Origin of the sequence: Qipengyuania qiaonensis, from assembly GCF_019711515.1 — a bacterium.
GTDB lineage: Bacteria > Pseudomonadota > Alphaproteobacteria > Sphingomonadales > Sphingomonadaceae > Qipengyuania > Qipengyuania qiaonensis.
In genome coordinates this window covers 54,985-166,776 of the sequence record NZ_JAIGNO010000006.1, presented here as the reverse complement: position 1 = coordinate 166,776, position 111,792 = coordinate 54,985, and the positions used below count along the sequence as shown (strand labels likewise).

Sequence of the window (111,792 nt, the reverse complement as noted above, 5' to 3'; positions counted from 1 at the left end):
TCGCCTTGACATCGCCGTTCGGGTGACGGAACATCGTCGCGGGGGGACGGTCTGGATGTCCGAAGGACGCGAGGCATTGTCGGGGGCAATTGCCGGGGTCGCCGGCGGCGATCGCGCGGCGCTGAAAACGGTCTATCGGCTGACATCGGCCAAGCTGTTCGGGACCATCATCAGGATCGTGCCCGAGCGCGAACGGGCCGAGGACATTCTTCAGGATGTCTATGTCAAGGTCTGGCGGCGCGCCGGTCGGTTCGATGGCAGTAAGGGCAGCCCGATCACCTGGCTCTGCACGATTGCGCGCAACACGGCGCTCAACGAACTGCGTCGCGATGGCCGAAAGGTCGAACCACCTGCGGACACGCTGCCCGAAGTCGAGGATAGCGACGCTCTGCCAGCCGACGAATGGCTGTGCGCCATGGAGGAAAGCCAGGCGCTGGCCCGCTGCCTGCAGGAACTCTCTGGCGATCAGCGCCGTTCGATCCGGCTCGCCTTCTTCGAAGGCTACTCCTATTCCGAACTGGCGAAAAAGGTCGACGTCCCGCTCGGCACGATGAAAAGCTGGGTGAGGCGCGGCCTTGCCGGGCTGAAGGGATGTCTCGGTGGCTGACGACGGTATCCCCCAGGCCGAAGACCCGTTCCTGACAGCGGGCGAGCTGGCGCTCGGTGTGCTGGAAGGCAGCGATCTTGCCGCCGCGCGTCGCTCGCAACTTGTCGATGCGGCCTTTGCCGAAGCGGTCGAGTGGTGGGAGACCCGGCTTGGGGCAATGGGGGAAGCGGCTGGCAGCGGCGTCCCCTCCGATACGGTGTGGCAGGGTGTGGAGGCCCGGGTCGACGCGCTCGACGGCGCGGATAATGTCGAACTGCCCATGACAGGACGGCGCGGACCGGCGGGATGGAGCATTGTCACCGCCATCGTCGGTCTCGGCGCAGCGGCCGCTGCTCTGGTGTTGTTCCTGTCCACACCCGCGACATCGCCGGTCGCTCCGCCGCAAATCGCCTCCACACCTGGCGATCAGTTGGTGGCCCAGCTCGGCGACGACGAAACCAATCGCAGCCTCGCCAGCCGTATCGATCCGGATAGTGGAGAGTTGAGGCTCGCCATCTCCGGCCTGCAGGCAGACACCGGCAAGACCCCCGAACTGTGGGTCATTCCCGCCGGCGGTGCACCGATATCGCTCGGTGCCATTCCGGAAGAAGGCGATTTCTCGCGCGATCTGTCGACCGAAGAAAGCGCATTGCTGGTTGCCGGTGCGACGCTGGCCGTCACCTTCGAAGACGATACGGGCGAGCGGCATGAAACGCCCACCATGCCCATCCTGCTGGCGGGTGCGCTCGCGGAAGTCTGAGGAGATTTGCAAGAATTAGCGTAGCGAAATCAGCCGCCTGACGAGTATTTCAGCTTTTTTGGCCTGCGAGTGCATCCGATCCGCATCGCGGCGGGTAGCTGCTGGCGTCATCTCGATCGAGATGGCAGCCGAGACCCGTAGGTCTTCGTGCAGAGCAAGGTGGAACAACCGCTAGCTGTGGGAAGGGATGGCCCGCGTCGATCGGCTTTCTGGTCCAGTAACGGAAAGAGAAAGCATCATGATCAAGACATTCGAAAACCGCCTTGCGGCAGCGCTTCTGGCCGGTACCGCAAGCCTCGCCTTCGCCGCGCCTGCTCAGGCCGATGCGACACCCGAATGCAATAGCGCAAATACGAACTCCACCGAATGCGGCGCAGATGCCGTCACTACGGGCAATGGCGGTGTTGCCGTCGGAACGGGCGCGGTCGCAGATGGCACCGATGCGGTGGCCATCGGCAGCGACGACGCCGGTGCCGCGCCTGCAACAGCCACAGGCCCATCGACCACCGCGGTCGGCGGGGAAAGCCTCGCCACGGGGCCTGGCGCCAGCGCGTTTGGCTGGCGGGCCATGGCCACGGCCGAGCGTGCAACGGCGCTTGGACATCTCGCTACCGCTCAGGGAATTCGTTCTACCGCTGTCGGAGAGAACGCCGATGCGCAGACCGATTTCAGCACGGCGATCGGCAATGAATCGATTGCCAACGGGATCGATGCCCTGGCGGTTGGCGACAGCGCGATGGCCATGGGCAATTCGACCACGGCGGTTGGCGGCGAAAGCGTCGCGACCGGACCTGGCGCTACGGCCTTTGGCTGGCAGTCATCGGCAGCAGAGCGCGCCACCGCTCTGGGTCACCTTGCCACTGCGCAGGGGATACGCTCTGTAGCGATTGGCGAAAATGCCGATGCGCAAACCGACAACTCGACCGCAATCGGCAATGAATCGATCGCAAACGGAATCGATGCGCTGGCGGTTGGCGACACGGCCATGGCGATGGGTAATTCGACCACAGCGGTTGGTGGCGAAAGCATCGCCACAGGACCGGGCGCCACCACTTTTGGGTGGCAGTCGAGCGCGGTCGAGCGTGCCACTGCGCTCGGGCACCTGGCCACGGCGCAGGGCGTGCGGTCGATTGCAATCGGTGAGAACGCCGATGCGCAGACCGACTTCAGCACGGCGATCGGTAACGAGTCGATCGCCAACGGCGTTGACGCGCTGGCTATCGGCGACACGGCCATCGCAACGGGCAACTCGACCACTGCCGTTGGGGGTGAAAGCATCGCCACCGGTCCCGGTGCCACCACTTTCGGCTGGCAATCATCGGCCGTGGAGCGGGCCACCGCGCTCGGTCATCTGGCAACGGCGCAGGGCGTGCGGTCGATTGCAATCGGCGAGAACGCCGATGCGCAGACCGATTTCAGCACGGCTATCGGCAATGAAGCGATTGCCAATGGGGTCGATGCCCTGGCCATCGGCGATACTGCCATGGCGATGGGCAATTCGACTACTGCGGTTGGCGGCGAAAGCGTTGCGACCGGACCGGGCGCCACGGCCTTCGGCTGGCAGTCTTCGGCAGGCGCCGAACGCGCCACGGCTCTCGGCCATCTGGCGAACGCTTCCGGCGTCCGCTCGGTCGCGGTTGGCGAGGCTGCTGCGGCAAGTGGCGACGGCTCGATTGCCATCGGCAATCTGGCCAGCGCAACGGGCGTCGATTCTGTGGCTATCGGCAACGGGGCCAGCGCGACCAATGATGGTCAGGTCGTGATTGCCTCGCTCGATGCGAGTTCGGGATCGCAGACCGGCCCTATCGCGGTCGTTACCGCCGATGCCAACGGCACGCTTGGCGTCAGTTCGTCGGCGGGGCTCAGCAACCTTGCCAGCTTCACCGACGTGCAGGCCAACAGCATGGCCATCGCCGCCAACTCGGCAGCCATCATGGACCTGCAGGGGCAGACCGGCTTGCTGTTCGACCTGGCGGCCGAGAATAGTGTCCAGGCGCGTCGGGCAAATGAAGGCGTGGCATTGGCGCTGGCCATGGAATCGCCGATCATTATGCCGGGCAAGACCTTCGGCGTCGCCGGCGGCTTCGGCTATTATAACGAACGCGTCGCAGGCTCGGCGTCGTTCGGCCTGCGGGTCAGCGAAAGCACCGTATTTACGGGGGGGCTCGGCGTTGGCTTCGACTCCGGCGAAGTCGGAGCACGCGCGGGATTCCAGGCTTCTTGGTAAGTCCGGCACAACACATTCCTGTAGGACCAGGAAGGAAGGGCGGGGTGCGCAGCATCCCGTCCTTTTTTTGCGCTGCCCGGCGCTGGTGGTCGAAGTGCTCGAAATGCAGGTCGCCACCGGCGCCGCCCGGCAGGGCAAGGAAGGCTATTTCCTGCCCCGCTGACGGCCGGGCAATTTTCCTACAGGCGACCCCGCATGTTAGCCCTGCGGCGAGGTCCATCGAAAGGAGTGGTCATGAGCCCTGCAATCCGTTCTCGCCGCAAGCCGACAATTGCCATGCACAAGCCGACATTTCGCCCGCGCAAGGTGACGGCCCTGCCGCCCAAGCCGACGCTGGTGGCAGGCAAGCCGACGCCAAGAACCGCAAGCCGACGCCATTTCGCCCAAGCCGACAATATTTGTCTCTGGACTGTGTAACACCCGGTCCATGTCTCGGGGTTCGGACCGCCCGTCGGGTCGGATCAGTCCGCCTTCTTCACCCGCTTGCGCATCATCCCCTCCTGAGCGACGCTGGCGACCAGTTGCCCGGCGCGGTTGAAGATGCGGCCGCGGTTGAAGCCCCGGCCGCCGCCGCTCCACGGCGCGTCGGTGGCGTATAGCAGCCATTCGTCGGCGCGGGCCGGGCGGTGAAACCAGATCGCATGGTCCAGGCTGGCGCCGACCAGTTCGCCGCGCATCCAGCTTAGGCCGTGCGGCAAGGCGCTGGTGCCGAGCAGGGTGTAGTCGCTGGCATAGGCGATCACCGCACGGTGCAGCGCCGGATCGTCGGGCAAAGCGGCGACGGTGCGGAACCAGCTATGCGCCCGCGGCGCGCGCGGTTCGCTGTTCATCCAGTGGAGCTTGTCGCTGGTGCGCATGTCGATGGGTCGGGGGCGCAGGACGAGCGCGCGCTGATCGTCGCTCATGCGCTCGCCGAGGCGCTCGACCAGGGCGCGGCGCTGCGCCATGTCGGGCTCGAGGTCCTCCGGCGGCGGTGTGTCGGGCATGGCGGTGTCGTCGTGCGAGAGGCCGTCCTCGGGCCGCTGGAAACTGGCGGTGAGGTTGAGGATCGGCTGGCCCTCCTGCGCCGCGACCACGCGGCGGTTGGCGAAGCTGCGGCCGTCGAAATCGCGCGCGGTGGCGTAAGCGATGTCGACGCCTTCCTTGCCGCCGCGCAGGAAATAGGCGTGGAGCGAATGCGCTTCGAGCCCCGCGGGCGCGGTGGCCTGCGCGGCCTGCAGTGCTTGGGCGATCACCTGCCCGCCGAATACGCGGCCGACGCCTCCGGGCTGCTGCGGGGCGGTGAAGGAATTCTCTCCTTCGCGGGTCACGGTCAGCAGGCGGACGAGGCCTGCGACGAGGTCTTCGGGGGTCTTGTTTTCGCTCACCCGGGGGCTTTGCTTGCCGTTTACGTATCCGTCAAGCGGATCGCCCCCGGCGGTGCCGGGTTGGTGGACGCGCGTACCGCCGGCCGCTACCCGCGGTCGGGCACGAGTTTGCGGTAGGCACGCCAGCCGAGGCATTTCAACCGGTTGCTGCCGGGCCAGCGATGCGGGGCCCGGGGCGACAGGCCGAGCTTGCGAACCGTCCCGTTGAAGCAGCGCGCACCGGCCTCGTCGTAACTCCATTCGCTGCGCCAGGTGATCGACAGCGAAATCGAGCTTTCGGACCCGTTGCGGACGAAATGCGGAGCCATAACGGGAACATAGACAGCTTCGCCCGCCTCGATGGCAAAGGCGGTGCCGCCTGCCCGCAGATCGTCGTTCCACGGCAGTTCGCGTGGGCCGCCCAGATGGTAGCTCTCATGCACCTCGTCCGGCGCGTAAACGTTGTTACCTGCTGGGAACTGGGTCATAACCTTGCTGCCCCTGAGTTGCAGAAGGATGTTGTGTTCGGGGTCGAAATGGTACGGCGTGACCGCGTTGGGGCTGGAGATGAAGACATAGCCCTGGGGGGTAAGCATCGCGCCGGTCTTTGCCTCGATATCGGGGCGAAGTTCCTCCAGCAGGTCGAGCAGCAGCGTCCGGTATTCGGGCACCTGCTCGATGTTCTTGAGCACCGCCCAGCTATTGCTGGTGGCGATATGGCGGATCGTTTCGCCGATCGACAATCCGTTCGAACCGGGTTTGCCGTCCACCCCGACCGGAAGATCGCCGAGATTATACTCGACCGAGCCGCCGGGCAGGGCCTCCGCAACCGCCGCCAGAGCGTCGAGCGCGAGCCGGTCGTCCTGCATCAGGTCATGGCGCAGCACATGCGGTTGTTCGGGATAGCTACCCGCGAATGCGGCGCGCGATTCCTGCGGGAATACCCGGCTAGGGCCTGCGGCGAGCGCGGGATCGTGGGCGGTCATGTTCTCTTCTCCGATCTTCGCGACTCGATTGCGGTCAGCACATCGCCAACCCGCCTGCGGATGCCACCGCCAATGGCCAGCGAGACCGCAACCACATCACGCCGGTCGTCCCAGATCTGCTCGATCATCGGGTGGCCGGCGACCGCACAGCTGTCGGTCAGGGCGATATCGTCACGCTCCAGCAGGGCGAGGTTTTCGACCTGCAGCAGCATTCCGGGCGAAAGCTTCGACAGGCTCTCGTCGAAAGCCGTCTTGAAACTATGGGCGAGCGGCGGCGTGATGAAATTGCACAGCATCGCAACCGCTTTGCCATCGAGATGGAACGCCAGCCGCTCCAGCCTGCCTTCACTGGCCGCGCCGCGGAGGCTCTGGCGGAAGAAATCGGCGGTCTGCGCAGCGCTGGCGAGCGACGAACCTGCCAGCCCCTTCCAGCCCGCATTCTCCAGCGCGAGAAACTGGTCGATCCAGTGATCGAGGTTCTCGCTCCCGAAAGCGCGCGTAAAGACCAGTTCGCCCATGTCTTCGAGCCGGCGGCGCTTGCGCGCGAGTTCCTTGCGCCGCTTCTTGCCCAGCGTGCGAACCAGATGATCTTCCGGCGCAAGGCCGCGATGAAGGGCCGCCCTGCTGGTCCGCTGGACGATGCGCATGGGGCGCCGGTTCTGCTGGCAGACGGTGTTCAGGGTTTCGAAGGCGGTCCCGTCGAGCGGGAGTGCCGCAAAATGGAGAAAGGCGCTCTGTCGCCAGTTCCGGTCGCACCAGTCGAGTACCGCCGACCAGACTGCTTCCTCGTTACCTTCGGCGATCAGCGGTTCGCCGCAGAAACTGTTGGGATGGGTCCAGCCCGCCAGATGCGGCAGCGACCGGCCGTGATAGTTCCGGCTCTGCCACAAGGGTACCATGCCGAGCAGGTCGCCATCGTGAACCAGTGTTGCGAGGCGGACGTCGCCCGATCGATCGAACTGCCGAAGAGATGGCAGCAGAAACCAGTTTTCATGGAATGGATTGGGCGTGCGGGATCGGCAGGCCAGCTTCCGCCACGCGGCAACGAATGCCGGCGTGTCGTATTCAGCCCAGGGACGAACCTGAAAGCCGTCGACGAGCGCAGGGCATGGTTCAGCGGATGCGGATGTGCCGCACCAACCATTCCCGGTCAGGTCTTCGATGCTCGTCAATGGGTACCGTCCCTGTTTCGCGCGATAGCAATATGTCCAAGCCGCTTAAACTTGCTTAACGGGCCAAAAAGTAAAGGGCGGCGTCATCCGCAGATGCCGCCGCCCCGTAGTCGGTCGGATACGAAGATCAGCCGGCCGCGAGTGCTGCCAGCAGCAGCAGCGCGACGATGTTGGTGATCTTGATCATCGGGTTCACGGCCGGACCTGCAGTATCCTTGTAGGGATCGCCCACGGTATCGCCGGTGACAGCGGCCTTGTGGGCTTCGCTGCCCTTGCCGCCGTGATTGCCGTCTTCGATATACTTCTTGGCGTTGTCCCAGGCGCCGCCACCGGCGGTCATGGACAGGGCGACGAAGATACCGCCGACGATCACGCCGAGCAGCAGTGCACCGAGCGCCGCGAAGCCGTTTTCCTGACCCGCGATCAGCGTGATCACGTAATAGACCACGATCGGCGCAAGGACCGGCAGCATCGACGGCACGATCATTTCCTTGATCGCCGCCTTGGTTACGAGGTCCACCGTGCGGGCATAGTTCGGCTTGCTGGTGCCCGCCATGATGCCCTTGTCCGCGGCGAACTGTTCGCGCACGTCTTTCACCACGTCGCCTGCGGCACGGCCCACGGCGGTCATGCCCATCGCACCGAACAGGTACGGGAGCAGCGCGCCGAGCAGCAGGCCGACGATGACGTAGGGGTTCTCGAGGCTGAAATCGACGTCCGCGTTCGGGAAGAACTCGGCGAGGTCGGTGGTGTAGGCAGCGAACAGAACTAGCGCGGCAAGGCCGGCCGATCCGATCGCATAGCCCTTGGTCACGGCCTTGGTGGTATTGCCCACCGCATCGAGCAGGTCGGTCTTCTCACGCACGCTGTCGTCGAGGCCTGCCATTTCGGCGATGCCGCCCGCATTGTCCGTCACCGGACCATAGGCGTCGAGCGCCACGACCATGCCTGCCAGCGCCAGCATGGCGGTGGCGGCATAGGCAATGCCCATGAGTCCTGCGAGCTGGAAGGTTGCGATAATGCCGGCGACTATCAGGATTGTGGGCAGTGCAGTCGACTCAAGGCTGATGGCCAGACCCTGAATCACATTGGTGCCGTGGCCCGTTTCGGATGCCTTGGCGATCGACTTCACCGGGCGATAGTTGGTGCCGGTGTAATACTCGGTGATCCAGATGATCAGACCTGTGATCGCAAGTCCGATGAGCGAGCAGTAGAACAGCGACCAGCCGGTGAAGCCGCCGATCTGTTCGGAAAGCCCTTCTTCGGCCAGATTGGTACCGTCGGTCGCGACGACTATTTCCGTCACTGTGCTTCCGCCCACGACCGTGTCCATCCCGCCGAGCGCGAGGTTGATGACGAGCCAGATCAGCGGGATCGATAGCAGCGCGGTGACAATGAAGCCCTTGTACATCGCGCCCATCACGTTCGTGCCTCCCTTGCCGAGCTTGACGAAATAGGTCCCGATAATGCTGGTCACGATGCAGGCCCCGCCGATCATCAGCGGCAGCGCCATCATCGGCATCAGCAGATCGCCGAGGCCCTTCAGCAGCAGCGCGGTAAGCACCATGGTCGCACCCACGGTGACGACATAGGTTTCGAACAGGTCGGCCGCCATGCCTGCACAGTCGCCCACATTGTCGCCCACATTGTCGGCGATCACGGCGGGGTTGCGCGGATCGTCTTCGGGGATGCCCGCCTCGACCTTGCCGACGAGGTCGGCGCCGACATCGGCCGCCTTGGTGAAGATACCGCCGCCAAGGCGCGCGAAGATCGAGATCAGCGAGGCGCCGAAGGCGAGACCGACGAGACCGTCGATCACTTCACGGCTGTTGGGCGCGTGGCCGCTCGGGCCGACGAGATACCAGAAGAACACGGCGATCGCGAGGAGGGCGAGGCCCGCCACCAGCATGCCGGTAATGGCCCCGGCGCGGAAGGCGAGGGTGAGGCCCTGCTGCAGCCCGCTCTGCGCGGCGGCGGCCGTGCGGACGTTGGAGCGCACCGAGATGTTCATCCCGATAAAGCCTGCCACACCCGACAGGATCGCGCCGATCACGAAACCGATGGCGGGAATGATGCCGAGAAAGACGAAGACGAGCACGGCCACGACCACGCCGACCATGGCGATGGTAGTGTATTGACGTTTCAAATAGGCTTGCGCGCCTTCCTGGATGGCGGCGGCGATTTCCTGCATCTTTTCGTTGCCGGCGCCGGAGCCCAGCACCTGACGGCTGGTGATGAAGCCGTACACGACGGCCAGCAGTCCCGGCAAGATTGATATGAGAACTAAATCCACTGAAAAATTCCCCTCCCGTTTGTTTCTATATGTTTATGCAGTCCGGCGCGGGAAACGTCGGCGCATATGGCTCTTGGGTATAAGGGGCATGTGTTGCGTGACAAGGTCGAATTGCGCAGCAATTCGCGCTTATCGACCGCGATGCGCGCAAGGGTTCAGTGCTGGTAGCCGAGACCCTGTTCGGGAGAGAGGATTTCGCCGTCGAGCCGAAGCTGCGGTCGATCGGCGGCCACCACCGTCCCGATGCGCGATACGGCAACCGGAAGGTCGATTTCGGGCGGTGCAGTGAAAAGCAACTGGTAGTCGTCGCCCCAGCGGATGCAGTCATCGAACCGCGACGGGTCGGCGACCGGGATTGCAGCCGATTGCAGCTCGAACGCCACCCGGATCGAAACACTCGCCATGCGCCAGCAATCGAGGAGCAAGCCGTCGGAAACATCCATCATGGCGGTAGCGTGAGGAGCCAGCGCCTGGCCTTCATCAACCAATGGAAGCGGCCGTCTATAGGCGCTGCTGTCGCGCTCGACGCCATCGCGAAGGGCCTCGAAACCCAGCATTGCGGCGCCCAGAGGACCGGTCACATAGATGGCATCGCCGGGCTTCGCGCCACCGCGTGACGGCACTTGGTCATGGGTGGCCCGTCCAATGGCAGTGCATCCCCAGACGCGATTGCCTTCTCCCCTGACGGTATCGCCACCCAGAAGAGGCACGTCATAGGTCCGAAGTACTTCTTCGAGACCCTCGATGAACCGGTGGTCGTCGCTCCCGAGCATGTGCGAGATGAGCACGCCTACCGGCTTGGCACCCTTCGCAGCGAGGTCCGACAGGTTCACCGCGACCAGTTTCCAGGCGACATCGGCCGGGTCCTGCCCTTCGAGGACATGGACGCCCTCGACCATCGTATCGTGCGTGAGGACCAGTCTTTCGCCGCCCATTTCGATGATGGCGGCATCGTCTTCCAGCCGGCGGGCGGCGGGATCGGTCGCCAGCGCCCGCAAGGCGGCGATGAACGCGGCTTCGTTCAGCGCCCGGCCTCTTTGGCCACCGCGTCGAGAACGCCGTTGACGAACTTCGCTTCGCGATCGTCGAAGAAGGCCTTGGCGACGTCGACATATTCGCTGATCGCGCTGGCCTTGGGCACGTCCGGCCGGGCGATCAGTTCGTAGGTGCCTGCGCGCAGTATTTGGAGCATGGTCTTGTCGAGCCGTGCCAGCGTCCAGCCCTCGGCGAGGCGGGCGGTCAGCTTCTCGTCGATCTCCTCGCGCCGGGCGTCGACGCCGCCGACGATATCGTCGAAGAAATCGACATCGGCTTCGGCGTATTCCTCGTCCTCGATCACGCGGCCGAGGCGGTGCTGGTGGAATTCGTCGAGCAGCTTGGCGAGGCGGGTGCCTTCCATGTGCTGCTGGTAAAGCGCCTGCACGGCACCGAGGCGGGCGGCGCTGCGGGCCTGGGACTTGGGATTCTGGCTCATTTCAGTCTCGTGGAAATCGACAGGGCGTGCGCAGGGAGGCCTTCCGCCTCCGCCAGCTTCACCGCCGCCGGACCGATCGCGGCGAGCGCAGCTTCGGAGGCGTCGATGAAGCTGGTGCGCTTCATGAAATCGAGCACCGACAGTCCGCTGGCGAAGCGGGCACGGCGCCCTGTGGGAAGGACGTGGTTGGGCCCCGCGACATAATCGCCGACGGCCTCGGGCGTATGACGGCCGAGAAACACGCTGCCCGCATGGCGCATGCGATCGAACAGCGCCTGCGGTTCGTCGACCATCAGCTCGACATGCTCTGCCGCCAGCCGGTCGGACAGGGCCGGGGCTTCATCGAGTGTGTCGACCGACACGATCAGGCCGTGCGCGTCCCAGCTGGCCTTGGCGGTTTTCGCCGTCGGCAGCTTCATCAGCGCGATATCGACCGAATCCTCTACCTGGCGGGCGAGGCTGTCGCTATCGGTGATCAGGATCGACTGGCTCGTCGGGTCGTGTTCGGCCTGGCTCAGGAGATCGGCAGCGATCCAGTCGGGATTGTTGTTCGCATCGGCGATGACGAGGATTTCGCTCGGCCCCGCGACCATGTCGATGCCGACCACGCCGTAGAGCTGGCGCTTGGCTTCGGCGACCCAGGCGTTGCCGGGTCCTGCAACGACATCGGCCTTGCCGATCCGCTTGGTGCCATAGGCGAGGGCGGCCACGGCCTGCGCCCCGCCCACGCGCCAGATTTCGTCGACCCCGGCGATATAAGCGGCGGCGAGAACCAGCGGATTGACCACGCCCTTCGGTGTCGGCGTCGTAACCACGAGGCGTTCCACTCCGGCGACCTTGGCTGGGATCGCATTCATCAACAGCGACGAAGGATAGGCCGCGCGGCCGCCGGGCACATAGAGCCCTGCCGCATCGACCGGCCGCCACCGCGCGCCGAGCCGCATGCCGATATCGTCGGTATAGTCGCGATCCGCTGGAAGCTGGCCTTCGTGATAGGCGCGGATGCGTGCAGCCGCGAGTTCGAGCGCGTCGCGCAGTTCGGCATCGAGAGCGTCGTAGGCGGCGCAGCATTCGTCGAGGGCAATCCGCCAGTCGCCGTCCTGCGTCAAGTGATGGCTATCGAAACGCGCGGTATATTCGACCAGGGCGTCATCGCCGCGCTCGCGCACTTCGTTGATAATCGTCGCGACGTCGCGTCCGACCTGTGCATCGCTTTCGCGGCGGCCGCGAACGACCCGGTCGAACTTTCTTGCAAAGTCCGGATCGCTAGTCCGCAGGAACTGCATCAGGCGGCCTCGCGCTCGGCAGCATCGGCGCGAAACGCCTCCACCAATGCGGCAACCCGCGGATCGGTTTTCAAAGCCTTGCGGTTGACGATCAGGCGCGCCGAGATGTCGAGAATACGGCCCGTTTCGACGAGCCCGTTTTCGCGCAGCGTCGTTCCGGTCGAAACGAGGTCGACGATACGCCCGGCCAGCCCCAGCGCCGGGGCAATTTCCATCGCTCCGTTCAGCTTGACGCATTCGGCCTGGATGCCCTGCCGTTCGAAATGGCGGCGGGTGAGGTTGGGGTATTTGGTTGCTACGCGCAGGTGGCTCGCGCCGTCGACGCGGGCGGCGCCGTCGTTCGGTTCGGCGACCGAAAGGTGGCAATGCCCGATATCGAGATCGACCGGTGCATAGAGATCGGCATAGTCGAATTCCTCGATCACGTCTGACCCCACTATGCCCATCTGGGCCGCGCCGTGCGCGACGAAGGTGGCGACGTCGAAGGCGCGCACGCGGATCAGCTTCATGTCGTCGCGCGTGGTGGCAAAGGTCAGCGAGCGGTTGGCCTTGTCGTGGAAGTCATCTTCGGGCACGACGCCGGCACGCGCCATCACGGGCAGCGCTTCGTCGAGGATGCGGCCCTTGGGAACGGCGAAGGTCAGGCATTCGTTCATGGGGTGCGCAGATAGGCAGCAGGGGCCGAAAGGGCAATGGCGATCGACGAGGCGGAATATGTCGTAACCGAGCCGGCTTCGAAGGGGCCGGAGGCGGTGGCGCGTGCGTTCGAAAACCAGGTCGCGTATTGCCGCGACAATGGCGCCCCGATCACCGCGCTGGTTTGCCAGGGTCTACGCGAACTTCTACCGACCGAGCGCGGGGGCGCGGTCATGCGACGCGTGCGGCGCTGGGCTGGGCCGGCGCTGGCGGATGCGCTGCCGCTGCGGATTGCCGGCGGCTTGCACGCGCTTCAACTCGCCGGTGAGGAGCCGGGCCTCGCGCCGATTTACGAAGGGCTCGGGCCCAACAACGGCGCCGAGTTAATCGCCGGAGCGATCGAGCGTCACGAACCGTTCCTCATGCCGTGGCTCGATGGTCCACCACAGACCAACGAGGCCGGACGGTCGGCGAATTTCGCCGCCGCTTTCCTGTGGCTGGTCGATCACGGCCTGCCCGGCGATTTCGAGCTTATGGAAATCGGATCGAGCGCCGGCATCAACCTGATGATGCGCCGTTATCGCTACGATCTCGGCGGCGTCAAAGTCGGGCCGAAATCCTCGCGCCTGCATCTCACCCCCGACTGGCGCGGCGAGCCGCCGCCGGCGCGCGGCTTCGATATCGTCGGGGCGGTCGGCTGCGATGTGGCGCCTGTCGATCTGACCGACGAGCGGCAGGCGCTGCGGTTGAAGGCGTATATCTGGCCCGAATTCACCGAGCGCTTCGCCCGGATGGATGCCGCTATCGAGGCGGCGAATGCCTTCCCGCCCGAAGTCGAGCGCAAGCGGGCCGTCGACTTCCTGCGCGATCGGCTCGCCCTGCCGCAAGCCGAAGGGACCACGCGCGTGCTGATGCACTCCGTGGTGTGGCAGTATATCCCGCGCGACGAGCGCGACCAGATCGTGGAGCTGATGGAAGCTGCGGGCGGCAGGGCACGCGAAGCGACGCCACTCGCCTGGGTCAGCGTCGAAGCCAATCGCGATACGCACCGGCACGAATTGACCGTAAGTTACTGGCCACGCGGTGATATGCGCCGCAAGCTCGCCACCGCGCATCCGCACGGGGCGTGGATCGAATGGACCGGTTGATCAGGAAGTCCGCGAGAGAAACGCGTCGGCCGCGGCGTTGAACGCCCCGGGCTTTTCCCACTGCACGAAATGGCCGCAGCCCGGCACCTCGACCACTTCGAGCGCGTCGACGACTTCGTCGAGACCGTCGAGATTGGCGGGCGGCAGCGCCTCGTCGTCCATCGCCCAGATGACGAGCGTCGGGATCGCCAGCTTGGGCAGCGGGAAGGGCTGGTAGTCCGAGGGCAGTTCATACGGCGCGTCGAGCGGGAGGACTTCCATCGGGCTCGCCCGGTAGTAGTTGAGCATACCGATGGCGGCATCGGGATCTGACCAGTCCTGCAGCAGGCGCGCCAGCTCCTCGGGCTCCATCATCGTGCCGACATGGCGTCCCTCGAAGGCTTTCGTCAGGACCGGGGCAAGACCGTGTTCGCGGATCATAGGATCGTTCGCCGGATCGCGGAAGGTCAGGAAATACTGGCTCGCCTCCCGCTGCTGGCGGTTGGTATAGAGCAGTTTGGGAAACAGCACCGGATGCGGTGCATTCGCGATGATCGCGCGCGCGACGCGGCCATTCATCATCCCGGTATAGGCGACGCCCCAGGCAATAGCTCCGCCCCAGTCGTGCCCGACGATCGTGAAAGTGTCGACACCGAGCGCATCGGCTAGCAGGAACACGTCGCCGATCAGCTTGTCGGGCGTATAGGCTTCTACCTCCTGCGGCTTGGACGATCCGCGATAGCCGCGCTGGTCCGGGGCGATGCAGCGGAAGCGGCCGGAAAAATGCGCGATCTGGTGGCGCCAGGTGCGGTGGCTTTCGGGAAAGCCGTGCAGGAAGATCAGCACCGGCGCATCGCGCGGGCCTTCGTCCACGACGTCGAGTTCGATCCCGTTGGCAAGCGCGACTCGCTTCTGTTCGAGTTCCATCGTCAGCCTTCCGCTTTCATCTTCTCCATATATCCCGCAGCGACCATGGCCGCGACCTGATCGAGCAGTTGTTCCGGGGTGCGGCGCATTTCACCCATCGCTTGCTCCATGCCTTGAGCGACGATGATTTCCCGCTCGCCCCTGGCGACCGCTTCGACGATCCATTTCGCGGCCTCGGTCGGCGGGATACCGTTGTCGATCACCGCATCCGAACGGCCGCGCTTGCTGCCGTCGGAGGTGAGGGCGTTGCGGCTGACGTCGGTCGCCACGGAGCCGGGATAGATGACGTGAACCTGCACGCCGCTCTGTGACAGTTCTGCACGCAGCGCATCGGCATAGCCGGCGAGGCCGAACTTCGCCGCGCAATAGGCGGTGCGCATCGGCACGCCGACCTTGCCCGCGATCGAACTGATGAAGAGAAAGTGCCCGCTGCCCCGCGCGGTCACATGCGGCAGCAGCGCCTGGGTCGCAGCGATCTGCGCGGTGAGGTCGATATCGATGATCTCGCGATAGACGCCGATGTCGGTATCGACCGCCGCGCTACGCTGCGAAACGCCTGCATTGGCGACGAAGATGTCGACGCCTTTCCAACCGATCGCCTGCGCCGTCGCGGCCTCCATCGCCGCATGGTCGCGGACGTCGAAGGGCAGAACCAGCGTTTCGGTTGGCAGATCGCCGGCGACTTCGGCCAGCCGCGCCTCGTCGCGGCCCGACAGGACGATATGCGCGCCGCGGCTGGCCCACTCGCGCGCGAGCGCGGCACCGATGCCGCTGCTCGCGCCCGTGATCCAGGCGGTTTTCCCTTCAAAGCTCATGCGAATTCCTTCACGGATAGGTCACGGTCTTGGGCGCGCCTGCGGGCAGGGGAATGAACTCCTCCTCGTCGCCCGGAACCTTCGGAAAACGCCCCGCGCGCCAGTCGTCCTTGGCCTGGTTGATGCGTTCCCGACTGGAGCTGACGAAGTTCCACCAGGCATGGCGCTTCGTTTCGAAGGCCTCGCCCCCCATCAACATGACCCGCGCGCCGCTCTTGCTTTCCAGCGTCATTTCGCGCCCCGGCTGGAGGATGGCGAGCTGGTACGGCGTAAGCGCGTGGCCATCGACCGAAGCCTCGCCGCCGACGAGCATCACCGCGCGCTCGTCTGCATCGTCTTCGAGTGGGATCATCCCGCCCGGCTCCAGCATGATTTCCGCATAGATCGTGGCGGCATAGGTCGTGGTCGCGGCGCGCTCGCCCCATAATTCGCCCATGATGACAATGGCCTTGGCACGCCCGTCCTCGATCACCGGCAGCTCGGTTACGGCCTCGAACGCCGGGTCAACTTCTTCGCGTCCGTCGGGCAGGGCCAGCCATGTCTGCATGCCATAGAGCTTCGGGCCGGCCTTGCGCTCCGCTTCGGGCGAGCGTTCCGAATGAACAATGCCCTTGCCCGCGGTCATCAGGTTTACCTGCCCCGGCCGAATGGTCGAAAAACTGCCGAGGCTGTCGCGGTGGTCGATCGCGCCTTCGAACAGCCAGGTCACCGTGGCCAGATTGATATGCGGGTGCGGGCGGACATCCATGGCAGCGCCGATATCGAGCTGCGCCGGACCGAACTGATCGACGAAAATGAACGGCCCCACCATGCTGCGCGCCTTGGATGGCAACACCCGTCGTACTTCGAACTGTCCGAGATCGTGGGTGACCGGGGTCAGCGTTTGCTCGAACAGGGCCATATGTGCGTCTCCTAGGTGGTGGGGGCCGATGCCTGGATGGCGAGGGCATGGACCCGTTCGCCCGGAATGTCACCCAATGCCCGGTTGACCATGCGCTGGCGCTCGAGGCGGGACTTGTCGGCGAAGGTCGCCGCTTCGATCACCACGGTGAAATGCGACTCTCCGCTGCCATCGTCTCCCGCATGGCCGGAATGCTTCGCACTGTCGTTGATCACGTCGAGCTGCGTGGGGCTGAAAGCCTTGATAAGAAGCTTTTCCATTTCCTGCTGGACTGGTCCTGCCACGGGTCCGAATCTCCTTGTTGGGGGTTTCCTTAGCGCACTTCTCTCCCCATCCTACAACGAATGCGCCAGACAAAGTTTCACGGACGTTACGAAGACACGGGCAGGGTGTGCGACTATCCCGGTTGCGGCGAAGCTGGGGAATTCCGCGCGCCGGGCGGCGGCGGGCACGGTTTCGACGGGCCGGGCGAATGGCGCTGGCTGTGCCTCGACCATGTGCGCGAATTCAACGCGGGCTATGACTGGTTCGAGGGCATGAGCGCGGAGCAAATCTACCACGCGCAGGCACCGGGCGCGGGCTGGCGGACCGAAAGCCCAAGCTTCCGGCCGAATGCGGGCGTGGACGGCATGCCGCGCTGGTGTGATTTCGACGACCCGCTCGACGCGATCTCCGCGCGCGCCGCCGGGATCAAGAGCCGCGCCCAGCGCGAGGCGGAAATGGCGATGGACGGCCGCTTCTCCAGAGAAGAGGCCGAGGCGCTGGAGACGATGGGGCTGGGTCTGAACACCGATCGGCGGCGGTTGCGACGGCGCTATTCCGAACTGGTGCGCAGGTACCATCCCGACCGCAATGGCGGCGACCGGCAATACGAGGCACGACTGGGCCGTGTGGTGGAGGCGTACCAGATGCTGCGGAAATCGCGGGCTATCGGGTAAGTCGTTCCTACCCAGCCATCATCCCAGCTTTCGTTTGGACGACGGGCGGGATTCAGCAGTTCGTGCGAAGGGGATGGTTGGACTGTAAACGTGGGCCCCCGCGACTTCAGGTGAAGTGAATAACCTATTTGGCGATAAACGTCGGGTGAGAGCGGTGTTCGAGGTTCGAAAGAGTGCTCGGTCAGCCGGTGCACGGCGGCGAAACCACCTACAGGCGCTTGCGAAAATACACCACTCGTTCGGTCTCGGCGAAGCCGATGGCTGCGTGGAAGGCGTGGCTGTCGGCATTGTCGAGCAGTGCGTTGGAGGCGTATTCGGTACATCCATTCGCCTTGGCCCACGCGGCGACCTTGTCGGCGAGTTGGCGCGCAACCCCCGAAAGCCGTGCATCGGGGGAGACGTAAATGCCTTCGAGAAACCCCACCGGCGAGGTCCCGCAGCCCTCGACATAATCGCGCCGCAGGGTCGCTTCGGCGAAGCCGATCACGGCGCTCGCCGGATCGAGCGCGACGAAGGCGGCGCGGTCCGGATCGCTGGACAGATAGAGGCTTTCCGCCTCCCTGGCATGGTCATCGGGCGTATCCCACGGCCACAGGGCGAAGCGCAGGACGCCCCATTCGGGCAGGTGCGGCGGTGCAGCCTCGATTATCGCGCAGGCCGACATAGTGCCGATCTTACCAGCTTCCGTCTTCGATCCGCTGGCGCCGCGCCAGTTCGCGTTCGCTGGTCACGGGGATTGGCGCTTGGTCGGGATAGGGCGGCAGTGTGCCGCCGGGGCGATAGGTGGCGATCACCGTGCCCTTGTCGGTCACACGGTGGTCGGTCATTTCGAGCAGGTCGACCGGCGTGCCTGCGCCGAACAGCCGCTTCCCGCTGCCGAGCAGGACCGGATAGGTCATGGTGATGAGCGTATCGATCAGTCCGGCGACCAGCAAAGCGGGGTAGATCGTGCTCGACCCCTGGATGATGATCGGCGCGCCGTCGCCGGCCTTGATCTTGGCGACATCCTCCACCCCGGTCAGCCGGTGGCTGTTCTGCCATTCGAGCGGCTGCGTTCCGCGGGTCAGGACGTACTTATTCGCCCGGTCGAAGGCTTCGCCCATCGGCTTCTCGTCGCCTTCCGCATAGGGCCAGTAGGCGGCGAAGATATCGTATGTTCGGCGTCCCAACAGCAGGTCGTATTCGCACGAGAACAGCGAGCCGAGAGTTTCGTTGATACCCTCGTCCCACAGCTTGAAGACCCAACCGCCTTCTTCGAACCCGCCTTGCGGGTCTTCGGTCGGGCCGCCGGGGGCCTGCATCACCCCGTCGAGCGAGAGGAAGGCAGCGCCGGTTATCTTGCGTGGCATCGGGTCAGTTCCCGGCGCGGGCGGCGTCGATGGCCGCCACATCGATCTTCTGCATCGTCATCATCGCCTCGAACGCGCGCTTGGCCTCCTCGTCGCCCGCCCGCTGCGATTCCAGTAGGGTACGCGGGGTGATCTGCCAGGAATAGCCCCACTTGTCCTTGCACCAGCCACACGCGCTTTCCTGCCCGCCATTGCCGACGATCGCATTCCAGTAGCGATCGGTTTCGTCCTGATCTTCGGTCACGATCATGAAGCTGACGCTTTCGTTCGGCTTGAACATGTCGCCGCCATTGAGGCCGGAGAAGCTACGCCCGAGCACGGTAAACTCGACGGTCAGCGCATCGCCCTTCTTCCCGCTTGGAAAATCGGACGGCGCGCGGAAGACGTTGCCGACCGAGCTGTCGGGGAAGGTTTCGGCATAGAAGCGCGCGGCCTCTTCGGCATCGCCATCATACCAAAGGACGGTGGTGAGTTTCTCAGGCATTCTGGCTCTCCTCGATCTGCTTTGTGTCGATAGCCTTGGCTTCGCTGTATGCCTGGCGCTGCGTGCATCGCTCGGCATAGGCGACGATCGCATCGCGCTTCGGCAACGTGCCGAACTCGGTGCCCCAGATGGCTTGGCTGCCGACATAGACGTCGGCCATGGTGAAGCGATCGCCGCACACATAGTCGCGGCCCGTCAACAGGGTTTCGAGCGCGTCGACGGTGCGTTCATAGCTGCCGAAACCGGCCATGCCCTGCTGTTCTTCGGTGGGTTTCCAGCCCATCGAATGGGCGGCGATGGCCTGCTCGACCGGTCCGGCGGCGAAGAACATGTAGCGGTAATAATCCGCCATCTCTTCTGCCTTGGGCGTGAGTTCGGGCGCCTGCATGGCGGCGAGGTAATGGCAAATCGCCGCGCATTCGGTGATCACATGGTCGTGGCCGTTGTGATGATGGATGATCGTGGGAACCTTGCCCATCGGGTTGGCCTTGTTGAATGCCTCGGGCTTGCCATCGGGCGGGCCGTATTCGACGATGACCTGCTCGTAATCCGCGCCCGCTTCATGCAGCGCCCAGCGGGCGATCTGCCCGCGGCTCATCGGATTGGTGTAGAAAGTATAATCTGCCACGTCCGTTCTCCCTATTTGCGCGGGCCGACAAGGCCGAAAAACGAGCCTTGCGGATCGATCCCCGCTAGCGAGAACTCGCCCCCGGGAATTTCGGTTGGCTGTTGGTGAATCCTGCCTCCGCCAGCATCGATCTGTTCCACGGCGGCGTCGATATCGGGCACACGGAAATAGTAGAGCCAGTGGGCCTGCGGGTCTTCGGGCATCTTGGGATAGATCGCCACGATCATGTAGTCGGGGTGCGAATACATTTGATATGTGCCGAGCGGGCCCATTTCCATCGCTTCGCCCTTGGTCCAACCGAACAGGCCGGTGTAAAACGCGTCCGATTGCGCCGGGTTGTCGCTGGCGAGTTCGTTCCAGGCGCAGCAGCCCTGCTGCGGTTCGTAGCGCGCGAAGGCTCCGCTATCCTGGCCGGAACGATCATCGATGATGTAGAACGGCGCGCCATGCGGATCGGTAATCATGGCGAATGGGCCGATGCCGGGAACTTCGACGCCCTCGACCATCACCTGTCCGCCGCGCTCGCGGATATCGGCGAGCGTCGCAGGCACATCGTCCACACGGATATAGCCCAGCCACGCCGGGCGTGCTCCGCCGGCGGTCATCTCTGCGGTTAGTGGCAAAAAGCCGCCGACTTGCGTCTCCCCGGCGGAAAAGGCGCGATAACCGTTATTGTCGAAATCCGCATCTTCGAAGCTCCAGCCGAGCAGTGGTGCGTAAAATTCCTGCGCCGCATCGGCATCGGTCGTCATCAGTTCGTACCAGACGAAATCGCCCTGTTTGTCGGCCATCTTCTCTCTCCTCAAAGTTCGACTATCGGACGGAAACCGCCCCAGAACATGCGCTTGCCGTCGAAGGGCATGTCGTCCGCCGAATTGTCCTTGTTGTCTTCCATCATCTTCGCCCAGCCGGCGTCGCGGGTTGCCTTGTCGGGCCATTCGACGAAGGAGAAGACGACATTTTCGTCTTTTTCGGCCTTCACCGCGCGCCTGTAATCGGTGTGCTTGCCGTCGGGCAGGTCGTCGCCCCAGGCTTCGACGACGCGGGTGGCGCCCAGTTCGCGGAAGACCGGTGCCATCTTGATTGCCAGCGCGCGATAGTCCTTCTTCTTGCCTTCTGGCACCGGGACGAGATAACCATCGGCATAGGCGCCGCCGCCTTCGCCTTCGTCGACGATCGCATCAAATCCGCCATAGATCATCCGCTTGCCATCGAAGGGCATGGGGTTCTTTTCCGGATCCATGCGCGGATCCTTCATCCATTCCTCGGAACGCGCCATGACGCCGTCGCGGCTGGCCTTGTCGGGCCATTCGATCCAGGAGAATACGACCGTCTCTTCGTCGGTGGCCTGCACGGCGCCCTGGAAATCGGTGACCTTGCCCTTGGGCACATCGTCGCCCCAGGCCTCCACGATGCGGACGGCGCCCTGGTCCTTGAACACCGCATCGCCCTCTTTGGCGTGCTCCACGAACTTGTCCTTGTTGGCGGTCGGCACCGCCAGTACGAAACCATCGAAGTAACTCATCGTCTCTCTCCTGCAATGAGGCTGGATGTCGTTGTCAGTTGGCCATCGCCTCGGCTGGCGGGCCTTCGGCGGCGGCTTGCGGGTCCATCCACATCACTTCCCAGATGTGACCGTCCGGGTCTTCGAAGCTGCGCCCATACATGAAGCCCATGTCTTGCGTCGGCGTGGGATCGATGATTCCCCCCGCCGCTTGAGCGTTGGCGGTGATCGCATCCACCGCCTCCCGGCTTTCGCGGCTGAGGCACAGGAGCACCTGTGCACTGTCACGGGCGTCGGGAATCGCCTTGCTCGTGAACGTCTTCCAGAAATCGTGCGTCAGCAGCATCACGTGGATCGCGTCGGACAGCACCATGCAGGCCGCCATCTCATTCGAGAACTGCGGGTTTCGAGTGAAACCCACCGCTTCGTAAAACCGCGTGGAAGCGGCAAGGTCCGATACGGGCAGGTTCACGAATATCATCTGGGTCATCGGTCGTCTTCCTCTCTCTCAGCGACTCGGGACTTGCGATTCCTGGACTAATGAGTTACTAAAAGCAACTATGAAGTTACAAAATGAAACTAAGATGGAAATTTCGGGTCATGGCAGGTGGTACGGCGATGCATGTGGCACCGCTTTCGGCATGGAACTTATCGGCGAGCGCTGGTCGCTGCTCGTGGTTCGCGAGCTTATGCTAGGTGCCCGTCGCTTTTCCGACATTCGCGCCAGCCTGCCCGGTATTTCGGCCAAGGTGCTTACGGAGCGGCTGGCATCGCTGGACGACGCGGGCGTGCTGTCCCGCCGCCAGCTGCCGCCGCCGGTCAAGGCGCAGGTATACGAACTGACTGAATGGGGGTACTCCGCCGAAGTGCTGGTGCAGGAACTGGGCCGCTGGGCGGCACGATCGAGCGCGCACGATCCCACGCTGCCATTGTCGCCGGTCTCGCTGATGCTCTCCATGCGCACGATGGTCGATCATGCCCGGATCGAAGAGTTCGCGGGCTGCCGGATCGGTTTCGTCATCGGCGAAGACAGCTTCGTGGCCGAGCCGGGCGTGGGGCGCCTGCCGATACGTCGCGTCGATACGGTGGAGGCCGATGCCGTATTCAACGCTCCTGTCGCCGCGGTTGTCGCGGGCGGTATCTATGCCGGTGTACCGTGGGACGAGCTCGAGCGCGATGCCGGCCTGCGGATCGAAGGCGATCGCGCGCTGGCCTTGCGCTACGCTTCGCTGTTCTCGCTCCCGCCCAAGATCGCCTGAAAGCGAGAGCGTTTTCCTACAGCTTCGGATTCTGCCAGAGCTACCTCGCGACGCGGATCGGACCCTCGAAGCGCGATAGGGGGCGGGGCGGATGCTGCAGCGTCACCCGGGTATCGTGCGGCTAGTATTCTGAAAAAACGGACAAAGTTGGAAACCGGCCCGGTTGACACGGCGTCGCCTTCGTCGCCCAGATGTCACCCTTGGCGGAACGCCCAGCGCAATGTCTTGCCCATGCCCCAGGTAGCAGCGCGCGCCGGGATGGCGGCAAGGCCGGGCCGCTCCAGCCCCAGCATCGAACGGGCGAAGGGCGGCAGCAGCGCGACCGCTTCGGCGCCGAGCAATGCCTGCACCGCAGGGGGTGAGACTTCCGGTTTCTGCGTGAGGACGAGCTGCGCAATCTCGCGAGCCGCCGGGGATGCTGTCAGGTCGGTGCGCAGTTCGCGGAAAATCGTTTCGGCCTCGCGCCGGTCGAGCGGCACCGGATCGGCACCCAGTGCGCGTGCGATCACCGCGAACTGGCGGTAGTATTCGTCTTGCTCGCCGCCCGGCATGTCGGGGCGGACATGGCGCAGATAGGCCGCCAGGAAGCTGGTCGCTTCCGCCACGTGAACCCACGCAAGCGTGCGCGGATCGGTGGCCGAATAGGGCGTGCCGTCCGGCAGCGTGCCGCCGACAGCGGCGTGGATGCGGTTGACCCGCGCCACCGCCGCCATGGCGTCGTCGCGGTGGCCGAAAGTGGTAACGGCGATGAAGCGGGCGGTGCGGCGAAGGCGGCCATGCATGTCGGCGCGGAAATTCGAGTGGTCAAGCACGCCCTGCAGCGCATGGGGGTGCAGCATCTGGAGCAGCAGTCCGCGGATTCCGCCAACCATCATCGCCACGATATCGGCGTGGACCATGCGGATCGGCGTGTCCTTTGCGAACAGCGCCTCATCGGACGGGGGCACCGGCTTCTGCCCGCTCTCGACGTCGTTGAACACGCCGCGCACCCGCTCGACGAGCTTGAGGCGAAGACGTTCTGAAAGCGGCGTCGGCGGCATCGCGCCGACTATGCGACCGCATGAAGGCCGAGTCGAGTGTGGCTTGGGCCCTCCGGCGATTTCGTTGCTTGCAGCTACCTATCCATCCGTCTAACCCGCCCACCGAGATGAACGACATGACCGACAAGACCTTCGACGCCGCGGCCAAGACCGTACTCACCACGCCCGACACCACCGTCGACGTACGCGAGACATTCGGGATCGATATCGACTGGCAGGTGCCCGCCTTTTCGAAACCGGACGCCCGTACTCCGGATCTCGACGAAGCCTATGTGTTCGATGCGGACACCACGCTGGCGATCCTCGCCGGCTTCGCGCATGACCGCCGCGTGATGGTGCAGGGCTATCACGGCACCGGCAAGTCGACCCATATCGAACAGGTCGCCGCGCGTCTCAACTGGCCCTGCATCCGCATCAACCTCGATGCGCATATCAGCCGGATCGACCTGGTCGGGCGCGATGCGATCGTGCTGCGCGACGGGCTGCAGGTCACCGAATTCCGCGAAGGCCTGCTGCCCTGGGCATTGCAGCACCCGGTGGCGCTGGTGTTCGACGAATACGATGCCGGCCGCCCGGACGTGATGTTCGTGATCCAGCGCGTGCTGGAACAGCAGGGCAAGCTGACCCTGCTCGACCAGAACCGCGTGATCCGCCCGGATGCGAACTTTCGCCTGTTTGCGACCGCCAATACGGTCGGCCTCGGCGATACGTCGGGCCTCTATCACGGCACGCAGCAGATCAACCAGGGCCAGATGGACCGCTGGAACATCGTCGTCGCGCTCAACTATCTGCCCGCCGAGACCGAACAGAAGATCGTCGAGGCGAAGAACCCCGAGACCGATGCCAAGCTGATTGCCGACATGATCAAGGTCGCCGATCTTTCGCGGCAGGGCTTCATCAATGGCGATATCTCCACCGTCATGAGCCCGCGCACGGTCATCACCTGGGCGGAGAATGCGGCGATTTTCAAGAATGTCGGCCTGGCGTTCCGCCTCAGCTTCCTCAACAAATGCGACGAGGAAGAGCGCATGCTGGTGGCCGAATACTATCAGCGGGTATTCGGCGAGGACTTGCCGGAAAGCGTAGTTGGCAAGAGTTAAGCTTGAACCCCCTATCAATGGCTGTGTTGTTTCGTTAACACAGTAGGCGATGGGCGTATTCGATTCCTTTCGGCGCAAGCCCGAACCGCATGCGGAGTATCCTTCGCATCGCGGATATTATGCGACGCACGATGCGCTGGATTACGACGATTGGGACAGCCGCCTCGACAAGCTCGATTCGGTTCTCGATGCGGAGGAGAAGCGGCGCCAACGCTGGTGGCAGCGCGATTACTGGCTGGGCCGCCGCAAGCGCTGGTGGATCGCGCGGGTCATAGCCGCGGTCATCGGCCTGTTCATCCTCCTTGTCGCCTGGCTGGCGGTCACAGCGCCGCTATCGAAATCGCTTGAACCTATTGCCGCGCCGCAGATCACCCTCCTTGCCGCTGACGGTACGCCGATCGCGCGCAACGGGGCGATAACCGACGAGCCGGTCGAGGTTTCGCAGCTCCCGCCGCATGTGATCGAAGCGTTCCTGGCGACCGAGGACCGGCGGTTCTATTCGCATTGGGGCGTCGACCCGCGCGGCATCGCGCGCGCTGCCTTTACCGGTACGGGCGGAGGCAGCACGATCACCCAGCAGCTCGCCAAGTTTACGTTTCTCACGCCCGAACGCACGCTGACACGCAAGGCACGCGAGGCGCTGATCGCATTCTGGCTGGAAAGCTGGCTGACCAAGGACGAGATCCTCAGCCGCTATTTGTCGAACGCCTATTTCGGCGACAATGTTTATGGGTTGCGCGCGGCGAGCCTGCACTATTTCTATCGCAAGCCGGAAAATCTGAAGCCCAATCAGGCGGCGATGCTGGCCGGGCTGTTGCAGGCACCCAGCGCCTATGCGCCGACGAAGCATTACGACCGGGCGGAAAGGCGTATGCGGATCGTGGTGCAATCCATGGTCGATGCAGGCTACATTACCGAGGCGGAGGCGCGCGGCATGAGACCGCCCGCGCTCGACGTGCGGACTCGCAACGACCTGCCGACCGGCACGTATTTTGCCGACTGGGCACTGCCCGAAGCGCGCGAGTTTACCGAGCAGGGCTATGCCCGCCAGACATTGACCACCACGCTCGACAGTCGCTTGCAGAACATTGCCCGGCAGGTGACGCAGGGCGCGCCGCTAGGCGGGGCACAGGTCGCGCTCGTCGCCATGCGCCGCAATGGCGAAGTGGTCGCGATGATCGGCGGCAAGGATTACGAGAAGTCGCCGTTCAACCGGGTGACGCAAGCGAAGCGTCAGCCGGGATCGACCTTCAAGCTGTTCGTCTATCTCGCCGCATTGCGGGCCGGCTGGAGCCCCGGGGACCGGATTGCCAATACGGAGATCGTCGAGGGTAGCTATCGCCCCAAAAATTCGCGCGGGCGTTATTCGGAAAGCCTGACGCTGGAAGAGGCGTTCGCGCAATCGAGCAATGTCGCGGCCGTCCGCCTGCTGGGCGAAGTGGGGAGCGAAAAGGTGATCGCGACTGCCCGCGATCTCGGTGTGGCTTCGCCGATGGCCGAGGGCGATCCCAGCCTCGCGCTGGGCACCTCAACCATGTCGCTGCTCGAACTGACCTCTGCCTACGCTGCCATCGCGGCCAACGAATACCCGGTCGAACCACACGCTTTCGCGCGTCCGGAGCGTGGCTTTTTCCGGAAGCTGTGGGACGGGCCGTCGAGCTTCTCGTCCTCGACCCATGGTGAGATGGAGAGCATGCTGCGTTCGGCCATCAATAACGGCACCGGCCGCGCGGCCATGCTGTCGGGACCGAATTTCGGCAAGACGGGCACGACGCAGGACAATCGCGATGCGCTGTTCGTAGGCTATGCTGGCGATCTGGTGGTCGGTGTGTGGGTCGGGAACGACGACAATTCGCCGCTTCAGGGCGGTATCAGTGGTGGCGGCTTGCCCGCCCGCATCTGGCGCGATTTCATGAATCGGGCGATGAATGTCAGGGCCGTACCCGCCCAGCCGAAGCCGCTCGAACAATCGGATCCCGGCACGCCGATCGAGCCGCTGGATGTGCCCGATCTCGGCGATATTCCCATCGGCGACGGTAATTCCCGCCTGCGCATCCGCGATGGCGAAGCGGTATTCTCGACCGAGATCGACGGTATTCCGATAGATGTCAGCGTGGGTGACCAGGGCTTTGCGGTCGACGAAGAGGCGATCGAGGAGGCCCGTCGCCGCGTGGACGAGCGCCGGTTCGAAGCCCGCGCCCGGCGCGAGGAACGCGCATTGGAAGAAGAAACCAACTAGGCGGAAGGCTCCGCCATCAGCACGTTCATCACTGCGGTTGCGATCGGGCGGCTGCGGTCGTCCTGCCAGGCTTCGACGGTGATATTGGCACTGCGTCGGCCGAGCTTCGTGATCCGCCCCAGCGCATAGCTGGTCCGGCTCTTGCCCGCAGCGAGATATTGGACGGTGATATTGATCGGCTTGAGCAGTGCCACACGTTCCTGCCGCGCGAGTTCGGCGCGCAACGCGGCGTAACCGGCCGTTTCGAGCAACCCGCCGGTTGCGCCACCGTGATAATGGTCGGGACGGCCTTCCACCGTCTCGTCGAAGGAAACGGCCATGATCGGTGCGCCGTCTTCCCAGCGGTCGAGCGCTATGCCGAGCGAACGGGCGTAGGGCGTGAGCGCTTCGATTTCGGGTATGTCCGTCATCTCAGAGCCTCCCCGTCGGAGCGATCTTCATGAAGACCGCCTGGATATGCGCCACCGGATCGCCGGAATCGCCGTCATGCGCCAGTCCGCGCACGAACGCCGCGCTGCGGGTGATGCGGTAGCATTGGGAGCGTCCGAACACGCTGGCGCCTTCGCGTGCGGGGCGGACATAGTCGACCCGCAGGTCGAGTGTGGCGATGGCGGTGAATTCGTCCATCGCGCGCCAGATCGCCATGCCGCTGGCCATGTCCATCAGGCTGAGGATCGGCCCGGAGGCCAGCACGCGCTGCCCGTCTTCGCCCAGCAGGTCCTCGCGCCAGGGCAGTTCGAGTTCGACCCAGTCGTCGCCATGGTCCGAATAGCGAAGCCCGAGCCATCCCGAATGACCGCGCCCGGCGAAGAACGCGGTGGCCTGCGCCGGATCGAATTTGCGTAGCTGTTCGCTCATTGTCGGCAGGCGATAGCGGGGCGGCAAGGAAGTTGACAGGCCCATTCTCTCACCGAAGCGGTCCCGACTAGAATCCGCCTCCGGCCAGTGCGTCGATCGCGCCCTGGAGGATGACCGCAGCGGCATGGCTGTCGATCTTTTCGGCGCGTTTGGCACGGCTCATGTCCTGCCCGATCATCGCCGCCTCGGCGCTGGAGGTCGACCAGCGTTCGTCCCACAGCAGCACCGGCAGTTCCAGCGCCTTGGCGAGATTTTTCGCATAGGCGCGGCTGGCCTGCGCGCGCGGGCCTTCCGTGCCGTCCATATTGCGAGGCAGACCGATCACCGCACCCTTGATCGAGCGGTCCGTCACTATCGCGCGCAACGCCGCGCAATCCCTGGTGAATTTGCTGCGTGCGATTGTCTTGCCGGCGGTGGCATAACGCCACCCGGCATCGCAGGTCGCGACGCCGATCGTCTTGGTGCCGAGATCGAGCCCGAGCAAGGCGCCGCTTTCGGGCAGCGCGTCGCCGTAGGACAGCGCGTTGTCTGTTACGAAGCCTGTGCCGTCGTCCATGCCTTCACCCGCGCGATGACGTCTTCCTGCAGGTTCTTCCAGAACAGGGGAATATCGTAGACGTGGTAATTGCCGCCCGGCAGCACGCCTTCGCCAAGCTCGGGCGGATCGCTGATATAGAGCAGGCCGTTTTCCCCGCACCGGGCAGGAACCGCGCCCGACACCAGTTCGCCCTTCGACAGGGTTTCGTCTGGAACCAGTGTACCCAGGTTGGCGCTGGCAGGTGCCTCGCCGCCGGTCGCGCCGGTCAACGGATTGACGCACAGGATCGGGCCATTGCCGCGGGGCTGGCCGTCATAGCCGACGGTGGCTTCGTAGCGGCGCATGATCAGATCGGCATCGCCGTCGTCGGAAAAGGCCGACCAGGCGAGCAGGCATTGCGCTTGCCCGGCAGATGCGCAGGCGGGGAAGGGCAGTGCCGGGAGATCGTGTTCGACGGAAACCGGCCAGCCCGGAGCGTAGACCGCCGCGATCCGCGCTTCGAGCGGTGTTCCCGCGACTTTCTCCCGCAACAGGCGCAGGATGTGCGAGGCACCCTGGCTGTGCCCTGCCAGAACGATCGGCTTTTCCTCGTCCACGCTGCCGAGGAAATAGTCGAACGCTTGGGCCACGTCGGCATAGGCGGCGTCGATTGCCCGCTGCGCTTCCGGCTTGTCGGTCAGGAAGGCACCTGCCGCCGCCTGACGGTATTTGGGCGCCCACAATTCGTCCGCCCGGTTGAAGGGACTCGCCAGGCCCTTGAGAAACATCCGGGCACGATTGTTGGTGTTCGCGTCCTCGATCGTGGCATTCCAGTCCCCGCCGGCCTGGATGTAGCTTGTGGGCGGAACGAAAAAGACCGCGAAATCGGGCAGGGTCTGCGGATCGGCAGCCTCGCCGGTGACGGAGTCGGTGGTTTCCAGCGGGTTGCCGGCATCGAGACTCTGCTCGGCCGCGGGCGCTTCGGGGGACGGCTCACGCTCGGCCGGATCGGGCGTGGTTTCTGCGATGGCGGGTTGGTAGCGCGACGGGTCGCCGGTGCCGAGGCCCGGGCGGGAATACCACATGTTCGGGTCCTGATAGGCATTGGCCGCGAAGGGCTCCTGCTCGACGAACTCGCCGCGCGGAACGAAAGCGATTTCGGTCGCTTGGCGCGACCAGATCGAAAGGGCGATAGCGCCGACGATGACCAGAACTATGCAGACAGCTATGAAATAAAGAAACTTACGCACCATTCTTGGCAACCTCTTCGATTTGGCTCTCGTTGACCTGTTCGGCACGGCGTTCGAGCGCGACCTTGATCATCGCCAGCAGCGGATCAGCCAGAAAAAGGCCAAGTATGCCGAACAGGATCCCCATGATCAGCTGGAATGCGAGCACCAGCGCCGGGGCCAGATCGACCGTCTTCTTGGCGATCATCGGGATGACGATGTAGCCGTCGAAATTCTGGACGAAGAAATAGACTGCAATGGTGTAGATTCCCATCTCCACCCCGCCGGAAAAACCCACCAGCACCATCAGCGCGCCCGAGATGATCGCTCCGAGATTGGGGACGAAGGCGAGCAGGCCGGTCAGTATCGCCAGCAAAGCGGCCATGGGCACGGGACCGATCCCGAACAACGGTGCCGCCAAGGCCAGCATGACATATGTGAACACCGCCTCGACGGCCATGCCAAGCAGTCGTCCCGCCATCAGTCGCCGCATGGTCTGGCCCATACGTGCGGCGGTCACATAGAAGCGGCTGCGCTTTTCGCGGGGTAGCATCCAGGCGACGCCGCGCTCGTAGAGCTGCGGATCGACCGCGACATAAATGCCGATCACGACGATCAGCAAGACTGTCGCCAAACCTCCCAGAATGCCGCCGAGCGCGCGCGTGACCGTGCTGATGCCGCTGCCGATATTGCCGAGATAGTTCTGAAGCTGCGATTGTTCGATCTGGAAGCCCTGCGCGCGCGCCCAGGCGAACAACTCGCCCACCTGACGTTCGATGATCGCCGGGAATTGCGCCGCTTCCTGCGAAATCGTCGATCCGGCGAAATAGCCGAGCCAGGCAAAAAAGCCGACCGTGGCGACAAGGACGATCGCCACACGCCACGCCCGTGCGATACCCAGGACCCGTCCCAGCAGGCGCGCGCCACCATCGATCATCGACGCGAAGACCATGGCGCCGAAGATCACCAGCAGCGGCCGGGCGATCCACACGGCAAGCGCCACCGTCCCGACCACCGCGACCCAGACCATCGCTCGCGATACTTCGTGGCGGATGCGGGGATCGTTGATGCGTGAAGGGCTGGTGCCGAGATCCTGGTCGTGGATTTCCTGCAGCTTGTCGGCCATGCGCGCCCCCTTAGTTTCTGCCTTTAGCGTTCGGGGGCGGGTTTTCGTTCCGCAACGGCGGGACGCAGCGTCGACCATGCGCGTCCTTCGCGCAGGCTGGTCCACCAGCTGATTGGGTTGAGCGACGTCGTGCCGTCAAGCGAGAAGGTGATGAATTCGGCCCGTCCGCCGATATTCTCGAGCGGCACGGGGCCGAGCAGCCCACGCGAGTTGTTGAGCTCGCGACTGTCGGCGGAATGGTCCCGATTGTCGCCCATCACGAAGACATGATCTTCGGGAACCGTGATCTCGGGAAAGTTGTCGAGGTCCTGATCCTGGTGATCGATGATAAGATAGGTCGCCCCATTGGGCAGCGTTTCGCGCATCACGGGCACGCGGCAGACACGCTTGCCGTTCTCGGTGGCGCGGAAATCGTCGAAACCGAACCCGTCGCATCGCGAATTGGCATCGAAGGGCAGGTCGATAGCCGGCTCGACCTTCTGTTCGACCGGATTGCCGTTGAGGATGATCTGGCCGTTGCGCACGGCGATGAGGTCGCCGGGCAATGCGACGACACGCTTGATGTAATCCTCGTCGCGCTCGGGATGGACAGGGATGACGATATCGCCATATTCGGGGGTCGATCCGAACAGGCGCCAATCGCTGCGCGGGGCGAGATGGAAACTGATCGAGGACCAGTTCCAGCCATAGGGATATTTGCTCACCACCAGCCGGTCACCGACCAGCAGGTTGGGCATCATCGATTCCGACGGGATATAGAACGGCTTGGCGATGAAGCTGTGAAAAGCGAAGACCGCCAACAGCATGAGGGCGAGGCCGCGGATTTCCGCGATCCAGTCGACCTTTTCGTCGGATTTCTTTTTCTTGGTGGTGTCGTTCACTGCCGGTGCGCCGGTGGTCACTTGGGTATGGCCTCGATGATGACGTAGGCCTGCGCCCATGGGTGATCGTCGGTGAGGGTGAGATGAATGCGGGCCTCATGGCCTTCCGGCACCATTTCCGCAAGCACGATTGCAGCGCCACCGGTTAGGGCGAGGGTGGGCGCGCCGGATTTCGCGTTCACTACGCCGATATCCTTCATGAAAACGCCGCGCCGAAAACCCGTGCCAACCGCCTTGGAGAAAGCTTCCTTGGCGGCGAAACGCTTGGCGTAGGTGCCAGCGATAGTGAAGGGGCGGCGGCGCGCCTTGGCGCGTTCGATATCGGTAAACACGCGATTCTCGAACCGCTCGCCGAAGCGATCGAGCGAATTCTGGATGCGCTCGATATTGCAGAGGTCGGAGCCCAGGCCGATGATCATCTTCTTGCCTCGTCCATAAGGTCGCGCATCCGGCGGACGGCGACTTCGAGCCCGACGAACACCGCCTCGCCGACGAGATAGTGACCGATATTGAGTTCGGCCAGTTCGGGAATGGCGGCGATGGGCTTCACGTTCTCGTAGGTCAGACCATGCCCGGCATGCGGCTCGATACCCAACTCGCGTGCCAGCTTCGACATGGTCGAAATCCGGTCGATCTCGCGCGCTTCGCGCTCGCTGTCGCCGTCGAGCCCGGCATGTGCATATTCGCCGGTATGAAACTCCACCACCGGCGCACGCAGACGTTGCGCGGCTTCCAATTGGCGCTCATGCGCCTCTATGAATAACGACACGCGGATGCCCGCATCGCTCAGCCGGGTGACGATAGGGGCAAGCTGGTTGTGCAGGCCGGCGGCATCCAGCCCGCCCTCGGTCGTGCGTTCCTCGCGCTTTTCGGGCACGATGCAGGCGGCGTGCGGCTTGTGTGCGAGCGCGATCGCAAGCATCTCCTCTGTCGCCGCCATTTCGAGGTTGAGCGGCAGGTCGGTCGCTTTCTGGATCCGTTCCAGGTCGGCATCGCGGATATGGCGACGATCTTCGCGCAGATGCGCGGTGATGCCGTCCCCGCCCACTTGGGCCACGATTTCCGCCGCCCGCACAGGATCGGGATGATCCCCACCGCGCGCATTACGAATAGTCGCGACATGGTCGATATTCACCCCGAGGCGCAGGCGGCCCTTCATGATGCAGCTCCATCGAGCAATGGAAGCACTAGGGCAGGATTGCGGTAGGCCTTGATCTCGATGAGATTGCCGCTTGGGTCGCTGATCATCGCCTTGGCCTGCTCGCGCTCGGTGCCGACATGGCCAACGGTCGGGGACTCGACGAAGTCGGAGAGGCCTTTGGTCAATACCTCCCACTCGTCCCAGGCGACGGTAGCGCCGAAATGACGCGTCCGCGGCATTGGCGATAACACGTGCTCGGGCGCGAGTTGCAACGTCACCTGCGCCCCGAATAGACCGATATCGGCCCATTCAGGCTCGCGTCGTCCCAGGCTTGCTCTCAGGGTGACGGTGTAGAATGCGATCGCTTCGTCGAGATCGCGGACCGGAAAGGACAGGTGGAAAACGGGGATCACCCCTGACGGCTCCCCGGTTTGGTCAATTCGACAGCCGCGAGCTCGGCAGGGAGCTCGTCTTCCGCGTATGTGGGGAAATTGATGTCGACGAGCGGGAAGAAGGGCACGCCGAGGTCCGCCGCGCCGCTCGAACGGTCGACCAGCGCGACTTCGGCGATCACTTCGCCGCCTTCGCGACCGATCGCCGCGATCGCCTCGCGGCTGGAGAGACCCGTCGTCACAACGTCTTCCACCATCAGTACCTTGGTACCCGGTTCGAGCCTGAAGCCGCGGCGCAAGTGGAAGGTGCCGTCCGGCCGCTCGAGAAACATTGCATCCTTGCCCAGCGCGCGGCCCATCTCCTGGCCAATGATGATCCCACCCATTGCGGGGCTTACCACCACATCGATCCGGCTGCGAATGTCCCGTGGAATTTTCTGGGTGAGGGCGAAAGCCAGCCTTCCGGCGCGCTCCGCATTCATCAGCACGCGGGCACATTGGAGATAGTGCCCGCTGTGTCGTCCGCTGGACAGTTTGAAATGGCCTTCCAACAGAGCTTCGCTGGCACGGAATTCGGAGAGAATTTCTTCGTCGGTCATGGTGCTGGGGTCCAAAGCCTCTTGTGCCCAATTGCGCAAGAGGCAAAGCGCCTGGCAGATTTTTATCCGCCACCCGCTTGAGGCAAGCGCAATCCCTGCCTATAGGCGGGCGCAACTGGGCCCTCGCAGGGGCGCGTTACGCCGTGCATGCGGGATTCGCGCTGTATCGGCAGGCCCGGAACGAGACACGACACGAAAGAGTGCCAAGACGATGAAAATTCTCGGCTCCCTCAACGGGTTCCACCGGATTGTCGCCAGCCTGGCGATGGCGGCTATGCTGGCTTTCGGCGCACAGGGCGCGATGGCGCAGGAAGCTGCCGAAACACCTGCTGAAACACCTGCCGCAGAACAGGTTGAAGCGCTCGACCCCGCTGATGCAGCGGAGGCTTCGAGCGAAGATGTCGGTCCCGGCGCCGGTGCCTACACACCCATGCAACCGACTCCGGGCAAGGGTATGCCGGTCGATGGCGGGCTGGACGTCCAGCAGCAATACTCGCCGATCGGTCACCAGGCCAACTCGCTCCATATCGGTCTCGTCTGGGTGATGGCGATCATCAGCGCCTTCGTTCTGGCGCTCTTCATCTGGGTTATTCTGAAGTATAACCGCCGCGCCAATCCAGTGCCTTCCAAGACCAGCCACAATACGCTGATCGAAGTGATCTGGACGGTGGTCCCGGCACTCGTACTGCTCGGTATTGCCGTTCCCTCGATCGGCCTGTTGAGCGCGCAGTACAAATCGCCGCCGAAGGATGCGATCACGGTCAAGGCAATAGGTTACCAGTGGTATTGGGGATATGCCTATCCCGACAATGGCGATTTCGAAGTCGTTTCGAACATGCTGACCAAGGAAGAGGCCGATGCGCGCGGCGAGCCGCATCAGCTTGCGGTCGACAATCGCATGGTCGTTCCCGCGGGTGTGCCGATCCGTCTGCAGACCACGGCTGCCGACGTCATCCACTCTTTCGCTGTGCCGAGCCTGTGGTTCAAGCTCGACGCCGTACCTGGCCGTCTGAACGAGAAGATGCTCTTCATCGACGAGCCTGGGGTGTATTACGGTCAGTGTTCCGAACTGTGCGGCGCGCGCCACGGCTACATGCCGATCGCGATCGAGGCGTTGCCGATGGATCAGTACAACGCCTGGGTCCTGGCGCAGGGCGGCAGCATCGCCGGTGCCGAAGAAGAGGGTGCGGAAGCAGAGCCTGCTGCCGCTCCGGCGCAGGAACCCGAAAGTGCGGAGCCCGGTGCGCCGGGCGCTGGCGCCGCGCCCGTCGCCCCGACCGCCTAAGATTTACGATTAGCTCGAGAGTATAGCACGATGGCTACCACCGCCGACAGCTTCCAGGCCCACACCGAAGACCACGCGCACCACGATGCCGACCACAAGCCCGGCTTCTTCGCGCGTTGGTTCATGTCCACCAACCACAAGGACATCGGTACGCTCTATCTGATCTTCGCCATCATCGCTGGTATCGTCGGCGGTGCGATTTCCGGGATCATGCGGATGGAGCTAGCCGAGCCCGGCATCCAGCATTTGCAGTTCTGGGCGGAATTCATGGGTGGCACGTCCGACTTCGATACCGCCCTGCACATGTGGAACGTGTTCATTACCGCGCACGGTCTGATCATGGTCTTCTTCATGGTCATGCCGGCCATGATTGGCGGGTTCGGCAACTGGTTCGTGCCGCTGATGATCGGTGCGCCGGACATGGCCTTCCCGCGTATGAATAATGTCAGCTTCTGGCTGACCGTGGCTGGTTTTGTGTCGCTGCTGTTTTCGCTCTTCGTGCCAGGCGGCACGGGGCCGGGCGCAGGTACGGGCTGGACGGTCTATGCACCGCTTTCGACCACCGGCAGCCAAGGGCCGGCGGTCGACTTCGCGATCTTCTCGCTCCACCTCGCGGGTGCGGGATCTATTCTCGGTGCAACCAACTTCATCACCACCATCTTCAACATGCGCGCGCCCGGCATGACACTGCACAAGATGCCGCTGTTCGTGTGGTCGGTGCTGGTTACCGCGTTCCTGCTGCTACTGGCCCTCCCAGTTCTCGCGGCCGCGATCACCATGTTGATCACCGACCGCAACTTCGGCACCACCTTCTTCGATCCCGCTGGTGGCGGTGATCCAATCCTCTATCAGCACCTGTTCTGGTTCTTCGGTCACCCGGAAGTCTACATCATGATCCTGCCGGGCTTCGGCATGGTCTCGCAGATCGTCTCGACCTTCAGCCGCAAGCCGGTGTTCGGTTATCTCGGCATGGCTTACGCCATGGTCGCGATCGGTGTCGTCGGCTTCGTTGTGTGGGCACACCACATGTACACCGTCGGTCTCGACGTGAACACGAAGATGTACTTCACCGCTGCGACCATGGTGATCGCGGTGCCGACCGGGGTGAAGATCTTCAGCTGGATCGCGACGATGTGGGGCGGCTCGATCGAGTTCAAGAGTCCGATGGTCTGGGCGATCGGCATGATCTTCCTTTTCACCGTTGGCGGCGTGACCGGGGTTTACCTCGCCAATGGCGGCATCGACGACGTGGTCCACGATACCTACTTCGTCGTCGCGCACTTCCACTACGTGTTGTCGATGGGTGCGGTCTTCTCGCTCTTTGCGGGCTTCTATTACTGGTTCCCGAAGATGAGCGGCAAGATGCACAGCGAGCTGTTGGCTCACCTGCATTTCTGGGGCTTCTTCATCGGCGTGAACGTGATCTTCTTCCCGCAGCACTTTCTCGGCCTGCAGGGCATGCCGCGCCGCTATCCGGACTACGCCGATGCTTACACCTACTGGAACGAGGTCAGCTCGTTCGGTTACATCATCATGGCCGGTTCGATGATCTTCTTCTTCGCCAACCTGGTATATGCCTTCGTGGCTGGCCGGAAGGCGGAAGACAATTATTGGGGTGAAGGTGCGACGACGCTGGAATGGACGCTGTCGAGCCCGCCGCCGTTCCACCAGTTCAGCCAGCTGCCGGTGATCGAGGATCACCACACGGCCCACGATCACATGAGCGAGCCCAAGCCGGCATAAGTCCACGCTCGACAGGCTGGGCATGCAAGAGCGGCCGGTCCGGTGATGGACCGGCCGTTTCTTGTTCCAAGGGGAGAAACCCAATGCGTGAAATGCGGACCATCGACACCGGTGAAGCAAGCCTGCGTTGTGCGATCAAGGGTGATGGGCCGCTGGCCATTCTGGTCCACGGGTTTCCCGAAAGCTGGTATAGCTGGCGGCTTCAGATCGGACCGATCGCCGCAGCTGGATTTACCGCCTGTGCGATCGATGTGCGAGGTTATGGCGGATCGGACAAACCCCACGCTGTCCAAGCCTATGCGATGGAGCGCATTGTCGGCGATCTCGTGGGTCTGAAGGGGGTGCTGTCACCGAATGAGCCGGCAATATTGATCGGCCATGACTGGGGCGCTCCGATCGTGTGGAATTCGGCGCTCACAAATCCGGAGCATTTCCGGGCGGTCGCGGGACTTTCGGTGCCGTTTGCCGGCGTCCCCCGCCGACCGTTCACCGAGGTTTTTCGCGAGCATTTCACCTCGCAAGGCCGGTTTTTCTATCAGGAGTATTTTCAGGAACCCGGCGTTGCCGAGGCCGAAGCCGAGGGGAATCCGCGCGATTTTGTCCAGCGCATGATGTATTCGATCAGCGGCGATGTGCCGCCCGGCAGTTACTGGGACAAGCCGTTGGGTGCCACCTTCCTGAAGGGGCTACCCGATCCGGAGCCGGTGGCATGGCTTACCGAAGACGATCTCGATTTCTACCAGGCCGAGTTCGAATCTTCCGGCTTTCGTGGCCCGCTCAATCGCTATCGCAACCATGAAGCGGATTATGAATGGCTTCAGCGCTGGGCGGGCAAGCTCATCGAACAGCCCGCACTGTTTATTGGCGGCACGCGTGATCCCGCGACCTTCCTGTTCGGGGCTGTGGAGGACCCCGTGGCTCTGGTGAAGATGTTCGCCCCCAAGGCCGAAGGCCATATCCTCGAAGGCGTGGGCCACTGGACGCAGCAGGAACGGCCCGAAGAAGTGAACCGTATCCTGATCGACTGGCTAAAGCGCCTCTAAACGCCTATAGGGCGCTCGATTCCATGACCCAGACCGTTCCAACCCAGCTCCCGGCGGAATGGCGCGATTTCTTCGCGCTGACCAAACCGCGCGTGATGAGCCTTGTGATCTTCACCGGACTATGCGGGTTGCTAGCCGCGCCCGGTCACATCAATCCGGTGCTCGGCTTTACCGCGATACTCTGCATTGCGATGGGTGCGGGTGGCTCGGCGGTGCTCAACCAATGGTGGGAAGCCGATCTCGATGCCGGCATGAAACGGACGTCGAAGCGGCCAATTCCGGCGGGTCGCATGCAGCGTAACGATGCGCGCGATTTCGGCGTGCTGGTGTCCGTTGCCTCGGTGCTGATCATGGGATTGGCGGTAAACTGGCTTTCTGCGGTAATCCTGTTCGTTGCCATCATCTATTACGCGGTAGTCTATACGATCTGGCTGAAACCGCGCACGCCGCAGAACATTGTCATCGGAGGCGGGGCAGGAGCCTTTCCGCCCATGATCGGATGGGTCGCCGTCACGGGCGATATCACGCTGATGCCGGTGCTGTTGTTTCTTATCATTTTCATGTGGACTCCTCCGCATTTCTGGGCGCTCGCGCTGTTCGTGAAGACCGATTACGCCAATGTCGGTATTCCGATGATGCCGGTAGTGAGGGGCGAAGCGTCGACCCGCCGTCAGATTCTCGCCTATGCCGTGTTGCTCGTGCCGATCGCGGCCGCGCCTTGGGTTATTGGCGGGACCAGCTACGTTTACGGTATTGCCGCGCTTGCGCTGACGCTTGCCTTCCTTGCACTTTCGTTTCCGGTCGCTTTTCGGCAGACTGGTGAAAACGATACGATGAGACCTGAAAAGCGCCTGTTCGCTTTCAGCATCGTCTATCTTTTTGCCCTGTTTGCGGCGCTGGTCGCGGATCGGGTATTCGCCAATCTGGGATGGATCGCATGACCCCCGAAGAAGAAATCGAATTCAAACGCCGCCAGAAGAGCCGTAATCTCGTGCTTGGTGGTATCCTGCTGTTCTTTGCTGTCCTTTTCTACGTAATCACCATCGCGCGGATGTGAGGGCTGATGTGACGACTGCAACACTCGAATCCCGCAAGAACCGCACTGCGTTGCTCGCCCTGCTCGGCGCCTTGGCGATGCTCGGCCTCGGCTATGCCGCGGTTCCGCTATATCAGCTGTTTTGCCAGGTCACCGGTTTCGGCGGCACCACCCAGCGGGCGACGGAGAGCGACGCCGAAATCGCGGCACGTCTGGGTGCGAGCGCAGGCGGCAGGACTATATCGATCCGTTTCGACGGGACGACGGCAAGTGACGTCCCATGGAGTTTCCGCCCCGAACAGGTCACCGACACGGTGACCATCGGCCAGCGCGACATGGCTATCTATCTAGCCAAGAACAATTCGGACGAGCGGATTACGGGTACGGCGACTTTCAATGTCGAGCCGGAACAAGCCGGCGCGTATTTCAACAAGATCCAGTGCTTCTGCTTCACAGAACAGGTGCTGGAGCCGGGTCAGGAAGTGCGTATGCCGGTCCTCTATTACGTCGATCCCAAGGCGCTCGACGATCCCAATATGGACGGCGTGGAACAGATCACGCTCTCCTATACTTTTCACCGGGCGCTGGAATCTGCCGAGTAGCCCCTAGACCCGCGCGCATTGGCGCATTAAGGGCACCCGCAAAGCGAAACCCAGGACGCGAGTACAATGGCTGGCAACGTCAATCACCAATACCACATCCTCGAACCCGATGTATGGCCGCTGATCGGCTCGATTTCGGCGTTGACCTTCACCAGCGGCATGGTGCTGTTCATGCACGAGATGGCCAGCGCGCATCTGGTGCTTGGTCTCGGCATCGCCGGCCTGATCGCGACCTTCTTCGCGTGGTTTTCGAACATCGTGAAGGAAGCCGAGCGGGGCGACCACACACCGGTCGTCCAGTTGCACATGCGCTACGGCATGATCCTGTTTATCGCTTCGGAAGTGATGTTCTTCGTCGGCTGGTTCTGGAGCTGGTTCGACTTTGCGCTGTTCCCCAGCGAGATTTCCGAAGTCGTCGGCGGCGTGTTTCCGCCCGTGGCGATCGAAGCGGTTATCGATCCGTTCAGTCTGCCGCTGCTCAACACGCTGATTCTGCTCTGCTCGGGCACCACGGTGACCTGGGCTCATCACAGCCTGATCCACGGCGATCGCGAGGGTCTGAAGAAGGGTCTGTGGCTAACGATTATCCTTGGGGCGATCTTCACGGCTGTTCAGGCCTATGAATATCTCCACGCGCCGTTTGCCTTCGGCGGCAACACCTACAGTTCGGCCTTTTACATGGCGACCGGTTTCCACGGCTTCCACGTTCTGGTTGGTACGATCTTCCTGATCGTCTGCCTCGTCCGTACCTACAAAGGCCACTTCACGCCGCGCCAGCATTTTGGATTCGAAGCGGCGGCATGGTACTGGCACTTCGTTGACGTCGTGTGGCTGTTCCTGTTTATCGTCGTCTACGTCTGGGGCGGCTGGGGCGCTGCCACTCACTGATGTCTTCGGAAAATCCCGAAACACGCGAGGGGCAGCCCGGTCTATCCGAGGCTGCCCTTCTCGGTTTGTGTCCCCGTTGTGGGGCGAAGACCATGTTCGACGGTATGCTCGCATTCTCGGAAAGGTGCGGCATCTGCGGTCTGGGTTACTCGCGCTTCAATGTCGGCGATGGACCTGCCGCATTGCTCACGCTGGCAGTCGGTACAATCACAGTCGCTCTGGCAATTTGGGTCGAGCTTTCCTTTGTCCCGGCATGGTGGGTTCACGTCCTCATATGGATTCCGGTGACTTTCGCGCTCGTACTTGGGGGGTTGCGGATAACCAAAGCCTGGCTGCTGGCGAGCGAATACCGCAACGACGCTCGCGAGGCGGGAAGCAGGGATATCTGATGCGCGTTCCGATCCTGCCGACTATTCTCGTCGCGGCGGCAGTCGCGACCATGATCGCACTTGGCATCTGGCAACTCGGCCGGATGGAAGAAAAGGAAGCGCTGATAGCACGAGCGGAACGGTCGCTGGCGCTATCGGAGAACGTAGAATATCCACGCGATCCCGCCGTGCTGGAGGAAGTCCTCTATCGCCGTAGCAACATCGACTGCGTCCAAGTCGACGGCATCACCACCGTGGCCGGAACCAGCCTGCGCGGAGAAAAGGGCGTGGCCCAGCGCGCGACATGCACCCTCGCAGATGGAGGCCGTGCGATTGTCGACCTCGGTTTTTCGCGTAATCCTGCTCCTGTCGATTGGAGTGGGGGCGAGGTGCGAGGAACGATAGCTCCGGGCGGCAGGCTCGTCGCGGTGGATGAGATAGCAGGGCTTCAAATGCTTGCGTCACCCGATCCGCGCGACCTTCCCAACAATCACCTTGCCTATGCCGGGCAGTGGTTCTTTTTCGCGCTGACGGCGCTGGTAATCTACATTCTGGCGCTGCGGCGCCGGAAGAGCGGCTGAGCTACTTGTACATCCCGTCGCGCAGGTTGATGTCGTATTCGACCCACGCTTTGAGAGCGGCAAGCATCTGGCTCCATCCCATGCAGTTGCCATAGCTGCCCTTCAGCGCGGCCTCGGTATCCCGCCAGCCCTCTTCGGCAATCTCGACCAACGTCCGTTCGGGTTCTCCGTCCACCGGCTTGAAGGTCATGGTCACCGTGACATTGTAATCGGCATCGGGCTCGTTCGCCTGCCATTCGAGGACGATTCTTTCGTCGGGGACGACCTCGATCACATGGACCGGGAAGGTGCCGGGGAAATCATGGAAATCCCACGTGACCGTTTTTCCCTCTTCAAGCCGGCCGACGGCACCGCCGGTGGTGAAATAGCAGGACAGCTTGTCCGGATCGGCCACCGCCTCGAACACCTCGTGCACCGGCTTCGAGATATGGGCGAAAACGCGAAACCTGAGTTCCATGGACAGCTCCTCTTGAGTCGCGTTCAATTATGTTATAAAAAGATAACATATCAACCGATACCGAACTCGACGCCGTTTTCAAAGCACTCGCCAATCCGGTGCGGCGCGCGATCTGCGATGCGCTCCGGCCGCGACCGCTGACGACCAAACAGGTCTGCGGCGCGTTCGAAGATTTGGATCGCACTACGGTGATGATGCATCTGCGTGTGCTCGAGAGGGCCGGGCTGGTCGTGCCGGTGCGCAAAGGGCGCGAACGGTTCAACCACCTCGATGCCATGCCGATCCAGGCGATACACGATCGCTGGATCGGTCCGCATGCGGCACACGCAGCCAGGGGTCTTGCGCGGCTCAAGACCGAGCTGGAAGCGGCGGATGACAAGCAAAAGCTAGCAGCGGACTAGTCCCGCTTGCTTGCCCGGGAACCGCCGCGCCGCTAACCGCCGGACACGATGCAATATGTCTCTACCCGTGGCAGCGCGCCCGCGCTCGATTTCGCCGGCGTCACGCTGGCCGGCCTCGCCAGCGATGGCGGTCTCTACGTGCCCGAAAAATGGCCGCGGCTTTCTCCGGACGAGATCGCCGCGATGCGCGGTCTGCCGTATGCCGAACTCGCCGCGCGGATCATGCAACCCTTTGTCGGCGAATGCCTGACGCCCGAGCGGCTGCGCGAGCTGACCGATAAAGCCTATGGCCGCTTCGCCCATGCGGCCGTGACGCCGCTGACTCAGCTCGACGAGCGGCAATGGCTGCTTGAGCTGTTCCATGGCCCGACGCTGGCGTTCAAGGACGTGGCGCTGCAAATGCTCGGTCTGCTGTTCGAGGAATTCCTCGCGCGCGAGGATGGCAGCCTGACCATCGTCGGCGCGACCAGCGGGGACACGGGCAGCGCGGCTATCGACGCGGTGGCGGGTCTGGACCGGGTCGAGATATTCATGCTCCACCCCAAGGGCCGGGTGAGCGATGTCCAGCGCCGCCAGATGACCACGGTTCGTGCGCCCAATGTCCACAATATCGCCATCGACGGGTCGTTCGACGATGCGCAGGCGATGGTGAAGCGGATATTCGCGGACGAGAGCGTCACGGCGAAGCATCGTATCGGCGCGGTCAATTCGATCAACTGGGCACGGCTAATGGCGCAGGTGGTTTACTACTTCGCCGCCTCGCTGCAGCTGGGTGGGCCTGAGCATAAACTGGCCTTCAGCGTCCCCACCGGCAATTTCGGTGATGTCTTCGCGGGCCATGTCGCGGCGCGCATGGGCCTGCCGATCGAGCGCTTGATTGTGGCGACGAACACCAACGACATCCTCCACCGAGCATTATCGAACGGCGATTATTCGACCGGAACGGTCACCCCGACTTCCGCACCGAGCATGGATATCCAGGTCAGCTCCAATTTCGAACGCCTGCTGTTCGATGTCGGTGGCCGCGATGGAGCGGCTTTGGCAGAACAAATGCGTGGCTTCGAGACTAGCAAGGCGATGCAACTGACCAATGCGCAGCGCGATGGGGCGGCCGCACTCTTCACCAGCATGCGTGTCGACGAGGACGACATGGCGCGCGCCATGCGCTGGGCTTGCGAGGAATGCGCAGAGATCGTCGATCCGCATACCGCCATTGGCCTCCACGCTGCACGGAATGTGCAGCTGCCCGCCGATGTTCCGGTGGTTACGCTGGCAACGGCGCACCCGGCAAAATTCCCTGATGCAGTCGAACGCGCCACGGGTTCGCGACCAGCCTTGCCCGCGCGGGTCGGCGATCTCTTCGCGCGCGAGGAAGCCTTTATCGAGCTACCCGGAACCTACGAAGCGGTGCGCGGACACATTCTGGGACACGCCGCCTGATGGCAGAACTGGTTCGCGACCCGGTGCTGATGGTGGGTGAAGGCTGGGATGCCTATCGCCTGCTCGACAGCGGCAATGGTCGCAAATTCGAGCAATACGGGCCCTACCGGTTCGTCCGCCCTGAACCGCAGGCTATGTGGTCCCCCCGGCTGCCCGAATGGGACGCGCATGGCGAATTCGTCCCCGGCAGCGACGAGGATGGCGGGGGCCGCTGGCAATACTCCAAGGAGGTTCCCGACGAGGGCTGGGAACTGGGCTGGGGTGACGAGGCGCGCTTCATTGCGCAGTGCACCCCCTTCCGCCATCTCGGTTTCTTCCCCGACATGGCCCCGGTGTGGAAGTGGATGGGCGAACAGCTCGGCGATGTCACCGATGCCGAGACCATGAACCTGTTCGGCTATACCGGCGTCGGCACGCAGGCGCTCAGCCGCTTCGGGCGTGTCACCCATGTGGATGCGAGCAAGAAGTCGGTCGCACAGGCGCGCGAGAATGCGGCGCTGGCCGGGCTCGACGATCGCCCGATCCGCTGGCTGGTCGAAGATGCGATGAAATACACGGCGCGCGAAGTTCGGCGGGGCCGGCGCTATGACGGTATCATTCTCGACCCGCCCAAATTCGGGCGCGGGCCGGATGGCGAGGTGTGGCGGCTGGAAGAGGGCCTGCCCGGCCTCGTGTCCGATTGTCGCCAGTTGCTCGATGCCGACAGTCGCTTTCTCTTCCTCACCGTCTATGCCGTGCGGATGAGCAGCCTCGCGCTGGGCGGGCTGCTCCAAGAAGTCTTCGACGGACTTCCCGGCAGGATCGAGCATGGCGATCTCTCGGTCCAGGAGGACGGTTCCGGCCGCCTGCTCCCGACCGCGATCTTCGCGCGCTGGTCCAATCCGCGCTAAAGCGCCCGCAATGAACGATTCGCTGATCCTGGAAGTGGCCGAATTCGAGCACGACGTGCTCACCGGCATCTATTCGGAAGAGACCGGCCGCCCGCAGCCGCTGCGCTTTACCATTCAGGTGCGGATGAAGCCGTTGCACCGCTATGAGGCGGACACTTCGCTCGACCACTCCAAGAACTACATGGATCTGAAATTCGCGGCTTCGGAGGCTCTGCCCGAAGGCGTGCATTTCAAGCTGATCGAAGCAGTCGCCGATCATGTCTGCGAAACGCTGTTCCTCCAGGATAAACGCGTCGAGGCAGTCACCGTGAAGATCGTCAAACTCGCCATTGCCGAGGCGAACGAGAAGATCGGCATCACGCTTCACCGCGAGCGGCGCGAATGAAGCGCATAATGGTCGACGGTTTGCCCGACGACCCGCTTGCCGCTGCGGGCGTCTTCCACCAGCATTGGCTGGGGCATGTCGAAGACGTGCTGGTCAGGGGGGAGGACGTGATGTTGCAGCTTCCCGCCGCCGATTATACCCACCGCGAGTGGCGGCGCGCGATCGTGGCCGGGCTCGCGCGCAAACACACGCCGCGCCGAATCAACATGGTCGCGGGCGAGGGCGATGCGGTCGATGCGACGGACACTTATCTCGCCCATGCCCCCGGCATTACCGGACAGTATCTGGAGACCTGAGCGATGGGCGTGCGCATCCTCTTCCTTGGCCCGTTGAGCGACCTTGCCGGAGGATCGGAACGGGAAGTCGCAGCTCCGCTCGACTGGGCGGGGCTGCTCGACCATGTCGGCCCGGACATTGCCGAGCAGCTTGGCGAAGCGCGCGTGAACGTCGCTTGCGGCGGAAAGGTGCTGGCCGACAAGACTGCGCTCCACGCGCAGGATGGGGACGAGGTGGCGTTGCTGCCACCGGTGAGCGGTGGCTAGGATGACCCTCTCGACGCCGCGCGATGTGCGATTGCTCGATCAGGGGCTGTCGGTCGGCGAGGCGCTGGCGGCTTTCAATGCGGCGCATGGCGAAGCGGGCGGGATCGTCTCCTTTCTCGGCAAGGTGCGCCCCGAAGGCGACGTGAAGGCGCTCGAGCTCGCGCATTACGAGCCGTTGACGCTACCCGGTATGCGGGAATTGACCGAAGAGGCTTTCGAACGCTTTTCGCTCGATGGGGCGCTGGTCTGGCACCGGGTTGGTACGATGACGCCGGGAGACACCATCGTACTGGTCGCGGCAGCAGCACGGCATCGACGCAACGCTTTCGAGGCGGCGGATTTCCTGATGGACCACCTCAAATCGGCCGCGTGGTTCTGGAAGCGTGAAAGACGCAGCGATGGCTGGCACTGGATCGAGCCCCGCGGGCAGGACCATGCCGATCTCGCGCGATGGAAATAACCGGCTTCTGCCCTAGCGGACCTGCGCACGAAGGCGTTCGAGCACGGTGTCTTCTTCGCTGACCAGGGCGATGACCGTATCGCGGGCGGCGGCGATCGCCGATGCATCCTCCCCCTGGACTGCCGTTGCGGTATAGAGCGTATCGAGCTCGCCCAGAACGATCGCCGCGTTGCTGCGGGCCGAATCGAGATCGGCAAGGGCGATCTGGGCGGCCGCCCAGCTATCGCTGCCGATGCTGTTGCCGGACGCGGCCTGCACCCTGCGTTCCGCCGTGGGGACGACTTCGGTGAATGCGGCATGGGCTTTGCGCGCCTCTTCCACCAGCGCGGCCAGGCCTGATTCGGTATCGGTGCCTCCGTCCATTTCGATCTGGGGGACCTCGATCTGCGGGCCGGGTACGGGTTCGAATGTCCCTTCTGCCCGTTCCACATCGCGCACGGCCAGCGAAGGGTAGCGACCCGAGGACGCGCCGGCGCAGCCCGCCAGCAGGATTACGACTAACGGGAGGGCAATATGCTTGCGGTCGATCATCGGGCTCTCCATATCACGCGCGTCGCCGCACGCCAGCGAGGATGCAAATTTCCTCGCAGCAAGCGTTGACTTGGGCCCTCCTTTCGCCTAACGGCACGCTTCTTTCCGGGGCTGCCCATGGCGGCCTGACGGGTGCGCCGTAATTTCGTAAGAATGCGGCACAGCAATTTGAACGAGAGATACGTACCATGTTCGCAGTAGTGCGCACGGGCGGCAAGCAGTACCGGGTTGCCGCCGGAGACAAGATCGCGGTTGAGAAGCTGGCAGGCGATGCCGGTGACACCATCACGCTGGGCGACGTCCTGCTGGCTGGCGAAGGCGATAAGCTTTCGGACGCCGGCAAGGTTACCGTTTCGGCGGAGATCATTGCGCAGGCCAAGAGCGAAAAGGTCGTCGTTTTCAAGAAGCGTCGCCGCCACAACTATCGCCGCAAGAACGGTCACCGCCAGCAGATGACCCTGCTGCGCATTACCGCGGTTGGCGATTCGAAGGCCGAGAAGAAGGCCGCTCCGAAGAAGGAAGCGGCTCCGAAGGCGGATGCAACCGAGAAGAAGGCTGCTCCGAAGAAGGAAGCTGCTCCGAAGAAGGAAGCTGCCGAAAAGGCTCCGGCCAAGAAGGCAGCGCCCAAGAAAGCTGCCGCCAAGAAGACCGAAGACAAGAAGTAAGGAGCGCGAACGATGGCACATAAGAAAGCAGGCGGTTCGTCGCGTAACGGTCGTGATTCGGCCGGTCGTCGTCTTGGCGTGAAGAAGTTCGGTAGCGAAAACGTCGTCGCCGGCAACATCATTGTGCGCCAGCGCGGTACCAAGTTCTATCCGGGCGCCAATGTCGGCATGGGCAAGGACCATACCCTGTTCGCGCTTACCGACGGTATTGTGCGATTCCACAAGGGCAAGCTCGACCGTAAATTCGTCTCGGTCGACATGATGGCAGAAGCCGCCGAATAACCGGACGCTCCGATAACGGGATCGTCCAAACGGGACGGTCCCAGCCGGGTCCATGATCCGGCAGCCGAAGAGGGAGATGGGACCTTTCCGTTAAGGAAGGGAGCCGTCTCCCTCTCGTCGTTTCTCCCTCTTCAATTTCGCGGTGAAATTTTCTTTCACCATCACGCAATTGTCACGCGTCCGGCCTAGGAGCCCGGAGCGTGGAGATTTGGGGAGAATACCGATGTTCCATGTCACCGAAAGGCTGCTGTTGCGGCCTGCCTGGCCCGAAGATGCAGATGCGCTGTTCGGCGGAATCGCCGATGAAGGCGTCGTCCGCAATCTTGCGAGCGCGCCTTGGCCCTATCTCCCCAAACATGCGGACGAATTCGTGATGCGCGATGCGCATCCGTTCTACCCGCGCTTCCTGATTACCTTTCCGACACCGGAAGGATCCGAGATCGTCGGTTGTGTCGGGATAGATCCAAGCGAGAGCGGTAAAACCGAACTCGGGTACTGGATCGCACGTGCGCATTGGGGGCGTGGTTTCGCCAGCGAGGCCGCCCAGGGTATGCTCGAAGTCGCGCGGCTGCTTGGCCACCAGAGCATCGAAGCGGGGCATTTCATCGACAACCCGGCTTCGGGCAAGGTGTTGCGCAAGATCGGCTTCGTGCCGACGGGCAAGGTGGTTCCGCGCCACAGCAGGGGGCGGGGGGCAGAGGCGCCCTGCGCGCTCTACCGCCTAGTTCTGACCGGATGCACGGCAGTTCCGTCGATGGCGGCCTGACAAATGAAAAGCCCCGCGATCCGGTCGCGGGGCTTTCATGTTTCACGGGTCGTTTCTACTCCGCGGGCATGAGGGCATCGGGAAAGTCGCCTTCATAGACCTCGATCAGCTTGCGATCGTCGTGGTCCCAGGGATGGAAACCGGGCTTGAAATAGGCCAGCCATTCCGGGAGAATCCGCCGAACGACGCCTGGGCTCACGGTCAGGTACCGGAACAGACCCCAACGTGCCTTCCAGCCGACAATGCCGTCCTGCGCCAGCAGGTTCATGCTGTCCTGCCAGCGATTGCGGAAGAAGCGGCCGGTGACGAGCAGCATCATCAGGCTGCGGACTTTCCAACGCTTCCATGCAGACCAGTCGCGCGTGGCGTGGTTCCAGGTATCGAAAGCGACACCCTTGTGCTCGATCTCTTCGGCGGCATGCCAGCGCCACATGTCGCGAACCTCGGCGTCGGCATCCGCGAAATGCGCCTCGTTGGCCAGAAACTCGGCGGCCATCATGGCGGTGTAGTGCTCGAGCGCCATGGTCGCGGCGAGATTGAGGATCTCCGGGCGGCCTTTGAGTAGTTGCAGCATCTCGGCCACGCGCTGGTCGATCGCCTTGATGTCGTAGCCGTGGTCTTCGGCCAACCGGTTGAAGGCGATATGTTCGCGCGTGTGGTTGATTTCCTGTTTAACGAAAGCGCGAATCTCGCTTTCGAGTTTGGGATCGGCACCTTCGCGAAAGGCTTTTACGGATTCGATGAAGAACGCCTCGCCCCGCGGAAAAGTGGCCGACAAAGCGTTGTGCCAGGCAGTGCCGAAGGGCTCGCCAGCCCACCAGCGGCGTGGTGTCGTCCCGCGATTGAAGCGTTCGTCTCGCACGGTGATCGTGAGATCTTCGGGAGTCGGCGCGAATTTGCGGGTGTCGGTATCGATGGAAACGGGGGCGTTCATGGAAAGCTCCACAGTGGTTACTGACAAGCGTGTAAGTAGCGCTTACTTACATAACTGTCAATAAGAGGCGGTTAACGGCTTTCCCACTGTCGATGAATGCTTTAGTCTTTCCACGCATATGGCCACCCGAAAACGACTTTCTCCGGAGGAATCGCGTCTTGCCGCGCTCGAGGCGGCGCGTTCCCTGCTCATCGAAACGGGGCCGCAGTCAGTCACGCTGAAGGCGGTGGGCGGGCGAATCGGGCGTACCCATGCGAATCTGCTACATCATTTCGGATCGGCTGCGGGCCTGCAAAAGGCGCTGGCCGGCCACCTCGCAGGCACAGTCTGCGACACGATCATCGATGCCGTCCGGGCGAGCCGGGCGGGGCTGGGTTCACCGCGCGAGGTGGTCGATCTCGCCTTCGATGCGTTCGACAAGGAAGGCGCCGGGGCGCTTGCCAGCTGGATGATCCTGACCGGCAACGAAGATGCGCTGACGCCCATTGTCGAAACCATTCATCAACTGGTCGATGAAATCGCCCCCGAAGAGGCTGCGCATGGCGTCGCGCCGATGCAGGTGCATGAGGAAACGCTGGCGCTGGTACTGATGGCGATGGGCGATGCGCTGATCGGCACAGCCCTGTCGCGGTCGCTGGGGCTGCCGGAAACCGCCGCCCGCGACCGGGCGGAGCGCATGCTCGTGCGATCGATGGAGATTACCGTTCCGAAGTGCTGAGCGACACGCGCACCCATTCGGGAGCAACTTCCGGGTCGATATCCGCAATCCGCAAATGATCGACCGCCAGGCCCAGATCTGGATATTCCACCTGGCGCTGTTTTTCGTCGGACTTGTCGAGCGGGACCACCACCAGCCGCCGGTTGACTTTGCTCCGCCAGTTCATCCGGGCGGTGTTTTCCTGTCCGACATAGCAGCCTTTGGAGAAGCTCACTCCGTGTAGTTCGACGGCGTTCGTCTCGAGCCACAGGATATCGCCCAGCTCGGCGCTGCCTTCTGCAACGCCGAGGGCGAGGCGATGGGCCAGCCATGCTGCGTCGGCTGCTCCATTCCCCTCGCTCGCCGGAGCCAGCCAGCGCTGGCCCAATGCGCCCAGCCGCGGATCGGCGGCTCCGCCATCGCCCATTTCGCGCTGCCAGTGCACCCCGACCGCAGCGTCGACAGCAATCTCGATCTTCCTCCGCAGCCGATAGAGCGAGAGGCGTTTGACCAGATCCTGCGCCAGCTCCGCCTCGCAATCGATCAGCAACTCGCCAGTGACGCCCGGCCACACGATGAAATCGAACAACGTCTTGCCCTGCGGCGTCAACAGTCCGGCGTAAACGGGCAGCGTGCCGGTCACATCGTTGGTGACGAGACCCTGGAGGAAGGCTGCAACGTCCTCCTCCGGATCTTCGGTCGACAGGCGGATCACGGCGCGGCTGGTCAGGCAGGTGGCGGTCATGGGTGACAGATAGGCCGCTCGTCGTCATAGGCAACCGCATGGTCGAATCGCTGACAATCCGCCGCCCCGACGATTGGCATCTCCATTTCCGCGATGGGGATACGATGCGTGCCGTGGTCCCCTACACCGCCCGCCAGTTCGCGCGAGCGATCGTCATGCCGAACCTCGCCCCGCCGGTCACGACTACGGCGCTGGCTGCCGCATATCGCGCGCGGATCGTCGAAGCGGTCCCCGAGGGTATCGACTTCACGCCGCTGATGACCGCCTATCTCACCGACGAAAGCGATGCCGACGATCTGGCCGCGGGACATAACGATGGCGTGCTGACCGCGGCCAAGCTCTATCCGGCGGGCGCGACGACCAATTCGGCGCACGGCGTCACCGACATCGCGAACATTATGGGCGTGCTCGAACGCATGGCGGATATCGGTATGCCGCTATGCGTCCACGGCGAAGTGACCACGCCCGATATCGATATCTTCGACCGCGAGGCGGTGTTCATCGACCGCGTGCTCCAGCCGCTGGTCGATCGGCTGCCGAACCTGCGAGTCATCTTCGAACACATCACCACCATGCAGGCGGTGAGTTTCGTGGAGGGCGCAGGGCCGAATATCGCTGCGACGATCACTCCGCAGCATCTCCATATCAACCGTAACGATATCCTCGTCGGCGGGATCAGGCCGCATATGTACTGCCTGCCGGTCGCGAAACGCGAGCAGCATCGCCTCGCCCTGCGCGGTGCGGCTACCAGCGGCTCGCCTAAATACTTCCTCGGCACCGACAGTGCACCGCACCATCGCCACGACAAGGAAAGCGATTGCGGCTGCGCAGGCATCTTCAATGCGCCCGTTGCACTCGAAAGCTACGTCAAGGTGTTCGAAGATGAAGGCGCGCTGGAGCATTTCGAGGCTTTCGCCAGCCTCAACGGCCCTGCCTTCTACCGGCTGGCTCCCAACGAAGAACGGATCACGCTGGAAAAGATACCGGTGGATGTGCCCGCTGAAATCGATGGCGGCGAAGCGCCCATCGTACCCTTCCACGCCGGCGAGACGCTCAGCTGGCGGCTGGCTTCCTAGATCGCGCCACGAGGTCCCACACGAAAATTCCCGCTGCCGCCCAGATGCAGGCGAAGCAGGCGATCTCGACCGGGTGGAGCGGTTTGTCGAAGGCCGTGAGCCCGAGGATGAAAACGATGCTGGGCGCCAGGAACTGGATAAAGCCCATCGTCGAATAAGGCAGCTTGCGCGCGGCAACGGCGAACATAAGCAGCGGGACGGCGGTGAGCACCCCGCCCAGCATGATGGCAAGGGTGAGCTCGGTTGAAATCGCAATGGACGAACCCTGCGACTGCGCGAAATACCAGGTTATCCCTGCCGAAGGGAGCAGCAGGAGGAGCGATTCGATGGTCAGGCCGGGGACCGAGCCGACATCGACCTGTTTGCGGATCAGCCCGTAACAGCCGAAGGTAAGTGCCAGGGCGAGGCTGATCCACAGGGTGGTCAAGGCACCTGCGGCGAGAAGCGAGACGCCGATTGCGGCAATCCCGACCGCGGCCCATTGCGGTCGCGTCAGTCGTTCGCCAAGCAGGATTGTGCCGAGCAGAACGTTGATGAGCGGATTGATGTAGTAGCCGAGGCTGGCGGCATAGACCTCGCCCATCTGGATCGCCCAGACATAGACCACCCAGTTCATCCCGATCAGAGTCGCACTGATGGACAGCCAACCCATCGTTCGGCGGTTCGCAAGGGCTGCACGCAGGTCCGGCCATTGCTTTCGCACAAGCGCGATCAGGATACACAGCGGCAGCGTGCAGATGATCCGCCAGCCCACGAATTCCAGCGCCGGGACCGTCTTCACGAGAATCAGGTACAGCGGCAGGAAGCCCCAGACGATGTAGGCAGCGAAGGCGGCAGCAAGCCCCGTTCGATCATGCTGTGGTGGGGCATTCGCGTTCATCGGCTCGCGCTAGGCGGCTCGAAAAGGGCCTGCAAGCATCATTTCGTCGACGCCGGAAACTCGCTTCATCGATAATTTCAATTCTGACAGCGGCGTTGCATATCGTTCATATTGAACGGCGTAAAGCTTAACGACATCGACGGAATCACCCTCCGTTCGCTGGAGAAAGAAAAGGAAGAAGCCATGTCGAAACTTCTCAAATCCGCCTCGATCGCGCTCGCTACTTCGGGTCTGGCGCTGGCGATGCCCGCAAGTGCCGCACCCGCCATGCATGCCTCCCCCGGGGCCCATGTCGCAGCGACCGGAGACATGACGTTTCAGCAGTATCGCGATCGCTACGACCGCCGTTATCGCGACTACCGCGGCTACGACCGGTATGACTCCCGTTATGACCGCCGCTCCGCGCGCAGGGATCGCGATGTCTGGCGCGGCCAGGACGGACGCTATTACTGCCGCCGCGACAACGGCACCACCGGTCTTGTGATCGGCGCGGGTGTCGGTGCGCTGGCTGGCCACGAAATCGCCGGACGCGGCGATCGCACGCTCGGTGCGATCCTCGGCGGTGCGGCAGGTGCGCTGCTTGGTCGTACGATCGACCGTTCCGGCAGCCGCTGCGAGTAACGATCTGAAGGGTTCCGGCCGTGCCCACCCGCGGCCGGGAATCACGGTTCCCACCGAGCCGTGAGGGCGTCGTCCGATCTCCTGCGGGAGGCGGGCGGCGTCCTTTTTCTGTTGCGAGGAGGCATGTCCCGCTATGGTGCAGGCGATTCCGCCGGGCTGGAGTTCGAAGCCCGATCGGCGCTAGTCCCGCGGCATACCAAGCCGAAAGGTCTTTCAATGAAAAGTCGTCTGCTCGCCTCAATTCTTCCCGTGGTCCTTCTGGCCGGCTGTGGCGACAAGGCCGACGACAAGGCGGCTGACGACGCCATGGACCCGGCAACCGAACAGGCTCTCAACGACGAGCTGATGACGGATCCCGATCTGGCCGACCGTAACGAAGCCAATGCCGCACTGTCCGGTACCGGCAATGCGGCGATTCCCAATATCGACAAGTCGCCCCGTGCGATCGATGCCGCGCGCACTCGCGCCGCCGAACTGGTCGGTGGACGGGGCAATCTGGTCTCTCCGCCCACCGCCAAGACTCTGGGCGCCAATGCCGCGCCCAGCAGTGCCATGGTCGCCGCTGCGCGCGCAGCCGTCGCGCCGGGGGGCGAAAATTGCGGCGAGAAGGTGAATTACACATCGGCCTGGGCCGCCAAACTGCCCGCGGCCTTTCCGGTCTATCCGCGCGGCAACACCCAGGAAGCCGCCGGCACCGACGAAGGCAACTGCGCGCTAAGGGTCGTCTCCTTCCTCACGCCGGTCGCCCTCGATGAGGTGCTTGCCTTTTACTATACCCGTGCCCGGGGCGCAGGCTACAATGTCGAACACGTCACCGCTGCAGGCGACAACATTCTTTCGGGGACGAAAGGCAATTCGGCCTATGTCGTATACGGCCGGCGTCTAGCGCAGGGTGTAACCGAGATCGATCTGGTTACAACCGACTGATCACAATCAGCTGCTTTTGAGGCCCAGACCTATGCTGGCGCGCGGCTGTTCCATTTCATTGCTAGCTACTGGATAGGCGCAATAATCGGCGGCGTAGAATGCCGCCGGGCGATGATTGCCCGACAGGCCCACACCGCCGAACGGTGCAGCCGACGAAGCTCCGTTGGTCGGGCGATTCCAGTTGACGATACCGGCGCGGATCTCGCTCCAGAACGTTTCGAAGTCTTCGGGCCGCCCACCGACGAGCGAGGCCGACAGGCCGTAGCGCGTATTGTTCGCTTCCTCGATCGCCTCTTCGAAGGTGCCGACGCGGATCACCTGAAGCAGGGGGCCGAACAATTCGATGTCGGGCCGCTCATGAATGTCGGTGGCATCGAGGATCGCGGGGGAGAGGAAGGGCAGGTTTTCGTCGGGCCGCTTCATATGCATGATCGGCTTGCCGCCCCGGCTCATCAGGGCGACGAAACTTTCGGACAGAAGGTCGGCCGTTCCATTGTCGATCACGCAACCCATGAAAGGCTGCGGGTCGGCAAAGGGTTCATCGACGATCAGCTTTTCCGCCAGCGTCTTCACCGCCGGCACGATCTTGTCGAACATGGAATCGACCACGATCAACCGCCGTGCGGCGGTGCAGCGCTGGCCGGCAGTCGTGAAGGCCGATTGCACGATGGTCGCCGCGGCATCGTCGATCTTGGGGGTATCCAGCATCACGATCGGATTGTTGCCGCCCATTTCCAGCGCCACGATCTTGCCGGGGTCGGTGGCAAGCTTGCGATTGATCGCTATCCCCGCACGGGCCGAACCGGTGAACAGCACACCGTCGACCATCCAGTGTTCGACCAGGCCCTGTCCGACCTCGACCCCGCCATGAATGCACTGAATCACGTCTTCGGGCACCTTGGCTTCGTGGAAGCAGCGGGTCAGGAATTCGCCGACGGCGGGCGTTTTCTCGCTCGGCTTGAAGATCACCACATTGCCCGCGATCAGCGCCGGTACGATATGGCCGTTCGGCAGGTGTGCGGGAAAGTTGTAGGGGCCGAGGACCGTCATCACGCCATGCGGTTTGTGCCGCACCGCCGCCTTGCCCTGCAGCGCGCTGTCGAGCTTCTTCTGCCCGGTACGATCGGCATAGGCGGTGATCGAAATCTCCACCTTGCCGATAACCGCTTCGACTTCGGTGCGTGCTTCCCATAGCGGTTTGCCGGTTTCGCGCGCGATCAGCTCGGCAAAAGGCTCCGCGTGCTTGCGGACCTGATTGGCGAACCGGCGCATCAGTTCGATCCGGCGTGCCAAAGGTTCGCGTGCCCAGCTGCGCATTGCCGTTCTGGCACGTTCGACCGTCCGATCGACGTCGCCGGATGTGCCGCGCCAGATTTCCCTGCCTGTCGCGGGCTCGGTTGAGACCAGTTCGGTCGCCATTTCGGTAGAATTTCCTCTCTGGGGCGCGAAGTGGGCCCTAAGTGGGAGGTTAGACGCGCCGCGTCAATTCAAGTCCTTGTCCGGCACCGATTAATGACCTGCCGGAAACGGTGGTTCGCCGTGCGCTTCGCCCATTCGCCGCAAAGCGGCGATCTTTTCTTGTAGAGGTTGCCAGTCGTCTTTTTCGGCAATGGCCGCCCAGATGGTTTCGACCTCGTCGATCAGCATCGATTCCGGCCGCTCGTCGTTCCAGTAGGGATGTTCGCCGCCGACCGGTTCGAAGTTCCGCAGTGCGTCGGCGAGTTCGCCTTCGGCACGTCGCCCTCCACGATGGGAGAAGAAAAACTCATCGGGCGCAATGCCGCTCTCGACCATGTCTTTCTCGCATGCGGCAACCAGCGCAGCATTGGCCTCCGCATCATTGCTTTCCAGCCCCATTCGCCAGCACCAACGCTTGCCGATCGTCTCCATGTAGAGCGGCCCGAAGCGTTCCATCGCGGCAATCAGCGGGGGCGCGTCGGCAAGCAAGCGCAAGGCGATGGCGAACTGTCCGCAATTCCAGTTCAGCGCTTCGGGCTGGCGTCCGAAGGCGTAAAGGCCCTGGTGGTCGAAATAGGCGGCCGTGAAGGCGGGGTCCCATCTGGGCAGAAAGCGCCACGGACCGTAATCGAAGCTTTCGCCGGTGATGTTCATGTTGTCGGTGTTCAGCACGCCGTGCACGAAGCCCGCCACCATCCAGCTTGCGGCAAGATCGGCCATGCGTTCGACGACCAGGTGCATCAGCCGGACTGCAGGCTCGTCGCGATCGGGGGCGTCCTCCGGCGGCGGCGGTCCGGGGAACTGCGCGAGGCAATAATCGACCAGCGCCGCCATATGGTCCCTCTCTTCGATGGCGAGCAGGCGTTGGAACGTGCCGATGCGGATGTGTCCGTGGCTGAGGCGCGTCATGACCGCGGAACGGGTCGGGCTGGGCTCGTCGCCGCGCCACAGTTCTTCGCCCGTTTCCACGACGCTGAAAGTCTTGGAGGTGTAGACGCCCAGCGCCTCCAGCATTTCGGTGGCGAGGATTTCGCGCACCGCCCCCTTGAGTGTCAGCCGCCCGTCGCCCTCGCGGCTCCACGGGGTCTGGCCGGAACCCTTGGTGCCGAGATCGAGCAGACGGTTCGCGCCATCGCGCATCTGCGCGTAGAGAAACCCTCGTCCGTCGCCGATCTCCGGATTGTAGACGCGGAACTGGTGGCCGTGATAGCGCAGGGCCAGCGGGTGGGAAAGATTGCCGTCCAGCGGCTCGAAGCGCCCGAAATGCCTGAGCCACTCATCGTCCGACAATTCGGCGAGGCCTACACTCGCAGCATGCCGATCGTTGCGAAACCGCAGCTGCGTCTTGGGAAAGTCCGCTGGCTCGACCGGATCGGCCAGCCAGTCGGCCAGGGATTCGATCGGTGTGTCGGGGCGATAGCTCACGGCTTGCGGTTCGGCGCGCATGCGGCGATAGTGGGCGGCAAGCCGGCCCGATACAAGGGCACCTACGCCAAGCCACCAAGGTTTTCGCCGCCAGACATGGACAACAGCTTTACCGACCGCCACTGGCAGAGCGCCGACGGTCTCACCCTCCATTTTCGCGAATATGGCAGCGCTGGCGACCGCCCGCCGGTCATCTGCCTGCACGGGCTCACGCGCAATACCCGCGATTTCGAGGATCTCGCTCCGCACATCGCAAAACAGGGCTGGCACGTGCTGGTGCCGTCCATGCGGGGGCGGGGGGACAGCGATTATGCCGAAGAGTCCGATAGCTATCAGGTCGGCACTTACACGCTCGATCTGCTGGCACTGCTCGATGCGGAGAAGATCGACAGCTTCGTATCCATCGGCACGTCGATGGGCGGTTTGATGACGCTGGCGCTGGCCGCGTTGCAGCCCGGCCGCATTGCGGGGGCGTTGCTGAACGATATCGGGCCGGTGCTGGAGACGGCGGGCCTCGATGCGATCAAATCCTATATCGGGCAGGGCCGCAGCTTCCCGACCTGGATGCACGCCGCCCGCGCGCTGGAGGAAGTGCACGGTGCCGCTTTTCCCGGTTTCGGAACCGAGGACTGGATAGCCATGGCCAAGCGCACGCTGACGCTGTGCAATAACGGCCGTATCGCCTTCGATTACGACATGAAGATTGCCGAGCCGATCATGGCTGCCGACGAAGCGGCGGTGCCGCCGGATCTGTGGCCGGCATTCGATGTGCTGGCTGCCAAACCGCTCGCCTTGCTGCGCGGGGAGCTGTCGCAATTGCTGTCCGCGCAGGCCTTCGAGGAAATGCGCCGCCGTGCGCCCGAAGCCATTGCCGCGACCGTGCCGCAGGTCGGCCATGCGCCCACGCTCGACGAGCCCGAGGCGCGGACCGTCGTCGATGAGCTGCTGGCGCGCTGCGCATGAGCCGGGCGCGGGGCGGGGCGGTGCCGCATATTCTCCATCTGCAGTCGACCTTCGCCCCGGGCGGCAAGGAATTGCGCACGGTTCAGCTGATCAACGCCTTCGGAAAGAAGGCGCGGCATACCATCGTATCGGGAGAGCCCGAGCAGCTCGGTGCCGCGGATCGTATAGCCAAGGGTCTGGATATACGGCTGCAACCCGAGTTTCCGAGCCTGAAAGGACGGCCGCTCCCCGGTCGATTGCAAAAGCTTGCCCGGGCGATGAAGGGTTACGACCTCGTCTGTACCTATAATTGGGGGGCGATGGACGCAGTCATGGCGCACACGCTGTTCAAGGACCTTCATGCCCTTCCGCCGCTGATCCATCACGAGGACGGCTTTGACGAAAGCGAGCTGAAAAAGCTCAAGACGAGCCGCACCTGGTACCGCCGGGTTGCGCTGGGCAAGGCGTCCGGATTGGTCGTACCATCGGAGCGGCTCGAGGAAATCGCGCTGGTCGACTGGCAACAACCGCTGGGCCGGGTGAAACGCATTCCGAACGGGATCGACACCAAGGCCTTCGCGATGCGCCCCAAGACGGATGCGCTGCGTCTGATCAAGCGTCCGGGCGAATTCTGGGTCGGCACGCTGGCCGGGCTCCGTACCGTCAAGAACCTGCCGCGACTGGTGCGCGTATTCACCGAACTCGCGGAAAACTGGCAGTTGGTGATCCTCGGAGAAGGGGAGGCGCGCAATGCCATCCTGGCCGAGGCCGATCGTCTGCAGATAAATCACCGCGTGCACCTGCCCGGCGCCGTGGCCGATCCCGCGCGTGTGATCGGCCTGTTCGACATCTTCGCCCTGTCGAGCGATTCGGAACAGTTCCCGCTTTCGGTGGCGGAAGCGATGGCGGCAGGTCTGCCGATAGTTGCCCCCGCGGTTGGCGACATCGCCAACATGGTCGCCGAGCGGAACGAGGAGTTTATCGCGCCACCGGGAAACGAGGACGAATTGCGCATGGCACTGGTCCAACTCGCCGTTTCGAAGGAGTTGCGCAAGGAAGTCGGCGAAGCCAACCGTGCCAAGGCCGTGGCGCAGTTCGACGAGGCGAAGATGGTCGCGACCTATCGGCGGCTCTACTCGAGTGCGATGAAAATCGAGCTCTGACACGTTTCAGCCGCCGTTCACCCGGACGGGGACAGGCTTTTGCGACCATTGCCCTGATGCGCGCCTGTCCTTAAAGAGCCGCGCAAACCGATATCTATTCAGATGGAGCCCGGCCCTGTGGCCCTGACACCCAAAAACGAACTTTCCCGCGAAGACAAGCGTAGCCGGCAGGAAAACGCCCAGCAGGAAGCGCTGCTTCGCGAAGTCGACGATGCCGTGCGCCAGGGCGATACGGAGGAATTTCTGGACAAGTGGGGCAAGCCGCTTCTCGGCTTGCTGGTTGCCGCGCTGGTTGCCTTTGGCGGCTATCTCTATTGGCAAAGCCGGCAGGAAGCAGCGATGGAGCGCGATTCCGAAGCGCTGGTCGGCGCGCTCGACCAGATTCAGTCCGGCAATGTGGATTCCGCTTACGACCGGCTGGAAGAACTCGCCGGAAAGGATGGCGGAGGTGCAGCGGTCGCAGCAGCGATGATGCGCGCCGGCATTGCCGAACAGCGCGGCGACACGGCGGAAGCCTCGACCATTTTCAAGAGCGTTGCGGGTAATGACAGTGCCGCCCCGGCCATGCGCGACCTTGCGCGCCTGCGCGATGTCACGCTCAATTACGACACGATGGAGAGCGCCGAAATCGTCGCGGCGCTCAAACCGCTCGCGACGCCCGGCAAGCCGTATTTCGCCAGCGCGGGCGAACTCGTCGCCCATGCCTATCTCGACCAGGGTAAACGCGCCGAAGCGGGCGCGCTGTTCGCGCAGATCGCAAAGGACGAGGACGGACCGGAATCGATCCGTTCGCGCGCTCGCCAGATGGCCGGCGTGCTGGGCGTCGATGCGATCGAGGACGTCGATGCGCTGCTCGAAGAGCAAGGGATCGAACGCGAGGATGCCGACGGTGATACCGCCGCGGCAGAAACCGAATAAACACGGCGCTGGATTGCCGAAAAGACACGGAACGAGGAAACAGATGAACTGCAAGAACCTCTCGCGCACCGCGTTCGTCGCGGTACTGGCGGCCGGCCTCGGCGCCTGCAGCGGCGGCCTTTTCGGCGGTGGGGACAAGAAGGTGACCCCGACCATGGGTGAACGCCAGCCGATCCTGTCGCGTATCGAAACCGGCGCGAAGGTCGATCCGGCGCTGGCGGATGTCGCGGTCGTCCTCCCTCCCGCCCGCGTGAACGAGAACTGGGTGCAGGCTGGCGGCAATGCCGCCAAGTCCTATGGCCATCTCGCGCTGGCCGAAGCGCCGACCCGCGCATTCGCAGTCAATGTCGAAGGCGCAAGCCAGCGTCGTCGGCTCGGTGCCTCGCCGGTCGTGGGCGGCGGGATGATGTTCGCGGTCGGCGGCGACGGAACGCTTACGGCCTTCGATGCGCAAACGGGCGCGCGGCGGTGGGGCTACAATCCCGGCGTCGAAAGCGAGCTCAAGCCATCGGCTTTCGGCGGGGGCGCCAGCTACGACAACGGTAAGGTCTATATGACCGATGGCGTCGGCGATGTCGTCGCGCTGAACGCGACCGACGGTTCGGTCATCTGGAAGGTCAAGCCGTCCGGCCCGTTGCGCGGCTCTCCGACGGTCGCCTTCGGTTCGGTCTTCGTGATGACGCAGGACAATCAGATTTTCGCGCTGAACGCCACCAACGGCGAAATTCAGTGGCAGGAATCGGGCTCGTCGACCCAGGCCGGTGTTTTCGGCGTGGCCGCTCCGGCAGCGGGACAAGGTACGGTGATCGCCGGCTATAGCTCCGGCGAACTGAACGCGTACCGTTACGAAAACGGCCGCACATTGTGGGCGGACGCTCTGGCGCTGACGTCGATTTCGACGCAGGTCGGGTCGCTGACCGATATCGATGCGGACCCGATCATCGACAATGGCCGTGTCTATGCGCTCGGCCAGGGTGGCCGTATGGCGGCCTACGAACTGGTCACCGGCCAGCGGATCTGGGAGCTCAATCTCGCCGGCATTTCGACCCCGGCCATTGCAGGCGAATGGATCTTCACCCTGACCGACGATGCCCGTCTGCTCGCGATCGCCCGGGCCACCGGCAAGGTGCGCTGGCTGACCCAACTGCCGCGCTGGCGCGACGAGGAAGACAAGGAAGGCCCGATCTTCTGGTCCGGACCCGTGCTGGCGGGGAACAATCTGTGGGCGGTCAGTTCGGAAGGGCAGGTCTACCGGATCAGTACGGGCGAGGGATCTGCAAGCGAGTTCACCGATCTCGACCAGCCGGTCTCGCTGGCGCCGATCGTGGCCAACAACACGCTGTATGTGCTCGACGATAGCGGCCGAATCACCGCATTTCGTTGATTTTCATGCTAGCATGATCGCCGTGTTAACCAATCGGGGCTAACGAGGGGCGGTCATGAGCGCGACGGAGCAAGCACCCCCCGCACGGCCGGAGAGCGATGTCTCTTCGACCGTGGGTCTGGTAGGCCTTGCCGGGCTGGTTGCCTGGGTCGCCTTCGCACGCTGGTTTCCCGACATCGCCGAAGCCTTGGGCTGGGCCGTTCCGCGCGACACGCTGGGGGGCAGGAATTCGGCCCTGTTCGGTCTGCTGGCGGCAGCGCTGCCGATGGCCGCCTGGTCGATTCTGGTCGACAAGGTGCATCTGAGGCCTTCGACCGGGCTCGACTGGTCGCTTGTCCGTACGCGCAGGCCCGATCGCAGCGTGACGTGGATCAAGCTTGCCGGGCTGTGGGCCACATGGGCGATCATAGCCGGGCTCTATTGCCTGTGCCGCTGGTACTGGGACGGGCAATACCTCTTCTCGATGCAGGTGCTGGGATACTCTGCGATCCCGCTGGTTGCGCTGTCCATCCCCTATGTTTTCTGGATCGACCGCGCGCTGGTAAATCCGCGCGATCAGGCCTGGCATTTCGGTGCGCTTCTGCTCATGCGCCCGGGCTGGGACATGGACGAGGTCGCGAAGCACTGGCGCGCCTGGATCATCAAGGCTTTCTTCACCGCCTTCATGATCTCGATCATTCCCTTTGCCTTCCGCACGATCGTCACGGCCGATTTCGCGGAGATCGCCGCCCGGCCCGAACGGATCGCGCTGACGATCATCGAGGCGATGTTCATGATCGACGTGATGATCGGGACGGTGGGCTATATCGTCACCATGCGGCCGCTCGATGCGCATATCCGCTCGGGCAATCCATTTCTGGGCGGCTGGATCGCAGCATTCATCTGTTATCCGCCTCTGGTCTGGGGCATCCTCGGTGGCGGCAAGGCAATCAATTACGAACACAATACGGCAGGCTGGCTGCATTGGCTGGCGGGTCATGATACGCTGATCGCATTGTGGGGCGCGCTGCTGGTGTTTCTGACGGGGATCTATGCCTGGGCGACCTTCGCTTTCGGCCTGCGCTTTTCGAACCTGACCTATCGCGGCGTGCTCACCAATGGGCCGTACCGGTTCACCCGGCATCCCGCCTATGTCTCGAAGAACCTCTTTTGGTGGTGCGCCGTGCTGCCGTTTCTGGTGACCACGGGCTCCCCTGTCGACGCGATCCGCAACTGCTTCTTCCTGGCGGTGGTCAACGGCATCTATTTCTGGCGCGCCAAGACGGAAGAAGCTCACCTCCTGGCGGAGGATCGGAAATATCGCGACTATCACGCATGGATGGCTCAGAACGGCTTGCTCACGGCCCCGCTGACACGATTGTGGAACCGGGTAAGGCCGCGATCGGCGCTGGCCGGTCAGCCCGCGGAATAATCAGCCGAGCGGCTGGCCCTCGTCGGTTTCGTAGATGCGCAGTTCGCTCGACTTGGGCGGGTTGGCGGCCATGAGCTTGCGGAATTCGGCCATATGGGCGGAGTTGCCATGCGCCTCCAGCGCGTCGCGGTCGCGCCAGCGTTCGAGCACTACCAGAGTATTGGGATCGGCGAGATCGCGCGCGAATATGTAGTCGATACAGCCGTCTTCGGCGCGGCTGGCCTGCATCATCCTGACGGCCGCCTCAAAAGTTTCCTCGTTAACGTCGTCGCCCATGGTGATGGTGCCGTTGATCTGGATCACTGTCGCTTCTCCCGCTTCTCAAAAACTGTATTTGTAGATGCGGCCGATATCGCCGCCCCATTCACCCTTGTAACGGTCGAGCAGGACCTGCGCGGGAACCTTGCCGCTGGCGACGATCTCATCGAGCGTTTCGAGAAAGCCCGTCTCGTTGTCGCCCGAAGTGTTGAGCCGTGCCCGTGAAGCGAGGCCGGAGCGGGCGATGGCAAGAACGTCCTTGGCCAGATCGTGCAGCTTGCCCCCGCCGGGAACGGGCGCGTCGAGCGCCAGCTTCGGGACGGCGTTGCGCAGTTCCTCGCGCTCTTCCATCGTCCAGTGCTTGACGAGATCCCATGCCGCGTCGAGCGCGGTCTGATCGTAGAGCAGGCCCACCCAGAAGGCGGGCAGGGCGCAAATGCGGCTCCACGGCCCGCCATCCGCGCCGCGCATTTCCAGGAAGCTCTTCAGCCGAACCTCGGGAAAAGCGGTGGACAGGTGATCCCACCAGTCGCTCTGCGTCGGTTTTTCGCCCGGCAGGACCGACAGCTTGCCCTCGAGGAAATCGCGGAAGCTGAGGCCCGCCGCGTCGATATATTTCCCGTCGCGGAAGACGAAATACATCGGCACGTCGAGCATGTAGTCGACCCAGCGTTCATAGCCGAAGCCGTCTTCGAACACGAAGGGCAGCATGCCGGTGCGGTGCGGGTCGGTATCGCTCCAGATATGGCTGCGATAGGACAGGTAACCGTTGGGTTTCCCTTCCGTGAAGGGAGAATTGGCGAACAGCGCGGTGGCCAGCGGTTGCAGCGCAAGGCTGGTGCGGAACTTGTGCGCCATGTCGGCTTCGGACGAATAGTCGAGATTGACCTGGATGGTGCAGGTGCGCAGCATCATGTCGAGGCCCAGATTCCCCACGCGCGGCATGTGCCGCAGCATGATGTCGTAGCGGCCTTTCGGCATGATCGGCAGTTCTTCGCGTGTCTTGTCGGGCCACATGCCGAGGCCGAGGAAGCCGACGCCGAACCGTTCGCCCACCTGCTTGACCTGATCCAGGTGACGCCCCGTTTCCGCGCAGGTCTGGTGCAGGTTTTCGAGCGGTGCGCCGGACAGTTCGAGCTGCCCCGCGGGTTCGAGGCTGACCGTACCGTCCTCGCCGCGCATGGCGATCACCTTGCCGCCTTCTTCGACCGGTTCCCAGCCGAACTCCTGCAAACTCAGCAGGATATCGCGGATGCCGCCGGGCTCGTCATAGGACAGTGCACGATGTTCCTTGCGGCAATAGACGAGCTTTTCATGCTCGGTACCGATCCGCCAGGCGTCTTTCGGCTTTTCGCCTGCCGCCATCGGGGCGACCAGCTGATCGCGCGATTCGATGATGGGATCGTCCTTGGCGGATGTGTCGCGCGTGCTCATGCTGGTTGCGATAGGAAACCGAACCTTGCGTGGAAAGGAAATTATTCTTCGCCGATCCAGTCGCCTGCCTCGGCCATCCAGACGGCGATTCCGGCTATCGCGGCCGTTTCGCCGCGCAGGATACGCGGGCCGAGGCTGATCGCGACCGAGGCTGGATGGGCGCGGATCGCGGCGCGTTCGGCGTCGTCGAAACCGCCTTCCGGGCCGATCAGCAGCGCTGCAGGGCCTTCGGCGTAGCAGAAGGCGTCGGCGGCAGGCTCGCCGCCTTCCTCGTCGGCGAAGAACAGGTGCCGTTCCTGCGGCCAGTCCCTTAGCATCGCCTCGAGTTTAACCACCGGCGCGATTTCCGGTAGAGCCGTGCGTGCGCACTGTTCGGCCGCCTCGGTGACGATAGTGTCTGCGCGATCGGCATTGAGTTTGTCCGCGACGCAGCGGCGCGTGATCACCGGCGCAATGCGCGCCACGCCCAACTCGGTCGCCTTTTCCAGAACCAGGTCGAACCGGTCCTTCTTGAGCAGGGCAGGGCACAGCCAGAAATCGGGCACCGGCTCGCGCGGGCGCAGATGCTGCTGCGGTTGGAGCAGGACATGGCGTTTGCCCACCTCGATCGCTTCGGTCGCCCATTCGCCGGTGATGTCGTCGCACAGGATTACCGTGTCTCCGGGCGAAATACGCATGACCTTGACGAGATAGTGCACCCGATTTCCTTCCACCTGCACGGGCTGGCCCGACACCAGTTCTTGCTCGATGAACAGGCGAGGTGCGGATTTGGGCGGCCAGGCGGGCGTTGCAGGCATGGCTTTGCAGGTGGCACGCCTGCGGTTAGGGAGCAAGCGATGAGCGATACCGCCACGCCAGAGATCGTGCCAGACAGCGAGCATCGCGGCCTTGTCGCGCGTTTGCCGCAGGTGCCGCGCGACTTGGCTCAGTTGGCGCGCTTCGATCGACCGATCGGCTGGTGGCTGCTGTTCTGGCCTTGCGCCTGGGGCGTCTGGCTGACCGGCGCCGGATGGCAGGTCGAACTGGTCGCATGGCTGCTGCTTGGCAGCATTGCGATGCGCGGGGCCGGCTGCGTCTATAACGATATCGTCGATGCCGATCTCGACCGCAAGGTCGTCCGCACGGCCATCCGGCCCGTGGCGAGCGGACGGATTTCGAAGAAACTCGCCTGGGGCTGGCTGTTCGCGCTGTGTGCTGTCGGTCTGTTGGTGCTGTGGCAATTGCGCCCTCTGGCGCAGGGCGTGGCGCTTGGCAGCATCGTGCTGGTTGCGGCCTATCCCTTCATGAAGCGCATCACCTGGTGGCCGCAGGCATGGCTCGGCATGGTCTTCACCTGGGGCCTGCTGGTCGGCTGGACCGAGCTTCGCGCCGACAATTGGGACGCGCTGGCCGCCATGTATGCCGGTGCCGCGCTGTGGGTCATCGGTTATGACACAATCTATGCGATGCAGGATCGCGAGGACGATGCGCTGGTCGGCATACGCTCATCCGCATTGCGGCTCGGCGGGCATGTGCAGGCGGGCGTGGCGCTGTTCTATACCGCAGCCGTGGGGCTGTGGGCGCTGGCGTTCTGGCTCTACCGTGCCGATTGGGTCGCGCTGCTGGCGCTTCTTCCCGCAGCCGGGCACCTTTTATGGCAGGTAGCGACGCTCGATGGCGACGACCCGGCCAACCCGCTCGACCGCTTTCGCGCCAATCGCTGGACCGGTGCGCTGGTCGCGGCTGCGTGCTTCGTCGTGGGCAACGCCTGATTCATGCGGATTGCGCTGTTCGAGCCCGAAATTGCGGGAAATGTCGGCAATGTCATGCGTCTCGGCGCCTGCATGGGGGCGGGGATCGACCTGATCGAGCCGCTGGGTTTCCCGTGGGACGACAGGCGCGTGCGCCGCGCCGCCATGGACTATATCGATCATGTCGAGATCGTTCGGTACGCGAATTTCGACGTCTTTCGCGAAGCGCGCAAGGATATGCGGATCGTGCTGTTCACAACGCGGGCGACGCAATCCTCCTACGATTTCGCCTATCGGCCCGACGACGTGCTGTTGTTCGGCAAGGAAAGCGCCGGCGTGACCGATGCGGTTCGCGCCGCGGTGGATGCGAGCGTGCGCCTGCCGATGCGGGCGGAGGTGCGATCGCTCAATCTCGCCACCAGCGCTGGGATTGCTTTGGGTGAAGCATTGAGGCAGACGGGGACGCTGCCTGGTTGAATCCCCGTCGTGGACAACTTCCAGACGTGAATTGAGCGACTCGGCAACGCCTTCTTAACCTCGTCGCCATGACGGATACCTTCGCCGCTCTTTCGGACCCCACACGCCGGCTCCTGCTGGACCGGCTGAGCGAGGAGGGCGGGCTGACCCTGTCCGACCTCGCGGAGGACCTGCCGATGACGCGGCAGGCGGTGGCCAAGCACCTCGCCGTGCTCGAAGCGGCCGAACTGGTCGCTTCGGAGCGCGACGGGCGCTGCAAGCGGCACTATCTCAACCCGATGCCACTGGCGAAAATGGCGCGCCGCTGGCTGGGCCGGTTCGAGGAAGTTCCGCTGGCCGCAATGGCCGGGTTTCATGGCGCCTCAGGCGGAGTGCATGCGGCGCGAACATAGGTTCTTCGGGCATCGGCTCATTCATAGCTGACCACCTCGAATTCGATTCCGTCCCAGTCGAAGAAATAGAATCTGCGGCCGGGTTCGTAATCGTCGTGACCGAAGGGTTTCAGGCCGTGAAATGCGACGACTTTCTCCGCCGCGTCGAGGTCGTCGACGGTAAAGGCCACGTGATTCAGCGGATTACCCTTGGCGTATTCGCCCTTCACATGGTCGCCGGTGTAGAGCGCGATGTAGTCGTGCGCCTCCCCGACATGGACCGACCGGCCGCCCATCATGGATTCGCCGCGCCAGCGCTCCTTCCAGCCGAGAAGATCCTTCAGCAGCGCGGCGCTCCGCTCGGGATCCGTGACCGATAAATTGGCGTGCTCGAGGCGTCCGATAGGCATATGTGCATCTCCTGTTGACGGATGCCTGGAGATGGAACGGTCCAGGCATTCGCAGTTGCGATGCTTTTTGCTATGCAACTTCAACTTCACTTGAGGTCAAGATTCAAATGCCCTATCAGAGAAATCGATGAATCCGAACGACCTCCTGAGCATCGGCGACCTCGCGCGCCGCACCGGCCTCTCCACCTCGGCGATCCGCTTTTACGAAGACAAGGGGCTGCTTCAGTCCCATCGCACGGGCGGAAATCAGCGTCGCTTCCTGCGCAGCGACATCCGGCGGTTGAGCTTCATCCTTATCGTTCAGAAACTCGGCCTGTCGCTCGAGGAAATCGGCGACCACCTGCGCAGCCTGCCGCAGGGCCGCACGCCGTCGAGCTTCGACTGGTGGAAGATCAGCGAGGCGATCCGCGAGAGCCTCGACCGGCGGATCGCCCAGCTCCAGTCGCTACGCGACAATCTCGACGGCTGCATCGGCTGCGGCTGCCTGAGCCTGAAGACCTGCAAGCTCTACAATCCCGAGGATATTGCCGCCGAGGGCGGAGCGGGGCCGCGGGTTTTGCGTTAGTGTTGAGGTGTCTGTTTGCGACCTTAATCTCGGTCGTTCAATGGCCGCTGGTGAACTCCCAAAACCAGTCATTCGTCGGATAGCAAACTCATCTTCGCGAGCTGGCCCAATTCTGCAACAGCGCTAGTTGCATATCTCACGTCGTTGAGGCGAGTTATATGTGTCAGCAGCCATTGCGAAACGCCTTCTTGGCCTGCCGTTTGAAGAAAGATCGGTTCGTTCCACGGTTGTCCGTTACGCACTGCCGTAAAGAAAGCGCGATTCAGATCATGTAATCCGGCATCAGCATCTCCATTGCGCCGTAGGTCGTGATCAAGAGCGAGCCAAATTACGAGTCCGCATTGGTAATGAAGATCGAACTTTCCTTCCGCTGTAGCCTTGTTCAGCGGAGAGGTCGCGAGGCCCAGCGCGCAAGCCGTTTGAGCTTCCTCTAGTCGTTTTTGTGCATAGGATCGCTCTGTCATGCCGCGCCGCTTCATTGCCAGTGCCGCCATCGCGTCTGCTCCGCCCTCATGTATCCACGCCGCGACATCGTCACCAGCTTTACCGCCCGCCTTGTCCTGCTGAAACAAATGGGCCGCCTCGTGTGCGAAGAACCATTCCAGCCACAATGGGTCTTCCGTAGCAAGCCGTTCGCGCGCGTTCTCGCCGTCGAAATGCATGAAGACCTGGTTCGGCAAAGTGCCGCCTTGTGTTGAGATCTTTCCATGCTTCTCTGGCTCATCGTCGATCGATACGTAGAGTTCTGGCGTGAAGGAGAGAAACCCATAGACAGAAGCGAAATACTCCATTGCCTGCGGAAGAGATCGATCCAGATTTCGGCGCAGATCGGGCGGCAGTCCCGGATCGATCACCGCTACGAAGCCATCGGCCTCAACCGGCTCGAGTGTACCCACGAAGATGTTCGTTCCATCATCTTGGCTGACAAACTGGTCGCGAATTAACGTTCGGCGCCCTTCTAAACCAATGGTCGCGCCCTTAGCCTCAATGGCGATTGGCAGGGGTACCGGGTCCTCGCATGGCGCCGCCAAGCAAGCCTGAAACTGCCCAGAATGAATTAGGGTGCTGCCTTCGCTGAAGGGCGAGAACGGCGCATAGCTCTTGGGTAATTCACGATAATCGATTGGAATAATGAAAGTGACAGCCTCAAAGGGTCGTCCGTCCACTCGCTCGACCCGCTCGCCGTCGCCCTCAATGACCCACCTTAAGTCATCGCCCTTTGGACGCCATGATTCGACGCGATACCCACCCAATTCACTCGGGAAGTGTAGTGCTTGGATCGGCTCCGCAATTCGATAGGCGGCAGCAATCTGCTGATCGGGCAAACGGGTCAGTTCCAATGTCAGCGGCTTCGACTGGTTTTGCTCGCCAATAGGCGCGACGCAACTTGCCAGAGCGACAGAAAGCGGAAGTAGCACAATAGCTGCGAGGCAGATCAGACGTTTGCCCGCTTCCATCTAATCATCTCCAAGAAAAGCGCATCCTAACCGAATATCTGAAACGGCAGCTTTGGCAATTACATGTTCGATGGCGGCTTTTCCGCAACCCACCCCAAATACAGTCAGAATCATGTAAGTGGCCGTCCCCGCCCAGGACGGGCAGTTTCAATACTCCGGCCCCAGCTCCGCATCGAAATCCCTCGGCCTAGCGAAATGGACCAGTGTGCCGCAGCCGTCGCGCAGGTCGCTCCAGTCTTCGATGTCGAGTTCGAACACGGCGAAGGCGGCGGTCGGGAATTTGACCTTTGCCTCGTCGTACAGCGCGTTCTCGTTCTTGGGGGCGACCAGATCGAACAGCATGTCGCCGAAGCCCGGATTGTGGCCCGACAGCAGCAGGGTGTCGGCATCGCCGCCCAACTCGCGCACGACTTCCATGATGGTGTCGGTTCCGGCGAGGTAGAGCCGCTCGTCCCATTGCACATCGAGTTCGGGCAGGCCTTCGGACAGGGTCAGCCTGACGCGTTCGGCAGTGCTCGCGACAACGCGGTCCCATGCGATGCCATGTTCGCGGATGTGGTCGCCGATAATTTTCGCGCCCTTGCGACCGCGCGCATTCAGCCCGCGGTCGAAATCGCGCTTGTCCCTCTGCCCCCAGTCGGATTTGGCGTGACGCAACAGGCCGAGGATCTTCATGCGCGCGTAATCACTGGGGCTGGGTCTCCGCTGGCGAGGTTTCCGGACTAACAACACCCTTGGCCACGCGCTGTAAAGCCTCTTCGAGTGTCAGCCTCGTGACGGGAGTGCCTTCCGGGAATGCCGATAGCAGGCGGGTAGGGAAGGCGGGCGACAGGACGACGAAATGGCCCGAATCCTCCCGCGTGCGGATCAGCCGCCCGAAGGCCTGTGCCAGTCGTGCGCGGATGATGCGATCGTCGTATCGCTGCGCGCCGCCTTCCTGCTCGGCCGCGGCGGCGCGTCGGGCGCGGTGCAGGATGGTGGGGCGCGGCCAGGGGACGCTTTCCATCACCACGCAGCGCAGCGACCGGCCCGGCACGTCGACCCCGTCGCGCAGGGCATCGGTGCCGAGCAGGCTGGCGCGGGGATCGTCGCGGAAGATGTCGGTCAGCGTGCCGGTGTCGATCGGATCGACATGCTGGGCATAGAGCGGCAGGCCGGTACGGGCGAGCCGGTCCGCGATGCGGCCATAGACCGCACGCATCCGGCGGATCGCGGTGAACAGGCCGAGTACGCCGCCATCGCTCGCCTCGATCAGCCGCGCATAGGCACCCGCCAGCGCAGGAATATCGCCTTTGCGGATATCGGTGACGATCAGCACTTCGGCGCGGGCGGCGTAATCGAAGGGGCTATCGGCCTGCACCGTCCTGGGCGCGAGGTCGAGATGCGGCGCGCCGCTCTTGGCGATGGCATGTGGCCAGTCCGGCCCGGTCTCGTCGCGATCGGTGAGGGTGGCACTGGTCAGCATTACGCCATGCGCGGGTTCGAGGACGACCCTGGCAAAGGGCTTCATCGGGTCGAGCCAGTGGCGATAGAGACCCACGTCGAATTCGCGCGCATCGTTGCGGTCGACTTGCAGCCAGTCGACGAATTCGGGATCGGCCGGTCCGCCGAGGCGCGAAAGCAGCGCCTCCCATGCGGCGATCAGGTCGATCCGCCAGGCCAGCGAATGGCGCGCGCCTTCGATCCGCGCGCGGCCCTGACCGTCGAGCCAGTCGGGCGCATCTTCCATGATCGCCTCCAGTCGCCCCGCCAGCTTGAGCAGGGGGGTGCGGATCGCGGCGAGCGCCTGCGCCGCCGTGCCCGCTGCCTCAACCAGTTCGCCGGGAAGCTGGGCGCATTCGGTCTCGATCCCATAACCCGCCTCCAGCCCGCTCTCGTCGCGGGCGAAGGTGGTCGTGCGGACCGCGGCGAGCAGTTCTTCGAGCGGACCGATCGGCGCTGCCTCGGCCAATCGTCCCAGCCAGCCATCGGAGGGGAGGTTGTGCGCGGCCGCGACTGCGGCTTCCACTGCTTTTCCACCCGCGTCGTCATAGCTGGCGACATCGGCGAGGCGGGCGGACAGGCCCCGGCGACGCCCGCGGCTGTTCTTTTCGGGGCCGATGATCCAGCGCCGTAATTCGATCGTCTCCTGCCCGGTCAGCGCAGCGGAAAAGGTGCTGTCGGCGGCGTCGAAGACATGGTGCCCCTCGTCGAAAACGATTCGTGTAGGTCGACCGGCGACATCGCGCCCGCGCGCGGCATTGACCATGACCAGCGTATGATTGGCGATGACGAGATCGGCCTGCGCGGCGTTCCGCGCGCTCCGTTCGATGAAGCATTTCCGGTAGTGCGGGCACCCGGCATAGATGCATTCGCCCCGCTGATCGGTCAGCGCGGCAATCCCGCGCTTGCGGAACAGTGTGCCGAGCCAGCCGGGCAGATCCCCGCCAACCATGTCGCCATCCTGCGTATAGGCCGCCCACCGCGCGACCAACTGCGCCAGGATCGCCGGCCGGCCGGCAAATCCGCCCTGCAGCGCATCCTCCAGATTGAGCAAGCAGAGGTAATTCTCGCGCCCCTTCCGCACGACGACCGGCGGCGAACCGTCGGCACGGGTCGCGGGCCAGGCGCGGTTGCTCTCCCGTCGCAACTGGCGCTGAAGGTTCTTCGTGTAGGTTGAGACCCAGACCGTTCCGCCCGAACGTTCGGCCCACAGCGAGGCCGGGGCGAGATAGCCCAGCGTCTTGCCGATCCCGGTGCCTGCCTGCGCCAGCAGGACATGCGGGCGTTTGTGGCGATCGCGCGGGCCGAAGACGTGCCCGGCACCCCTGGAAAAGGATCGCTGCCCCTCGCGGCGCTCTGCCCCTTCGCCGGTCAGTCGATCGAGCTGCGCCTCGATCTCGGGCTCTTCGATCGAAACTTGCGCGGCTTGCGGGCGATCGGGCGTCTCCTCCCATTCGGGCAGGCGGCTAAAGAGCCATTTCTCGGCCCGGTCCGGCCTCGCGATATGCGGCGCAAGCACGCCCGCCCATGGCCAACGCAACCGCGCAAGCGATTGCAGCGCGGACCATGCGCCTTCGCGTTCGGCCCAGTCGGCGCTTTCGCATGTTGCAACGAGCGCGCCCGCTGCCTGCTGAAGCAGCAACGGCACAGCGGCATCGTCCGCCGGCTCGTCCAGCGAGAGCGCATGTGCCAGCCCCTTGGGTGTCGGCACGCAGAACCTCGCCGGATGGACGAACGCGAACAGTTCCAGCAAATCGAGCCCCGAAAGGTCGGGATAGCCGAGCCGGCTGGCGACCAGCGGTGCGTTCATCAGCAGTTGCGGCGTGTCGGCGGCGGCCATCACCGCTTCGCCCTTCGAACATCCGCGCGTACCCCCGTTGGCATCGCGCAACCATGTGCCTGCATGGCTGGCATGGAGGGCGGGAAGGGGGAGGGGCTGAGTCACCGAAACGACCATGAAAGGGCAGGAACGAAAAGTAAACAGAAGCTGGCGGAACTATGCCGTCGGCGGCTCGGTTCACCGCAACTGGTCTACGGTTAACCGCGAAATTGATTCAATTATATTATAAAAAACAATGTGATATAGTTTTCTGAACAACGGTTCATCGGAACTGTGGCGAAAACACGCCCGTTTAATTGGCATGACTAAGACACGCCATATGATCGCCTGCGCCCCCATCGCGATTGCCGCGATGGCCGCGCTCCACACACCCGCCGCTATGGCCCAGGAAACGCCGACCATCGTGCTGGACGTGCCTGCGCCGGCACCCGCCGCGTCGCCCGCTCCGGTGGTGCTGCCTGCACCGGCCCCGGCTCCGATTACGGTAGAATTGCCCGAACCTGAGCCGGTTGTCGAAGCGCCGGTCGTTCAGGAGGCAGAGCCGGTTGCGACGACCCAGACCACGCGCGCTGCGACGCGAGAAGCTCCAGCCCCGGCACCTGAAGCGCCTGCCGCTCCTGCCGAGCGTGGCGAAACCGCCATTTCCGCGCTCGATACCGACGCGGCCCCGCTCCCTGACGAGAATGCGTTGGCGACGGTAGCTACCGACGAGGTGGCACAGCCCGGCGCTGCCGAGGCCGTACCTGCCCAGAACCCGGTGAACGATACGTCGAGCGCCGCGCTGCTGTTCTCTTTGCTTGCACTTGGCGGTGTCGGTCTCGCATCGGTTCTGCTGTTCCGTTCGCGTCGCCGCCGCCGCGGAGATGAGCCGCAGACCATCGAGCGGCCGATCATCTCGGCAACTCCGGTCGAGGAGCGCGAGCACGCCATTGTCAGCCCCGTTACCGAGCCCACGCAGTTCGCGCGTATCGAGCCCGAACGCCCGGCGGTGCCGAGCAACGGTGCGGCGGTCGAACTGCCGGCTGCTCCGCCGCGCAACCCGGAAGAGCGTGATCGCCTGCTGCGCAAGCTGATCGATGCCAAGCCCGACCGCGCCAATCCTTTCGCCTCGCACAAGGCCCGCGCCAAGCGCGCTCGCCTGATCCTGCAGTCGCTGGGAACACGGTTTACGGATCGCAAGCCGACCATCGATCTGAGCCAATACACCAATGTCTGGCCGGAGTTGCGCGGCTGGCGTCCTGCGACAGCCTAAATCCCTCCCGACCCTCGAAAGGTGTCGCAGCGGAAGGGGCGTCCACTACCTCGTAGTCGGGCGCCCCTTTTGCCGTGACGCCTAGATCGCGGAGAACTTCTCGATATCGGCGATCCGCCCCGAGACCACCAGTTCGTCGTCCGCGAATATGATTGTGTCCGGAACGGCGTGAATGAAATTCTCTCCCTCGCGTTTCACGCCGACGACCGTAACGTCGAATTTCTTGCGGCACTCGCTGGTGATCAGCGGCAGACCGACGATCGGATCGGGCGCCTTCAGGCGCGCGATAGCGAATTCGTCGCCGAACGAGATGAAGTCGAGCAGCCGCTCATTCAGCAGGCGGGCGACACGTTCACCCATGCGCTGTTCGGGAAAAACCACATGCGTGGCGCCGGTGCGTTCGAGAATGCGCGCGTGCTTGTCGTTCGTCGCCTTGGCCCAGATATTGGTAATGCCCAGGTCGGAAAGGGCGAGCACCGTCAGCACGCTGGCCTCGATATCCGAACCGATCGCGACCACCGCAGCCTCGAAATCCGCTACGCCGAGTTGCTGCAACGTACCGATATCGGTGCAGTCGGCCTCGACAACCTTGGTCAGCTCGCCGGCGAAATCCTGGACCAGGCGTGGATCGGTATCGGCCCCCAGCACCTCGTGACCCATGCGTTCGAGCGTGTGCGCGACCGCACCGCCAAAGCGGCCGAGACCCGCGACGAGGACTGGTTTGCGCATGTTAGCCGACAATGGGATTCTCCTCGGGATATCGATAGGGACGCTCGCGCCCGCCCAGCGCCAGCGCGGTCGCCACGGTAATCGTCCCCACGCGACCTACGAACATCAGCAGACACAGTGCCACCAGAGCATCCGGCGGGAGCTTGGCCGTTATGCCGGTGGATAGACCTACGGTAGAAAAGGCCGAAATACACTCGAACAGGATGTCGTCGAGCGGCAGAGAACTTACCGACGCGATGTAGATCGTCGCCGCAAACACAAGCGACGCGGCCAGCACGGTTACCGACAGCGCCTGACGTTCTATCGCGCGCCCGAAGCGCCGCTGGAACAGACCGGCATCGCGCCGGCCCAGTATTTCGGACAGCACGATCGCAAACAGGACGAAGAAGGTCGTTACCTTGATCCCGCCCGCGGTGCCGGCGCTCCCGCCGCCGACGAACATCAGGAAATAATTGGCCATGATGGTCTCGTCGTGGAAGGATCCCATATCGAGACTGTTGAAGCCCGCGGTTCGCGGCATGACCGAATGGAAGGCTGCATTGAGCAGTTTGGCGCCGACCCCCATCGGACCGAGCGTGTCGGGGTTGCTCCATTCCATCGCCAGTGTCGCCACCAGACCGAACAGGAGCAGCGCCAGCGTTCCCGCAACCGTGATTTTGGTGTGCAACGACCACTGGCGCCAGTGCAATTTATGGCGGCGCAAATCCTGCATTACCGGAAAGCCCAGTGCCGTGAGTATGACCGAAATCATGATCGGGCCCAGAACGATCGCATCGGTCTGGAAACCCATCACACTATCGGAAAAGCTCGAAAATCCTGCATTGTTGAAGGCACTTACGGAATGGAACAGGCCGTGCCAGGCGGCTTCCGGCAGGCCCATTCCATAGGTCGTCGCGAAACGCGTCGCCAGTATCAGCGCAACCACGAGCTCGACGAATACGGTAATCTTGAAAACTAGCTTCAGCACCGATGCCGCATCGCCTGTTTCCAGCCGGTTGCGCTCCACCTGCGTTGCCATGCGATCGCGCAGGCCGAAGCCGCGCCCTGCTATCAGTCCGAACAGGGTCGCTGCGGTCATGATGCCGAAGCCCCCGATCTGAAACAGGATCATCACCACGGTTTGACCGAATATGGACCAGTAGACCGGCGTATCCTCGACGATCAGGCCGGTGACCGAGATAGCCGATGTGGCGGTGAACAAGGCGGTGAGCAGCGGAGCGCGGGATCCGTCCGCAGTGGCGAAGGGAAGGCTGAGCACGGCAGTGCCGACAGCGATGAACCCAAGGAAAAGAAGGGGAATTAACCGAATCGGGTCGCGCAAGCGAAGCATTGCCGCTGCAATTGCTCCCGGCTTCCGGCGCAGTAAAGCCAAATCGCGGCGGCCGGCTCAATCCGGATTGACGGATCGAATATATGAATCGTATATGATCCAACTACACAACGGATAGGGCATTTTATGGGCTTGGTGAAGATCGACGAGGAATTGCACGAGCAGGTGCGGGCGGCCAGCGCGGTCATGTGTCGGTCGATCAACGCCCAGGCGGAATTCTGGATGAAGATCGGTCGGCTGGCGGAGGCCAATCCGGCATTGTCGTTCAATGACATCGTCAAGCAGCAGCTAGACCTTGCCGCAAAGGAAGAGAACCACACGCGCGAAGCTGCCTGAGATGGTCAAAACACCGGAAGACATCGCATTGATGCGCGTTTCGGGGCGCTTGCTCGCCTCCGTATTCGAAATGCTGGACGAGCTCGATTTTGTCGGCATGTCGACAATGCAGATCAATGATCTCGTGGAGCGCTTTATCTGCACGGACCTCGCCTCGCGGCCCGCCAGCAAGGGCCAATACGGCTTCGAGTACGTCCTGAATTGCTCGATCAACGAAGTCGTGTGTCACGGCGTGCCGTCCGTGGACGTAATCGTAAATGACGGCGACATAATCAATCTCGACATCACTTTGGAAAAGAACGGTTTTATCGCCGATTCCAGCAAAACATATATTGTTGGAAATGCCTCGCCGCAGGCCAGGCGATTGGTCAAGGTCGCATCGGGGGCGATGTGGGAAGGAATTCGACGGGTGAGGCCCGGCGCCCATCTTGGCGATATCGGGTTCGCCATCGACAAGCACGCGAAGAAACACGGCTACTCGGTCGTGCGCGAATATTGCGGCCACGGCATAGGTCGCGAAATGCACGAAGACCCTCAGATCCTGAACTATGGCCGGCCCGGCAAAGGTATGCGATTGCGTGAAGGTATGACGTTCACCATCGAGCCGATGGTCAATATGGGGCGTCGTGCCACGTCTCTGCGAGACGATGGCTGGACGGTTGTAACAAAGGACGGAAAGCTGTCCGCACAGTTCGAACACACCGTTGCAGTGACTGCAGACGGGTTCGAGGTTCTGACATTGAGGCAAGACGAAAAAATCTAGGAACTGCCGCAACCGATGCGACAGGAGACCAGCGTTCGACGGACTGTTCGCGCTACGCGTCCTTACCTCACGCTGTCCTACAGCCAATCCCCAGAGTATCGAGGCGGCGATGGAACTCCTATTGCCAGCCAGGAAAGCGCCGTTTGAAGCCGTAAAGTCGTAATTGCTCCCGGCTTCCGGCGCAGTAAAGCCAAATCGCCACCGCCGAGCCAGGGTCCGATCCTGGCGATGAACCTCGCGCGAATACACCCGAACCGCTGCGGGCGTTGCTCAAGTGGATAGATGCTTCATCCGTTGAGGTCTGACAACACTAGGTGAGTGCGCCGTCGATACAGCTGCGGTTAAAGGATGGCAAAGCAGCATCATTGTCTAGCGCGCGGAGTTCGGCCAAATGTGCGTTTGAACGCGTGAGCGAACGCGCTCTGCGAGTTGTAGCCAACCTCACTGGCCACGGCAGCCACACTCAAGCCGGCGTCGAGTTTTCGCTGCGCCACGATCATCCGCCAGTTCGTCAAGTGGCTAAGCGGCGGACTACCGACGCGGCGGGCGAACCTTTCGGTGAAAGCCGACCGAGACATGCCGGCCTCGGTTGCCAGCAGAGGAACCGTCCAGCGGCGTGCGACATCTCCGTGCATCGCGCTGAGTGCCTTGCCGATCCGGGGGTCTGCAAGCGCAGCGATCCAGCTCACGCTGTTCGAGGGAGTGACCGAGACGTAGGCGCGGATTGCTTCGACAACGAGGATTTCCGCTAAACGTTCGGCAACAAGCGATGCACCAATCTTGGCGTGCCCGATCTCGACATGCAGGAATGCGAGCGTCCTTGCGACGGCCTCGGCGTGCGGCGATGTGTGATCGATACGGATAAATGACGGTAGTGCTCCTAGAACGAACGACGCGCTGCCATCAGCAAAGCCAGTGCCGCCGCCCACCATACTTGTTTCGGAGCCGCTGCCGATACGCACGACGTTTTGTCCTGGCGCAGCGTATAGCTGCGTGCCGTCAACCGGTTCGATCATCGGATCGCTTGCTACGACATAGCTTGTGTCACTTAGTAGAAAGACGTCGCCCTCATTCAGAGCCTCCGGAGCATGGCCGGGAAGGCGGAGCCAGCATTGCCCGCGCATTATTGCCGTGAACTTGAGCCGCGATCGTCCGTCGAAAGCGAGTGACCAAGATCCCGATGCTTCCAGGCGAGTACCCCGAACGCTTCGCGTACCGAGAGCAACGAGAACGTCGGAAAGAGGATCGGACATCAAACCGGCGTATTGCGATAAAGAGATGGCCGATCAAGCATAGAACGTCCGGGAGGCTATTTGTAGGTGGGTCTACATATCAGGCGCTTGGAGTTTTCAATTGACCATTCGGAACAAGGTTGTCGTCATGACGGGGGCGGGGCGCGGCATCGGCAAAGCAAGTGCTATCCACTTGGCCGCACGAGGTGCACTCGTTGTCCTCGCTGCGCGAAGCGAAGCCGAGATTGCGGCGGTTGCGAACGAGATCGAGGCAGCGGGCGGTACGGCCGCATTCAGAGTGACGAACGTGACCCATCGGCCAGATTTGGAAGCGCTTGTCCGTTTTGCCTGCGAACAATTCGGTCGGCTCGACGTCATGGTGAACAACGCAGGTATTGGGCCGCTCTCTCGGTTTGATGCCCTGCGAGTATCAGACTGGGACGCCATGATCGACGTTAACCTGAAGGGCGCGCTATATGGCATCGCGGCCGCGCTTCCCTTCTTTCGCCGTCAGAGTTCCGGGCACTTCGTCAATGTTGTCTCAACAGCCGGCATAAAAGTGGTGCCTACTATGGGCATCTACGCTGCGACTAAGAACGCACTGCGGACTGCGACCGAAGGCTTGCGACAAGAGTCGGGACCAAACATAAGGGTTACCGAGGTGTCGCCAGGTTTCGTCGATACGAGCTTTGCCGACGCTAATGCCGTGGACGCGGAAATCAAGGCGGCGCTGCAAAAGCGCAAGGAAGAACTTGCGATCTCGCCGGACGCCATCGCGAGAGCAATAGCCTTTGCGATCGATCAACCAGACGACGTCGAAATCGGCAGCATCGTAGTACGTCCAACCGCGCAAGATTAGCCGCTATTTTCGGGCTTCTGGCGTCCGCTGCAAGTGGATGATCAAAATAGCGGAAATCACCTGCTAAGCGGGTCCGTAAACGATATTCGCCGCACTTGCATCTCCACCGCTGTCCTACACCCATTTCGTCAGGTATCGAGGCGGCGATGGAACTCCTTTTGTCAGCCAGGGAAGCGCCGTTTGAAGCCGTTCGAGGGGCAACCGGTTTTCCTTGCCTGGACTGTGGTCCATGCGGTCCGTGTCTCGGTTTCGCGGCCCGGAAGCTGAACAGAGGCCATGCGTTCGCACTTGCAACGGCACGGCGAGTCGGCAAGAGGCATCAGCCATGAGCATGACCGATCTGATCGCCGCCGCGCGCGTGTCCAAGGCCTGGCCGTTCCAGGAGGCGCAGCGGCTGCTCAAACGCTATCCCGACGGCGTGAAACCCGATGGGTCGCCAATCCTGTTCGAAACCGGGTACGGCCCCAGCGGTCTGCCGCATATCGGCACATTCCAGGAAGTGCTGCGGACGACGCTGGTACGGCGCGCCTTCGAGGCGCTGATCGGGGCCAAGCCGGAAGACGGCAGGACGCGCCTCGTTGCCTTCTCCGACGATATGGACGGGTTGCGCAAGGTGCCCGACAACGTGCCGAACCCGGAACTGCTCGAAGCGAATTTGCACAAGCCGCTGTGCCGCATTCCCAATCCGTTCGGCACGGATCATGACAGCTTTGCCGCGCACAACAACGCGATGCTGCGCGCCTTTCTGGACCGTTTCGGCTTCGACTATGATTTCGTCGCGTCGCACGACCGGTACGAAAGCGGCGCGTTCGACGATGCCTTGCGCGGGGTGCTGCGCAATAACCAGGCGATCCTCGACATCATGCTGCCCACTTTGCGGGCGGAACGTGCGGCGACCTATTCGCCGATCATGCCGATCAGCCCGGTAACGGGCCGCGTGCTGCAGGTTCCCGTGGAGGTGGTCGATGCCGACGCGGGCATGGTCCGCTTTACCGACGAGGACGGCAGCGTGGTCGAACAGTCCGCGCTGGGCGGCATGTCCAAACTGCAATGGAAGGTCGATTTCGCCATGCGCTGGGTGGCGCTGGGCGTCGATTACGAGATGTATGGCAAGGATCTGACCGATACCGGCATCCAGTCCGGCAAGATCGCGCAGGTGCTGGGCGGTCGCAAGCCGGAGGGCCTGATCTACGAGCTGTTCCTGGACGAAAAGGGAGAGAAGATCTCCAAGTCCAAGGGCAACGGCCTCACGATCGAGGAATGGCTGCAATATGGCAGCGAGGAGAGCCTCGGCTTCTACATCTTCCCCAATCCCAAGAGCGCCAAGCAGTTGCACGTCGGCGTGATCCCGCGCGCGGTCGACGATTACTGGCAGTTCCGCGAACGACTGTCCGAACAGGATCTCGACAAGCAGCTCGGCAATCCGGTCTGGCACCTTGCCCGCGCCAATGGCGGGTTCGAAGGAGCGGAAGCGCCGGGCGCGGGCGACAGCCTGCCGGTGACCTATGGCTTGCTGCTGAACCTCGCCAGCGTCCTGGGCGCGGAAGCGAGCGAGGCGTCCTTGCGCGACTACCTCGAAAGCTACATCGGCGCGGGGCGGATCACGCCCGAGCTCGAGGTGCTGATCGGAACTGCAGTGGCCTACACGCGCGACTACATCGTGCCGACGCTCGATAAACGCGCGCCCACGGCCGAGGAAGCCGACGCTCTGCGTGCGCTCGACGCGTATCTCGCGGAAGCGTCCGAGGATGCGAGCGCCGAGGATCTGCAGACCGAAGTCTACGAAATCGGCAAAAGCGAGGAGTACGGGTTCGCGAGTCTGCGCGACTGGTTCAAGGCGCTCTACCAGACATTGCTCGGCAGCGAGCAGGGGCCGCGCATGGGCAGCTTCATCGCGCTTTACGGCGTGGCGAACACCCGCAAGCTGATCGCCGAGGCGCTGTCGCGCGCCTGACGGGTCAGGTATGCTTGCGCGTGCGGTACCATTTGGTCAGCACGTATTTCTGGCCCTTGATCACCGGCGTGCCCGCGTGGAGCGTGTCCAGATTGGGCAAGCCTTCGGGCGTGGCGTTGTTCCAGGCCAGCAGCACGCCGGGCTTGGGTTCGATCGAGGCGCCGACCTCGACGAAATGGGTGTGCCCGCCTTCTTCCACCTCGTTGAGGAAGGCCATGGCGGTCCAGCAGCGTTGCCCGCCGCGCTTGCGTTCGAGCTTCCAGTATTCCTGATCGGTGTAGAACCAGTCGTTGTGCGGCTTGAACTCCTGCCCCGGCAGATAACGCTGACCCTGAATGCTCTCGCCCACCTTGTCGGGCAGGCCGAGGGCATCGTCGATCCGGCGGGAGATCGCTTTCACGAACGGATCGTGCGGATCGAAATTGCCCGAATACGACGTGCGAAACTTTGCGACATAGGCAGTCTCGTGCAGCTCGCTCGGCCGCGCGACGGCATCGATCATCCGCATCAGGCGCTGGCATTCTTCCGGCGTGAAGAGATCGCCGATGGCATAGATTTCGGCTTTGTCGGTCGGGATCTTGTAGGCCTGCGGATCGGCATCGAGGCGCTGGCGCACCATCGTGCCGATGCGCTTGAGGGCATCCTGGTCGGGAACGGGGGCAGTCTTGGTATTCATATCGGGTGTGTAGCAATCGAGCAGCCTGCGACAAGCCGCGACTTGCCACTTTGCAGCTTGGCGGTAGGTTAGCGCAATCAGGCTTCGGGGAGCAAATCATGAGCGATACAAGTGCACGCCGCTATTCCACGGGAGCGATGATCTTTCACTGGCTGATCGCCGTACTCGTCATCATGAACTGGCAGATCGTCGAGCGTGCGCAAGACCTGGAAGGACCGTTGCGGGGCGAGGTAATGGGATATCACAAAGCCTGGGGCATTGCCATTCTGGTGCTGACCGTCGGCCGGTTGCTATGGCGTTTCACGCACAAGGTCCCGCCATTGCCGTCCAACCTGGCCGGTTGGGAGGCCGCGCTTGCGCGCACCGTGCATGTCATATTCTACGTTCTTCTCATCGGACTGCCGCTGGGCGGCTGGCTGGCAAATTCGATGACCGGACGGGACATCGACTTCTTCGGCCTGTTCACCATCCCGCCGCTTCCGACAGGGGAGAATGAAGATCTGGGCGGTTCGATCTTCGATCTGCACGCGCTTGGTGGGACGATTTTCATCTACCTGATCGGCCTGCACATTCTCGGCGCGCTCAAACATACGTTCTTCGACAAGAATGGCGGCATCTTCCGGATGTTGCCGTTCGGCAAGGTGCCGGGCTGACGACCATGAAAAACCCCCGCCGATCGTTCGGCGGGGGTGTCGATTGCCAACCGGACCACTCTCAAGCCGATCGGCGGTGGGCCGTTACCAGAAGAAGTCGTGGATCACGTCGACCACTTCGCCGCTGTAGATGTCGACCAGCAGCACGTCATCGTAATAGCGGACCCAGCGATAGGGACCGTAGACGGCCGGCAGACGGTAGCGCCAGGGATCGTTGATCCAGTAACGGCTGCCGAAGAACACGCTGCCCAGTCGGAAGCCGATGCTCAGGCGCCGGTAGCTGTAGTCGCGATAGGGCGCATAGTAGCGGCCCAGCCGATAGATGTTCCGGTTGCTGTTACGATAGTGCCGCCAGTCGTAACGGTTGTTGGCTCGCCAGCGACGCTGATCCCAACGATCGTAGTCGTGCCAGCGCCGGCCGTCGTAATAGCGGGCCCGACGGTTCGCATGGCGAATGTCTTCGCGCCGATCCTGCCGCCAGTCGCGACGGTCCTCGCGGCGATCCCGTCGCAAGTCGCGCTGATCCCGGCGGGCTTCGCGGACATTCTCGCGGCGATCCTGTCGCCAGTCGCGGCGCTGGGCCCGAGGATCCTGGCGGATGTCCTGCCGGTTTTCCCGGATGGAGCGGCGCGCCTCGCGCAGATCCGCGCGGTTGTCGCCACGCCATTCGCGGCGATCCTGGCGCGCGTCCTGCCGGACGTCGCGCCGTATCTGGCGTGCTTCGCGCTGGTCGCCACGGCGGTCCTGACGCGCCTCGCGCTGATCTCCACGACGGTCCTGACGCGCCTCGCGGCGGTTCTCGCGTCGCTCATTACCTTGCGCGCGACGTTGCTGGCGAGCTTCGCCGCGATCGCCGCGATCGCGCTGGGCGCGTTCCTGCCGGTCGCGCGATTGCGCTTCCGCTTCGGCGGGCAGGGCGGTGATCGACATCGCCGCGGCCAGGGCGCCCAGCGCAGTTCCCTTCATCAGTCTGGTCAGTTTCATGGAGCGTATCCTTCACAGATCCTGCGCCGCTCCACCACCCGCGGCTGTTGTCAATGTCGCATTATGTATCAACATGGCCTGACGGCAGTCTGAACCGACCTGGCGGCCTTCTGTTCATGTTTGACACTTTCAACATGAACATCGATGGGCTTGGCACCATAGCGCCATGCGTTCATTGAAAATGCCATGTACGACAGACTCGACGAAGTCCGCGCCGATATCGCCACACGGCTCGAGGCGGCGGCACGCGACCGGAACGCCCCGATGCACACGCCCGTGATCGCGACTGCGGATGCCGACGCGCGGATCATGGTGCTGCGGGGGTTCGACGCCGAAGGCTGGGTCCTGCGGTTCCATACCGATGCGCGCAGTCCCAAGGTCGCCGTGATCGAGGCCGATCCGCGGATCGCGGTGCTGGCTTACGACAAGCCGGCCAAGATACAGTTGCGGCTGCGCGGCAGGGCGCGGATCGAACGCGTCGGCGCTGCGGTCGATGCGGCCTGGGCCGACAGCCCCAATTTTGCCCGCCGGTGCTATCTGGGCGAGGGGCCGGGTACGGATTCGACCACACCGACCTCGGGCCTGCCCAGAGAGTTCGAGGGGGTGGAGCCCGACGACGATCAGGTGGTTCCAGCGCGCGCCAACTTTGCCCTCCTGCTGATCGAGGTGGACGTGGCCGATTGGTTCAGTCTGGCGCATACCGGCCATCGCCGGGCGCTGCTGACGCGCGACGAGGGGCAGTGGATCACGCCCTAGCGGCGGGCGGTCACCGGCGCGTCCGGCAATTCGTGCCGACCAGCGGTGCCGCCCGTTGCCGGGACATCAGGCCGCCTGCTTGATCTCGCGCAGGGTGATGTCGAAAGTTATGTCCTCGCCGGCAAGCGGGTGATTGCCATCCGCCTTGATCGTTTCTTCGCCGACTTCGAGGACGTAGAGCGTCATCGGCTGGCCGTCTGGCGACTGCGCCTGCAAGGCCATGCCCGGCTGCGGGGCGGGCTCGGGCGGCAGATTCGCGCGCGGAATGTCGATGATCATCTGCTCGTTGCGCGGACCGAAGGCCTTGTCGCATGGGATGGCCACGGTCTGCTCGTCGCCGACGCTCATGCCCGTGAGCGCTTCCTCGATCTGCGGGAAGATCTGCCCGCTGCCGATGGTGATGTCCTGCGGCCCGGCCTGCTGGGTGTTGCCGACTTCCTGGCCGTCGGTGCGCTTGAGGACGTAATCGATGGTGACGGTGTCGCCGCTGCTGGGAGTGGTCATGGATATCCTTGTCGATTTCGTGTTCGCGGCGCGAGGGAGGCACCGCATGGGAATGCGCCCGCGGACCGGGCGCGTTGCATCCGAGTCTGTCAAACCGAGGTGGGGTATGTCAAACGAAGCGGAGCGGACAGCGACACGGTTCGGCGAGGATCGGTCGGTTGCAGAGAATGCAAGTTGATGAAACACATTCGGGGGGCCCTTTCGCCAGAGCGCTTATAGGTGCCCCAAAACGCCAAAGCCCCGCACGGCTGGCGGGGCTTTATGGGAGTGGGATTCACGGCGATCAAATAACCGGCGAAGGCTAACGCGCGACGTGCGTGTAGGAAAGTGGTGGGTCGGGTATTGGACGGCTCAATGGCCGAGGTGCTTGGTTGCTCTGGGTCCCCGCCTACGCGGGGATGACGCTGCTACGCGAGAATGACGGGAAGGGGAGGAGCGCTCACCCAAGCGGTTCGAACCCGAAATCCTCCGCCAGGTCGCGCCATTGCGGATTGGCCTCCTCGATCAGCCGCAGCTTCCACGCGCGATTCCACTTCTTGAGCCGCTTCTCGCGCAGGATGGCCGGCTCCATTTCCTCATGCACTTCGAACCAGACGAGCCGCTTGACGCCATGCTTCTTCGTGAAGCCATCGGCGGCCCCGGAGCGGTGCTGCTGGATGCGGGCGACCAAATCGGACGTCACGCCGATGTAGAGCGTTCCATTTCGCTGCGAGGCGAGGATGTAGACGCAGGGAATACGTTCGAACGACATCCACAAAGCCTAGGCACGGACGGCCGGCCCGTCAGCCCCTTCACACCATTGCGGTCTCAATTTGTGCGGAACGGCCTTACCCGTTCCCGCCATCCCCACTCCCCAACGTCGTCCCTGCGCCCCAACGTCATTCCCGCGCACCAGCGTCATCCCCGCGCAGGCGGGGACCCAGAGCAACCAAGTACCACGGCCACACTGGGTTCCCGCCTTCGCGGGAATGACGAAGGGGAAGATAAACGGATCTGCGTCGGCTGCCTACACTACCTAGTCAGCTTCTTATACGCCAACCGCGTCGGCCGATCCGCCGCATCGCCTAGGCGCCGCCGCTTGTCTTCCTCGTAAGCTTCGAAGTTGCCCTCGAACCATTCGACGTGGCTGTCGCCTTCGAAGGCCAGGATGTGCGTGGCCAGGCGGTCGAGGAAGAAGCGGTCGTGCGAGATGACCACGGCGCAGCCGGCGAAGTTTTCGATCGCCTCCTCGAGCGCGCCCAAAGTTTCCACGTCGAGATCGTTGGTCGGTTCGTCCAGCAGCAGCACGTTGCCGCCTTCTTTCAGCATCTTGGCCATGTGCACGCGGTTGCGTTCGCCGCCGGACAGCTTGCCGACATTCTTCTGCTGGTCGGGGCCCTTGAAGTTGAACGCGCCGACATAGGCGCGCGTGCTGGTGTCGTGGCCGTTGACCTTCATGTAATCGAGCCCGTCGGAGATTTCCTCCCAGACGTTGTTCTTGGGGTTCAGATGGTCGCGGCTCTGGTCGACATAGCCGAGATGGACGGTCGAGCCGATTTCCACCGTCCCGCTGTCGGGGGTTTCCTTGCCGGTCAGGATCTTGAACAGCGTCGACTTACCCGCGCCGTTGGGCCCGATCACGCCGACGATGCCGCCGGGGGGCAGCATGAAGGACAGGTCTTCGAACAGCAGCTTGTCGCCATAGGCCTTGGAGATGCCCTTGGCTTCGATGACCTTGCCGCCGAGGCGTTCGGGCACCTGGATGACGATCTGCGCCTTGCCGGGTTTGCGATCCTGCTGGCTTTCCTGCAGTTCCTCGAACTTGCGAATACGTGCCTTCGACTTGGTCTGGCGCGCGGCCGGGGTCTGCCGGATCCATTCGAGTTCGCGCGACAGCGCTTTCGACCGACCGCTTTCCTCGCGGCTTTCCTGTTCGAGCCGCTTGGCCTTCTTTTCCAGATAGGTCGAGTAATTGCCTTCGTACGGATAGTAGCTGCCGCGGTCGAGTTCGAGAATCCAGCCGACGACATTGTCGAGGAAGTAGCGATCGTGGGTGATCATCAGCACCGCACCGGCATATTCCTTGAGATGGTTTTCGAGCCACTGGACGCTTTCGGCATCGAGGTGGTTGGTCGGTTCGTCGAGGAGCAGAATGGACGGCTTCTGGATCAGCAGGCGGGTGAGGGCGACGCGGCGCTTCTCGCCGCCCGACAGATCGGTGACGGGCCAGTCGCCCGGCGGGCAGCGGAGCGCTTCCATCGCCACTTCGAGCTGATTGTCGAGCGTCCAGCCATCGACCGCGTCGATCCGGTCCTGCAGTTCCGACATCTCGGTGCTGAGCGCATCGAAATCGGCATCCTCTTCGCCCATTTCCATGCCGATCTGGTTGAAGCGTTCGACCATGTCGGCCGTTTCGCGCGCGCCGTCCCTGACGTTTTCCAGCACCGTCTTGCTGTCGTCGAGCTCGGGCTCCTGTTCCAGATAGCCGACCGTGATGTTCTCGCCCGGCCATGCCTCGCCGGTGAAATCGGTGTCGATACCGGCCATGATCTTGATCAGCGTCGACTTGCCCGCACCGTTGGGCCCGACGATGCCGATCTTCGCGCCCTGGTAGAATTGCAGGTTAATATTGCTGAGCACCGGTTTCTGCGCACCGGGGAAAGTCTTGGTCATGTCTTTCATGACGAAAGCGTACTGGGCGGCCATCTGGCGGGGTCCTTCGGTATCGAATGGATGGGCGGGCGCGGCGGCCCGGACAGGTCTGCGGCGCAGATAGTCGCACCGGAGCCCAGGGGCAAGCGCGCGGTCGGCTAGGGAAAATGGCGGCGCAGCAGGCGCGGCATCATCGCCAACTGCAATACGGCCCGCACGATCAGGAAGACGATAAAGCTTCCCCACAGACCGTCATTGCCCAATGGCCAGGTCAACCACAGCAATAGGGCGTAGCCTGCGGTCGCTGCGGCCATCGTGCCGAGGAGCGCGCGCGTCCAGCTCGCGCCCACGAATACGCCGTCGAGCACGAAGCCGGCGAACCCGGCCAGGGGAATCGCGATGAGCCAGGGCCACAGCTTGCGCGCCTCTGCCGCTACCGCGGGTGTTGCGGCGAAGTTGTCGGTGATTGCGCCGCCGAATGCTGCCAGTACCAGCGCCAGAACGATAGCCATGCCAAGGCAGCGCCACAGGATCGCCCGCACGAAAGCGGTGAAGCCTGCCCGGTCGTCTTCGCCCGCGCGCTCGCCATTGAGGACCTGCGCGGCATTTTCGAACCCGTCCAGCAGCAAGGCGGCCAGCACGAAGAGCTGGTAGACGATCCCGTTTGCCGCCAGCACGACGGGGCCGCGCTCCGCACCCAATCGCGTCAGGGCGGCGATCGCGATCATCAGGACGACCGTGCGCAGGAAGAGATCGCGGTTGACGGCCAGGAACGGCTTCAGCGCCGACAGCGAGATATTCGTGCCATTTCGCACGGCATCCTGGATATCGCTTCCGGCAATGCGCCAGATGATCGTGCCGGCAATCGCCAGCTTGACGAATTCGGCAATGAAGCTCGACCAGCCGATGCCCGCAATGCCCCAGTTCAGACCCAGCGCCAGCCAGAGGCCGAGCGCTACATTGAGGAGGTTGTACAGGATCTCGATGGCCAGCACCTCGCGCATCCGCCGGCGCCCCACCAGAAACCCCACAAGCGCGAAGTTGGCCATAACCGCAGGCGCGCTCCAGTAGCGGATATCGGCGTAGACAAGGGCAGCCGTGCGCACCCGCGCCTCGGCACCCAGCGCGTCGAGCAGCAGGGGCATGAGCACCGGTTTCGCCAGCAGCAACATGGCGGCGATGGCCAGGCCGACCACCAGCCCCTTGATCAGCACGTCCGCCTGCGCGCGCGCTCCCGACCGCGTGCCCGCCTGCGCGACCAATCCGGTGGTGCCGGTTTTGAGGAAGTTCATAACGGTGAACAGCGCCGCGAAAAGCTTGGCACCGATATCGACCGCGCCTTGCGTCGGCGCGTCGCCCAACTGCCCGACGATCCACATATCGCCCACGCCGATCAGCGCAGTGGCCACGTTCGTCACCATGGCGGGCAACGCAATGGCCCAGATCAGGCGTGTGTCGATGGCGGGGGAGGCCGTGGCAGTCGGGCTATTCAAACGGCGCACCTCCCGCGCTTCGCTCGCGAGCTATCCGCCTCGTGAAATACTGGTCGGGGAGACTGGATTCGAACCAGCGACCCCTTGTACCCAAAACAAGTGCGCTACCAGGCTGCGCCACTCCCCGACCGATATTTCTCGAAGGATGGTACTCGGAACCATGGGGAGTGACCTCCCGGCCCGGGCAGCAGGTGCTCGGGCGGTCCGGATATACATGCTTCGAGGCAAGGTGCCGCACGGTGTGCGACACGCGGCCCCATTAGAGTTGCAGATATAGCGGGTCAAGCGTGCATCGCCGGGACAGCGCTTTTGGCATGCGAAGCGGACCGCACCGGCGACAAGGCTGCACTGCGGCCTTTCGGCCGGATTACGGGAGAGGGCAAGGGGCTGGATGGTGGGCCCGGCAGGACTCGAACCCGCGACCTAGCCGTTATGAGCGGCCAGCTCTAACCAACTGAGCTACAGGCCCCAGCCACCAGTGTGGAATTGCGCGACTAGCCCCGGCACGGGCAGCTTGCAACCTAGACCTGCACCGCGTCGACAATTTCCGCGACCGTCGTCGGTTCGATCCCGCGCATGTTGAGGTAGGAATATACTCCGCGCAGCCAGTCGTAGAGATCGTCCAGATCGTCTGCGGTGCGGACATAGGGAGTATGGCCTACGGCAAGCGACGGGCTGTGAAAGCTCAGCACGAACACCGGCAGGTCGTCGTCGATCGCGATGTCGATGCCGCGCAGGGCTTCGTCGAGAGTGACGCCTTCGGGCGTCAGGCTGATCCGTTCTAGCAAAGACAACCGCGACAGAAGCCCGCCAAGCAGCGGCAGCTTCGACGCAAGCGGGAACAGCTGTTCGCCCTGACGGCGTAGAAGGCCCCAGTAAACGGTAGTAAGCGGAAGCTCGAGCAGCCGGCGATCGGCGTCCGTCCAGTATGGCGATACGGGATGTTTGCTATAGTCCGGACCGTGGCCCGACGAGTAATCGTATCGCGCACGAACCGATGAGTCGACGGCAATGCCGGTGTCCATCAGCATTCCGGCGGTTTGCGGACCGAGCCCGTAACGTCCCGCGCGGTAGATCCGCGGGACAACGCCGAAACCTTCCTCGATCGCATCGCGCAGCCGGCGATATTTCTCCGCCTCCAGAGCCTGCGGCAGATTGCCGGCAAAGCTGTATTTATCGGTGATTTCTTCGCGTAGCGGCGGGTTCACCCAGGGATGCAGTTGCACGCCGATTTCGGCGGTTCCGCGGCGCACCGCATCGCCGATGATGTCCCGGGCCAGCGGATCGGTCGCGATCGGCCAATCCACAAGATAGACCGGCGAGACGCCGATACCTTCGCAGAATTGCTGAAAATTGCCCAGCGCGCGCACATGGTCGAGCCCGTAATTGTCGGCCCGGAAAGTCGCATTCCAGTCGAATTCCTCTTCGGTATCGACGGTCAGCAGAGCGCGCTGGCCGAACCCTTCGGCAAAGCGCGCCCGTTGCGATGCCATGGGCGGTGTAAGGAGGTTGGCGTGGGAGATGGTATGCGTTTCCTAGCCAGCCGCACGATCGGGCGCATCGGCAGGGCTAGGCAGGGCATCGTTGGCGGTCAAGAGCGGCAGGGAGAGGACGAGGAAATCCTCGTCCCGCGCCAGTTCGCCGCCTGCCGCATGCGCTTCTGCACGGGCGAGGCGAAGCGAGAAACCGGCACCGAATATGCCCGAGCTCAGGGTACTTCCGCCGGCCCGGATTTCGGACGCGAAGACGTTGTCCGTCCGGGCCAGTTTGGCGGGCAGTTGCGCACGAAGCACAAGCTGGTCCCCGTCGAGCGTGAGCGACAGGACAATGTTTTCCCCCGCACCCGTCGCACCTGCCAGTGTTGCAAGGACCCGCCAGCCGAGCATTTCGGCCTCGTTCCGGGCAAGAGCGAGCGGGGCAGGTTTATCGGTCAGTTCGGCATCGAAGCGTGCCACGCGTGGGCCGAGCACCGTTTGAAGCTGGCCGAGCTGCGTGCGGGCGATGGCGGCGAAATCGCTTTCGCCTGCCTCGAGATCGAGATCTCCCGTTTCGAGCCGCGCCAGACGGTCGAGTTCATCGAAGCCGGCAAGGATGCGCGCTGAATCGCCCGCAATGGAAGCGGCAAGTGCGCGATATTCGTGCGGTGTGGGGCCGAAGACCTGCTGCTGGATCACTTCGGCATAGCCCTGCATGGCGTTGACCGGCGTGCGCAATTCGTGAAGCAACTGGCGCAGACGATCCGCACCACGCCGGGCGCGATCGTCGACCGGGGCAACCGCACGGCGGAAGCGGCCGACATAGCCGTAGAAGCGCCCGTCCCCGCGGGTGAAACGCGGTGCTGCATCGACGATCCAGTCGCCTTCTATGGCATCCGCGCCGCGCAAGGCGATGGCGACGTCGCGCACCGGCTGGCGGTTGACGAAGGCCGCGGCGAAATCATCTCCGGCCTTGTCCGCGTCGAACCGCTGCGAGAGGTCGATCCCGATCACCATCGGGGCAGTTTCGGGCTCCGCCCAGTCGATCCGGCCTTCCGAATTCGTTCCGAAACTGAACGCGTCCAGTTGCTTGCGCGGCATTGTTTCATCGAGGCCCGCAAGCGGCAGCGTGGGCGCATCGCCGCCTTGCGGGTCCGGGCCGCGCGACTTGCGAAAGCTCTCGATCCGTTCGACCAGGGCACGAATACCGTCCGACTTGTCGGGCGCTTCCGACGCCTGGGGCGGGGCGGCGACAGGTGCCGGCTTGGCACCGGGCACTGACGTTTCGGGTTTTGCCACATCCCGGGAATTTTCGTCCGTTTCGCGCAAAACGAGCGGCTCGAGGTTCCCGAGGCTGGCGGCTTCGGCCGGCTCGCCGGCGATTGTCTCGGGAGCGGGCTGGGGCTCCGGCAGTGGCAATGCGCGGTCGGATACGCCCAGTTGATCGAGCACGCGTACCGCGCCATCCGGCAGATCGTTCCGGTGCCTCAGGAAGCCGCGCGCACGGATCGGCAGGCGCGGTATCAGCTCGACCCATTCCTCGCTCATCAATTGCGCCCGAGAGAGAGCGGATCCGGCAATCGCGGGATGGGCCTCGCCGAACCAGCGCACCAGTTCCGGATTGCGAAAGCGCCACCCGCTATCGCCCACGATCGCCGCGCGTTCGCCGATGGGTATCAATTCGGCGAGGGCGATCAGCCGCAGATAGGCTGCCGCCTTGAGTGCGGGATCGCCCGCCTGCGGACGCTCGCCAAGAAGGTCCAGCAATTGCCGGAACTGCGTCTTCGCCGCGCGCACGCCAGCGGCGCGATGGCGCAGCACTGTGGCAAGGCGGTCGTCGAAATGCATCGGTTCTCCGGTGACAGGCAATGGTTTGCGAGACGTAAACCATCGCACATCCTAGTTTCCAACCGTGTAAAACTTACGCTGAACGGAAGGTTTCCTGCGCGTTGCAAAGCGACACAATTGCTGGCAAGGCTAATAATGTTAGCCAAGACGGCTGCATCGCGTTGTCAACATTTCGTGGAAATTTCGCGATGCCCCGCCGATGGCGCCAGGGTAGCAGGGAAACTCATATGGCCAATCTCGACGATATCGACCGGCGATTGCTGGGTGAACTCCAGAATGAAGGGAGAATCACCAATGTCGAACTTGCCCACCGCGTAGGGTTGACCGCCCCGCCATGCCTGCGCCGCGTGCGCTCGCTCGAAGAAGAAGGTGTGATCAGGGGCTATCACGCCGAACTCGACCCTTCGAAACTGGGCTTTTCGATAACGGTTTTCGCCATGGTCAGCCTGAAAAGCCAGGCGGAAGACGCGCTGCGCGAATTCGAAGCCGCGATGCACGACCTGCCCGAAGTGCGTGAAGTGCACATGCTCAACGGCGAGATCGATTTCATCATCAAGATCGTCAGCAAGGATTTGCAGAGCTTTCAGGAATTCCTGACCAGCAAGCTGACGCCGGCGCCCAATGTGGAAAGCGTGAAAACGTCGCTTACGATCCGGACCAGCAAGCACGAACCCGGCGTGCCGTTGTGAGCGGGGCGGAACGGATCGAAGGCCACTGCCTGTGCGGAGCGGTGAAGATCGCGATCGAAAGCCCCAAACACGAGATAGAAATCTGCCAATGCGACATGTGTCGCCGTTGGGCTGGCTCGTTCTACAGCGCGCAGACGGGCGACAGTGCCGATGTCTCAGGCGATGAGGCGATCAGCACATACCGATCGAGCGAATGGGCCGAACGTGCCTTCTGTTCGCAATGCGGCAGCAACCTCTGGTACCGGTTCCTGCCGACGGGCAATCGCAGCTTTTCCGCCGGGTTGTTCGACGCCGCCGCAGCGTATGGAGTCGAGAAAGAGATTTTCGTCGACGAGCGCGCCGAGTGGTGCCGCATCGAAGGTAACCACCCGCGCCAGACCGGAGAAGAAGTGATCGCAGAGGCGAAAGCGGCGGGGTTCAGTTTCGATTAGAGTTGTCGGGAATTGAGCTTGTTTGCGGACTTGCGGGTTTTCAAACATCACTAGGAGAAGCGGCCAGGGGGGCTTCGTGTCTTTGGCCTCCAACTCCGTCGCCTTTGGCTTTCCGATTACTTGAGCGAAGCAACTGCGGATAGGAGTCGCCATGTTTTCAAGGTTTCTCGCGATCAGTTTCTTTTTGGCGACTCCCGCTTGTGTTGGCGCTGAGACGACTGATGTGCAAATTGCTGAAGTTGTCGTCCAAACTGCAAAAGACCATTTTGCCATTCATGAGAACGTGCGCTCATCCGGAAGCGCTCTGGCACCATCACATAGTGGCCTGACAGAAGTTCAATATAATCTTCCTTCAGGAGAACGATTTGCGACATACTACGTGAACAGTGACGGTGCATTAAGTGAGTTAGTCATTAACGGCCCGACCAGCGAACAGTATGTAAAAACGCCCAGCAGGCGATTTTTTCTCGAACGACTAATAGGACTTATGGCTCCTCAAAGTACATCGAAAGAGCGCGTCTGGGCGGCCGGACAATTGGATGGCGTGTGGACTGAACGCGTGCGCCCCCTGCCAGTACAAGTCGGCAACTATGTATTTGATGGTGGGGTGGTCCGATCTCCAAAAGGAGCGCATGACAATTTCAAAATTATCGCGGTTGGTACAGGCGCAACTGGATTGAAGTTTCAATCGACACCCTAGCTTCCTCGCCTGCTCTCCTGATATCGCAATCCATCATAAAGTGTCCGAAATTAAGGTCGCAACCCGCCGCTATCCTTCGCGAGTCTTCAACCACTCTTCAAGCCATTTGATCGAATATTGCCCGCTCTTCACGTCGTCCTGCTGCAGGAGTTCCTGGTGCAGGGGGATGCTGGTCTTCACGCCTTCGACCACCATTTCCTCCAGGGCGCGCTTGAGGCGCATCATGCAGCGTTCGCGGTCGCGGCCATAGACGATCAGCTTGGCGATCATGCTGTCGTAATAGGGCGGGACCGAATAGCCCGCATAAAGCCCGCTATCGACGCGGACATGCATGCCGCCTGCCGCATGATAATAGCTGACCTTGCCGGGGCTGGGGGCGAAGGTGAACGGGTCTTCGGCATTGATGCGGCACTCGATGGCATGCCCTTTGAACTGGACCTGATCCTGCGTGCACGACAGGTCCTTGCCCGAAGCGATACGGATCTGTTCGCGCACCAGATCGATGCCCGTAATCATCTCGGTCACCGGGTGTTCGACCTGCAGGCGGGTGTTCATCTCGATGAAGTAGAACTCACCGTTCTCCCACAGGAATTCGATCGTGCCGGCACCGCGATAGCCCATGTCGCGCATGGCCTGCGCGCAGATTTCGCCCATGCGGTCGCGCTCTTCGGTGGACAGCACCGGGGAGGGCGCTTCCTCGAGCACTTTCTGGTGGCGTCGTTGCAACGAGCAATCGCGCTCGCCCAGATGGATGCCATTGCCATTGCCGTCGCCGAAGACCTGGAATTCGATATGGCGCGGGTCGCCGAGATACTTCTCGATATAGACCGTGGCATCGCCGAAGGCGGCCTTCGCCTCGCTGCCCGCCTGTTTCATCAGGCTTTCGAGCTGGTCCTCGCTTTCGCAAACCTTCATGCCGCGGCCACCGCCGCCGCTCGCGGCTTTGATAATGACCGGGTAGCCGATCTCCGCTGCGATCTCGCGCGCTTCCTCAACGGTTTCCACGGCGCCTTCCGAGCCGGGAACAAGCGGCAGACCCAATGCACCGGCGGTTTTCTTCGCCTCGACCTTGTCGCCCATGGTGCGGATGTGTTCGGGCTTGGGGCCGATCCAGGCGATATCGTGCGCTTCGACGATTTCGGCGAACTTGGCGTTCTCGGACAGAAAACCATAGCCTGGATGAATCGCGTCCGAGTGGCTGACTTCGGCCGCGGAGATGATGTTGGCGATGTTGAGATAGCTGTCGGTGGCAGGCGGCGGACCGATGCAGACCGCGTGATCGGCCAGGCGGACATGCATGGCATCGGCATCGGCAGTGGAGTGCACTGCGACGGTCTCGATACCCATCTCATGGGCCGCACGATGGATGCGCAGCGCGATTTCGCCGCGATTGGCGATAAGGATACGGGAAATAGTCACGGGCGACCTCAGCCGATGCTGACGAGCGGCTGGTCGAATTCGACCGGCTGGGCGTTCTCGACGTGGATGGCCTTGACCGTCCCGGCCTTGTCGGCGGTGATCGGGTTCATCACCTTCATGGCCTCGACAATCACGAGGGTCTGGCCCTCCTTGACGCTGTCACCGACCTGGACGAAATCCGCCGCTCCCGGTTCGGGGGCGAGATAGACGGTGCCGACCATCGGCGATTTGATCGCGCCGGCTACATCTGCTCCGGCTGGTGCTGCCCCTGCGGCAGCCGGCGGCGCCGAGACAGGTGCAGTCGGCGCAGCGGCGGGCATGGCCATCGGTGCCGGCACCCCAGCCAGCGCAACCCCACCACGCGAGACGCGGATCTTGCGGTCACCGTCCTCGACCTCGATTTCGGTGAGCCCGGTATCGCCCAGCATCTCGGCGAGTTCGCGCACGAGTGCGGTGTCGACGTTCATGCCGGATTTGCCGGCAGTGCCTTTACGTTCGGCCATGGAACCCCTTATGTGTTGTTTGGCCCGCCCTATGCTCTGCGGATGCGCTGAGGGCAAGGGGCGAGGGGGCGTTTTACAGGGCGGCCGCCTTCTCCAACGCTACGGCATAGCCGGGTCCGCCCATGCCTTTTACTTCGTCGATAGCCGCCATACCGACATAGGAGGTATGGCGGAATTCCTCGCGTGTCACTGGATCGGAAAGGTGCACTTCTATCACCGGTACACCGATCGCCTTGATCGCGTCGAGCAGGGCGATGGATGTATGGGTATAGGCGGCGGCATTCAGCAGCACGGCTTTGGCCCCGGCAGCGTCTGCTTCGTGCAGCCAATCCACCAGTACGCCTTCGTGATTGGTCTGACGGAAATCGATCGCAAGGCCGAGACGCTTGGCCTTGTCCTCCAGCATCGCCTCGATATCGGCCAGCGTATTCGCACCATAGATATCCGGCTCGCGCGTGCCGAGCAGGTTGAGGTTGGGGCCGTTGAGAACGAAAACGGTGGCGGTCATGATCGCCGGTTTAGCGGCAATCCGATCAAGCTCAAGCGTCGGTTCCCTTGGCCTTGCCCCACTGGCGGGCGGCGGTATAGCCGAGATAGCCGGTGCCGAAGAGCGCGTAGAGCGGATCGGGCAGGGCGGCGAGGTAGCGTGTCATACCTTCACCGATGGCGCGCGCGGTAACGGGATCGAACGCGGCGATGACGCCCATCGGCACGCTAAACAGAATCAGAGCGTACATGACGTAGAGGAAGCTCGGTCGCGCACGGCTGGTCCAGGGATCGCCGCTGCGCGCTTCGGCGACGATAGCCGAGAGCCGGGCCTCGATCTGCTTGAGCTCGTGCGTTCCCTCCAAAGCGAGCAGTTCGAGCTTGGCCTTCGTGCGCGCTTCCTTGTTGGGGATGATTTTGTCGATGATTGAGGCGATAGGGCCGATGAGTGGCTCGAGTAGCGACATATCGTATCTCCGGTTTGCGAGATCACGATGGCTAACCAGAATGGTTCATGTAGGAAATAGGAATGTGACAGAGCGTCGCCAAGACCGATCTGGCACCAAGGAATTTCGATCGCCACAGTTCGATGTCAGGTCCATGAATAACCTATACGGTTTCTCACTCGGTCGACTAATCGCTACTTGACGATGAACCTGACTCTCAGTGTGAAAGTCCGTCCGGCGGTGAATGCGCCTTTAGGGTTGACCCGGAAGTTGGACACCGCTCCGTCGCATCCATCGGCATCAGCCGTGGGCGTGTAGTTCCACGTCGTTCCTCCGTTGGTGGAAAACTGCAGATCGTCACTCGCATTGCCCAAAGCGACATAGCTGTAGCTCAATCCCGAGACCGGGCTGCCCGCTCCGAAAAGCACGGGCCCGCTCCCTGCGCCGCCCAGATTGGCAAGGCACATCTTTGCATTCGCCGGTGCGTTGTCGGTTACGATTACGGTGTCGCTGTCGGTCTGATCGCTACCGGTATTGTTCACTGTAATGAGATATTCGATCGTCGCGCCGGGGATCGCTTTGGGATTGGACGTGCCATTCACCGGGTCGGATATGATGGAGCTGACCTTGGTGACGTTGAGCGTGGTGTGGGGGCGGCAGAAACTGATATCGTGCAGCGCAATGCCCTGCTGGCCGGGATTGCTTGGCGCCGTGCTGTGATTTCCATAGGTAATGACGATGGTGTCGACCCTGCTCGTGAAGGTGACGACCAGATTACCCGCCGAAGAATCGTTGTCGGACGCACCGTCGCCGATGGCCGTATTGCCCGTGACGTAGTTTACATTGCCGTTGCTCAGCGTCGGTGTCACCGAAGTTCCGCCATTGGTTCCCGTCACCACGACCCTGTCGCTGAACTGGTTGGCGGCATGATCGACGTCGAAAATCGTAAACTGCACGCCGTCGAATGCCCGGGGCAGCGTGATCGTGATCGTGGCGACGCCGCTACGGCTCGCCTGGTCGGCTACCACGGCAAGGCTTCGCTGCGCAGGCGTGAGCCCACCCGTAAACGCGCTCTGAAGCGCGGGCGACTGCCCACCGAAGGTGGCATTGTTGAGATATGCACCGTCATTCGTGAGATTGAATGCGATATTGCCGAAAGTGCCGAGCGCGTAGCTGTTGCTGGTCGATCCCGCCGTCCAGCTTACCGATGGCGCGTCCCAGTCGAACAGGGTGGATCCGTTCGGGCAGTTGACTGCAGGTATGATGCCTGCCGGGCGTCCGGCAGTGACGGTAAATGTCGCGGACGAATAGTCGTCTTCGGTGGTAGCGCCGTTATTCGGTGTTGAATCGCTATCGACAATGCTGCTCGAGATGATTTCGGCCGTGTTCGTGATCGAAGTACCAGCGCTTGCCGCGATCGTGCCCGTGATATCGATCGTTGCGCTTGCACCCGGTGCGAGTGTCGGAACCGTCCAGACCCTGGTTCCCGAGTTGAAGGTTCCCGCCCCGGAAGCGGAGGAGTAGGTGAATTGGCTCGGAAAAGTATCTCGGACCGTAATGCCCGACGCGGAGGACGGAGAGACCGATGCGTTGCTGACTGTCAGGCGGTAGGTAACCGTTCCGCCATTTGCGGGCGCGCCGCCGACAACCAGTTTCGCAAGCGAAAGGTCGGCATAGTTCGCGGGCGCGGATGTCAGATAAAGATCCGCTCGCCTGAACTGTCCGTCGTCTGCGGACGGAAACAAGTCGCAGATCTCCAGCCGCCAGGTTCCGGCGGAAGCCTCGCCATTGAAAGCCGATAGCGCGCTGCGTGGTCGGAAAGTGTTTTGGTAGGGCGGCGCCGATGTCGCATGATCGCCGGTCGAACTGTCGGTGTTGACCAGCTGCGATGCCGCATCGTCCAGCAGAACGTTGAAATTATCGCCGCTGGTGTTCTGGGTATCACCGTTGGTGAGCTGAACTCTCGTTCCCGTTGGCGATTGGAGGGTAAACTGCAGGTCGCCGCGCCAAGTATGCGTGGCCAAGATGCCGATATTCACGTCGGCCAGAGTAAAATTGCTGCCGACGGTGAAGTTCCGCACCAGCGGGGCGGTACAGGTGGTCGAGCTATTGATCGTACCCGTATTGGAGTTCGAGAATGTCGATGTCGACTGAGCATTGGCAGGCAAAGCGATCGCCGCTGCAAAGATGCACAACAGCAAGCGCAGCACATAAGCAATCGCATGCTCGCCGCCTCCTGAAAACATCCCGCGGGTCATGTGACCGGGATAGGCAAACATGGTCAAAAGGCCGTTGAGATATCGATAGCTCATGACGTTTCTGCCCGCCTGCCCAGTCCAAGGAACGAGAAGCTGTCTGCATCGAACTTGATGCGGATCGAGGCGTAAAGACCATCGTCCGTTTCGCGCGCGGCAGAGAAATCCTCGTCGCGGAACCCGGCGAAGTTGTAACCTACCGTGATCAGCGCATTGTCTGCGGGAACGAAGCCGACATTGGGGCCGATCGAATAGCTGGTCAGGCCGTCTTCGATGCCCGTGCGTACCGTACCGCGCGCGCCGATTTCGAAGCGCTCGCCAATGCCGAACTTCGCATCCAGCCCTGCGAGCAGCGTGGTGCCCGCATAGTCGTACCCTTCGAACTGGTCGAAGTTATGGCGCGCGCCGAGGAACAGGCCGAGCTCGTGGCGACGGACCATCTGGCCATTTCGATCTTCGCCCTGCGGCGACCAGTTGGTCGACAGGCTGGCGATCAGTCGGCTCGACTTCGCATCGCCGTCGACCAGCAAAGCCGTGTTGCCTGCCGTTCCGGCCTCGCCGGCGATGGCATCGGTCACCGCGTCGCTGCGGAATTCGAGCTTGCCGAGGAAAGCGAAGGCGGATTCCGCTGGGCGATGCGCTATGGCGATGGCGGCGTCCATGATTTCGGTGGTCGCACCGTTATCGGCTTCCGCTTCCGTCCAGGTGAAGCCGGATCCAACAATGCTGCCTTCCCCCAACTGGCGGATCGCGCCGAGTGTAAAGCCCTTGCGGTCGGCGAATTCGCCGTCGCGATATTCGGCTCGGGCAGTGGCGCTCCAACGGTCTTTGCGCCAGGCCATACCAAGGGTTGCGGCGGTAAAGTCTTCGAACAGCGCCCCATCTTGGCCGAACTGGCCGCCGCTCGCGACCGGTTGTGCGGGATTGACGATATTCTCCACCGGGCTGCTGCCGCCCAACGTACGATTTCCGTCCAGCGTGGCGTCGATTGTCAGGGACTGGGTGACTTGCAAAGATTGCGAAAGCCCCAGAGCGGCGAAGCTGCGATTGCCGTATTCGCCGATATCCTGCTGGCCGAGCGAAGTGACCGCTTTCCCTCCGTTCCAAGGTGTGACCTCGAAGCCGCCCTTGATCGTGCGCGCTTCGATTTCGGCACCGTCCGCAATTTCGTAGAGACCGACGACCCGAACATCTTCCGTCAGCGCATAGCGCGCACCGAAACGGTGGCGGGCGGGCAGATCGACCGATTCAGCATTGTCGAGCGCAATACTCGTCGACGCGCTGAGTTCGAGCCGGTTGTCGAACAGGCGCTGGGTGACCCCGCCTTCTATCACGGTCGACTCGTTGCGTGTGCCATCCGCCAGACGGTCGGTGAAATGAGCGATGCCGAGGCGTAGGTCGGTGGCTTGAGCAGTATAGCCGAGTTGCACCTGCGCGGCGCGGCGTCGACCGGTATCGGCGAGGCTGTCATCCTGCCACAGGCTTCCGAGGATCGAGAGATTCTCGTTCAGCCTGACCCGCGCATCGGTACCAAGTTTACGCCGACCGAGCTCAGCGCCGTTTTGCTGGCCGACGCCATAATCCGCATCGAGCGAACGGGCATAGGCGATAACGTCGAGCGATCCGGTCTGGTGCTGCGCCTCGACCAGCCAGCCGGTGGACGTTTCGCCATCGCGACGGCTTGCGGCCACTTCAGCGCGCACTTCGGTGCTGGCTCCGATACGGACGCGTGCGTCGACTGCACCCATATCGGTTCGCGATCCATCGCCCTTGTCCGTTATCGCCGTAACGCCGATGCGGACCGTATCGTCTTTGCTGCTCCAGTCGGTGCGCAGCCCGGCATTGAGTTCGCCATCGGATAGGCCGTCGACCTCGTACTCCACCACGATGAACTGCGGATTGAGATCGAAATCGCGGCTCAGGATGGGCTCCTTGAAGGTGATCGTGCCCGACAGCATGTCGACATCGTAGTCCATGAAGCGGACCAGTTCCTTTGTCGAAACAATCAGTTCCGAACGGAACCTGTCACGTACTTCCAGCATCACTTTCTCGCTGTTGGCGATCAAATCGCGGCTCGACAGGCGATAGGGGCCAGTGATGCCTTGACCCTGGATCTCGTCGCGGCGGAAGCGAGTGGCGATTTCGGCAGCGAAGCCCTGCGCGCGGATCTGGCCGAACCGCGCTTCGGCTTTCACCCCGGTTGCGGTGCGATTGTAACGGGCGAGGCGGGTCTGATCGAAACCGGTCTCGAAATCGCCATACAGCGCATAGAAGGTCGCGGTCTCGATACGGACATACAGCTTGTCACGCGATGCTGCGTCGAAGCGTCGGCTCGAAGCGTCGCCGAACACAGTATAGTAGGCATCGGGATCGAGCGTGCCGAGCACGCGCTGGTCTTCGGCCTGTTTGGCGCTGTCATATGCAAGGGTGACGAGGTACTTCCCGAGCACGCGGCCCTTGGCGTAGAGCGCAACCCGCGCCTCGTCGCCAAGATCGCTGTCGAACCGGCCCGCGCGTTCCATATTGTCGGCAACGGTCCGCGCGCCGACCGAACCTTCTGCAAGGCCGACCACCGTCCATTCGATATCGCCGGGAACGATCCATGCCTCGAGTTCTTGTTCGCGCGAAATTTCGCCATCGTCGAAACGGAAATCGAGCCGCAAAGAGCCGCTGACCATCGTCGGGGCCAATTCGATCAAGGCAATTCCATTATCGCCTTCGATCACCCAGCGCGCCGCCGTTGTGCCGATCCCGGTCAGCTGGTCGAGTTGCTGGCGGTCGAGCTGTTCCGCGCTCTGATACGGCGAATTCAGCGTGAATTCGCCCGATACGCCTTCGCGCAGCGGACGGTTGTTGCGGTCGAGTACCCGGATCGCGACGACCGGCCTGGTCTTGCCGTCGGCGACCAGGTTGGATCGATTTTCGATCAGTTCCACCTTGGCGGGGGTGGTCGTGAAATGCACTTCGCGGGTGATGGTATCGAGGATGGCACCGTTGGCATCGATGAAATCGGCGCTCAGCGTTGTGCGCTCGTTTTCCAAAGGCACGCCGCGCCACAAGCTCACGGCATATTCGCCGGTCTCCGCATTGCGAGTACCGTCGAAAACCAGCTGGTCGACCGCCTTACCATCGGCGCGAAGTTCGATCTTCTGCCCTTTGCGGTGCCTGATCGCGACGCGGATTGCGGGTGCACGGGGGTTGTGGCCGATTTCTGGAGCGAGCCAGCCGTCGGGCCCGTCGCCGAGAGCCAGCCAGTCGAATTCGGGCGTCGGCGCAAAATCTTCGATCGGTTCTTCGTTGCGATTCTGTTCGGTCGGTTCGCCCGGCTGTTCGACGATCAGGCTGTCGACGAACTCTTGCGGAACTGTCGCATGGAAATCGGCGACGGCGAGCGATCCACCCTGGCCGATGACGAAACGCGAGATCGGACTGCCGGCGCTGCGGGTCGAACGGTGGCAATCGATGAACTCGCCGCCCTCGGGCAGGGTCATCCGCGAAGCCTGCACGACATGCGTGCCCGGTACCACGCCTTCGAAGTGATAACGCCCATCTGCATCGGTAATCGCGAAGCTGCCGTCTTCCATCATCACCCGGACACCGGGGATCCCGACACCCGGCTTCTCGATGCTGCAATCGCCTGCCGTTATGCGCCCAACGATCGTCATCCGGTCGGCAATCGATTCGCGTTCGATGTCGACCACGGCGCTCGCAGTCGTGATGCGCCCGAGCGAGTCGGTCGCGTCGGCGCGATTGATGGCCTCTCCCGGCGGAGCGTCAGCGCGCACCACCATGGCATAGGTCACGCGTCTGCTCGCCCCGGCGACGATATCGCCAAGATTGAAGGTCAGCAGCCTGCCATCGGCAGACGTCGTCAGGGCCGACGGATCGTTGGCGCCGTCGATCCGCACGGTGTCGGTTCGCAAGCGCAGCCAGCGCGATGGGCTGTCCGTGACTACGACATTGCGCTTGATACGCCCAGCATCCTGATTTTGCACGGTAATCGAGTAGAATACCGCATCACCCGGCTGGGCTGACGCGCGCGAAGCGGTCTTGATCACGCTGACGGCAAGGCTGGGCCGATCTAGCGGAATATCGATCTCCACCGGCGTCGTGTCGATCAACTGGAAGGTGCCGCCATAGGAACCGCTATTGATAATGAACGGTCTGCCATCGGGGTGGGCGATCGATGCCAGTTGCGCCGGCGTAACCACCGAAGGGTGAGTGTACGGTGATGGCGGCTGTATAGCCAGGCGATAGGTGCCCAGAGCGGTGAGCGGGAACCAATATTCACCCTGTCCGACAAGATAGATGTTGCCGGCTCCATCCGTGATCGATTGTCCGGAGATAACCGTGGACGGCCACGGGGTCACACCGTCGGCGGCAAAGACAGTCGCCGGCTGACCGGTAGCGGCGTCGACCAGCGTGACCGTCGCGCCCGATACGGGGTCGCCTGTTTCGCTGTCGAAGACGACGCCGAAAGGATCGGCCAGGACCTCGACATCGGCGTGCACCAGCACGGCATTGCCATCGGGCTGCATCGCTGAAATTCCAATGACATTTCCGTTGGCTAGGCTTAGGCGGCAATCGCCTGCCACCGGCATGGGTGGCATCCTGACCGTCGGGATCGAACCGACGAACACACCGGTGTTCGGGCCCGTTTCGAACACGACCAGATCTTCATGATCGCCCGCCGATGTATCGATGACGATAGAAAGTGGGTCGACTGCCGACGCGTCCAGATTTGCCGAACGCGCGCTGATCTGAAAGATCAGGGTTTCGCCTGCATTCACGACAGTTGTTGGCTGGACGCTTGTCTGCAGGAGGTCTGTCTGGGACGTTGACGATCCGATCGGGGCGTTCTCGCGGTTATTGCCCAAGATCGACCGACCACCGCATTTTGTGGGTGTGTAGGTGAACTGCGTACCGCCACCGGTACCCGGGCGGAATGTGGTAATTGTAGGTGGGTTTTCAACTACTTGTGTTACAACGGGGTTCGACCTCGAGCGAAATTGTTCGCCTTCCGCAATCCACGTGGCCTCCGCAATATTGGTGATTGTTTGCGCCGATGCTGTCCCGCCCATGACGAATGGCAGCAGCACCAACAAGAGTGCTACTGCCCATTCGCGCAAAGAGGGGTGCCGACGCACCATTGCCAGTTCCGACTGCGATCAGTCGATCGTGACGCGGAAGTAGACAGATCGTGTCTGGCTTGCCGCGATGTCGCTGAGCGGCGCAGCAATCGTGCGCGTGCCTGCGGTGTAGGTGCCACCACTTGTGCCGCTGGCGCACGAAGCGTTGCCATTCGTGAAAATGCCGAACGCGCTCAGATACGTGACGCCAGTAGGCAGAATGTCCGAGATCGTGACATTGGTTGCGGCGGCGCCGCCCGCAGCATTCGATACAGCGATACAGTACTGTACCGTCGCACCGGGGATCATCTTCGGGTTTGTGGTTCCGTTGATCGGGTCGGAAATGATCGTACTAGTCTTTGCGGCGGTCATGACGGCTGCCGAGACTGTATAGCTATCCGACGCAGCATGGTCGCCCTGGTTTGCGCCGGTGTCGCCGGGTGCGGCGGCGTCGGCGAGAACGGTATCTACACCGGCGGTGTTCGCGCCTGCGGTGGCGGTCAGCTTGGCGCCGAGGCTGCTGGCGGTGCCTGCCGCATGGGCGTTGGCGACCAGGGTGATGTTCGACACCTGTCCATTGGTTACAGTGTTCGGAATATCGCCGACCACGTGGACGGTAACGACCGCGTCGGCGGCAATTTCGTCGAGGAAGGTGACGAGCGTGTCACCGGCGTCGAAAACCCCGTTGCCGTTGTCCCGGTAGTAGCGGATGTTGGTGATATCGAAGTTGTCGGTGGTCGACTGGACCAACGAGAGCGCGAAGTCGACGGGCGTGTTCGACGTGTTGGTCACCGTGAAGGTAGTCGCTTGCGACAGCGAACCCGGGGCAACCGAAGTCGTGGTCCCACCGACTTCGGCCACCGTGAGGTTCACGCGCCGGTCGACGGTGAAGGTATTGCTGGCGTTGACAGCGGTCTGTGCCACGCCGCCGACATTGTAGTTGACGGTTACGTTGTTGGTGATCGAACTGCCCGCGGCGGTACCCGCGGCCAGTGCCGGGCTGGAGGAGAACGCGATGAGTGCAATCGAACTCACTGCCCCCAGCAATTGCTTGCCGTGTGTCATTGTACTGGTCCTCTTTGGGTGCCCTCCGATCTTGCGTCCGCCCGGATGGCTTGGCGGTTACCTTCCGCCGATCAGCGGATGATTGCGGGATATTCCAGCCGGCCGCTCTCGCCCGGTGCGACCGAGGCAAGCGTCCAACGGACATGTGTGACGTCTGCGTGCTCTGCCGGACGGGTCGAGCCGTCCTCCGCACGCACCGACAGTTGCGACAGCGCGCCGAATGTTTGCCCACCGTCGACCGACACGGTCAGCGCGGCATCGGCATCCGGTGCCAGCCGCACCGCCTCCGGCAGCGGGTTGGTGACAACGAAGTTTTCGACCTGTTCGTCGCTGCTATTGGTATAGTCGGTGCCGAAGATCAGCCGGTCGCCTGGAACGATAGTGTTGGGCTCGACGAGCTCCGTTTTGGCCTCGCCGGCCGCATCCACTGTGGTTTTTTCGTGCTTGACGTCGCCCGATAGGGAGATCGGTTGATCCTGTGCAGACAGCGGCGCGGTCAGCACCGACATGGCTAGAAGCGGTGTGAAGATCATCTTGAAAATTAACATTTTACAGACCTTTGCTTTCGCTTTGTTATGTTCAGTCTATGGTGACGTCGAAGGTGATTGAGCGGCTTGCCCCGGCGGAAACAGTGCCCAGATCCACCGAAATTCCTGATGCGTTCGCCGTACCGCGATCGCCGTCAGCGCCATCGGTCAGTGTCGCTCCATCGAGCGCCAGCGAACCTGCGACGTAGCTGGTGTCGATCGGGACAGCGTCGGTCACCACCAGATCGGAAACCGATCCGCTGCCCGTTATCTCTGCGCGGATCGTGTAGGTAATCGTCGCGCCGGGCACGTTACCGCTACCTCCGAATGGATCGCGGACGCTGGCCGATTTGATGAGGTCGACATCGGTGATCCCGACGGTCAGCGAGCCCAGCGCATTCGCATCTGCGCCCGTGGCGCCGACAATGGCGTCGGCACCGCCGACACCCTGACCGGCGAAGACCCGGCCAGGAGCACCAGTTCCGGTCACGGCTTCGGCCAGCAGATCGACATCGCTGGTGTCACCGTCCAAAACACCGCCAGGGACCGTGACGAGGACGAAAACAGTCAGGCTTTCATCGGCATCGAGCGGAGCGGTGGTCTCCGGTCCGGTCAGCAGCTGATCGACGCCCGGATCGTAAACGCCGTTCCCGTTGGTATCGACCGCGATGCCGTCGACCGTCGTATCGAAGTCGTTCCCGGCAACGGCGGGGTTGGCCGTCAGCGCATATGCCTCCGGGCCATTGCCTGTATTGGTGATTTCGAACGTCAGCACGGCCGAGCCGGGCGCCGCCGATACCGCACCGGAATCGAGCGAGGTGACGGTTACGTCCAGGAGTTCGTCGACCCTGACCGTGACGGTGTTCGAGGGAATGGTGACCGAGCCTGCCCCGCCGTCATAGGTGGCACTGGCAGTATTCTCGATCAGCGTGCCCGCGCTTACGCCGCCGGCATGGGCGGAAGTAGCAGCAAAGGCCGCGACGAGAGCCAGCGGAGCGGCGGCAAAACGGAATGGCGCTTGTGTCATGCGCCAGAAGTTAATGGATAGTGGTAATTGAACGGTTAAAAGCTACGCGTTTTTGCGTAATTGCTCAGCGGCATGCCATGGTAAACGCGCACTATCTTTGGCGCGTGGAGCTTAAAATCCGGTTCCATCCATCGCTTGGCGTGCTGCTCTGCCCGACCAATGGTTCTGGTCATTGCGCTTGGCTTGGGGGAAGTAGCGCAGGCGATGTTGTCTTGCGCCGTCGGTCGAAACGTGCGCGGATGCTGCCGTTTTTGCCAAGCTGCAACCGATGCCGAAGCGACTTGCGAGGCGGCCACTGAACCGACGATGCGTTTCGGCGCGGTGAAGAGGCTCGTACAACAAAGCCTCATGCTGCCGTATCGGATCAGGTTGATGCCGAACCGCCAGAATACTGAAATCTCGAAGGCAATCGGAGCCCATTCAAGCCGAGATGGAAGCTATCAAGGACGACGGATCGGGCAGGGTGCAGCGGTAGGCCAGCAGTTGTCGTTTCTGAAAGGAAGCGGAACCAGAAGGCAATGTCGCCGCAATCGCCGTTCGGGGCGAGGGCGTTCAAAAGACGTGGCAGACCATCCTGTATGCAAAACAACCACTTAAACTTCTGCTGCATGTCCTTCCCTTGCTATTGATCTCCGAGTATTGCCGGTTCCATCTTGGCCCACGAGGCTGGATGAAGGACTCGATATTCGAACAGTTCTCTCCAGCACCTGATATGTCGCGGGTGAATTGAAGTGTTTGACCTGCCCATGATGGTGGTTCACGCGTAGAGCCACGGCGCAGCAAGATCGTTTGTGTAACGACAAATGATGATACCGCGTTTGCTTTGAGGGGATGCACTGGTCGTGATCGAGCGACTGAAGTCGATTGCTATCTTCGTCGCCGTTGTCGACGAAGGGTCATTCAGGGGCGCTGCCAGGCGACTTTTGCTGTCACCTTCGGTCGTCAGCCAGCACATTACCAATCTTGAGGAATTGCTGGGCACTGCCCTGTTCTATCGTTCGACGCGCGCCGTCTCGCTCACCAAGGAAGGAAGCGATTTTTACGATATAGCCGTCCGGATGACGAATTCCGGTAAGGAGGCGCTGGCGCTTTTTTCCGGCACTGCGCGAGAACGGCTCGTTGTCCTGCGTGTCTCGATGCCGTCTACCTTATACCAGCATAGCCTGTTTGGCCGTATCTCCGATTTCGCTGCGGCCCGGCCCGGCATCTTACTCGATCTGCAACTCACCGACAGAATGGAAAATATCCTCGAAGAAGGTATCGACGTGGCGATCCGCGGGGGAGTAATCGCCGATTCCGAATTGATGACCCGCAGTCTGCTGCCAGAGCCGGGGTTGCTTGTCGCATCGCCCGACTATCTGACAAGGGCCGGCTGGCCGGCCGGTTTCGACGATCTGGCCAATTTCGATTTCATAAGCTTCGCACCGGTACGGGATATTTTTCGCCATCAGGATCAGGATGCATCCCGCGAGATATGGGGGCGAACGGCGGTCCGCACGGATTCGATGGAAGCGGTCAAGCGCATGGCGGTCGCCGGGCTGGGCTTCGCCCTGATCCCCGGTTTCGTCATTACAGAGGAACTTGAGTCGGGGACGCTGTGCGAACCTTTGGGAGAGAGTTTTCGCACCAAGATACCGCTGCAACTCGTCTGGCCCAGCAACGTGTCGGCGACCTCTCCGGCGCGGGATCTGATCGACTTCCTAGTAGCAACCGACCCGCGATAGCGCGCGTTCCGATTTCGGACGGCTCGTATAGTTCCCGCCTCAATAGGCAAGATTGCCGAACAGTCCATTCGGCCTCATGTCTGTAGTAAGATGCGCGCCGGAGCCTATTTCCCTCACCAATGTTAACGCGGCCAACAGGCGCGCAGTCGGTGGATCGGCTGTGTCGATGAGATGCCGCGCCGATTGGCGGAGATATGACGTGACCGAACTAATGCCCCTCGTAAAGAATAGCGAGGCGATCATCGCAACGGCGGAATCCCGCTATTCCACGAAGGTCTATGATGCAGAACGCCGCCTTTCTGCGGATGAGGTGGCGGCGGTCAAGACGCTGCTCCGCCTCAGCCCGTCCAGCGTCAATAGTCAACCCTGGCATTTCATCTTGGCCTCGTCAGATGAAGGCAAGGCGCGCATTGCCAAAGCAAGCGAGAAATATCCGTTCAACACCCAGAAGATCCACGATGCGTCGCACGTGATCCTATTTGCCAGCCGCACAAGCTTCGAAGGCGACTACGTCGATCACCTGCTCGATGTGGACGAGGCGGCGGGGCGTTATGCCGCTGATCCTCAAAAATTGCGCGCGCAGCAGAAGGGTGGCGTCAACATGTTCGTCGATCTCCAGCGGCAGAATGGCAATCTGCAGGCGTGGATGGACGCGCAGACCTATCTCAATCTTGGGCAGCTTTTGCTGGGTGCCGCCGCGATGGGCATCGACGCCACGCCGATGGAGGGGGTCGATACCGCCGTCCTCGACGAAGAGTTCGGGCTGGCCGAAAAGGGCTTTCGCAGTCTTGCCGTGGTCTGCCTCGGCTATCGCGCCGATGACGATTACAACGCGAAGCTGCCCAAGTCTCGCCTGCCCGAAGGTGAGATCATCACCGAAATCTGAACTGTCCCACCGAGCCCCGCCCTCTCCCGGCGGGGCTTTTCCTTAGAAGGATGAGGATAATGCGATACGCCCAACTGACCCGCTATGGCGCCGATGCGCCCTTCGAATTGCGAGAACGCCGCGCGCGCGAGGCGGGTCCTTTCGAAGTGGTGGTCAAGGTGCATGCTGCGGGGCTAAATCCGGCCGATGCGCGAGGTCGTGAAGGCATGGGGCGCGAAGGCGATCCGCCTCCGCTTGGCTTCGATGTCTCGGGCGTGGTGACCGCGGTCGGCGCTGCCACAACCAAGTTCAGGCCCGGCGATGACGTCTATGGGTGCGCCGGCGGCATCGGCGAGGCTGACGGCAGCTTTTCCGAGGAAATGACCGCCGACGAGCGCCTGCTGGCGCATAAGCCCAAATCGCTCTCGTTCCGCGAGGCCGCCGCCATGCCGCTGGCCGTGATTACGGCATGGGAAGCCTTGGTCGAACGCGCGCAGATCACGCCGGGCGAACTGGTGCTGGTCCATGGCGGCACCGGCGGGGTCGGCCATTTTGGCGTGCAGCTTGCGCGTGCCACGGGAGCGATCGTCCACGCCACCGTTTCCAGCGCGGAAAAGGCCGAATTGACGCGCGATCTGGGTGCGGCAGAGGCAATCAATTATCGCGAGCTGGAAGTCGCCGATTACGTGGCGAAATATACCGGGGGGCGCGGCTATGATATCGTGTTCGACACGGTCGGCGGCAGGAACCTCGAAAAATCCTTTGCCGCGCTGGCCACCAACGGGCGTGTGGCGACTACGCGGCCCGGCGACGGGCTCGACCTGTCGGTCATGGGCGCAAAGAACGCCACGCTGCATACGGTGCTGATGCTGATCCCGCTGATCACCGGGCGGGACCGCGAGCGTCATGGCGCATTGCTGGAGAAGGTCGCACGCATGGTCGACGACGGACGCATCCGCCCGCTGCTCGACCCGCATCGCTTCACGCTCGACCAGCTTGGCGAGGCGTTGAGCTTCCTCGACGCCGGAAAGCCGGTCGGCAAGCTGGCGGTGGATATCGCCTGATTTCCCTTTCCCGAAAGGAGTCCCTCAATGTCTTCCTCTAAATCCCTCTATGACGACCTCCACCTCCAATATATTGGCGGGAAATGGCGGAAAGGCGCATCGGGCAAAATTGGCGAGAACACCGATCCGTTTACCGGCGACAAGCTGGGCGCGATACCGCTCGCGTCGAAGGAGGATCTCGACGAAGCCTATGCGGCGGCAGCCAAGGCGCAGCCGGCATGGGCCGCCCTGCCGCCTGCCGAACGCGCCGCGGTAATGGAACGCGCGGTCGGGATCTTCGACGCGCGGCATGAAGAAATCACCCACTGGCTGATCCGCGAAGCCGGATCGACCCGCATCAAGGCCGAGGTCGAGTGGAGCTCGGCGCGGGCCATTACCGTGGAGGCGGCGACGTTTCCGCATCGGATAGAGGGCCGTATCCTCGCCTCCGACATTCCGGGCAAGGAGAGCCGGGTCTATCGCAAGCCCTTGGGCGTAATCGGGGTGATCAGCCCGTGGAACTTCCCGCTGCATCTCTCGCAACGCTCGGTCGCGCCCGCGCTGGCGCTGGGCAATGCGGTGGTGCTCAAGCCCGCGAGCGACACACCCGTCACCGGCGGCCAGCTTATCGCCAAGATCTTCGAGGAAGCGGGCCTGCCCGCCGGTGTGCTGAGCGTGGTGATCGGCGCGGGATCGGATATCGGCGATGCCTTTGTCGAGCACGCGGTGCCGCGCATGATCTCTTTCACCGGATCGACACCGGTCGGCAAGGGCATTGGCACCACGGCTGCAGGGGGCGACCATCTCAAGCGCGTGGCGCTGGAACTGGGCGGCAACAACGCCTTCGTGGTGCTCGACGATGCGAATGTCGACGGCGCGGTCAAGGCTGCGATCTTCGGCAAGTTCCTGCATCAGGGCCAGATCTGCATGGCGATCAACCGCATCATCGTCGATGCGTCGCTTTACGATGAATTCGTCGATAAGTTCACGACCCACGCTAAGACGTTGAAGTACGGCAATCCCGCCAATGCCGACACAGCCATCGGTCCGATCATCAACGCCAAGCAGCTGGAGGGGATCAAGGACAAGATCGCCAATGCGCAAAAGGAAGGCGCGACAATGGCGCTGGGCGGCGAGGCCGAGGGCAATGTACTACCGCCGCATGTGTTCACCGATGTGACGCCCGAGATGGAAATCGCGCGCGAGGAGGTGTTCGGA

General features: G+C 62.8%; 118 protein-coding genes, 2 tRNA genes and 1 pseudogene (1 of these 121 only partly in view). 54 read left to right on the top strand and 67 right to left on the bottom strand.

The genetic code is table 11. The annotated features are described in order from the left end of the window. The first annotated feature begins 55 nt into the window (after positions 1–55). The 4 genes from K3174_RS11295 to K3174_RS11280 all read left to right on the top strand — a co-directional run bounded on the left by K3174_RS11295 (position 56) and on the right by K3174_RS11280 (position 3,990). Positions 56–607, top strand: a complete 552-nt coding sequence (locus K3174_RS11295) for a sigma-70 family RNA polymerase sigma factor (RefSeq protein ID WP_221558375.1) — start codon at positions 56–58, stop codon at positions 605–607. Continuing rightward, positions 600–1,346 carry an anti-sigma factor gene (locus K3174_RS11290; protein ID WP_221558374.1) on the top strand — a complete coding sequence of 249 codons (747 nt, stop codon included), beginning with the start codon at positions 600–602 and terminating at the stop codon, positions 1,344–1,346. Before K3174_RS11295 ends, K3174_RS11290 begins: the two co-directional genes overlap by 8 nt. A 238-nt stretch (positions 1,347–1,584) precedes the next feature. After that, on the top strand, positions 1,585–3,573 hold the full coding sequence (locus tag K3174_RS11285) for a hypothetical protein (RefSeq protein ID WP_221558373.1): 1,989 nt from the start codon (positions 1,585–1,587) through the stop codon (positions 3,571–3,573). A gap of 234 nt (positions 3,574–3,807) precedes the next feature. Continuing rightward, positions 3,808–3,990 (top strand): hypothetical protein, encoded by a 183-nt coding sequence (locus K3174_RS11280; protein ID WP_221558372.1) that lies wholly within the window; start codon positions 3,808–3,810, stop codon positions 3,988–3,990. Between the two features lie 44 nt (positions 3,991–4,034). On the opposite strand, the gene K3174_RS11275 is transcribed toward K3174_RS11280, so the two are convergent. The 8 genes from K3174_RS11275 to hisG form a co-directional block, all read right to left on the bottom strand. Beyond that, positions 4,035–4,940, bottom strand: a complete 906-nt coding sequence (locus tag K3174_RS11275; protein WP_221558371.1) for an acyl-CoA thioesterase — start codon at positions 4,938–4,940, stop codon at positions 4,035–4,037. 86 nt (positions 4,941–5,026) lie between these two features. After that, positions 5,027–5,905 carry a cupin-like domain-containing protein gene (locus K3174_RS11270; protein ID WP_221558370.1) on the bottom strand — a complete coding sequence of 293 codons (879 nt, stop codon included), beginning with the start codon at positions 5,903–5,905 and terminating at the stop codon, positions 5,027–5,029. Further along, positions 5,902–7,077: a GNAT family N-acetyltransferase gene (locus tag K3174_RS11265; RefSeq protein ID WP_247712091.1), complete on the bottom strand. Its 1,176-nt coding sequence runs from the start codon at positions 7,075–7,077 to the stop codon at positions 5,902–5,904. The genes K3174_RS11270 and K3174_RS11265 overlap by 4 nt, the downstream gene beginning before the upstream one ends. Positions 7,078–7,204: 127 nt before the next feature. Continuing rightward, positions 7,205–9,370: a sodium-translocating pyrophosphatase gene (locus tag K3174_RS11260; RefSeq protein WP_221558369.1), complete on the bottom strand. Its 2,166-nt coding sequence runs from the start codon at positions 9,368–9,370 to the stop codon at positions 7,205–7,207. A 155-nt stretch (positions 9,371–9,525) separates the two neighbouring features. After that, positions 9,526–10,368: a thiamine-phosphate kinase gene (gene thiL / locus K3174_RS11255; protein ID WP_221558368.1), complete on the bottom strand. Its 843-nt coding sequence runs from the start codon at positions 10,366–10,368 to the stop codon at positions 9,526–9,528. 23 nt (positions 10,369–10,391) lie between these two features. Then, the gene (gene nusB, locus K3174_RS11250) at positions 10,392–10,844 is read right to left on the bottom strand and encodes a transcription antitermination factor NusB (RefSeq protein WP_221558367.1); all 453 of its coding nucleotides are present in this window, start codon (positions 10,842–10,844) and stop codon (positions 10,392–10,394) included. Continuing rightward, positions 10,841–12,130, bottom strand: a complete 1,290-nt coding sequence (gene hisD, locus K3174_RS11245) for a histidinol dehydrogenase (protein WP_221558366.1) — start codon at positions 12,128–12,130, stop codon at positions 10,841–10,843. The genes nusB and hisD overlap by 4 nt, the downstream gene beginning before the upstream one ends. Continuing rightward, a complete protein-coding gene (gene hisG, locus K3174_RS11240; protein WP_221558365.1) occupies positions 12,130–12,786 on the bottom strand; it encodes an ATP phosphoribosyltransferase in 657 nt (218 codons plus the stop codon). The genes hisD and hisG overlap by 1 nt, the downstream gene beginning before the upstream one ends. Positions 12,787–12,822: 36 nt before the next feature. On the opposite strand from hisG, the gene K3174_RS11235 reads away from it, so the two are divergent. Next, entirely contained in the window at positions 12,823–13,914 is a 1,092-nt protein-coding gene (locus K3174_RS11235) for a DUF2332 domain-containing protein (protein ID WP_221558364.1), read from the top strand. Here K3174_RS11235 and K3174_RS11230 read toward each other — a convergent pair whose 3' ends face one another. The 4 genes from K3174_RS11230 to K3174_RS11215 are packed head-to-tail and all read right to left on the bottom strand — an operon-like array spanning position 13,915 to position 16,820. Further along, positions 13,915–14,820 (bottom strand): alpha/beta fold hydrolase, encoded by a 906-nt coding sequence (locus K3174_RS11230; protein ID WP_221558363.1) that lies wholly within the window; start codon positions 14,818–14,820, stop codon positions 13,915–13,917. A gap of 2 nt (positions 14,821–14,822) precedes the next feature. Then, positions 14,823–15,635, bottom strand: a complete 813-nt coding sequence (locus K3174_RS11225; RefSeq protein ID WP_221558362.1) for an SDR family NAD(P)-dependent oxidoreductase — start codon at positions 15,633–15,635, stop codon at positions 14,823–14,825. A 10-nt stretch (positions 15,636–15,645) separates the two neighbouring features. Then, entirely contained in the window at positions 15,646–16,536 is an 891-nt protein-coding gene (locus K3174_RS11220) for a pirin family protein (RefSeq protein WP_221558361.1), read from the bottom strand. 11 nt (positions 16,537–16,547) lie between these two features. Then, positions 16,548–16,820 (bottom strand): BolA family protein, encoded by a 273-nt coding sequence (locus tag K3174_RS11215; RefSeq protein WP_345719635.1) that lies wholly within the window; start codon positions 16,818–16,820, stop codon positions 16,548–16,550. Between the two features lie 60 nt (positions 16,821–16,880). Here K3174_RS11215 and K3174_RS11210 point away from each other — a divergent pair, with 60 nt between their 5' ends. Then, positions 16,881–17,474: a DnaJ domain-containing protein gene (locus tag K3174_RS11210; RefSeq protein ID WP_221558360.1), complete on the top strand. Its 594-nt coding sequence runs from the start codon at positions 16,881–16,883 to the stop codon at positions 17,472–17,474. Between the two features lie 208 nt (positions 17,475–17,682). Here K3174_RS11210 and aac(6') read toward each other — a convergent pair whose 3' ends face one another. The 8 genes and pseudogenes from aac(6') to K3174_RS11175 all read right to left on the bottom strand — a co-directional run bounded on the left by aac(6') (position 17,683) and on the right by K3174_RS11175 (position 21,929). Next, positions 17,683–18,138, bottom strand: coding sequence for an aminoglycoside 6'-N-acetyltransferase (gene aac(6') / locus K3174_RS11205; protein WP_221558359.1), 456 nt, complete (start codon positions 18,136–18,138; stop codon positions 17,683–17,685). A gap of 10 nt (positions 18,139–18,148) precedes the next feature. Then, positions 18,149–18,823, bottom strand: a complete 675-nt coding sequence (locus K3174_RS11200; RefSeq protein WP_221558358.1) for a dihydrofolate reductase family protein — start codon at positions 18,821–18,823, stop codon at positions 18,149–18,151. A gap of 4 nt (positions 18,824–18,827) precedes the next feature. Next, positions 18,828–19,307 (bottom strand): VOC family protein, encoded by a 480-nt coding sequence (locus tag K3174_RS11195; protein ID WP_221558357.1) that lies wholly within the window; start codon positions 19,305–19,307, stop codon positions 18,828–18,830. After that, a complete protein-coding gene (locus K3174_RS11190; protein ID WP_221558356.1) occupies positions 19,300–19,935 on the bottom strand; it encodes a glutathione S-transferase family protein in 636 nt (211 codons plus the stop codon). Before K3174_RS11190 ends, K3174_RS11195 begins: the two co-directional genes overlap by 8 nt. An 11-nt stretch (positions 19,936–19,946) precedes the next feature. After that, positions 19,947–20,726: a VOC family protein gene (locus tag K3174_RS11185; RefSeq protein ID WP_221558355.1), complete on the bottom strand. Its 780-nt coding sequence runs from the start codon at positions 20,724–20,726 to the stop codon at positions 19,947–19,949. Positions 20,727–20,737: 11 nt separating this feature from the next. After that, positions 20,738–21,112, bottom strand: a complete 375-nt coding sequence (locus K3174_RS16885; protein ID WP_425594433.1) for a DUF1428 domain-containing protein — start codon at positions 21,110–21,112, stop codon at positions 20,738–20,740. Beyond that, a pseudogene (locus K3174_RS16880) lies at positions 21,098–21,460 on the bottom strand (DUF1428 domain-containing protein); the annotation flags it as partial. The pseudogene K3174_RS16880 and the gene K3174_RS16885, both read right to left, overlap by 15 nt. Before the next feature lie 34 nt (positions 21,461–21,494). Continuing rightward, positions 21,495–21,929: a VOC family protein gene (locus tag K3174_RS11175; protein ID WP_221558353.1), complete on the bottom strand. Its 435-nt coding sequence runs from the start codon at positions 21,927–21,929 to the stop codon at positions 21,495–21,497. A 70-nt stretch (positions 21,930–21,999) separates the two neighbouring features. Here K3174_RS11175 and K3174_RS11170 point away from each other — a divergent pair, with 70 nt between their 5' ends. After that, positions 22,000–22,698, top strand: a complete 699-nt coding sequence (locus tag K3174_RS11170) for a winged helix-turn-helix transcriptional regulator (protein WP_247712090.1) — start codon at positions 22,000–22,002, stop codon at positions 22,696–22,698. 194 nt (positions 22,699–22,892) lie between these two features. On the opposite strand, the gene K3174_RS11165 is transcribed toward K3174_RS11170, so the two are convergent. Beyond that, a complete protein-coding gene (locus K3174_RS11165; protein ID WP_221558352.1) occupies positions 22,893–23,738 on the bottom strand; it encodes an oxygenase MpaB family protein in 846 nt (281 codons plus the stop codon). A gap of 107 nt (positions 23,739–23,845) precedes the next feature. On the opposite strand from K3174_RS11165, the gene cobS reads away from it, so the two are divergent. Both cobS and K3174_RS11155 read left to right on the top strand, forming a co-directional pair. Next, on the top strand, positions 23,846–24,838 hold the full coding sequence (gene cobS, locus K3174_RS11160; RefSeq protein ID WP_221558351.1) for a cobaltochelatase subunit CobS: 993 nt from the start codon (positions 23,846–23,848) through the stop codon (positions 24,836–24,838). A 49-nt stretch (positions 24,839–24,887) separates the two neighbouring features. Next, positions 24,888–27,077 carry a transglycosylase domain-containing protein gene (locus tag K3174_RS11155; protein WP_221558350.1) on the top strand — a complete coding sequence of 730 codons (2,190 nt, stop codon included), beginning with the start codon at positions 24,888–24,890 and terminating at the stop codon, positions 27,075–27,077. On the opposite strand, the gene K3174_RS11150 is transcribed toward K3174_RS11155, so the two are convergent. The 10 genes from K3174_RS11150 to pyrE all read right to left on the bottom strand — a co-directional run bounded on the left by K3174_RS11150 (position 27,074) and on the right by pyrE (position 33,820). Continuing rightward, positions 27,074–27,487: a PaaI family thioesterase gene (locus K3174_RS11150; RefSeq protein WP_221558349.1), complete on the bottom strand. Its 414-nt coding sequence runs from the start codon at positions 27,485–27,487 to the stop codon at positions 27,074–27,076. The two genes, K3174_RS11155 and K3174_RS11150, sit on opposite strands and share 4 nt — an antisense overlap. Position 27,488: 1 nt before the next feature. Then, entirely contained in the window at positions 27,489–27,935 is a 447-nt protein-coding gene (locus K3174_RS11145) for a PaaI family thioesterase (RefSeq protein ID WP_221558348.1), read from the bottom strand. A 67-nt stretch (positions 27,936–28,002) separates the two neighbouring features. Further along, positions 28,003–28,491, bottom strand: a complete 489-nt coding sequence (ruvX, locus tag K3174_RS11140; RefSeq protein WP_221558347.1) for a Holliday junction resolvase RuvX — start codon at positions 28,489–28,491, stop codon at positions 28,003–28,005. After that, positions 28,467–29,705: a DUF3089 domain-containing protein gene (locus K3174_RS11135; protein WP_221558346.1), complete on the bottom strand. Its 1,239-nt coding sequence runs from the start codon at positions 29,703–29,705 to the stop codon at positions 28,467–28,469. Before K3174_RS11135 ends, ruvX begins: the two co-directional genes overlap by 25 nt. After that, positions 29,695–30,807, bottom strand: a complete 1,113-nt coding sequence (locus K3174_RS11130) for an AI-2E family transporter (RefSeq protein WP_221558345.1) — start codon at positions 30,805–30,807, stop codon at positions 29,695–29,697. The genes K3174_RS11135 and K3174_RS11130 overlap by 11 nt, the downstream gene beginning before the upstream one ends. A gap of 23 nt (positions 30,808–30,830) precedes the next feature. After that, positions 30,831–31,709 carry a signal peptidase I gene (gene lepB / locus K3174_RS11125; RefSeq protein WP_345719633.1) on the bottom strand — a complete coding sequence of 293 codons (879 nt, stop codon included), beginning with the start codon at positions 31,707–31,709 and terminating at the stop codon, positions 30,831–30,833. Continuing rightward, positions 31,706–32,107: a holo-ACP synthase gene (gene acpS, locus K3174_RS11120; RefSeq protein WP_221558343.1), complete on the bottom strand. Its 402-nt coding sequence runs from the start codon at positions 32,105–32,107 to the stop codon at positions 31,706–31,708. The genes lepB and acpS overlap by 4 nt, the downstream gene beginning before the upstream one ends. Next, entirely contained in the window at positions 32,104–32,847 is a 744-nt protein-coding gene (locus K3174_RS11115; RefSeq protein ID WP_221558342.1) for a pyridoxine 5'-phosphate synthase, read from the bottom strand. The genes acpS and K3174_RS11115 overlap by 4 nt, the downstream gene beginning before the upstream one ends. Further along, complete coding sequence (locus K3174_RS11110; protein ID WP_221558341.1) at positions 32,844–33,242, bottom strand: VOC family protein; 399 nt, start codon at positions 33,240–33,242, stop codon at positions 32,844–32,846. The genes K3174_RS11115 and K3174_RS11110 overlap by 4 nt, the downstream gene beginning before the upstream one ends. Then, positions 33,239–33,820, bottom strand: coding sequence for an orotate phosphoribosyltransferase (gene pyrE / locus K3174_RS11105; RefSeq protein WP_221558340.1), 582 nt, complete (start codon positions 33,818–33,820; stop codon positions 33,239–33,241). The genes K3174_RS11110 and pyrE overlap by 4 nt, the downstream gene beginning before the upstream one ends. Positions 33,821–34,031: 211 nt before the next feature. On the opposite strand from pyrE, the gene coxB reads away from it, so the two are divergent. The 8 genes from coxB to K3174_RS11065 all read left to right on the top strand — a co-directional run bounded on the left by coxB (position 34,032) and on the right by K3174_RS11065 (position 41,366). Further along, positions 34,032–35,105 (top strand): cytochrome c oxidase subunit II, encoded by a 1,074-nt coding sequence (gene coxB / locus K3174_RS11100; protein WP_247712089.1) that lies wholly within the window; start codon positions 34,032–34,034, stop codon positions 35,103–35,105. 30 nt (positions 35,106–35,135) lie between these two features. Next, positions 35,136–36,848 (top strand): cytochrome c oxidase subunit I, encoded by a 1,713-nt coding sequence (gene ctaD, locus K3174_RS11095; protein WP_221558339.1) that lies wholly within the window; start codon positions 35,136–35,138, stop codon positions 36,846–36,848. 83 nt (positions 36,849–36,931) lie between these two features. Then, entirely contained in the window at positions 36,932–37,891 is a 960-nt protein-coding gene (locus K3174_RS11090; protein WP_247712088.1) for an alpha/beta fold hydrolase, read from the top strand. Positions 37,892–37,914: 23 nt separating this feature from the next. Continuing rightward, the gene (locus K3174_RS11085; protein WP_221558338.1) at positions 37,915–38,832 is read left to right on the top strand and encodes a heme o synthase; all 918 of its coding nucleotides are present in this window, start codon (positions 37,915–37,917) and stop codon (positions 38,830–38,832) included. Positions 38,833–38,956: 124 nt separating this feature from the next. Then, the gene (locus K3174_RS11080) at positions 38,957–39,529 is read left to right on the top strand and encodes a cytochrome c oxidase assembly protein (RefSeq protein ID WP_221558337.1); all 573 of its coding nucleotides are present in this window, start codon (positions 38,957–38,959) and stop codon (positions 39,527–39,529) included. A 66-nt stretch (positions 39,530–39,595) separates the two neighbouring features. Next, a complete protein-coding gene (locus K3174_RS11075) occupies positions 39,596–40,417 on the top strand; it encodes a cytochrome c oxidase subunit 3 (protein WP_221558336.1) in 822 nt (273 codons plus the stop codon). 92 nt (positions 40,418–40,509) lie between these two features. Next, entirely contained in the window at positions 40,510–40,806 is a 297-nt protein-coding gene (locus K3174_RS11070; RefSeq protein ID WP_345719632.1) for a DUF983 domain-containing protein, read from the top strand. Continuing rightward, positions 40,806–41,366, top strand: a complete 561-nt coding sequence (locus K3174_RS11065) for an SURF1 family cytochrome oxidase biogenesis protein (RefSeq protein WP_221558334.1) — start codon at positions 40,806–40,808, stop codon at positions 41,364–41,366. The genes K3174_RS11070 and K3174_RS11065 overlap by 1 nt, the downstream gene beginning before the upstream one ends. 1 nt (position 41,367) lies before the next feature. Here the strand turns inward: K3174_RS11065 and K3174_RS11060 are convergent, their stop codons facing one another. After that, a complete protein-coding gene (locus tag K3174_RS11060; RefSeq protein ID WP_221558333.1) occupies positions 41,368–41,823 on the bottom strand; it encodes an SRPBCC family protein in 456 nt (151 codons plus the stop codon). A gap of 98 nt (positions 41,824–41,921) precedes the next feature. Here K3174_RS11060 and K3174_RS11055 point away from each other — a divergent pair, with 98 nt between their 5' ends. From K3174_RS11055 to K3174_RS11025, 7 genes are read left to right on the top strand one after another with little or no spacing between them, the layout of a single operon-like run. After that, complete coding sequence (locus K3174_RS11055) at positions 41,922–42,224, top strand: ArsR/SmtB family transcription factor (protein ID WP_345719631.1); 303 nt, start codon at positions 41,922–41,924, stop codon at positions 42,222–42,224. 48 nt (positions 42,225–42,272) lie between these two features. Beyond that, positions 42,273–43,664, top strand: coding sequence for a threonine synthase (gene thrC, locus K3174_RS11050; RefSeq protein ID WP_221558332.1), 1,392 nt, complete (start codon positions 42,273–42,275; stop codon positions 43,662–43,664). After that, positions 43,664–44,554 (top strand): RsmD family RNA methyltransferase, encoded by an 891-nt coding sequence (locus K3174_RS11045; protein ID WP_221558331.1) that lies wholly within the window; start codon positions 43,664–43,666, stop codon positions 44,552–44,554. Before thrC ends, K3174_RS11045 begins: the two co-directional genes overlap by 1 nt. A 10-nt stretch (positions 44,555–44,564) precedes the next feature. After that, a complete protein-coding gene (locus K3174_RS11040) occupies positions 44,565–44,939 on the top strand; it encodes a dihydroneopterin aldolase (protein WP_221558330.1) in 375 nt (124 codons plus the stop codon). Beyond that, entirely contained in the window at positions 44,936–45,235 is a 300-nt protein-coding gene (locus K3174_RS11035; RefSeq protein ID WP_221558329.1) for a Rossmann fold domain-containing protein, read from the top strand. Before K3174_RS11040 ends, K3174_RS11035 begins: the two co-directional genes overlap by 4 nt. A 3-nt stretch (positions 45,236–45,238) precedes the next feature. Further along, a complete protein-coding gene (locus tag K3174_RS11030) occupies positions 45,239–45,481 on the top strand; it encodes a MoaD/ThiS family protein (RefSeq protein ID WP_221558328.1) in 243 nt (80 codons plus the stop codon). 1 nt (position 45,482) lies between these two features. Beyond that, the gene (locus K3174_RS11025; protein ID WP_221558327.1) at positions 45,483–45,941 is read left to right on the top strand and encodes a molybdenum cofactor biosynthesis protein MoaE; all 459 of its coding nucleotides are present in this window, start codon (positions 45,483–45,485) and stop codon (positions 45,939–45,941) included. Between the two features lie 12 nt (positions 45,942–45,953). Here K3174_RS11025 and K3174_RS11020 read toward each other — a convergent pair whose 3' ends face one another. Then, positions 45,954–46,472, bottom strand: coding sequence for a hypothetical protein (locus K3174_RS11020; RefSeq protein ID WP_221558326.1), 519 nt, complete (start codon positions 46,470–46,472; stop codon positions 45,954–45,956). A 188-nt stretch (positions 46,473–46,660) separates the two neighbouring features. On the opposite strand from K3174_RS11020, the gene rplU reads away from it, so the two are divergent. The 3 genes from rplU (at position 46,661) to K3174_RS11005 (ending at position 48,185) form a co-directional block, all read left to right on the top strand. Next, entirely contained in the window at positions 46,661–47,137 is a 477-nt protein-coding gene (rplU, locus tag K3174_RS11015) for a 50S ribosomal protein L21 (protein WP_221558325.1), read from the top strand. Between the two features lie 12 nt (positions 47,138–47,149). After that, entirely contained in the window at positions 47,150–47,419 is a 270-nt protein-coding gene (rpmA, locus tag K3174_RS11010; RefSeq protein WP_221558324.1) for a 50S ribosomal protein L27, read from the top strand. Between the two features lie 223 nt (positions 47,420–47,642). After that, positions 47,643–48,185 (top strand): GNAT family N-acetyltransferase, encoded by a 543-nt coding sequence (locus tag K3174_RS11005; protein WP_221558323.1) that lies wholly within the window; start codon positions 47,643–47,645, stop codon positions 48,183–48,185. Positions 48,186–48,240: 55 nt separating this feature from the next. Here K3174_RS11005 and K3174_RS11000 read toward each other — a convergent pair whose 3' ends face one another. Further along, positions 48,241–49,119 (bottom strand): metal-dependent hydrolase, encoded by an 879-nt coding sequence (locus K3174_RS11000; protein WP_221558322.1) that lies wholly within the window; start codon positions 49,117–49,119, stop codon positions 48,241–48,243. A 118-nt stretch (positions 49,120–49,237) separates the two neighbouring features. On the opposite strand from K3174_RS11000, the gene K3174_RS10995 reads away from it, so the two are divergent. Further along, positions 49,238–49,837, top strand: coding sequence for a TetR/AcrR family transcriptional regulator (locus K3174_RS10995; protein WP_221558321.1), 600 nt, complete (start codon positions 49,238–49,240; stop codon positions 49,835–49,837). Here the strand turns inward: K3174_RS10995 and ygfZ are convergent. Then, the gene (ygfZ, locus tag K3174_RS10990; RefSeq protein ID WP_221558320.1) at positions 49,818–50,561 is read right to left on the bottom strand and encodes a CAF17-like 4Fe-4S cluster assembly/insertion protein YgfZ; all 744 of its coding nucleotides are present in this window, start codon (positions 50,559–50,561) and stop codon (positions 49,818–49,820) included. The genes K3174_RS10995 and ygfZ overlap by 20 nt on opposite strands. Before the next feature lie 38 nt (positions 50,562–50,599). Here ygfZ and pyrC point away from each other — a divergent pair, with 38 nt between their 5' ends. Continuing rightward, a complete protein-coding gene (gene pyrC, locus K3174_RS10985; RefSeq protein WP_221558413.1) occupies positions 50,600–51,637 on the top strand; it encodes a dihydroorotase in 1,038 nt (345 codons plus the stop codon). Here pyrC and rarD read toward each other — a convergent pair. Continuing rightward, positions 51,615–52,517, bottom strand: coding sequence for an EamA family transporter RarD (rarD, locus tag K3174_RS10980; RefSeq protein ID WP_221558319.1), 903 nt, complete (start codon positions 52,515–52,517; stop codon positions 51,615–51,617). The two genes, pyrC and rarD, sit on opposite strands and share 23 nt — an antisense overlap. A gap of 183 nt (positions 52,518–52,700) precedes the next feature. On the opposite strand from rarD, the gene K3174_RS10975 reads away from it, so the two are divergent. Together K3174_RS10975 and K3174_RS10970 are read left to right on the top strand one after the other, a co-directional pair. Then, the gene (locus tag K3174_RS10975) at positions 52,701–53,138 is read left to right on the top strand and encodes a glycine zipper 2TM domain-containing protein (protein ID WP_221558318.1); all 438 of its coding nucleotides are present in this window, start codon (positions 52,701–52,703) and stop codon (positions 53,136–53,138) included. A 216-nt stretch (positions 53,139–53,354) separates the two neighbouring features. Further along, positions 53,355–54,065, top strand: coding sequence for a hypothetical protein (locus K3174_RS10970; RefSeq protein ID WP_221558317.1), 711 nt, complete (start codon positions 53,355–53,357; stop codon positions 54,063–54,065). A 6-nt stretch (positions 54,066–54,071) separates the two neighbouring features. Here the strand turns inward: K3174_RS10970 and astD are convergent, their stop codons facing one another. Both astD and K3174_RS10960 read right to left on the bottom strand, forming a co-directional pair. Further along, a complete protein-coding gene (gene astD / locus K3174_RS10965; RefSeq protein WP_221558316.1) occupies positions 54,072–55,484 on the bottom strand; it encodes a succinylglutamate-semialdehyde dehydrogenase in 1,413 nt (470 codons plus the stop codon). Between the two features lie 90 nt (positions 55,485–55,574). Then, the gene (locus K3174_RS10960; protein ID WP_221558315.1) at positions 55,575–56,969 is read right to left on the bottom strand and encodes a protein adenylyltransferase SelO family protein; all 1,395 of its coding nucleotides are present in this window, start codon (positions 56,967–56,969) and stop codon (positions 55,575–55,577) included. A 9-nt stretch (positions 56,970–56,978) separates the two neighbouring features. Here K3174_RS10960 and K3174_RS10955 point away from each other — a divergent pair, with 9 nt between their 5' ends. From K3174_RS10955 to K3174_RS10935, 5 genes are all read left to right on the top strand, one after another. Then, positions 56,979–57,911 (top strand): alpha/beta fold hydrolase, encoded by a 933-nt coding sequence (locus tag K3174_RS10955; protein ID WP_345719630.1) that lies wholly within the window; start codon positions 56,979–56,981, stop codon positions 57,909–57,911. Beyond that, entirely contained in the window at positions 57,908–59,053 is a 1,146-nt protein-coding gene (locus K3174_RS10950) for a glycosyltransferase family 4 protein (RefSeq protein WP_221558314.1), read from the top strand. The genes K3174_RS10955 and K3174_RS10950 overlap by 4 nt, the downstream gene beginning before the upstream one ends. 117 nt (positions 59,054–59,170) lie before the next feature. After that, positions 59,171–59,971, top strand: coding sequence for a tetratricopeptide repeat protein (locus K3174_RS10945; RefSeq protein WP_221558313.1), 801 nt, complete (start codon positions 59,171–59,173; stop codon positions 59,969–59,971). Positions 59,972–60,014: 43 nt separating this feature from the next. Beyond that, positions 60,015–61,355 (top strand): outer membrane protein assembly factor BamB family protein, encoded by a 1,341-nt coding sequence (locus tag K3174_RS10940; RefSeq protein ID WP_221558312.1) that lies wholly within the window; start codon positions 60,015–60,017, stop codon positions 61,353–61,355. A 55-nt stretch (positions 61,356–61,410) separates the two neighbouring features. Further along, a complete protein-coding gene (locus tag K3174_RS10935; protein ID WP_221558311.1) occupies positions 61,411–62,766 on the top strand; it encodes a methyltransferase family protein in 1,356 nt (451 codons plus the stop codon). Here the strand turns inward: K3174_RS10935 and K3174_RS10930 are convergent, their stop codons facing one another. The 3 genes from K3174_RS10930 to K3174_RS10920 are packed head-to-tail and all read right to left on the bottom strand — an operon-like array spanning position 62,767 to position 65,255. Continuing rightward, positions 62,767–63,069 carry a putative quinol monooxygenase gene (locus tag K3174_RS10930; protein ID WP_221558310.1) on the bottom strand — a complete coding sequence of 101 codons (303 nt, stop codon included), beginning with the start codon at positions 63,067–63,069 and terminating at the stop codon, positions 62,767–62,769. A gap of 18 nt (positions 63,070–63,087) precedes the next feature. Then, complete coding sequence (locus K3174_RS10925) at positions 63,088–64,458, bottom strand: glutamate--cysteine ligase (RefSeq protein ID WP_221558309.1); 1,371 nt, start codon at positions 64,456–64,458, stop codon at positions 63,088–63,090. A 41-nt stretch (positions 64,459–64,499) separates the two neighbouring features. Next, positions 64,500–65,255: a 16S rRNA (uracil(1498)-N(3))-methyltransferase gene (locus K3174_RS10920; RefSeq protein WP_221558308.1), complete on the bottom strand. Its 756-nt coding sequence runs from the start codon at positions 65,253–65,255 to the stop codon at positions 64,500–64,502. A gap of 39 nt (positions 65,256–65,294) precedes the next feature. On the opposite strand from K3174_RS10920, the gene ubiA reads away from it, so the two are divergent. The 3 genes from ubiA (at position 65,295) to K3174_RS10905 (ending at position 67,057) form a co-directional block, all read left to right on the top strand. Beyond that, entirely contained in the window at positions 65,295–66,209 is a 915-nt protein-coding gene (gene ubiA / locus K3174_RS10915; RefSeq protein ID WP_221558307.1) for a 4-hydroxybenzoate octaprenyltransferase, read from the top strand. Between the two features lie 3 nt (positions 66,210–66,212). Next, a complete protein-coding gene (locus K3174_RS10910) occupies positions 66,213–66,665 on the top strand; it encodes a tRNA (cytidine(34)-2'-O)-methyltransferase (RefSeq protein ID WP_221558306.1) in 453 nt (150 codons plus the stop codon). Between the two features lie 68 nt (positions 66,666–66,733). Further along, complete coding sequence (locus K3174_RS10905; protein ID WP_221558305.1) at positions 66,734–67,057, top strand: ArsR/SmtB family transcription factor; 324 nt, start codon at positions 66,734–66,736, stop codon at positions 67,055–67,057. Between the two features lie 17 nt (positions 67,058–67,074). Here the strand turns inward: K3174_RS10905 and K3174_RS10900 are convergent, their stop codons facing one another. Continuing rightward, positions 67,075–67,446, bottom strand: a complete 372-nt coding sequence (locus tag K3174_RS10900) for a VOC family protein (RefSeq protein WP_221558304.1) — start codon at positions 67,444–67,446, stop codon at positions 67,075–67,077. Positions 67,447–67,573: 127 nt separating this feature from the next. Between K3174_RS10900 and soxR the strand changes: the two genes are divergently transcribed. Then, positions 67,574–68,011, top strand: a complete 438-nt coding sequence (gene soxR / locus K3174_RS10895) for a redox-sensitive transcriptional activator SoxR (protein WP_221558303.1) — start codon at positions 67,574–67,576, stop codon at positions 68,009–68,011. A gap of 68 nt (positions 68,012–68,079) precedes the next feature. On the opposite strand, the gene K3174_RS10890 is transcribed toward soxR, so the two are convergent. The 3 genes from K3174_RS10890 to K3174_RS10880 all read right to left on the bottom strand — a co-directional run bounded on the left by K3174_RS10890 (position 68,080) and on the right by K3174_RS10880 (position 72,895). Next, positions 68,080–69,468: a gluzincin family metallopeptidase gene (locus tag K3174_RS10890; RefSeq protein ID WP_221558302.1), complete on the bottom strand. Its 1,389-nt coding sequence runs from the start codon at positions 69,466–69,468 to the stop codon at positions 68,080–68,082. 147 nt (positions 69,469–69,615) lie between these two features. Beyond that, positions 69,616–70,143, bottom strand: coding sequence for a SixA phosphatase family protein (locus K3174_RS10885; RefSeq protein ID WP_221558301.1), 528 nt, complete (start codon positions 70,141–70,143; stop codon positions 69,616–69,618). A 10-nt stretch (positions 70,144–70,153) separates the two neighbouring features. Continuing rightward, positions 70,154–72,895: an ATP-dependent DNA helicase gene (locus K3174_RS10880; RefSeq protein WP_345719629.1), complete on the bottom strand. Its 2,742-nt coding sequence runs from the start codon at positions 72,893–72,895 to the stop codon at positions 70,154–70,156. A 196-nt stretch (positions 72,896–73,091) separates the two neighbouring features. Here K3174_RS10880 and K3174_RS10875 point away from each other — a divergent pair, with 196 nt between their 5' ends. Continuing rightward, the gene (locus K3174_RS10875) at positions 73,092–74,042 is read left to right on the top strand and encodes a hypothetical protein (RefSeq protein ID WP_221558299.1); all 951 of its coding nucleotides are present in this window, start codon (positions 73,092–73,094) and stop codon (positions 74,040–74,042) included. 81 nt (positions 74,043–74,123) lie between these two features. Here the strand turns inward: K3174_RS10875 and K3174_RS10870 are convergent, their stop codons facing one another. Together K3174_RS10870 and K3174_RS10865 are read right to left on the bottom strand one after the other, a co-directional pair. After that, entirely contained in the window at positions 74,124–74,771 is a 648-nt protein-coding gene (locus tag K3174_RS10870; RefSeq protein ID WP_247712087.1) for a potassium channel family protein, read from the bottom strand. Between the two features lies 1 nt (position 74,772). After that, a complete protein-coding gene (locus K3174_RS10865; RefSeq protein WP_221558297.1) occupies positions 74,773–76,101 on the bottom strand; it encodes a TrkH family potassium uptake protein in 1,329 nt (442 codons plus the stop codon). A gap of 126 nt (positions 76,102–76,227) precedes the next feature. Between K3174_RS10865 and K3174_RS10860 the strand changes: the two genes are divergently transcribed. Together K3174_RS10860 and map are read left to right on the top strand one after the other, a co-directional pair. Further along, positions 76,228–76,437, top strand: a complete 210-nt coding sequence (locus K3174_RS10860; RefSeq protein WP_221558296.1) for a ParD-like family protein — start codon at positions 76,228–76,230, stop codon at positions 76,435–76,437. A gap of 1 nt (position 76,438) precedes the next feature. After that, the gene (gene map, locus K3174_RS10855; protein ID WP_221558295.1) at positions 76,439–77,200 is read left to right on the top strand and encodes a type I methionyl aminopeptidase; all 762 of its coding nucleotides are present in this window, start codon (positions 76,439–76,441) and stop codon (positions 77,198–77,200) included. A 362-nt stretch (positions 77,201–77,562) separates the two neighbouring features. On the opposite strand, the gene K3174_RS10850 is transcribed toward map, so the two are convergent. Next, the gene (locus K3174_RS10850) at positions 77,563–78,453 is read right to left on the bottom strand and encodes an AraC family transcriptional regulator (protein WP_221558294.1); all 891 of its coding nucleotides are present in this window, start codon (positions 78,451–78,453) and stop codon (positions 77,563–77,565) included. A gap of 100 nt (positions 78,454–78,553) precedes the next feature. On the opposite strand from K3174_RS10850, the gene K3174_RS10845 reads away from it, so the two are divergent. After that, positions 78,554–79,291, top strand: coding sequence for an SDR family oxidoreductase (locus K3174_RS10845; RefSeq protein ID WP_221558293.1), 738 nt, complete (start codon positions 78,554–78,556; stop codon positions 79,289–79,291). Positions 79,292–79,616: 325 nt separating this feature from the next. After that, complete coding sequence (locus K3174_RS10840; protein WP_221558292.1) at positions 79,617–81,245, top strand: lysine--tRNA ligase; 1,629 nt, start codon at positions 79,617–79,619, stop codon at positions 81,243–81,245. A gap of 4 nt (positions 81,246–81,249) precedes the next feature. Here the strand turns inward: K3174_RS10840 and K3174_RS10835 are convergent, their stop codons facing one another. After that, positions 81,250–81,921 carry a prolyl hydroxylase family protein gene (locus K3174_RS10835; RefSeq protein WP_221558291.1) on the bottom strand — a complete coding sequence of 224 codons (672 nt, stop codon included), beginning with the start codon at positions 81,919–81,921 and terminating at the stop codon, positions 81,250–81,252. A gap of 98 nt (positions 81,922–82,019) precedes the next feature. Here K3174_RS10835 and K3174_RS10830 point away from each other — a divergent pair, with 98 nt between their 5' ends. Next, complete coding sequence (locus tag K3174_RS10830) at positions 82,020–82,574, top strand: cytochrome b (RefSeq protein ID WP_221558290.1); 555 nt, start codon at positions 82,020–82,022, stop codon at positions 82,572–82,574. Between the two features lie 84 nt (positions 82,575–82,658). Here the strand turns inward: K3174_RS10830 and K3174_RS10825 are convergent, their stop codons facing one another. Then, entirely contained in the window at positions 82,659–83,558 is a 900-nt protein-coding gene (locus K3174_RS10825; RefSeq protein WP_247712086.1) for an RcnB family protein, read from the bottom strand. Between the two features lie 186 nt (positions 83,559–83,744). Here K3174_RS10825 and K3174_RS10820 point away from each other — a divergent pair, with 186 nt between their 5' ends. Further along, complete coding sequence (locus K3174_RS10820; RefSeq protein ID WP_221558289.1) at positions 83,745–84,314, top strand: pyridoxamine 5'-phosphate oxidase family protein; 570 nt, start codon at positions 83,745–83,747, stop codon at positions 84,312–84,314. A gap of 66 nt (positions 84,315–84,380) precedes the next feature. Here K3174_RS10820 and K3174_RS10815 read toward each other — a convergent pair whose 3' ends face one another. From K3174_RS10815 to K3174_RS10780, 8 genes are all read right to left on the bottom strand, one after another. Then, entirely contained in the window at positions 84,381–84,818 is a 438-nt protein-coding gene (locus K3174_RS10815; protein WP_221558288.1) for an FKBP-type peptidyl-prolyl cis-trans isomerase, read from the bottom strand. 439 nt (positions 84,819–85,257) lie between these two features. Further along, positions 85,258–85,569, bottom strand: a complete 312-nt coding sequence (locus K3174_RS10810) for a GIY-YIG nuclease family protein (RefSeq protein ID WP_221558287.1) — start codon at positions 85,567–85,569, stop codon at positions 85,258–85,260. Between the two features lie 260 nt (positions 85,570–85,829). After that, positions 85,830–87,503, bottom strand: a complete 1,674-nt coding sequence (gene ettA, locus K3174_RS10805) for an energy-dependent translational throttle protein EttA (RefSeq protein WP_221558286.1) — start codon at positions 87,501–87,503, stop codon at positions 85,830–85,832. Positions 87,504–87,607: 104 nt separating this feature from the next. Further along, entirely contained in the window at positions 87,608–88,942 is a 1,335-nt protein-coding gene (locus tag K3174_RS10800; RefSeq protein WP_221558285.1) for an MATE family efflux transporter, read from the bottom strand. Positions 88,943–88,992: 50 nt separating this feature from the next. After that, positions 88,993–89,069, bottom strand: a tRNA-Pro gene (locus K3174_RS10795). Between the two features lie 265 nt (positions 89,070–89,334). After that, positions 89,335–89,411: transfer RNA gene (locus K3174_RS10790), tRNA-Ile, on the bottom strand. 52 nt (positions 89,412–89,463) lie between these two features. After that, positions 89,464–90,435 carry a polysaccharide deacetylase family protein gene (locus K3174_RS10785; protein ID WP_221558284.1) on the bottom strand — a complete coding sequence of 324 codons (972 nt, stop codon included), beginning with the start codon at positions 90,433–90,435 and terminating at the stop codon, positions 89,464–89,466. A 42-nt stretch (positions 90,436–90,477) separates the two neighbouring features. Beyond that, entirely contained in the window at positions 90,478–92,265 is a 1,788-nt protein-coding gene (locus tag K3174_RS10780) for a sensor histidine kinase (RefSeq protein ID WP_221558283.1), read from the bottom strand. Positions 92,266–92,492: 227 nt separating this feature from the next. Between K3174_RS10780 and K3174_RS10775 the strand changes: the two genes are divergently transcribed. The 3 genes from K3174_RS10775 (at position 92,493) to K3174_RS10765 (ending at position 94,085) form a co-directional block, all read left to right on the top strand. After that, the gene (locus K3174_RS10775; RefSeq protein ID WP_221558282.1) at positions 92,493–92,954 is read left to right on the top strand and encodes an Lrp/AsnC family transcriptional regulator; all 462 of its coding nucleotides are present in this window, start codon (positions 92,493–92,495) and stop codon (positions 92,952–92,954) included. Next, complete coding sequence (locus K3174_RS10770; RefSeq protein ID WP_345719628.1) at positions 92,951–93,385, top strand: GFA family protein; 435 nt, start codon at positions 92,951–92,953, stop codon at positions 93,383–93,385. The genes K3174_RS10775 and K3174_RS10770 overlap by 4 nt, the downstream gene beginning before the upstream one ends. Before the next feature lie 151 nt (positions 93,386–93,536). Then, entirely contained in the window at positions 93,537–94,085 is a 549-nt protein-coding gene (locus K3174_RS10765; protein WP_221558281.1) for a hypothetical protein, read from the top strand. A gap of 69 nt (positions 94,086–94,154) precedes the next feature. Here the strand turns inward: K3174_RS10765 and accC are convergent, their stop codons facing one another. From accC to K3174_RS10720, 9 genes are all read right to left on the bottom strand, one after another. Next, on the bottom strand, positions 94,155–95,504 hold the full coding sequence (gene accC, locus K3174_RS10760; protein ID WP_221558280.1) for an acetyl-CoA carboxylase biotin carboxylase subunit: 1,350 nt from the start codon (positions 95,502–95,504) through the stop codon (positions 94,155–94,157). Positions 95,505–95,512: 8 nt separating this feature from the next. Further along, positions 95,513–96,007, bottom strand: a complete 495-nt coding sequence (accB, locus tag K3174_RS10755; protein WP_221558279.1) for an acetyl-CoA carboxylase biotin carboxyl carrier protein — start codon at positions 96,005–96,007, stop codon at positions 95,513–95,515. Positions 96,008–96,080: 73 nt separating this feature from the next. Then, a complete protein-coding gene (locus K3174_RS10750) occupies positions 96,081–96,515 on the bottom strand; it encodes a type II 3-dehydroquinate dehydratase (RefSeq protein WP_221558278.1) in 435 nt (144 codons plus the stop codon). Between the two features lie 31 nt (positions 96,516–96,546). Further along, the gene (locus tag K3174_RS10745; protein ID WP_221558277.1) at positions 96,547–96,960 is read right to left on the bottom strand and encodes a holin family protein; all 414 of its coding nucleotides are present in this window, start codon (positions 96,958–96,960) and stop codon (positions 96,547–96,549) included. 173 nt (positions 96,961–97,133) lie between these two features. Further along, on the bottom strand, positions 97,134–99,251 hold the full coding sequence (locus K3174_RS10740) for a proprotein convertase P-domain-containing protein (protein ID WP_221558276.1): 2,118 nt from the start codon (positions 99,249–99,251) through the stop codon (positions 97,134–97,136). After that, positions 99,248–103,984 (bottom strand): hypothetical protein, encoded by a 4,737-nt coding sequence (locus K3174_RS10735; protein WP_345719627.1) that lies wholly within the window; start codon positions 103,982–103,984, stop codon positions 99,248–99,250. Before K3174_RS10735 ends, K3174_RS10740 begins: the two co-directional genes overlap by 4 nt. 378 nt (positions 103,985–104,362) lie before the next feature. Next, positions 104,363–105,388, bottom strand: a complete 1,026-nt coding sequence (locus tag K3174_RS10730) for a hypothetical protein (protein ID WP_221558274.1) — start codon at positions 105,386–105,388, stop codon at positions 104,363–104,365. Between the two features lie 71 nt (positions 105,389–105,459). Then, positions 105,460–105,936 (bottom strand): hypothetical protein, encoded by a 477-nt coding sequence (locus K3174_RS10725; RefSeq protein ID WP_221558273.1) that lies wholly within the window; start codon positions 105,934–105,936, stop codon positions 105,460–105,462. Between the two features lie 31 nt (positions 105,937–105,967). Then, on the bottom strand, positions 105,968–106,942 hold the full coding sequence (locus K3174_RS10720) for a hypothetical protein (protein ID WP_221558272.1): 975 nt from the start codon (positions 106,940–106,942) through the stop codon (positions 105,968–105,970). Between the two features lie 842 nt (positions 106,943–107,784). Here K3174_RS10720 and K3174_RS10715 point away from each other — a divergent pair. The 4 genes from K3174_RS10715 to K3174_RS10700 form a co-directional block, all read left to right on the top strand. Beyond that, a complete protein-coding gene (locus K3174_RS10715; protein WP_221558271.1) occupies positions 107,785–108,666 on the top strand; it encodes a LysR family transcriptional regulator in 882 nt (293 codons plus the stop codon). A 199-nt stretch (positions 108,667–108,865) separates the two neighbouring features. After that, on the top strand, positions 108,866–109,552 hold the full coding sequence (nfsB, locus tag K3174_RS10710) for an oxygen-insensitive NAD(P)H nitroreductase (protein ID WP_221558270.1): 687 nt from the start codon (positions 108,866–108,868) through the stop codon (positions 109,550–109,552). A gap of 59 nt (positions 109,553–109,611) precedes the next feature. After that, a complete protein-coding gene (locus tag K3174_RS10705; RefSeq protein ID WP_221558268.1) occupies positions 109,612–110,595 on the top strand; it encodes a zinc-binding dehydrogenase in 984 nt (327 codons plus the stop codon). 27 nt (positions 110,596–110,622) lie between these two features. Next, positions 110,623–111,792, top strand: partial view of an aldehyde dehydrogenase family protein gene (locus K3174_RS10700; protein WP_221558266.1) — the 5' portion only. The gene runs 306 nt beyond the window's last position; only the first 1,170 of its 1,476 coding nucleotides appear in the window; it begins with the start codon at positions 110,623–110,625; its stop codon lies off the right edge, out of view.

Bases quoted from the DNA above. Each gene is read 5' to 3' on its own strand.
- K3174_RS11065 (WP_221558334.1), top strand. From the start codon at position 40,806: ATGCGCGTTCCGATCCTGCCGACTATTCTCGTCGCGGCGGCAGTCGCG.
- K3174_RS10920 (WP_221558308.1), bottom strand. From the start codon at position 65,255: ATGCCTGCAACGCCCGCCTGGCCGCCCAAATCCGCACCTCGCCTGTTC.
- K3174_RS11225 (WP_221558362.1), bottom strand. From the start codon at position 15,635: ATGAGCTTTGAAGGGAAAACCGCCTGGATCACGGGCGCGAGCAGCGGC.
- K3174_RS10750 (WP_221558278.1), bottom strand. From the start codon at position 96,515: ATGACCGCCACCGTTTTCGTTCTCAACGGCCCCAACCTCAACCTGCTC.
- rarD (WP_221558319.1), bottom strand. From the start codon at position 52,517: ATGAACGCGAATGCCCCACCACAGCATGATCGAACGGGGCTTGCTGCC.
- acpS (WP_221558343.1), bottom strand. From the start codon at position 32,107: ATGATCATCGGCCTGGGCTCCGACCTCTGCAATATCGAGCGCATCCAG.
- ctaD (WP_221558339.1), top strand. From the start codon at position 35,136: ATGGCTACCACCGCCGACAGCTTCCAGGCCCACACCGAAGACCACGCG.
- K3174_RS10970 (WP_221558317.1), top strand. From the start codon at position 53,355: ATGAAAAGTCGTCTGCTCGCCTCAATTCTTCCCGTGGTCCTTCTGGCC.
- ygfZ (WP_221558320.1), bottom strand. From the start codon at position 50,561: ATGACCGCCACCTGCCTGACCAGCCGCGCCGTGATCCGCCTGTCGACC.
- K3174_RS11035 (WP_221558329.1), top strand. From the start codon at position 44,936: ATGAAGCGCATAATGGTCGACGGTTTGCCCGACGACCCGCTTGCCGCT.
- K3174_RS10910 (WP_221558306.1), top strand. From the start codon at position 66,213: ATGCGGATTGCGCTGTTCGAGCCCGAAATTGCGGGAAATGTCGGCAAT.
- K3174_RS11285 (WP_221558373.1), top strand. From the start codon at position 1,585: ATGATCAAGACATTCGAAAACCGCCTTGCGGCAGCGCTTCTGGCCGGT.
- K3174_RS10725 (WP_221558273.1), bottom strand. From the start codon at position 105,936: ATGTTAATTTTCAAGATGATCTTCACACCGCTTCTAGCCATGTCGGTG.
- K3174_RS10765 (WP_221558281.1), top strand. From the start codon at position 93,537: ATGTTTTCAAGGTTTCTCGCGATCAGTTTCTTTTTGGCGACTCCCGCT.
- K3174_RS11230 (WP_221558363.1), bottom strand. From the start codon at position 14,820: ATGGAACTCGAACAGAAGCGAGTCGCGCTTGCCAACGGGATCGAACTC.
- K3174_RS10870 (WP_247712087.1), bottom strand. From the start codon at position 74,771: ATGCGCAAACCAGTCCTCGTCGCGGGTCTCGGCCGCTTTGGCGGTGCG.
- K3174_RS11000 (WP_221558322.1), bottom strand. From the start codon at position 49,119: ATGAACGCCCCCGTTTCCATCGATACCGACACCCGCAAATTCGCGCCG.
- K3174_RS11145 (WP_221558348.1), bottom strand. From the start codon at position 27,935: ATGAGCGAACAGCTACGCAAATTCGATCCGGCGCAGGCCACCGCGTTC.
- K3174_RS10865 (WP_221558297.1), bottom strand. From the start codon at position 76,101: ATGCTTCGCTTGCGCGACCCGATTCGGTTAATTCCCCTTCTTTTCCTT.
- K3174_RS10825 (WP_247712086.1), bottom strand. From the start codon at position 83,558: ATGAAACTGACCAGACTGATGAAGGGAACTGCGCTGGGCGCCCTGGCC.
- K3174_RS10740 (WP_221558276.1), bottom strand. From the start codon at position 99,251: ATGAGCTATCGATATCTCAACGGCCTTTTGACCATGTTTGCCTATCCC.
- K3174_RS11220 (WP_221558361.1), bottom strand. From the start codon at position 16,536: ATGGCCCTGTTCGAGCAAACGCTGACCCCGGTCACCCACGATCTCGGA.
- K3174_RS10995 (WP_221558321.1), top strand. From the start codon at position 49,238: ATGGCCACCCGAAAACGACTTTCTCCGGAGGAATCGCGTCTTGCCGCG.
- soxR (WP_221558303.1), top strand. From the start codon at position 67,574: ATGAATCCGAACGACCTCCTGAGCATCGGCGACCTCGCGCGCCGCACC.
- map (WP_221558295.1), top strand. From the start codon at position 76,439: ATGGTCAAAACACCGGAAGACATCGCATTGATGCGCGTTTCGGGGCGC.
- K3174_RS10860 (WP_221558296.1), top strand. From the start codon at position 76,228: ATGGGCTTGGTGAAGATCGACGAGGAATTGCACGAGCAGGTGCGGGCG.
- K3174_RS10905 (WP_221558305.1), top strand. From the start codon at position 66,734: ATGACGGATACCTTCGCCGCTCTTTCGGACCCCACACGCCGGCTCCTG.
- K3174_RS11090 (WP_247712088.1), top strand. From the start codon at position 36,932: ATGCGTGAAATGCGGACCATCGACACCGGTGAAGCAAGCCTGCGTTGT.
- K3174_RS10940 (WP_221558312.1), top strand. From the start codon at position 60,015: ATGAACTGCAAGAACCTCTCGCGCACCGCGTTCGTCGCGGTACTGGCG.
- K3174_RS11175 (WP_221558353.1), bottom strand. From the start codon at position 21,929: ATGACCCAGATGATATTCGTGAACCTGCCCGTATCGGACCTTGCCGCT.
- K3174_RS11185 (WP_221558355.1), bottom strand. From the start codon at position 20,726: ATGGCCGACAAACAGGGCGATTTCGTCTGGTACGAACTGATGACGACC.
- ettA (WP_221558286.1), bottom strand. From the start codon at position 87,503: ATGGCCGCCCAGTACGCTTTCGTCATGAAAGACATGACCAAGACTTTC.
- ubiA (WP_221558307.1), top strand. From the start codon at position 65,295: ATGAGCGATACCGCCACGCCAGAGATCGTGCCAGACAGCGAGCATCGC.
- K3174_RS11200 (WP_221558358.1), bottom strand. From the start codon at position 18,823: ATGCCACGCAAGATAACCGGCGCTGCCTTCCTCTCGCTCGACGGGGTG.
- K3174_RS10830 (WP_221558290.1), top strand. From the start codon at position 82,020: ATGAGCGATACAAGTGCACGCCGCTATTCCACGGGAGCGATGATCTTT.
- astD (WP_221558316.1), bottom strand. From the start codon at position 55,484: ATGGCGACCGAACTGGTCTCAACCGAGCCCGCGACAGGCAGGGAAATC.
- K3174_RS10900 (WP_221558304.1), bottom strand. From the start codon at position 67,446: ATGCCTATCGGACGCCTCGAGCACGCCAATTTATCGGTCACGGATCCC.
- K3174_RS11295 (WP_221558375.1), top strand. From the start codon at position 56: ATGTCCGAAGGACGCGAGGCATTGTCGGGGGCAATTGCCGGGGTCGCC.
- ruvX (WP_221558347.1), bottom strand. From the start codon at position 28,491: ATGGACGACGGCACAGGCTTCGTAACAGACAACGCGCTGTCCTACGGC.
- K3174_RS11280 (WP_221558372.1), top strand. From the start codon at position 3,808: ATGAGCCCTGCAATCCGTTCTCGCCGCAAGCCGACAATTGCCATGCAC.
- K3174_RS11115 (WP_221558342.1), bottom strand. From the start codon at position 32,847: ATGAAGGGCCGCCTGCGCCTCGGGGTGAATATCGACCATGTCGCGACT.
- K3174_RS10730 (WP_221558274.1), bottom strand. From the start codon at position 105,388: ATGACACACGGCAAGCAATTGCTGGGGGCAGTGAGTTCGATTGCACTC.
- K3174_RS11030 (WP_221558328.1), top strand. From the start codon at position 45,239: ATGGGCGTGCGCATCCTCTTCCTTGGCCCGTTGAGCGACCTTGCCGGA.
- K3174_RS11135 (WP_221558346.1), bottom strand. From the start codon at position 29,705: ATGGTGCGTAAGTTTCTTTATTTCATAGCTGTCTGCATAGTTCTGGTC.
- K3174_RS10745 (WP_221558277.1), bottom strand. From the start codon at position 96,960: ATGTCGCTACTCGAGCCACTCATCGGCCCTATCGCCTCAATCATCGAC.
- hisD (WP_221558366.1), bottom strand. From the start codon at position 12,130: ATGCAGTTCCTGCGGACTAGCGATCCGGACTTTGCAAGAAAGTTCGAC.
- K3174_RS11270 (WP_221558370.1), bottom strand. From the start codon at position 5,905: ATGACCGCCCACGATCCCGCGCTCGCCGCAGGCCCTAGCCGGGTATTC.
- K3174_RS11210 (WP_221558360.1), top strand. From the start codon at position 16,881: ATGCGCCAGACAAAGTTTCACGGACGTTACGAAGACACGGGCAGGGTG.
- K3174_RS10975 (WP_221558318.1), top strand. From the start codon at position 52,701: ATGTCGAAACTTCTCAAATCCGCCTCGATCGCGCTCGCTACTTCGGGT.
- rplU (WP_221558325.1), top strand. From the start codon at position 46,661: ATGTTCGCAGTAGTGCGCACGGGCGGCAAGCAGTACCGGGTTGCCGCC.
- K3174_RS10705 (WP_221558268.1), top strand. From the start codon at position 109,612: ATGCGATACGCCCAACTGACCCGCTATGGCGCCGATGCGCCCTTCGAA.
- K3174_RS11085 (WP_221558338.1), top strand. From the start codon at position 37,915: ATGACCCAGACCGTTCCAACCCAGCTCCCGGCGGAATGGCGCGATTTC.
- K3174_RS11165 (WP_221558352.1), bottom strand. From the start codon at position 23,738: ATGCCGCCGACGCCGCTTTCAGAACGTCTTCGCCTCAAGCTCGTCGAG.
- K3174_RS11130 (WP_221558345.1), bottom strand. From the start codon at position 30,807: ATGGCCGACAAGCTGCAGGAAATCCACGACCAGGATCTCGGCACCAGC.
- K3174_RS11155 (WP_221558350.1), top strand. From the start codon at position 24,888: ATGGGCGTATTCGATTCCTTTCGGCGCAAGCCCGAACCGCATGCGGAG.
- K3174_RS11040 (WP_221558330.1), top strand. From the start codon at position 44,565: ATGAACGATTCGCTGATCCTGGAAGTGGCCGAATTCGAGCACGACGTG.
- K3174_RS10835 (WP_221558291.1), bottom strand. From the start codon at position 81,921: ATGAATACCAAGACTGCCCCCGTTCCCGACCAGGATGCCCTCAAGCGC.
- coxB (WP_247712089.1), top strand. From the start codon at position 34,032: ATGAAAATTCTCGGCTCCCTCAACGGGTTCCACCGGATTGTCGCCAGC.
- rpmA (WP_221558324.1), top strand. From the start codon at position 47,150: ATGGCACATAAGAAAGCAGGCGGTTCGTCGCGTAACGGTCGTGATTCG.
- pyrE (WP_221558340.1), bottom strand. From the start codon at position 33,820: ATGACCGACGAAGAAATTCTCTCCGAATTCCGTGCCAGCGAAGCTCTG.
- K3174_RS10885 (WP_221558301.1), bottom strand. From the start codon at position 70,143: ATGAAGATCCTCGGCCTGTTGCGTCACGCCAAATCCGACTGGGGGCAG.
- accB (WP_221558279.1), bottom strand. From the start codon at position 96,007: ATGGCCGAACGTAAAGGCACTGCCGGCAAATCCGGCATGAACGTCGAC.
- K3174_RS11075 (WP_221558336.1), top strand. From the start codon at position 39,596: ATGGCTGGCAACGTCAATCACCAATACCACATCCTCGAACCCGATGTA.
- hisG (WP_221558365.1), bottom strand. From the start codon at position 12,786: ATGAACGAATGCCTGACCTTCGCCGTTCCCAAGGGCCGCATCCTCGAC.
- nusB (WP_221558367.1), bottom strand. From the start codon at position 10,844: ATGAGCCAGAATCCCAAGTCCCAGGCCCGCAGCGCCGCCCGCCTCGGT.
- K3174_RS10850 (WP_221558294.1), bottom strand. From the start codon at position 78,453: ATGTCCGATCCTCTTTCCGACGTTCTCGTTGCTCTCGGTACGCGAAGC.
- K3174_RS11045 (WP_221558331.1), top strand. From the start codon at position 43,664: ATGGCAGAACTGGTTCGCGACCCGGTGCTGATGGTGGGTGAAGGCTGG.
- K3174_RS11195 (WP_221558357.1), bottom strand. From the start codon at position 19,307: ATGCCTGAGAAACTCACCACCGTCCTTTGGTATGATGGCGATGCCGAA.
- K3174_RS11170 (WP_247712090.1), top strand. From the start codon at position 22,000: ATGAAGTTACAAAATGAAACTAAGATGGAAATTTCGGGTCATGGCAGG.
- K3174_RS10960 (WP_221558315.1), bottom strand. From the start codon at position 56,969: ATGCGCGCCGAACCGCAAGCCGTGAGCTATCGCCCCGACACACCGATC.
- K3174_RS10820 (WP_221558289.1), top strand. From the start codon at position 83,745: ATGTACGACAGACTCGACGAAGTCCGCGCCGATATCGCCACACGGCTC.
- K3174_RS10775 (WP_221558282.1), top strand. From the start codon at position 92,493: ATGGCCAATCTCGACGATATCGACCGGCGATTGCTGGGTGAACTCCAG.
- K3174_RS11060 (WP_221558333.1), bottom strand. From the start codon at position 41,823: ATGGAACTCAGGTTTCGCGTTTTCGCCCATATCTCGAAGCCGGTGCAC.
- K3174_RS10720 (WP_221558272.1), bottom strand. From the start codon at position 106,942: ATGACACAAGCGCCATTCCGTTTTGCCGCCGCTCCGCTGGCTCTCGTC.
- K3174_RS10935 (WP_221558311.1), top strand. From the start codon at position 61,411: ATGAGCGCGACGGAGCAAGCACCCCCCGCACGGCCGGAGAGCGATGTC.
- K3174_RS10890 (WP_221558302.1), bottom strand. From the start codon at position 69,468: ATGGAAGCGGGCAAACGTCTGATCTGCCTCGCAGCTATTGTGCTACTT.
- K3174_RS10810 (WP_221558287.1), bottom strand. From the start codon at position 85,569: ATGTCGTTCGAACGTATTCCCTGCGTCTACATCCTCGCCTCGCAGCGA.
- K3174_RS10875 (WP_221558299.1), top strand. From the start codon at position 73,092: ATGACTAAGACACGCCATATGATCGCCTGCGCCCCCATCGCGATTGCC.
- K3174_RS11005 (WP_221558323.1), top strand. From the start codon at position 47,643: ATGTTCCATGTCACCGAAAGGCTGCTGTTGCGGCCTGCCTGGCCCGAA.
- K3174_RS10815 (WP_221558288.1), bottom strand. From the start codon at position 84,818: ATGACCACTCCCAGCAGCGGCGACACCGTCACCATCGATTACGTCCTC.
- K3174_RS11025 (WP_221558327.1), top strand. From the start codon at position 45,483: ATGACCCTCTCGACGCCGCGCGATGTGCGATTGCTCGATCAGGGGCTG.
- K3174_RS10780 (WP_221558283.1), bottom strand. From the start codon at position 92,265: ATGCATTTCGACGACCGCCTTGCCACAGTGCTGCGCCATCGCGCCGCT.
- K3174_RS10950 (WP_221558314.1), top strand. From the start codon at position 57,908: ATGAGCCGGGCGCGGGGCGGGGCGGTGCCGCATATTCTCCATCTGCAG.
- K3174_RS10785 (WP_221558284.1), bottom strand. From the start codon at position 90,435: ATGGCATCGCAACGGGCGCGCTTTGCCGAAGGGTTCGGCCAGCGCGCT.
- thrC (WP_221558332.1), top strand. From the start codon at position 42,273: ATGCAATATGTCTCTACCCGTGGCAGCGCGCCCGCGCTCGATTTCGCC.
- K3174_RS11235 (WP_221558364.1), top strand. From the start codon at position 12,823: ATGGCGATCGACGAGGCGGAATATGTCGTAACCGAGCCGGCTTCGAAG.
- cobS (WP_221558351.1), top strand. From the start codon at position 23,846: ATGAACGACATGACCGACAAGACCTTCGACGCCGCGGCCAAGACCGTA.
- pyrC (WP_221558413.1), top strand. From the start codon at position 50,600: ATGGTCGAATCGCTGACAATCCGCCGCCCCGACGATTGGCATCTCCAT.
- K3174_RS11070 (WP_345719632.1), top strand. From the start codon at position 40,510: ATGTTCGACGGTATGCTCGCATTCTCGGAAAGGTGCGGCATCTGCGGT.
- K3174_RS10925 (WP_221558309.1), bottom strand. From the start codon at position 64,458: ATGAGCACGCGCGACACATCCGCCAAGGACGATCCCATCATCGAATCG.
- K3174_RS10840 (WP_221558292.1), top strand. From the start codon at position 79,617: ATGAGCATGACCGATCTGATCGCCGCCGCGCGCGTGTCCAAGGCCTGG.
- K3174_RS11020 (WP_221558326.1), bottom strand. From the start codon at position 46,472: ATGATCGACCGCAAGCATATTGCCCTCCCGTTAGTCGTAATCCTGCTG.
- K3174_RS11150 (WP_221558349.1), bottom strand. From the start codon at position 27,487: ATGACGGACATACCCGAAATCGAAGCGCTCACGCCCTACGCCCGTTCG.